The organism is Steroidobacter gossypii (assembly GCF_016801985.1).
GTDB classification, from domain to species: domain Bacteria; phylum Pseudomonadota; class Gammaproteobacteria; order Steroidobacterales; family Steroidobacteraceae; genus Steroidobacter; species Steroidobacter gossypii.
In genome coordinates this window covers 230,687-346,029 of sequence record NZ_JAEVLS010000004.1, presented here as the reverse complement: position 1 = coordinate 346,029, position 115,343 = coordinate 230,687, and the positions used below count along the sequence as shown (strand labels likewise).

Annotated in this window: 71 protein-coding genes and 2 pseudogenes (2 of these 73 running past the window's edge); 53 read left to right on the top strand and 20 right to left on the bottom strand. The window is 63.5% G+C overall.

What is annotated here, in order from left to right:
* The 22 genes from tssE to JM946_RS18430 all read left to right on the top strand — a co-directional run.
* A protein-coding gene (gene tssE, locus JM946_RS18535; protein WP_203168844.1) for a type VI secretion system baseplate subunit TssE crosses the window boundary here: on the top strand, nucleotides 1-271 show its final stretch. Its footprint begins 506 nt before the window's first position; 271 of the gene's 777 nt are visible here — the last part of the coding sequence; its start codon lies beyond the left edge, outside the window; it ends in the stop codon at nucleotides 269-271.
* A 5-nt stretch (nucleotides 272-276) separates the two neighbouring features.
* Nucleotides 277-2,157: a type VI secretion system baseplate subunit TssF gene (tssF, locus tag JM946_RS18530; protein WP_203168843.1), complete on the top strand. Its 1,881-nt coding sequence runs from the start codon at nucleotides 277-279 to the stop codon at nucleotides 2,155-2,157.
* Nucleotides 2,139-3,173: a type VI secretion system baseplate subunit TssG gene (gene tssG / locus JM946_RS18525; protein WP_203168842.1), complete on the top strand. Its 1,035-nt coding sequence runs from the start codon at nucleotides 2,139-2,141 to the stop codon at nucleotides 3,171-3,173. Before tssF ends, tssG begins: the two co-directional genes overlap by 19 nt.
* Nucleotides 3,174-3,196: 23 nt before the next feature.
* Nucleotides 3,197-5,908: a type VI secretion system ATPase TssH gene (tssH, locus tag JM946_RS18520; protein ID WP_203168841.1), complete on the top strand. Its 2,712-nt coding sequence runs from the start codon at nucleotides 3,197-3,199 to the stop codon at nucleotides 5,906-5,908.
* 28 nt (nucleotides 5,909-5,936) lie between these two features.
* A complete protein-coding gene (locus JM946_RS18515) occupies nucleotides 5,937-7,136 on the top strand; it encodes a tetratricopeptide repeat protein (RefSeq protein WP_203168840.1) in 1,200 nt (399 codons plus the stop codon).
* 114 nt (nucleotides 7,137-7,250) lie between these two features.
* A complete protein-coding gene (locus JM946_RS18510) occupies nucleotides 7,251-7,523 on the top strand; it encodes a hypothetical protein (protein ID WP_203168839.1) in 273 nt (90 codons plus the stop codon).
* Nucleotides 7,524-7,620: 97 nt separating this feature from the next.
* Nucleotides 7,621-9,651, top strand: coding sequence for a type VI secretion system Vgr family protein (locus tag JM946_RS18505; protein WP_203168838.1), 2,031 nt, complete (start codon nucleotides 7,621-7,623; stop codon nucleotides 9,649-9,651).
* 5 nt (nucleotides 9,652-9,656) lie between these two features.
* On the top strand, nucleotides 9,657-10,295 hold the full coding sequence (locus JM946_RS18500) for a DUF6931 family protein (RefSeq protein WP_218042977.1): 639 nt from the start codon (nucleotides 9,657-9,659) through the stop codon (nucleotides 10,293-10,295).
* Nucleotides 10,292-10,591, top strand: a complete 300-nt coding sequence (locus tag JM946_RS18495; RefSeq protein WP_203168836.1) for a PAAR domain-containing protein — start codon at nucleotides 10,292-10,294, stop codon at nucleotides 10,589-10,591. The genes JM946_RS18500 and JM946_RS18495 overlap by 4 nt, the downstream gene beginning before the upstream one ends.
* 54 nt (nucleotides 10,592-10,645) lie before the next feature.
* Nucleotides 10,646-11,998, top strand: a complete 1,353-nt coding sequence (gene tagH, locus JM946_RS18490; protein ID WP_203168835.1) for a type VI secretion system-associated FHA domain protein TagH — start codon at nucleotides 10,646-10,648, stop codon at nucleotides 11,996-11,998.
* Between the two features lie 9 nt (nucleotides 11,999-12,007).
* Nucleotides 12,008-12,502, top strand: coding sequence for a type VI secretion system lipoprotein TssJ (gene tssJ / locus JM946_RS18485; protein WP_203168834.1), 495 nt, complete (start codon nucleotides 12,008-12,010; stop codon nucleotides 12,500-12,502).
* Nucleotides 12,503-12,512: 10 nt separating this feature from the next.
* Complete coding sequence (tssK, locus tag JM946_RS18480; RefSeq protein WP_203168833.1) at nucleotides 12,513-13,847, top strand: type VI secretion system baseplate subunit TssK; 1,335 nt, start codon at nucleotides 12,513-12,515, stop codon at nucleotides 13,845-13,847.
* A gap of 481 nt (nucleotides 13,848-14,328) precedes the next feature.
* Nucleotides 14,329-15,471, top strand: coding sequence for a type IVB secretion system protein IcmH/DotU (icmH, locus tag JM946_RS18475; protein WP_218042976.1), 1,143 nt, complete (start codon nucleotides 14,329-14,331; stop codon nucleotides 15,469-15,471).
* A gap of 1 nt (nucleotide 15,472) precedes the next feature.
* The gene (gene tssM, locus JM946_RS18470; protein WP_203168831.1) at nucleotides 15,473-18,985 is read left to right on the top strand and encodes a type VI secretion system membrane subunit TssM; all 3,513 of its coding nucleotides are present in this window, start codon (nucleotides 15,473-15,475) and stop codon (nucleotides 18,983-18,985) included.
* Between the two features lie 6 nt (nucleotides 18,986-18,991).
* Nucleotides 18,992-19,786 (top strand): type VI secretion system-associated protein TagF, encoded by a 795-nt coding sequence (gene tagF, locus JM946_RS18465; protein WP_203168830.1) that lies wholly within the window; start codon nucleotides 18,992-18,994, stop codon nucleotides 19,784-19,786.
* 4 nt (nucleotides 19,787-19,790) lie between these two features.
* The gene (gene tagH, locus JM946_RS18460; RefSeq protein WP_203168829.1) at nucleotides 19,791-20,996 is read left to right on the top strand and encodes a type VI secretion system-associated FHA domain protein TagH; all 1,206 of its coding nucleotides are present in this window, start codon (nucleotides 19,791-19,793) and stop codon (nucleotides 20,994-20,996) included.
* 11 nt (nucleotides 20,997-21,007) lie between these two features.
* Nucleotides 21,008-21,733: a PP2C family protein-serine/threonine phosphatase gene (locus JM946_RS18455; protein WP_203168828.1), complete on the top strand. Its 726-nt coding sequence runs from the start codon at nucleotides 21,008-21,010 to the stop codon at nucleotides 21,731-21,733.
* Entirely contained in the window at nucleotides 21,730-25,896 is a 4,167-nt protein-coding gene (locus JM946_RS18450) for a bifunctional serine/threonine-protein kinase/formylglycine-generating enzyme family protein (protein ID WP_203168827.1), read from the top strand. Before JM946_RS18455 ends, JM946_RS18450 begins: the two co-directional genes overlap by 4 nt.
* A 7-nt stretch (nucleotides 25,897-25,903) precedes the next feature.
* Nucleotides 25,904-27,493, top strand: coding sequence for a formylglycine-generating enzyme family protein (locus tag JM946_RS18445; protein ID WP_203168826.1), 1,590 nt, complete (start codon nucleotides 25,904-25,906; stop codon nucleotides 27,491-27,493).
* A 26-nt stretch (nucleotides 27,494-27,519) separates the two neighbouring features.
* The gene (locus tag JM946_RS18440; RefSeq protein WP_203168825.1) at nucleotides 27,520-29,271 is read left to right on the top strand and encodes a ShlB/FhaC/HecB family hemolysin secretion/activation protein; all 1,752 of its coding nucleotides are present in this window, start codon (nucleotides 27,520-27,522) and stop codon (nucleotides 29,269-29,271) included.
* A gap of 38 nt (nucleotides 29,272-29,309) precedes the next feature.
* Complete coding sequence (locus JM946_RS18435) at nucleotides 29,310-38,195, top strand: two-partner secretion domain-containing protein (RefSeq protein WP_203168824.1); 8,886 nt, start codon at nucleotides 29,310-29,312, stop codon at nucleotides 38,193-38,195.
* Nucleotides 38,196-38,395: 200 nt separating this feature from the next.
* Entirely contained in the window at nucleotides 38,396-39,112 is a 717-nt protein-coding gene (locus tag JM946_RS18430; RefSeq protein ID WP_203168823.1) for a helix-turn-helix transcriptional regulator, read from the top strand.
* Here the strand turns inward: JM946_RS18430 and JM946_RS18425 are convergent.
* Nucleotides 39,099-41,846: a tetratricopeptide repeat protein gene (locus JM946_RS18425; protein ID WP_203168822.1), complete on the bottom strand. Its 2,748-nt coding sequence runs from the start codon at nucleotides 41,844-41,846 to the stop codon at nucleotides 39,099-39,101. The two genes, JM946_RS18430 and JM946_RS18425, sit on opposite strands and share 14 nt — an antisense overlap.
* A gap of 283 nt (nucleotides 41,847-42,129) precedes the next feature.
* Here JM946_RS18425 and JM946_RS18420 point away from each other — a divergent pair, with 283 nt between their 5' ends.
* On the top strand, nucleotides 42,130-44,700 hold the full coding sequence (locus JM946_RS18420) for a PemB family protein (RefSeq protein ID WP_203168821.1): 2,571 nt from the start codon (nucleotides 42,130-42,132) through the stop codon (nucleotides 44,698-44,700).
* Between the two features lie 238 nt (nucleotides 44,701-44,938).
* Nucleotides 44,939-48,262 carry a DUF4450 domain-containing protein gene (locus tag JM946_RS18415; protein WP_203168820.1) on the top strand — a complete coding sequence of 1,108 codons (3,324 nt, stop codon included), beginning with the start codon at nucleotides 44,939-44,941 and terminating at the stop codon, nucleotides 48,260-48,262.
* Between the two features lie 9 nt (nucleotides 48,263-48,271).
* Here the strand turns inward: JM946_RS18415 and JM946_RS18410 are convergent, their stop codons facing one another.
* On the bottom strand, nucleotides 48,272-49,504 hold the full coding sequence (locus JM946_RS18410; protein ID WP_203168819.1) for an MFS transporter: 1,233 nt from the start codon (nucleotides 49,502-49,504) through the stop codon (nucleotides 48,272-48,274).
* A gap of 99 nt (nucleotides 49,505-49,603) precedes the next feature.
* On the opposite strand from JM946_RS18410, the gene JM946_RS18405 reads away from it, so the two are divergent.
* From JM946_RS18405 to JM946_RS18380, 6 genes are all read left to right on the top strand, one after another.
* A complete protein-coding gene (locus JM946_RS18405) occupies nucleotides 49,604-50,110 on the top strand; it encodes a winged helix-turn-helix transcriptional regulator (RefSeq protein ID WP_203168818.1) in 507 nt (168 codons plus the stop codon).
* 170 nt (nucleotides 50,111-50,280) lie between these two features.
* Nucleotides 50,281-50,808, top strand: a complete 528-nt coding sequence (locus JM946_RS18400; protein ID WP_218042975.1) for an RNA polymerase sigma factor — start codon at nucleotides 50,281-50,283, stop codon at nucleotides 50,806-50,808.
* A 284-nt stretch (nucleotides 50,809-51,092) separates the two neighbouring features.
* The gene (locus JM946_RS18395; protein ID WP_203168816.1) at nucleotides 51,093-51,791 is read left to right on the top strand and encodes a FecR family protein; all 699 of its coding nucleotides are present in this window, start codon (nucleotides 51,093-51,095) and stop codon (nucleotides 51,789-51,791) included.
* 128 nt (nucleotides 51,792-51,919) lie between these two features.
* Nucleotides 51,920-54,178: a TonB-dependent receptor domain-containing protein gene (locus tag JM946_RS18390; RefSeq protein ID WP_218042973.1), complete on the top strand. Its 2,259-nt coding sequence runs from the start codon at nucleotides 51,920-51,922 to the stop codon at nucleotides 54,176-54,178.
* Nucleotides 54,179-55,321, top strand: a complete 1,143-nt coding sequence (locus JM946_RS18385; RefSeq protein WP_203168814.1) for a ComEC/Rec2 family competence protein — start codon at nucleotides 54,179-54,181, stop codon at nucleotides 55,319-55,321.
* 256 nt (nucleotides 55,322-55,577) lie between these two features.
* The gene (locus tag JM946_RS18380) at nucleotides 55,578-58,436 is read left to right on the top strand and encodes a TonB-dependent receptor domain-containing protein (protein WP_203168813.1); all 2,859 of its coding nucleotides are present in this window, start codon (nucleotides 55,578-55,580) and stop codon (nucleotides 58,434-58,436) included.
* Nucleotides 58,437-58,498: 62 nt separating this feature from the next.
* Here JM946_RS18380 and JM946_RS18375 read toward each other — a convergent pair whose 3' ends face one another.
* Entirely contained in the window at nucleotides 58,499-60,292 is a 1,794-nt protein-coding gene (locus JM946_RS18375) for an amidohydrolase (protein WP_203168812.1), read from the bottom strand.
* 166 nt (nucleotides 60,293-60,458) lie between these two features.
* On the opposite strand from JM946_RS18375, the gene gabT reads away from it, so the two are divergent.
* The 4 genes from gabT to JM946_RS18355 all read left to right on the top strand — a co-directional run bounded on the left by gabT (nucleotide 60,459) and on the right by JM946_RS18355 (nucleotide 66,881).
* Nucleotides 60,459-61,772: a 4-aminobutyrate--2-oxoglutarate transaminase gene (gene gabT / locus JM946_RS18370; RefSeq protein WP_230979821.1), complete on the top strand. Its 1,314-nt coding sequence runs from the start codon at nucleotides 60,459-60,461 to the stop codon at nucleotides 61,770-61,772.
* Between the two features lie 31 nt (nucleotides 61,773-61,803).
* Nucleotides 61,804-63,225, top strand: coding sequence for an amino acid permease (locus JM946_RS18365; protein WP_203168810.1), 1,422 nt, complete (start codon nucleotides 61,804-61,806; stop codon nucleotides 63,223-63,225).
* Nucleotides 63,226-63,293: 68 nt separating this feature from the next.
* A complete protein-coding gene (locus tag JM946_RS18360; protein WP_203168809.1) occupies nucleotides 63,294-65,009 on the top strand; it encodes an amidohydrolase in 1,716 nt (571 codons plus the stop codon).
* Nucleotides 65,010-65,018: 9 nt separating this feature from the next.
* Nucleotides 65,019-66,881: an amidohydrolase gene (locus JM946_RS18355; protein ID WP_203168808.1), complete on the top strand. Its 1,863-nt coding sequence runs from the start codon at nucleotides 65,019-65,021 to the stop codon at nucleotides 66,879-66,881.
* Nucleotides 66,882-66,932: 51 nt separating this feature from the next.
* Here the strand turns inward: JM946_RS18355 and JM946_RS18350 are convergent, their stop codons facing one another.
* On the bottom strand, nucleotides 66,933-67,361 hold the full coding sequence (locus tag JM946_RS18350) for a CHRD domain-containing protein (RefSeq protein WP_203168807.1): 429 nt from the start codon (nucleotides 67,359-67,361) through the stop codon (nucleotides 66,933-66,935).
* Nucleotides 67,362-67,607: 246 nt separating this feature from the next.
* Here JM946_RS18350 and JM946_RS18345 point away from each other — a divergent pair, with 246 nt between their 5' ends.
* The 13 genes from JM946_RS18345 (at nucleotide 67,608) to JM946_RS18285 (ending at nucleotide 86,349) form a co-directional block, all read left to right on the top strand.
* Complete coding sequence (locus tag JM946_RS18345) at nucleotides 67,608-68,741, top strand: hypothetical protein (protein ID WP_203168806.1); 1,134 nt, start codon at nucleotides 67,608-67,610, stop codon at nucleotides 68,739-68,741.
* A complete protein-coding gene (locus JM946_RS18340) occupies nucleotides 68,738-70,408 on the top strand; it encodes a DUF1592 domain-containing protein (protein WP_203168805.1) in 1,671 nt (556 codons plus the stop codon). The genes JM946_RS18345 and JM946_RS18340 overlap by 4 nt, the downstream gene beginning before the upstream one ends.
* Before the next feature lie 14 nt (nucleotides 70,409-70,422).
* Complete coding sequence (locus JM946_RS18335) at nucleotides 70,423-71,769, top strand: DUF1552 domain-containing protein (RefSeq protein ID WP_203168804.1); 1,347 nt, start codon at nucleotides 70,423-70,425, stop codon at nucleotides 71,767-71,769.
* Nucleotides 71,766-73,115, top strand: coding sequence for a hypothetical protein (locus JM946_RS18330; RefSeq protein WP_203168803.1), 1,350 nt, complete (start codon nucleotides 71,766-71,768; stop codon nucleotides 73,113-73,115). The genes JM946_RS18335 and JM946_RS18330 overlap by 4 nt, the downstream gene beginning before the upstream one ends.
* 108 nt (nucleotides 73,116-73,223) lie before the next feature.
* The gene (locus JM946_RS18325) at nucleotides 73,224-76,106 is read left to right on the top strand and encodes a TonB-dependent receptor plug domain-containing protein (protein WP_203168802.1); all 2,883 of its coding nucleotides are present in this window, start codon (nucleotides 73,224-73,226) and stop codon (nucleotides 76,104-76,106) included.
* 9 nt (nucleotides 76,107-76,115) lie between these two features.
* On the top strand, nucleotides 76,116-76,433 hold the full coding sequence (locus tag JM946_RS18320; RefSeq protein ID WP_203168801.1) for a c-type cytochrome: 318 nt from the start codon (nucleotides 76,116-76,118) through the stop codon (nucleotides 76,431-76,433).
* Nucleotides 76,430-78,436 (top strand): outer membrane protein assembly factor BamB family protein, encoded by a 2,007-nt coding sequence (locus tag JM946_RS18315; RefSeq protein WP_203168800.1) that lies wholly within the window; start codon nucleotides 76,430-76,432, stop codon nucleotides 78,434-78,436. Before JM946_RS18320 ends, JM946_RS18315 begins: the two co-directional genes overlap by 4 nt.
* A 53-nt stretch (nucleotides 78,437-78,489) precedes the next feature.
* A complete protein-coding gene (locus tag JM946_RS30525) occupies nucleotides 78,490-79,509 on the top strand; it encodes an alpha/beta hydrolase (RefSeq protein WP_203168799.1) in 1,020 nt (339 codons plus the stop codon).
* Between the two features lie 74 nt (nucleotides 79,510-79,583).
* A complete protein-coding gene (locus tag JM946_RS18305; protein WP_203169232.1) occupies nucleotides 79,584-80,846 on the top strand; it encodes a dicarboxylate/amino acid:cation symporter in 1,263 nt (420 codons plus the stop codon).
* A gap of 3 nt (nucleotides 80,847-80,849) precedes the next feature.
* Nucleotides 80,850-82,070, top strand: coding sequence for a c-type cytochrome (locus tag JM946_RS18300; protein ID WP_203168798.1), 1,221 nt, complete (start codon nucleotides 80,850-80,852; stop codon nucleotides 82,068-82,070).
* Nucleotides 82,071-82,079: 9 nt separating this feature from the next.
* Nucleotides 82,080-82,550: a hypothetical protein gene (locus JM946_RS18295; RefSeq protein WP_218042971.1), complete on the top strand. Its 471-nt coding sequence runs from the start codon at nucleotides 82,080-82,082 to the stop codon at nucleotides 82,548-82,550.
* A gap of 83 nt (nucleotides 82,551-82,633) precedes the next feature.
* The gene (locus JM946_RS18290; protein ID WP_407700580.1) at nucleotides 82,634-82,978 is read left to right on the top strand and encodes a c-type cytochrome; all 345 of its coding nucleotides are present in this window, start codon (nucleotides 82,634-82,636) and stop codon (nucleotides 82,976-82,978) included.
* A 215-nt stretch (nucleotides 82,979-83,193) separates the two neighbouring features.
* Complete coding sequence (locus JM946_RS18285) at nucleotides 83,194-86,349, top strand: TonB-dependent receptor (protein WP_203168795.1); 3,156 nt, start codon at nucleotides 83,194-83,196, stop codon at nucleotides 86,347-86,349.
* A gap of 68 nt (nucleotides 86,350-86,417) precedes the next feature.
* Here JM946_RS18285 and JM946_RS18280 read toward each other — a convergent pair whose 3' ends face one another.
* From JM946_RS18280 to JM946_RS18215, 15 genes and pseudogenes are all read right to left on the bottom strand, one after another.
* Nucleotides 86,418-87,413 carry a LysR substrate-binding domain-containing protein gene (locus JM946_RS18280; protein ID WP_203168794.1) on the bottom strand — a complete coding sequence of 332 codons (996 nt, stop codon included), beginning with the start codon at nucleotides 87,411-87,413 and terminating at the stop codon, nucleotides 86,418-86,420.
* A gap of 64 nt (nucleotides 87,414-87,477) precedes the next feature.
* On the bottom strand, nucleotides 87,478-88,530 hold the full coding sequence (locus JM946_RS18275) for a FecR family protein (protein ID WP_203168793.1): 1,053 nt from the start codon (nucleotides 88,528-88,530) through the stop codon (nucleotides 87,478-87,480).
* Nucleotides 88,517-89,053 carry an RNA polymerase sigma factor gene (locus tag JM946_RS18270; protein ID WP_203168792.1) on the bottom strand — a complete coding sequence of 179 codons (537 nt, stop codon included), beginning with the start codon at nucleotides 89,051-89,053 and terminating at the stop codon, nucleotides 88,517-88,519. The genes JM946_RS18275 and JM946_RS18270 overlap by 14 nt, the downstream gene beginning before the upstream one ends.
* A 187-nt stretch (nucleotides 89,054-89,240) precedes the next feature.
* Complete coding sequence (locus tag JM946_RS18265) at nucleotides 89,241-89,672, bottom strand: hypothetical protein (RefSeq protein ID WP_203168791.1); 432 nt, start codon at nucleotides 89,670-89,672, stop codon at nucleotides 89,241-89,243.
* Nucleotides 89,673-89,688: 16 nt separating this feature from the next.
* Complete coding sequence (locus JM946_RS18260; RefSeq protein WP_203168790.1) at nucleotides 89,689-92,718, bottom strand: transglutaminase-like domain-containing protein; 3,030 nt, start codon at nucleotides 92,716-92,718, stop codon at nucleotides 89,689-89,691.
* Entirely contained in the window at nucleotides 92,715-98,789 is a 6,075-nt protein-coding gene (locus JM946_RS18255) for a carboxypeptidase regulatory-like domain-containing protein (RefSeq protein ID WP_203168789.1), read from the bottom strand. The genes JM946_RS18260 and JM946_RS18255 overlap by 4 nt, the downstream gene beginning before the upstream one ends.
* Before the next feature lie 217 nt (nucleotides 98,790-99,006).
* Entirely contained in the window at nucleotides 99,007-100,431 is a 1,425-nt protein-coding gene (locus tag JM946_RS18250) for a family 43 glycosylhydrolase (RefSeq protein ID WP_203168788.1), read from the bottom strand.
* A gap of 157 nt (nucleotides 100,432-100,588) precedes the next feature.
* Nucleotides 100,589-101,215, bottom strand: coding sequence for an FMN-binding negative transcriptional regulator (locus JM946_RS18245; RefSeq protein WP_203168787.1), 627 nt, complete (start codon nucleotides 101,213-101,215; stop codon nucleotides 100,589-100,591).
* Between the two features lie 109 nt (nucleotides 101,216-101,324).
* Entirely contained in the window at nucleotides 101,325-102,422 is a 1,098-nt protein-coding gene (locus JM946_RS18240) for a M35 family metallopeptidase (protein ID WP_203168786.1), read from the bottom strand.
* A 141-nt stretch (nucleotides 102,423-102,563) separates the two neighbouring features.
* Nucleotides 102,564-104,870, bottom strand: coding sequence for a S8 family serine peptidase (locus JM946_RS18235; RefSeq protein WP_203168785.1), 2,307 nt, complete (start codon nucleotides 104,868-104,870; stop codon nucleotides 102,564-102,566).
* Between the two features lie 143 nt (nucleotides 104,871-105,013).
* Nucleotides 105,014-105,334 carry a hypothetical protein gene (locus JM946_RS18230; protein ID WP_203168784.1) on the bottom strand — a complete coding sequence of 107 codons (321 nt, stop codon included), beginning with the start codon at nucleotides 105,332-105,334 and terminating at the stop codon, nucleotides 105,014-105,016.
* A 119-nt stretch (nucleotides 105,335-105,453) separates the two neighbouring features.
* Nucleotides 105,454-105,765, bottom strand: a complete 312-nt coding sequence (locus JM946_RS18225) for a hypothetical protein (protein WP_203168783.1) — start codon at nucleotides 105,763-105,765, stop codon at nucleotides 105,454-105,456.
* 248 nt (nucleotides 105,766-106,013) lie between these two features.
* A pseudogene (locus tag JM946_RS31760) lies at nucleotides 106,014-106,430 on the bottom strand (VOC family protein); the annotation flags it as partial.
* 135 nt (nucleotides 106,431-106,565) lie between these two features.
* Nucleotides 106,566-107,144 (bottom strand): annotated as a pseudogene (locus JM946_RS31755) (iron-containing redox enzyme family protein); the annotation flags it as partial.
* A 619-nt stretch (nucleotides 107,145-107,763) separates the two neighbouring features.
* Entirely contained in the window at nucleotides 107,764-108,735 is a 972-nt protein-coding gene (locus tag JM946_RS18215) for an acyl-CoA desaturase (protein ID WP_203168781.1), read from the bottom strand.
* A gap of 272 nt (nucleotides 108,736-109,007) precedes the next feature.
* Between JM946_RS18215 and JM946_RS18210 the strand changes: the two genes are divergently transcribed.
* Entirely contained in the window at nucleotides 109,008-109,250 is a 243-nt protein-coding gene (locus JM946_RS18210) for a type II toxin-antitoxin system Phd/YefM family antitoxin (RefSeq protein WP_203168780.1), read from the top strand.
* Nucleotides 109,247-109,693, top strand: coding sequence for a PIN domain-containing protein (locus tag JM946_RS18205; RefSeq protein WP_203168779.1), 447 nt, complete (start codon nucleotides 109,247-109,249; stop codon nucleotides 109,691-109,693). The genes JM946_RS18210 and JM946_RS18205 overlap by 4 nt, the downstream gene beginning before the upstream one ends.
* Nucleotides 109,694-109,741: 48 nt before the next feature.
* Here JM946_RS18205 and JM946_RS18200 read toward each other — a convergent pair whose 3' ends face one another.
* Nucleotides 109,742-110,707 (bottom strand): helix-turn-helix domain-containing protein, encoded by a 966-nt coding sequence (locus JM946_RS18200; RefSeq protein ID WP_218042969.1) that lies wholly within the window; start codon nucleotides 110,705-110,707, stop codon nucleotides 109,742-109,744.
* A gap of 174 nt (nucleotides 110,708-110,881) precedes the next feature.
* Between JM946_RS18200 and JM946_RS18195 the strand changes: the two genes are divergently transcribed.
* From JM946_RS18195 to JM946_RS31315, 4 genes are all read left to right on the top strand, one after another.
* Entirely contained in the window at nucleotides 110,882-111,376 is a 495-nt protein-coding gene (locus JM946_RS18195) for a hypothetical protein (protein ID WP_203168777.1), read from the top strand.
* A gap of 108 nt (nucleotides 111,377-111,484) precedes the next feature.
* Complete coding sequence (locus tag JM946_RS18190) at nucleotides 111,485-113,395, top strand: prolyl oligopeptidase family serine peptidase (protein ID WP_218042967.1); 1,911 nt, start codon at nucleotides 111,485-111,487, stop codon at nucleotides 113,393-113,395.
* A 262-nt stretch (nucleotides 113,396-113,657) separates the two neighbouring features.
* Nucleotides 113,658-114,974, top strand: coding sequence for an amidohydrolase family protein (locus JM946_RS18185; RefSeq protein ID WP_203168775.1), 1,317 nt, complete (start codon nucleotides 113,658-113,660; stop codon nucleotides 114,972-114,974).
* Between the two features lie 84 nt (nucleotides 114,975-115,058).
* Nucleotides 115,059-115,343: the beginning of an SWIM zinc finger family protein gene (locus JM946_RS31315; protein ID WP_203168774.1), read on the top strand. 1,065 nt of this gene lie beyond the right edge of the window; the window shows 285 of its 1,350 coding nt (coding positions 1-285); its start codon is at nucleotides 115,059-115,061; the stop codon falls past the right edge of the window.

Below are 115,343 nucleotides of genomic sequence, written 5' to 3'. Positions count from 1 at the left end.
CATGCCGTCGCTGGCCGGGCGCATGGCTCGCTCGGTCGAAGCGGAGCGGATCAGCAGCAAGATCGAAACGGCCATCGCGAACTTCGAGCCGCGCCTGTCGCGTGTACGCGTCACGCCCGAGCTGGGCGATGACGGCTCCGAAACCCATGTGCTCGCGTTTCGCATCGAGGCGCAGCTGTGGGGGCAACCCGCTCCCCAGCATCTGGTCTTGCGCACGAGCATCGACGTCGATTCTGGCGATGTGAGCATCGCCGATTCCGGTGTGAGATAGCGCCGATGGATCCACGTCTACTCGACTACTACAACCGCGAGCTGCAATTCGTGCGCGAGATGGGCGCCGAATTTGCGCAGGCCTATCCCCGCATCGCTGCGCGTCTAGGCGTCGACGGTGTGGAGTGCGCCGATCCGTATGTCGAGCGGCTGCTCGAAGGCTTTGCTTTCCTCGCAGCGCGCGTGCAGCTGAAGCTCGATGCGCGCCATCCCGATTTCACCCAGCACTTGCTGGAGATGGTGTATCCACACTATCTGCAGCCAACGCCCTCGTGCACGGTCGTTGAGCTCGCGCCGGATCTCAAAGAGAGCGCGCTGGTGGGCGGGCATGTCGTGAAACGCGGCACGAGCCTGCGCAGTCCGCTGGTCAAAGGCGACCGCATCTCGTGTGAATTCCGCACGGCGCACGATGTGACGCTGTGGCCGTTGATCGTCACTGAAGCGAAGTATCTTTCCGGGTCCGGCGCTCTGGCATCGCAAGGCGTCGCCACCGACGGGCGTGCGCGCGCCGCCATCCGCCTGCGTTTGAAGACGGCGCCTGGGGTCAAATGGAAACAGTTGCCGCTCGATTCGCTCACATTCCATGTGAAAGCGACGGCCGATCTGGCTCACCGCGTGGTCGAGCAGATCGCGGCCGATTGCATGGGCATGTACGTGCGCTCGTCACGCGCGCATGGCCAGAGCGCGTCCGTGCACTTCCGGCCGGCGTCGAGCGTGCGCCAGGTCGGGCTCGACGATCACGAGGCGCTGTTGCCCGTCACTCGCCAGGGCTTCCAGGGCTATCGCCTGCTGCAGGAATATTTCGCGTTCGCCGAGCGCTTCCTGTTTTTCTCGGTCAACGATCTGCGCGAGGCAGTGCAGACCTGCGAAGGGGACGAGCTCGAGATTTATCTCGCCATGGAGCGCGCGCACGTCGGGTTGGAGAATGCGCTCGACGCATCGCATTTCCGCATGTTCTGCACGCCGGCCATCAATCTGTTCCCGCGCGCACTCGATCGCGTGCACGTCACCAGCCGCGAGACCGAATATCACCTGGTGCCAGATCGCAACCGGCCGATGGATTTCGAAGTGCACAGCGTGCAGCAGATGGAGGGCATCGGCGCCGGCGGCGAATCGATCACGCAGATCCGCCCGTTTTATTCGGTGGGTCACGGCGGCGATGCTTACGACTCGTCGTACTACACGATGCAGCGGCGACCACGTCTGTTGTCCGCCAAACAGCAGCAGAGCGGGGCGCGATCCGCTTACGTCGGCAGCGAATGTTTCGTGTCCATCGTGGACGCGGCCCAGGGCCAGCGGACCGGGCAGATTCGCCAGCTCGACGTACAGGCGCTGTGCACGAATCGAGATCTGCCGATCCAGCTCGCGACCGGCACGGCGCGCACCGACTTCTCGGTTGAAGGCGGCGCGCCGGTGGAAGCCGTCCGCTGCATCGCTGGCCCCAGCTATCCGCGGCAGTCGCCCGGGATGGGCGCGACAGCATGGAAGCTGATCAGTCATCTGTCGCTGAACTATCTGTCGCTGATCGAGCGCACACCGGAGTCAGGCGCGGAGATGCTTCGTGACATGCTCGCGCTGTATGCAGATTCGAACGACGTGACAGCGCTCAGACAAGTCGATGGCGTGCGCACGGTCGGTTACAACACCGTGGTGAGGCGTGCGCCGGTTGAAGGTCCGATCAGCTACGCGCGCGGACTAGAGATCACAGTCACGTTGGACGATGCCGCCTTCGAAGGCGTGGGCATCGTCACGCTCGGCAGCGTGCTGGATCGTTTTTTTGCACGCTATGTTTCCTTGAATTCGTTCACGCAGACGCGACTCGCGTCGGTCGCGCGCGGTGTCATCAAGACCTGGCCGGTGAGGGTGGGATGCCGCCGCTCGATCTGAACAACCAGGCGCTGGCGCAGCTGCAGGCTCAGCCGCACGGCTACACCCTGTTCGCGGCGTTGCGGCTGCTCGAGCAGGTCTATGCGGACAGGCCTCGGTTGGGCGAAGCGCGCAAGGCCGCGGATGATTCGGTGCGGCTCGGGCAGGCGCCGCATCTGTCGTTCGCGCCCTGCGACGTGGCGCAACTCGTGAACGCCGAAGATGGCGCCGTGCGGCTGGAGCAATTCGCTTTCGGACTGTTCGGACCCAACGGTGCTTTGCCATTGCATTTGACCGAGCTCGCTTACGAGCGCCGCCGGCACAAGGAAGATGCGACCGTCGTCGACTTCCTCAATCTGTTTCAGCATCGACTGATCTCGCTGTTCTATCGCGCGTGGGCGGAGTCGGAGCCCGCGGTCAGCCTCGACCGGCCCGACAGCGATCGATTTCGAACATATGTCGGCGCCCTGATCGGCATGGCGCCCGAGAGCGCGCGCGATGCGGATGCGGCGCCGGATTACGCCAAGTTGTCTCGTGCCGGCCTGTTCGCTTCACAGCCTCGCTCGGCCGAAGGTCTCGAAGCGGTGCTTGCCGATTATTTCGGCATCGAGGTGGAAGTGCGGCAGTTCGTCGGCTCCTGGCTCGAGATCCCCGACGACTTGCGATGTCGTCTCGGCGGCTCTGCGGCCGCCGCGCTCGGCAGCAATGCGACGTTGGGGGCGTCCACATGGCAGTGCCAGCACAAGTTCGAGATCGTGCTGGGGCCGCTGCCGCATGCGGCGTTCTCGAATTTCCTGCCCGGCGCGCCGGGCTTGAGGGAGTTGCATTCGCTGGTGCGCCAGTACACGAACGACGAATGGGAGTGGCAGGTGCGCCTGCTCCTGCGCGATGTGGAGATTCCCGGCGCGCGTCTCGACGGCGCGAGTCCGCTCGGTTGGACGAGCTGGCTCGGCGAGCGCCGCGCGCATGCAGCGGATGTGGTGATTCAGGAACAAGCGGCCGGCGCTCGGGAGCGAGCGTCGGGGCGCCATCAATAAATTGAAAAGTTTGGGAGCGAAGCATGGGTGACATCAGTCGGGTTGCGCTGTTCGGCAAGCTCAATCGCCTGGCCTACGAATCGGTCGAAGGCGCGACCGTGTTCTGCAAGCTGCGCGGCAATCCGTATGTCGAGCTGGTGCATTGGCTGCATCAGATCCTGCAACAGCAGGCGTCCGATCTGACCAGCATCGTGCGCGCCTTCGAGATCGACCCCAGCAAGCTGGCGAGCGATTTCACCAAGGCGCTGGATCGGCTGCCACGCGGCTCGACCGCCATTTCCGACCTGTCGGCGCACATCGAAGATGTCGCCGAGCGCGCCTGGGTGTGGTCCACGCTCAAGTTCGGCGACGGCCAGATCCGCACCGGTTATCTGCTGCTCGCGGCGCTCAAGACGCCCTCGCTCAAGAACGTGCTCACGAATATCTCCAAAGAATTCGACAAGGTGAAGCCCGATCAGCTCGCCGAAGACTTCGCGCAGATCGTTGCCAGCTCGCCTGAAGGCGCGCTCGGCGCGAGCGACGGTTCGCAGGTCTCGCGAGGCGAGCCGGGTGAAGCCAGCGGCGCTCTCGCCCCCGCACAGATGGGCAAGCAGGAAGCGCTGCAGAGATTCACGGTGGACCTCACCGAGCAGGCGCGCGCCGGCAAGATCGATCCAGTGGTCGGCCGCGACGACGAGATTCGCCAGATCGTCGACATCCTGATGCGTCGTCGTCAGAACAATCCCATCCTCACCGGCGAGGCTGGCGTCGGCAAGACCGCGGTCGTGGAAGGTTTCGCACGGCGAATCGTCGCGGGCGACGTGCCGCCGTCGTTGAAGGACATTTCACTGCGCGCGCTCGATGTCGGTTTGTTACAAGCCGGCGCCAGCATGAAAGGCGAGTTCGAACAGCGCCTGCGCCAGGTGATCGATGAGGTGCAGGCGTCGCCTAAGCCCATCGTCCTGTTCATCGACGAGGTGCACACACTAGTCGGCGCGGGCGGCGCCGCTGGCACGGGCGATGCGGCGAATCTGCTGAAGCCGGCGCTGGCGCGCGGCACGCTGCGAACCATCGGCGCGACGACGTGGGCCGAATATAAGAAATATATCGAAAAGGATCCGGCGCTGACCCGTCGCTTCCAGACGGTGAAGATCGAAGAGCCCGCCGAGGACAAGGCCGTGCTGATGATGCGCGGTATCGTCTCGACCATGGAGAAGCACCATCGCGTGCAGATCCTGGACGAGGCGCTGGAAGCGGCCGTGAAGCTCTCGCATCGTTACATTCCGGATCGTCAGCTGCCGGACAAGGCGGTGAGCCTGCTCGATACGTCGTGCGCGCGAGTTGGCGTCAGCCATCACGCGACGCCCGCGGAGGTGGAAGACAGCCAGCGTCGAATCGAAGCGCTGCAGACGGAGCTGGAAATCATCGCCCGCGAAGCTGCGATCGGTCTTGACACAAGCGCGCGTGAAAACAGCGCACGCGAAGCGCTCGAAAGCGAGAAAAAGCGGCTCGAAACATTGCAGTCGGCCTGGAGCAAGGAGAAGACGCTGGTCGATGAGATCCTCGCGTTGCGCGCCAAGCTGCGCGAGGCCACCGGCAAAGCGGATGCGCAGAATGCGAAGGGGTCCGACCAAGCGGCCGGCGCGGCTGCGATGACGCAAGAAGAACGAGCCGAGGCGATTGCGCGGCTGCAGACCTTGCAGGAGCAACTCGACGAAGTGCAGGGCGACCGCCCGTTGGTCCTGCCGAGCGTGGACGAGCAAGCGGTCGCCTCCGTGGTCGCGGACTGGACCGGCATTCCGGTCGGTCGCATGGTGAAGGACGAAATCGCCACTGTGCTGAAGCTGGCGCAAACGCTCGGCCAGCGCGTCATCGGTCAGGATCACGCGCTCGAGATGATCACCCGTCGCGTGCAGACCGCGCGCGCGGGCCTGGAAAATCCGAACAAGCCGCTCGGCGTGTTCATGCTGGCCGGCCCCTCCGGCGTCGGCAAGACCGAAACGGCGCTGACCCTGGCGGAAGCGTTGTACGGTGGCGAGCAGAATCTCATCACCATCAACATGAGTGAATTCCAGGAGGCGCATACCGTTTCGACGCTCAAGGGCGCCCCTCCGGGCTACGTCGGCTATGGCGAAGGCGGCGTGTTGACCGAAGCCGTGCGTCGCAAGCCGTACAGCGTGGTGTTGCTCGACGAAGTGGAAAAAGCGCACCCGGACGTGCACGAGATTTTCTTCCAGGTGTTCGACAAGGGCGTGATGGAAGATGGCGAAGGCCGGCTGATCGATTTCAAGAACACCCTGATCATCCTGACCACCAACGTGGGCACCGATCTGATCATGGGCATGTGCAAGGATCCGGAGTTGCTGCCCGAGCCTGAAGGCATCGCCAAGGCGCTGCGTGCGCCGCTGCTGAAGACCTTCCCGGCGGCGCTGCTCGGACGCATCGTGACCATCCCGTATTACCCGCTGAGCGATTCGATGCTCGGCCGGATCATTCGCCTGCAGCTCGATCGCGTGGTGTCCCGCGTGAAGGCACAACACGGCATCGCGCTGAGCTATGACGAAGCGGTGGTGAAGCTGATTGCCTCCCGTTGCACCGAGCCGGAAAGCGGTGGCCGCATGATCGACGCCATCCTGACGAACACGCTGCTCGCGCAAGTGAGCCGCCAGTTGCTCGAGCGCGTATCGCAGGCGCAGACCACGGCGCAGATCGACATCACAGTCGACGGCACCGAATTCAAATATTCGTTCGCTTGAGACCAGTCGCGCGCCCGGGAATCGAACAGTGAGCACTGCCGACCATTCACTGCTGATGCGAGCGATCGAAGCCCACAAGGGCGGGCGCTTCGCCGAAGCGGAAGCGGGCTATCGCCGCGTCCTGCGGCGACGTCCGAGCGATGCGGACGCGCTCAACTTCCTGGGCATGATGCGAGTCCAGACCGGCAACGTCGGCGAAGGTCTGGAGCTGTTGCGCCGTTCGGTCAAGAGCCAGCCCCGCAACCCGCACGCGTGGACCAATTTCGGCAACGCGCTGACGGCGAGCGGCGCGCTGGAAGAAGCTCACAAGGCATTCAGCACCGCGGCAGAGCTCGCGCCGACCATGGCCGAAGCGTGGTTCAACCGCGGCATCTGCGCCCGTCGTCTGAAGCGGGCGGAAGAGGCGCTGGAATGTTTCCAAAAAGCGGTGGAGTACGGTCCCGGCTACGCAGCGGCGTACGAAGCGCTGGCGCGACTGTTGTATCGGGCCGGCCGCCTGTCCGAGGCAGCCGATATCTATCGCAAGTGGATCGAATCCGATCCGGACAATCCGATTCCCAGGCACATGCTGGCCGCGAGCACGGGAGAGAACGTTCCAGAGCGCGCCGACGATGCCTATCTCACCGAGATGTTCGACGCGTTCGCCGATTCGTTCGATGAGAACCTGCAGGATCTCGGCTATCGCGCGCCTCAGCTGCTTGCATCCGCTGTGGCCGAGAAAGTGGGTGCTCGGACCGATCTGGACATCTTCGATGCGGGCTGCGGCACCGGTCTGTGCGGCCCATTGCTCGAGCCGATGGCCCGCAGGCTGATCGGCTTCGATATCTCGCCGGGCATGGTGGAGAAGGCGCGCGCCCGCCATATCTATGACGATCTCGTCGTCGAAGAGTTGTCGTCCTTCATGCGGGCGCGAGCGGAGTCCGCGGATGTGATCGTGTCCGCCGACACGCTCGTTTATTTCGGCGCGCTGGAAGAACCGATCGCGGCTGCGCATGTCTGCCTGCGCCCGGGCGGGCTGCTGGCTTTCACCCTCGAACGGCTCGAACCCGAAACGGGGGCCGAACCGTCGTACCGGATCGAACCCCACGGCCGCTACTGCCACCAGGAGTCCTACATCCGGACGGTGCTGACCAACGCCGGGTTCTGCTCGATCTCGATCACGGGCGACACGCTGCGCCGGGAAGGCAGCAGGCAAGTCGCAGGCCACGTGGTGCTCGCCGTCAAATGACAACCTCACCAGCAATGTCGACACATCCCTCGGAATGCCGACTCGCCCCTTGCAGTGGTGCGGGGTTTGGGGTACTTACGCCCGCAGCATACATAATCAAGGTCGGTACAGGTCATGGCCCGGGGCAGAGTCGTCGAGTTCGACTATTACCAGTTCGTGCAACTGCTGCGGCGGGCGACCGACGCCGGTCAGCGCATCGACAAGGGCGATCCGCGCTGGGCCGAGTATGTGAAGGCGAACGGCATCAACGAAGTCGCCGCCACCGCGATCGCGCGCCAGAAATTCGAAGGCGCGACGCCGGTGATCATTGCCGAGGGCAAGGACACCGATGGCTTGTATTTCCATTCCAAGAACGAAGAAGCCTGCTTGAGACTGGTGTTCGGCTGAGCGGCGCCCGGCCGCGCCGGATCGAATCGGGACAGCAGCGTTCGAACTGCGCCGGCGGCGGGCCGGCTTGTGTCCTTGCGGGCAGGGATTAGACGTCATGGCGGACTATCAACAGAACCGTTCCGTGAGCATTGCCGGGCCCGGCGACATGCAGGGGCTGATGCTCACGCGGCTGGTGGCCACCGAACAGATCAGCCGGCCGTTTCAGTTCGATCTCGAGTTATGCAGCATGGAAGGCGCGGCCAGCCGTGGCGAGGCCGATCCGGACGGCATTCTCGGCAAGCCCGTCTGCGTCACGTTGAAGACCGGGCCGGCGCACGAGCGATATTTCCACGGCGTCGTCACCGAGTTCGCCTACACCGGCTACAACGAGCGCCGTCACGAATATCGCGCCATCGTGCGCCCCGCTTTCTGGCTGCTTACGCGGCGCGCCGATTGCCGGGTGCTGCAAAACAAGTCGACGCCGGACATTTTCGCCGAAGTCTGTCGCCAGGCCGGGTTCAACGATCATCGACTGGAACTGAGTGCCCGCTACGAGCCCTGGGAATATCGGGTCCAGTATCGCGAAAGCGATTTCGATTTCCTGAGCCGGCTGCTGGAACACGAAGGCATCTATTACTACTTCGTGCATCTGAGCGACAAGCACGTCATGGTGCTGACCGACGACGTGGGCAAGCTCGGCACCACGAGCGGCTACGAAGAGGTGCCGTATTACCCGCCGGGTGGCCCGGGCGTGCATCGAGAGCGCGATCATTTGAGCTCGTGGCTCACGGCCAAGTCGTTTCAGCCCGCAGCCTTCGCGGCCCGTGAATACAACTTCGAGACACCGGCGTCGTTGGCCGGCGGCGTCTCGCCGGTCGCGCGCAGGACCGAGGACGCTTCGCGCTTCGAAATCTTCGACTATCCGGCAGGCGCCAACCAACTCACGGCAGCAGGTGTCGAGCGCGTAGCGAAGCTGCGCGCCGAGCAGATGCAAGCATCTCAGAGCGTGGTTCGTAGCGGCGGTGATGCGGCCGGCTTGGCCGCTGGCCACTTGTTCAAGCTCAAGGGCCATCCGCGCGCCGACATGAACAAGCAGTATCTGATCACTGCGACGTCGTGCGAGCTGGTTTCCGACGGCGCGCGCACCGGAGCATCCGCTGGCGGCGAGCCGCCACAGTTTTCGATCAGTCTTGAAGCGATCGACTCGCGCGAGCCGTTCCGGCCGGCGCGCATCACGTCGAAGCCGCTCATTCAAGGCACACAGACGGCGAAAGTCGTCGGCGTGTCGGGCGAGGAGATCACCACCGACAAGTATGGGCGCGTGAAAGTCCAGTTCCACTGGGACCGCGGCGGCACCTCCAATCAGGACAGCTCCTGCTGGGTGCGAGTGGCGCAGTCGTGGGCCGGCAAGAACTGGGGCATGCAGTTCGTGCCGCGCATCGGTCAGGAAGTGGTGGTTTCATTCCTGGAGGGCGACCCGGACCATCCGTTGATCATCGGCAGCGTCTACAACGCCGACCAGATGCCGCCCTACGAGCTGCCCGCCAACCAGACCCAGAGCGGCGTGAAGACTCGCAGCAGCAAGCAAGGCACCACCGAGAAATTCAACGAGATTCGCTTCGACGACAAGAAGGACGCCGAAGAGATCTATATCCACGCCGAAAAGAACATGAAAGTGGTGGTGGAGAACGATCAGACCATCACCGTCGGCCTGCAGAAGGGCGACAAGGGCGATCGCACCACCACCATCCAGAACGACGACAAGCTCACCGTCAACGGCAACGTCGAGACCACGATCAAGGGCACGCAGACGCACAAGGTCACCAAGGACCGCGTCACCACGCTGGAAGCCAACGATCAGGCCGACGTCAAGAACAAGTACACGCTCAAGGCCGGCGATCAGATCACGCTCGAGGTCGGTATGGCCAAGATCGTGATGAAGAGCGACGGCACCATCGAGATGAGCGGCGCGCAGATCAAGATCAAAGGCAACACCAAGGTCGAGATCGACGGCACGCAGACCGCGGTCTCCGGCCAGCAGGTCGACATCAAGGGCACCAAGACCGCCGTGCAGGGCACCGGCATGCTCGACCTGACCTCCAGTGGTGCCGCCTCGCTCAAGGGCACCATCACCAAGATCGGCTGACCGGCATGGGCAGCGATACCACTATGAAGGACAGCATGGTCGCAGCTTTCGATCCCGCAGCCGAGGCGCCCGCAACCAGCGTGGTACAACGATTCGCGCTCAGCGACGACGCGCGCGCGCTCCTCAAGTCCAAGCGCGACGCCAACGTGCGTCGCTTTCTCGATGAGCTCATGGGATCCGGCCTGCCCGCAGATGCGCTCTCGCTGGTCGCGCGCGTATTGCCGAAACGCTATGTAGTGGCGTGGGCCTGCGACTGCTTCAAAACAGCGCTCGCCGATGATCCTGAGGCCAGCGACGTCGATCGCGCTGGACTGGCGCTCGCTCAACAGTGGTTGGCGGAGCCTACCGAGGAGAATCGTCGAGCTGCGCTCGAGTTCGCGGAACGCGGCGAGTTCAGCACGCCCGGCGCCTGGATCGCCGCGAGCGCCGGTTGGACCGGCGGCAGTCTATTGCCGCGTGGTTACGATCCAGTCGTGCCGCCAGATCATCTGCCGGCGGAAGCTGCAATCGCAGCCTTGCGTCTCACCGCCGCGCGCGGCGCCGATTATGTAGCGGCAATCAACGTTTTCGTGACGCGTGCGATACAGATCTTCGGTCCTGCCGTTGCAAGATCCGGCTCAGGAGCTGGAGGAGGGACTGCATGAAACCCGCGGCGCGCGTGAGCGACATGCATACCTGCCCGATGCAGACGCCTGGCGTGCCGCCGATTCCACATGTGGGCGGCCCGGTGCTGCCGCCCGGCGCGCCGACCGTGCTGATCGGCGGACTGCCGGCGGCCACGCTCGGCAGCCAATGCGTGTGTGTCGGCCCGCCAGACGTGATCGTGATGGGGTCCGCGACTGTTTTGATTCAAAACAAGCCCGCTGCGCGCATGGGAGATTCGACGGCGCACGGCGGCACGATTGTGGCGGGGTGCCCCACCGTGCTGATCGGAGGCTAAGAAGAAATGATTCCCGGGAAGTCACAACAACAGGTTCGGGTATAGGCGCTCGTCATGTACCTGACCCTCGAAGTTACGAGCGCCAATGCCGCCGCGCTGGGCGGCGCGCGTCGCCAGGTGTTCTCCGTCGATGGCGGGCGGATCGGGCGCGCGCCCGAAAACCAGATGGTGTTGACCGGCGTGGGCGTGCACCGTCATCACGCCACGGTGCGCTTCATCAACGGCGTCTTTTTCATCGAGGGCGTCGGCACCAACGGCATCGCGGTCAACAATCCGGAGCTGGTCCTGCCGCGCAACGAGCCTTATCCGCTCAAGAACGGCGACAAGGTATTCATCGACGAGTTCGAGCTCGTCGTCACGACGTCGGCGACGCCGCCTGTGGAATCGCCCGCCGCGCCGGCACGCGCCGCTGCGCCACTCGATATGCCGGTGGTCAACCCGCCCGAGGCGCGGCCGGTCGCATCCCTCATCGATCTGCCTCAGGCGGAAGATCTGGATCCGCTCAAACAATTGAATCTGGGCGGCGCCGCTCCAGCGCCCGCGCCGCGCATTCCGGATCAGCCGTGGAATCATTCCTCCGCCTTGTCCGATCACTTTGCGCCGACGCCCATCGCACCTTTCGGCGCGCCGAGCGCTTCGCAGGCAATTCCGGAAGATTGGGATAAGACATCGTTCAATCGATCGAAACTGCAGCCCGCGCCGCCTGTGCCTCCGGCCGTCTCGCCCGCGGTGAGTTCACGGCCCGTAGCGCCGACTCCGCCGCCCGCGCGTCCTGCGCCGGTGGCGCATGTGCCTGCAGCTGCATCTGCTGGCGAAGGCGATGCGGGGGCGTTCGACTGGAATGCCTTCCTTCGCGCGGCTGGCGTCGATCCTGCGACTGTTCCTTCGGATACATCGGCCGTCCTCGGCACCATCATGCGCAGTGTGGTGCAAGGACTGATCGAGGTGTTACGCGCGCGATCGGAGATCAAGACCGAGTTCCGCATGCCGGTGACGCAGGTCAAGGTCTCTGAGAACAATCCGCTCAAGTTCGCGGCGAATGCCGAGGATGCGCTTGCCAATCTGTTCGGCCGGCGCAATCCGGCGTACCTGCCGCCGCAGGAAGCATTCGACGACGCCTTCAGCGATGTGCGCTTTCATCAGCTTGCGATGCTGGTCGGCGTGCGCGCCGGCTTCGATCACTTGATGAGCCGCTTCGATCCCGAGCAATTGGAAGAGGTCTTTTCCAGGCAGGGGCGGCGCGGCCTGTTTGGCGGCGGCGCCAGGCACTGGGAGATGTACACGGAGCGTTTTCGAGAAATGGCCGCGGACCGCGATGAAACGTTTCGCCGGTTGTTTGGCGAGGAGTTCGCGCGCGCCTATGAACAACAGCTCGCGGTGCTCAAGCGCGGGCGCACGCCGCGTTGAGGTGGGGCAATGGATAAAGCGCTATTCCGTTCGACGCCTCGACTGGTTGCATGTTTGCTCGCATGCCTGCTCTCGGCATGCGCTTCGAAGCCGCCGAAGCCCGAGCCCGCGCGTGCGCGCCTCGTCGCGAGCGAGCAGGTGAATCCCGACGAATCCGGCCGTTCCTCGCCCATCGTGGTGCGTGTCTATCAATTGCGCGCCGATGGCGCGTTCGCCGGCGCTGAATTCTTCGATCTGTACTCGAAGGAAAAAGAAGTGCTCGGCGAGAGCCTGGTCGCGCGCGAAGAGTATGTGCTCTCGCCCGGCGAGACGCGCGAACTGGAGATTCCTTTGAATGCGCAGACGAGCTACCTCGGCGTGCTCGCGGCCTTCCGTGACATTCGCGCCGCGCAGTGGCGCGCGCTGACGCGAGCGCCGGCGAAGACGCTCATGGATCTGCTCGGCAAAGATGGCGTCACGATCACCGTCGACAAGAACGCCGTGGCGCTGTCCGTCAAAGATTGAGAACCGAGCCATGTCAGAGAACAATCGCGTCGTTTGGTCCGAAGGCTTGTTCCTGCGGCCACAGCATTTCCAGCAGCAGGAACGCTACCTGGAGAGCCACCTGGAAGGGCGCGTCGCCGGGCTGCGCGCGTATTCCTGGGGCTTCACGGAAGTCGAGATCGAGCGCGACCTGCTCGCCATCGGCAAGCTCGGTCTGCGTCGCGCGCGCGGGGTGTTTCCAGACGGCACCCCGTTCACGATGCCGGAGAACGAGCCGCTGCCGGCGCCGCTCGAGATCGGCGCGCAAATGCGCGATCAACTGATCTGCCTCGCGGTGCCGTTGAAGAAGTCGGGGGCTTTGTTGTCCTCGCGCCAGCCGAACGGCGTGGAGCTGACGCGCTATCGCAGTCGTGATTACGAGACGCGCGACATTAACTCCGACTCCGCGGTCGCCACGGAGCTGACGGTCGGCGCGCTCAACACCCGTCTGATGTCACAAAACGAACCGCGCGAGGACTTTGCGCAGATTCCGCTTGCGCATGTCGTCGAGCGTCGTGCCGACGGACAAGTCGTGCTCGATGATCGATTCATGCCGACAGTGTTGAAGACCGGCGCGGCCTCACGTCTCGCAACCTTCCTCACGGAATTGCAGGGCCTGCTGCATCAACGCGGCGAAGCGCTTGCGGCGCGCGCCGTGGCGACAGGTCGGGGCGGCGCGGCCGAGATCGCCGACTTCCTGATGCTGCAGGTGGTGAATCGTTATGCGCCGGTCGCGACCCATCTCGCCGCCAACGCTGTGTGTCATCCGGAAGAGCTGTATCGCTTGCTGCTCGAGATGACCGGTGAGCTGTCGACGTTGACCGCCGCCGCGCGTCGTCCGCCGCAGTTTCCTCCGTATCGCCACGATGCGTTGAACGCGAGCTTCGAGCCCGTGATCAACGCGCTGCGCTCGTGTCTGAGTGTGGTCATGGAGCAGACGGCGATTGCGATTCCTCTGGCACACAAGAAGTTCGGCATCAGTGTCGCCACCGTGGCTGACCCGACTTTGTTCGATACGGCGGCGTTCGTGCTCGCCGCGCACGCGGATATGCCGGCGGAAGAGTTGCGCCGGCGTTTTCCCGCGCAGCTCAAGATCGGTCCGGTCGAGAAGATCCGCGACTTGGTCAATTTGCAGTTACCCGGCATCGGTCTGCAGGCGATGGCGGTCGCGCCTCGGCAGATTCCGTATCACGCGGGCTTCGCCTATTTCGAGCTGGATCGCGCCAACGAGTTGTGGCGCATGCTGAAGAGCTCGGGCGGCATCGCCATTCATCAGGCCGGCGAGTTCCCGAACCTCGCCATGGAATTCTGGGCAATCCGCGGGTGAGCGCATGAGCCAGAACAACACGCCGGACGATCCGCTCGCGCCACGCGATGTAACAATCTTACGGCCGCGTCCCGGCGTGGGGCGCAAGCCCACGCCGCCGCAAAGCCAGCCTGCGCCGGGTGGATACGCGCCCGTGCCGGGTCAGCCTGCGCCCGGAGGATACGGCGCGGTGCCCGGGCAGCCTTCGCCCGGAGGATACGGTTCGCCTTCTGCTCCGCCTTCGCCAGGAGCATACGGGTCGACATCCGTTCCGCCTGCGTCGGGTGGATATGGGGCGGCGTCTGGTCAGCCTTCGTCAGGAGCATACGGGTCGGCCTCGGCTCCGCCTGCGCCAGGAGGATATGGGTCGGCGTCTACACCGCATTCGTCAGGAGGATTCGGGGCGGGTCAACTCTCGCCGGGCGCGCATGCGGCGGCGGGTCAGCATGGCGCGTATGCACCGGCGACCTCCGAGGCGATCGCGCAGTTGCCAGGCGTGGCGGTGAATCCGCTGGTGCAAGCGGCGGTGCCTTTGTTGTTGCTCGCTGGCCGATTGCGCGGACAGATCGCGCCTGCAGACATAGATGCCTTGCGTCGCCAGGCGATGCAGGAAATGAGCGCGTTTGAAGATCGCGCGCGTCGCGCGGAGATTCCTGCTGAAGACGTGCTGGCTGCACGTTACGCGTTGTGCACCGTCGTTGACGAAGCCGTGCTCAACACACCGTGGGGCGCGCAGGGCGGCTGGGCCTCGCAATCGTTGCTCGTGACATTCCATCGCGAGGCATCGGGCGGCGAAAAGTTCTTCCAGATCCTGGACCGAGTGTCCGGCACGCCGCAGCGCTATCTGGCATTGCTGGAACTGCTGTATGTGTGTCTCGCGCTCGGGTTTGAAGGCAAATATCGATTGGATCCGCAGGGGGCCTCGCGCCTTGCCGAGATCCGCCAGACTCTGTATGGCCGCATCGCCGGTCTGCGTGATGGCGTGGAGCCGGAGCTGTCGCCGCGCTGGAAAGGCGTCGAAGACCGGCGCAACGCCGTGTTGCGCTTCGTGCCGCTGTGGATTGTCGCCGCGGCCTGCGCCGTGGTGCTGCTCGGCGGCTATCTCTATTTCGACTCGAAGCTGCGCGCGCAAACCGATCCGGTCAACGCTGCACTGTCGGGTGTGGGCCTCGAATCTTTCGACGCGCCAAGCGTCGCCGCGCCGCTGCCGGCAAGTGGGCTGCGCGAGTTGTTGAGCGCGCAAATCGCGAGCGGTCAGATCTATTTCGATGAGGCGGGCGGGCGCACGGCCATCACTCTCGCAGTGCCGGATCTGTTCGCTTCCGGCAGCACTCAGATCAACCAGCGCTATGCGAGCCTGGTGCACGAGATCGGCGCGGCATTGAATCAGGTTCCCGGTCGCGTGGTCGTCATCGGGCACACCGATAATCAACCGCTGCGCTCGCTGCGCTTCAAAGACAACTATGAGTTGTCACGCGCGCGCGCCGTGCAAGTTGCCGAGCTGCTGACGCGCGATATTCAGAACGGTGGTCGCATTGAGACTGCCGGCAAAGGCGCGCTCGAACCGCGCTTCGAGCCGGCCGACCTGCCGGAAAACCGGTCGCGCAATCGGCGCGTCGAAATCATTCATCGCAGGGACGGCTGACATGCTCGCGCTGCTCAAGAGCCGCTCTTTCGTGCTGGCCATCGGACTGATTCTGCTGGCCGCGTTCATCTGGTTCGCCGGTCCGTATTTCGCGTTCGCCGACCTCAGGCCGCTCGACGGCGTGCTGGAAAGGATCGTCGCGATCCTGCTCGTGGTGGTCGTCGCAGTCGTCGTGCTGTTGTTGAAACAGCTGCGCAGCGCTCGCGCGAGCGGCAAGCTCGCCGACGAAGTCGTGGCGCAAGGGGCGGGCGGTCAGGACGGCGATGCTGGCGAAGCGCGCGCGGGTGATGCCGCGCAATTGCGCAAGCGCTTCGAGGAAGCCATCGACGCGCTGAAGAAGTCGAAAAAGAAAGGCGCGGCAAATCTCTACGAGCTGCCGTGGTACGTCATCATCGGGCCGCCGGGCGCCGGCAAGACCACGGTGCTGGTCAACTCAGGCCTCAACTTTCCGCTCGCGCAGAAATTCGGCAAAGATGCGCTGCGCGGCGTGGGCGGCACGCGCCATTGCGACTGGTGGTTCACCGATAAGGCCATCCTGCTCGACACCGCGGGACGCTATACGACGCAGGACTCCAACTCACGCGCCGACGCCGCCGGCTGGGTCGCGTTCCTTCAGCTACTGCGCAAGTTCCGTAGCCGGCAGCCCATTAATGGTGTGATCGTCGCGATGAGCGCCTCGGACCTGCTCACATCGAGCGAGCAGGAGCGCGAGCGTCACGTCATCGCGATCCGCGAGCGGCTGGCCGAGCTCGCGCGCACGCTCGGCATCGATGTGCCGGTGTACTTCCTGGTGACCAAGTGCGACCTGGTGGCGGGCTTCTCCGAATTCTTCGACGAGCTCGGGCAGGACGCGCGCGCGCAGGTGTGGGGCACTACCTTCCCGATCGAGGTCACGGAAGCCGGACAGGCGCCCGCGACGTTCGAGAAGGAGTTCGAGCGTCTGATCGAACGGCTGCAACAGCGCGTGCTGCCGCGGATGGACAGCGAGCGCGATCCCCGCCGGCGCGTCGGCATTCTGGCGTTCCCGCAGCAGATGGCGGCCTTCGGTCCCCTGCTCAACGATCTGCTGCGTCGAGTGTTCACGACCACGGATTTCGAAGAGCAGATCCTCTTGCGCGGTGTGTATTTCACCAGCGGCACGCAGGAAGGCACACCTGTCGATCGCGTCTTGGGAAGCATCGCGCGCACGTTCGGTGTGAGTGCCGCAGTCGCACCCGCCGCGGCCGGGCGCGGCAAAGCGTTCTTCATCGAACGTTTGCTGAAGAACGTCGTATTTCAGGAGTCCGGTCTCGCTGGCGTCAATCGCCGACTGCAATTGTGGAAGTTCGGCCTGCAGGCGGCCGCGTATGTCGCATGCGGGGCGGTGTTGGTGCTGGGTCTGGCAGGCCTGGCGCTCAGTTACAAGGCGAATGCGACGTACGTCGACACTGTCGGCGCCTCTGCAGCTACGCTCGATGCAACTCGCCTCGGCCCGAATGCAGCCACGCTTCCCGCGGAAGCTCTGTTACCGCGGCTGGACGCTCTGCGCGACGTGACAAACACCGCCGAGCAGTATCGAAACGATGTGCCGTTCCGTATGCGTCTGGGCTTGTATCAGGGCAAGGCGCTGGGCGGAGCGGCGCGCGAAGCGTATCTACGCGAGCTGAACAATGTCCTGTTGCCGGTGATGGCTGCCCGCTTCGCGGAGCAAGTTCGTGCGAGCGTTGCCGCACCGGATCGGCTCTACGAATACCTCAAGGCATATCTCATGCTCGGCGATGCAGAGCATCGGGATGTCGAGCATCTGCGCATGCTGGCCGACATCGAGCTGCGCCGAATGTATCCGCAGGATCCGAATACGCGTGAGCGTCTCGGCGAGCACTTCGCGCAGTTACTGACCGACGAGCACGGTATGCGTCTTGCGCAGGTGGATGCCCAGCTCGTCGAGCAGGCGCGCTACGCGCTGCGTACCGCATCACTGCCGGTGTTGATGTACAGCCGACTCAAGCTGAGTTACGCAGCCGATGAGAAGCGGGCTTTACGGCTCGATCTCGCCGCCGGTCCGAGCGCCGAGGCGGTGCTCGTGCGCACCAGCGGCGCCGCGCTGGCCGAGCCTGTTCCCGCGCTCTACACCCGAGACGTTTTCCAGGAAGTGAACGGCACCGGCAAATACGAGCTGCTGAAACAATTCGCCGCGGATGGCTGGGTGTTCGGCGGCAACCTGCTCGATGCGCGCAATAGCGGCGTGCTGTTGCACGAAATGATCAACCTGTACGAGCAGGATTACATCCGCACCTGGGATGGCGTGCTGCGCGATGTGCAAGTGCGCCCGACTTCGAGCGCGGCCGAACTGACGGAACAGCTCGGCATCCTGTCCAGTCCGGCGTCGCCTTTGAAGGGCTTCCTCACTGCCGCGGCTGACAATACAAACTTGTTGAAGCCTGCCGCGGAGACGCCGCCAGCAGGTGCGGCCGGCGCAGCAGTCGCGGGGCTTGCCTCGAAGGCGACGCAGCTTGCCAACGTTCTGGGTGCTCCGCCGCCGGGCGCGGCCGAGCCCGGCGCCGCAGTGAGCAAACATTTCGAGTCGATTCGCACGCTGGTGCAAGGACCGCCGGGCGCGGCGCCGATCGATGCCGTGCTCGGCAAGCTCGCCCAGACCCATACGCAGATGCAATCGATCGGCTCGGGGTTGGGCGACACGAGCGCTCTGGATGCGGTGGTGAAGTCCGGACAGGCGGACGCGCTGAAGAGCCTGCAACAGCAGGCGCGGCAGTTGCCCGAGCCGATTGGCGCCATGGTTGCGCAGATCGGCGCGCGCAGCGAATCGATTGCGATGGGCCAGGCCCGTGGCGATCTGTCGCGTCGTTATGAAGAACAGGTGCTGCGCGAATGCCGTGAGCTGGTGGAAGGCCGCTATCCACTCGATCGCAGCAGTGCCAACGATGTGCCGTTGCAGGACTTCGGTCGCGTGTTCGGTCACAACGGCACGTTCGATACATTCTTCCGCGACAATCTCGCCGCGCTCGTGGATGTATCGCGCACACCGTGGACCTGGCGCGCAGGCGCTGCATCCATCGGTGGATCGCCAGCCATGCTGCGACAGTTCCAGCAGGCGCGTCGCATTCGCGATGTTTATTTTAAAGCCGGCTCGCAGCAGCCGGAGGCTCGCTTCACGCTTACGCCTGGCTCGCTCGACGTCGCGGTTACTCGTTTCAGTCTGGAGCTCGACGGCCAGCGCTTCGAGTATCGCCACGGCCCGCAGCAGAGCAGCTCGATGGCGTGGCCGGGCGGCGCGGTGGGTCAGGCCGCAATCGTCTTCGAATCAGCCGGCGGCGGTGGCCCGAGCCTCGTGCGCCAGGGGCCGTGGGCGTGGTTCCGGCTGCTCGATCAGGCGCAAGTCCAGCGTGTGTCGGATACGCGCCTCAATGTGACGATGGCGGCCGGCGGCAAATCGATGCAGCTGGTGCTCGACGCGGCGTCCATCCGCAATCCATTCGTGCGTGACGAACTCGCGGGATTCCGCTGCGCGATGTAACCAACCATGGGCACCGCAAACGGCACAACGAACGAGCCGGGCTTCTACGGCAAACTTCCCTGCAGGGGAGACTTCCTGCAGCGGCGCGCACCCATGCCATTCGTGGAAGTCTGGGACGCGTGGCTGCAGGAGTGCATGCACGCGAGCAAGGAACGTTTGCAGGATGCGTGGCTCGACTCGTATCTCACCGGCCCGGTGTGGCGTTTCGTGCTCGATTCCGGCGTGTGCGGCGAGGATCGTTACGCGGGCATTCTCGTGCCAAGCGTGGATCGGGTCGGACGTTATTTCCCCCTCACTGTGGTTGCAGCGCTCCAAACCGGCGTTTGTCCGCTCGACGTGGCCTGTGGCGGGAGCGCTTGGTTTGAAGCCGCGGAGGGTGTGGTCCTCGATGCTCTGGAAGCTGAAGCGCTCGACATCGACACATTCGACGAGCGCGTCGCGCAGTTGCGCGCGCCACTCACGGCAGAGAACGCGAGCGAGTCGGCGTCGCTCATGAATGCGATGCGCGACAGCTCGTTTCCCCTCCAGGCGGACCGATGGCATGTGCCGCTGGACTCCGCGCAGTCCCTGCAGCGGGCGATCAATGTGCTCGCCTATCGAGAGATGAGTCGCGCATCACAGCCGCTCACGCTGTGGTGGAGCGAAGGTTCCAGTGCGCTCGGCGCGAGTTTGCTGACCTCGCGCGGATTGCCGGAAGCGTCCGCCTTTTGCGCCATGCTGTCCGGCGATTGGGCCGGATCGAGCTGGTCCAGTGTCGGCGCCGCCCATCGATTCACGGACTCTTCTCTCTCTGGGGCCTGACGTCATGTTGCTGGCACTAAGCATCATCAGTTCTCAGGCGGCGGCGTTGGGCGCGACCGCCTACAAAGTGTTCGACGAGCGCGGCGGCACCATCGGTCGCGTCGCCGGCAACGATTGGGTGCTGCCGGATCCGGATAGCTTCGTCTCCAGCCGACACGCGAACGTGCGGTTTGCGAGCGGCGCGTTCTATCTCGAGGACACGAGCTCGAACGGCACGTTCCTCAATGCGCCGGACAAGGCGGTGTCGCGCGCCGCGCCCGTGCGATTGAACGACGGCGATCGGTTGTACATCGGCGACTTCGAAATCATCGTGCAGCTCATCGACACCACACCGGCGACTCCGCCGGGCGTGGGGCTCGGCACCGTCGATCCGCTCGCGGCGCTGGGCGCGGGCCGCTCCGAGATACCCGTGTCGCCACCTCCGCCACCGCCGATGGCTGCTCCGTCGCCACCGGCCGCGCCGGCGATCCCGGCTGCCGGACTGATTCCCGACGATTGGGAGCCCACGAGTTTCAATCGCGGGCCTGTGGGTCACACGCCGCCGCCGAGCGCTCCGCCACCGGCGCAAGCACCTGCGGCTGCACCTACACCGCCTCCAACTCCGCAGCCTGCAGTCGCGGCCGGCGCGGCGGATCTTCTTACGTCGCTGGGCCTGGATCCGGCGCGCGTCGATCCGGCGATCCAACAACAACTCGGCACGGTCCTGCGCATCGCGGTGCAGGGCTTGATGGATGTATTGAAGTCGCGCGCGGAGGTGAAGAACACCTTCCGCTTGCCACTGACCATCATCAAGCCCGTCGAAAACAATCCGCTGAAGTTTTCGATGAACGCCGAGGACGCGCTGTTCAACCTGTTCGTGAAGCGCAATCCCGGCTACCTCGGGCCCGTCGAAGCCTTCGAGGAAGGATTTCAGGACGCCGCGTTTCATCAAGCGGCCGTGCTGGCTGGGGTACGCGCCGCCTTCAACGCGATGCTCGCGAAGTTTCATCCCACGCATCTGGAAGAAGTCTACGAGCGCAAGTTGAAGCGCACCGCGCTGCTCGGTCTGGGTGGCCGCGGCAAATTCTGGGAGCTGTACCGCGAACGCTTCGAGGAGATCGACCGCGACCGCGAGGCGCATTTTCAGATGTTGTTCGGTGAAGAGTTCGCGCGTGCCTACAACGATCACTTGCAGAAGCTCGCCGCGGACGCGCGCCTGCGCAGGCGCTGAGTATGTCGACCATGGCTACACCTTCACGGATCGGATTCACCTGGCGCGGAGCTTCGGCCACCTCGAAGGGCAACGTTCGCGCGCACAACGAAGATTCGATCTTGGATCTGTCGTCGTGCGGCCTGTGGGTGGTGGCGGACGGCATGGGCGGGCACAACGCCGGCGACGTGGCGAGTCGAATGATCGTCGAATCGCTGGCAGGCTTCGAGCGACGCGCCTCGCCCAGCGCACTGCTCGACGACCTGGAAGACCGACTCACCGAAGTGAATCGACGCTTGTACGCCGAATCGCTGGTGAGCGACGCCGGCATGAGCGGCAGCACCATCGTCGCGCTGCTCGCGTTCGAGCGACATTGCATCAGTGTGTGGGCCGGTGACAGTCGCGTGTATCGCAGCCGCGGCGGCGTCATCGAGCAGATCACGCGTGATCACAGCGAAGCGCAGGAAGCGATCGACGGTGGCTCGCCCGAGTCGAGCGCCGCTTCGAATGTCATCACCCGCGCGGTGGGCGGTGCGCAGGAGTTGTATCTCGATATCGAATTACGCGAGCTGCGCAATAAAGACCGTTACTTGTTGTGCAGCGACGGGCTGTACCGGGAACTCTCCGAGAACGACATGGCTCAGCATTTGACCGCGAACGATCCCGAGGGCGCCTGTAAAGCGCTGATGAAGCAGGCGCTGGGTGGCCCGTGTAGCGACAACGTTTCCGTCATCGTGGTGGAGTTCTCCGGCGCATGAACGAGTTCCGGCAAGCTCTCGATGCGCATGCGGGCGGCCAGCTGGATGTGGCCGAGCTCGAGCGCGTGCTCACGCTCGGGCTGACGCGTCAGCCGCAGTTGGCGGCCGCGCACGGCGCGTACATCGAGGCGGTTTACCGTAGTGGACGCCTGTCGGGTGAGACGTATTCGGCGCTCATTCAGGCGATCCGAACGTTTCAACAGAGTCAGTCTGCGGCTGCTGCGCCGGAACCTGCGCCTGCGACTCCGCCGCAGGCGAGTGGGGACAAGACACAGTTTCGCGCGCCCGCGGCCGCGCCGGCGTCGCCACCGGTCGCAAACGACGCTACGCAGTTCCGTGCGCCGCGCGCTGCGCCCCCAGCCAGCCCCGGCCTTGCGCCTGGCGCAAACGTTCACGCAGGGAATGCAACCGGTGCGAGCCCGTACACAGGAAATGTAACGGGTACGGGCGGCGCTCATTACGCCGGCAATGCAACCGGCACAGGCGGCATCACGGGCTATCCGACCGGAGCCACCGGCACGGGATACCCGACCGGCACGGGCTATCCGACGGGCTCGAGGCCGACGGGTTCGAACTGGGCCGATCCCAATTTGTGGGCCGGCGACACGGCGGTGCCGACCAGCGGCAGCGTCGTCAAAGATCGCTTCGTTCTCGAAGAGGAACTCGGCCGCGGCGGCATGGGCGTGGTCTTCAAAGCGCGCGATCTGCGCAAAGAAGAAGCGCAGGATCGCAACCCGTACGTCGCGATCAAGCTGCTCAACGACGAATTCAGACGCCATCCCGAGTCGCTGAAAGCTCTGCAGCGCGAGTCGCGCAAAGCGCAGCATCTCGCGCACGCGAACGTCGTGACGGTGTACGACTTCGATCGCGACGGCGCGAACGTTTTCATGGTCATGGAGCTGCTCGAAGGCCAGTCGCTCGACCGTGTCATCCGCGAGAACGAAGAAACCGGTCTGCCGGTCGAGCACGCGCTGCGACTCACGCGCGATATGTGCCGCGCCATGGCCTACGCCCACGAGCAGGGCGTGGTGCATTCGGACTTCAAGCCCGCTAACGCATTCCTGACCAAAAACGGCGTCGTTAAAGTCTTCGACTTCGGTATCGCGCGCGCCGCCAAGCGTGCCGACAACGTGTCGGGCTCGACCACGTTGTTCGATCCAGGAACGCTCGGTGCCCTCACGCCGACGTACGCAAGCTGCGAGATGATCGAAGGTCTCGAGCCCGATCCGCGCGACGACGTCTACGCGATCGCGTGCGTCGCCTACGAGTTGCTGACCGGCAAGCATCCGTTCAACCGTCTGTCCGCCGTGCAGGCTCGCGACAAGCACATGGTTGCAAAGCGCCCGCGCGGTCTGAAACGACATCAATGGAAGGCGCTGAAGCGCGGTCTGTCTTTCGATCGCGAGCAGCGCACGGCATCGGCTCTGCAGTTCCTCAATGAGTTGCTGCCGCGGAAACGCCGCCCGAGCGCTCACATCGGCGCCGCAGCCGCAGTGATTGCGGTGCTCGTCATCGTCGGCACGCTTACGCCAGGCTATCTGGCCAAGCGCCGTGAGCGCGCGCTGATCGACACGCTTGCCAGGGGCGATGGCGCGGAGCTCGACGCCGTGGTGCTGCAACTGCAGGCGCTCACTCCCGAACAACGCGCGGCGATCATGCTCAACGATCGCGCTCGCACCGGGCTCATCAGCCTGTTTGAGAATCGCATCAATGCGGCGACGGACCCGAACAGCCCAAACGTCGACTACCCGCGCGCCCGCGGGCTGCTCGCGCAGTTGCAGTCGTTCCTGCCGGATTCTCTCGCCGTCAAGGATCTCGACGATCGCCTGGTGGCGCGCGAGAACGACGAGATCAAGCGGCTGAGCGACCAATTCGACGACTACTTGAAACGCGGCCTGCTCATCGATGAGCAGGGCACGCCAAACATCGGCACGGTGCTCGCGGCGCTGCGCGGCATCGATGCCGAGAATCGGCTGCTGCGCGATCCGCGACTGCCGGGCGCATTCGTGCTCTCCGCCGCACAAGCTTTGAACTCGAAGAATCCAGCACTCGCGCAAGCACTGGTCACCGCGGGTCTGTCGTTCGATCCTCGAGACGCGATGCTCGCCGACTTGCGCGATCAGGCCTTGCGGGCAGCGAACGACCAGCAGCTCGCCACGCGCGCGCAAACGCTGGAAGGTTCGTTGGCCACTCTGCTCGACGGTCAAGCGCGACTCGCCGACCTCGAAGGCAGACGCGCCGAAATCGGCGAACTGCGCTCGATCGCGCCGAACAGCGCCGTGCTCGCTCGCGTTCAGCAACTCGCACAGCGCGAAGTGGGTGAGCAGAGTGCCCAGCTCGCCAAGGACGGTCAGCATGCCGAGGCGTTGGAGCTGGTCGCTCGCAATGCCGACCTGCTGCCGACAACATTCGTCAATCAGCAGCGCGACCGGCTCGCATCGGCGCAGGGCGCTGCCGCGGCGCGCGATACTGCCGTCGCGCAGATCAAGACCCGCATCGACGCGCTGCTGCAGAGTGGCGCCAAAGATGCGAAGTGGGGCGAGCAACTCGAACTGGAGTTGCACCGACTGGCCGTGTATGTCCCCGCGGCCGATCCGTACGTCGTGCAGGTCAAGGCGCGTGCCGCGGATGTTTATATCGAACAATCGCGAGAGCTGCGCGCGGCCCAGCGTTTGGCGGAAGCAGGCCGCATGCTCGATCAGGCGCGGTCCTATGCGCCCAAAGCTGCGGCTTTGTCGACCGAGCAGCAATTGCTCGCTGAAGCGCGCACCGCACGCGAAGCTGCCGCGAAACAGCGTGATCGTCTCGCGCAGGTGGAAGCGCTCAAGAACAAGCTGCTGCTCCAAGCACGCGCGAACGAAGTCACCGAGGCGCTGGCGTCCTTGGCAGAGCTGCGCGAGAACTTGCCGAAGGACGACGCATACCTTACCGACGAAGCACCGAAGGCGATCGGCGGAGCGTATCTGCGATTGGCGTCGATCGCGGCCAAGGAAGGTCGCTACGCCAACGCCATCATGCTCACCACGCGCGCCAACGAAGTCGCGCCGTCGATGGCGGGCATCGGCGAGGCGCGCGACCGCTTCGCGCGGTATCAGGCGCTTGATAACAATCTGCAATCCGCGAACACGATCGACGTTAGCGCCACGCGCAGCGAACTCGAACGGCTGGCGAGACTCGATGCCGCCGAGACAGCCGCGGTCAAGCAACGTCTGGCGCGCAATCTGATCGCGCGCATTCGCTCGAGCAGTGACGCGGCTCAATCCGAGCGCCTCACTCGCGCGATGAAAGAAATCTTCGCCGGCGAAGCCATCCTCGACAGCTTGAACCAGTCCGCAAAGCCAGACGATCTCGCGCCTGCAAACACGCCGGCCACGACAACCACCACGGGAGACGAACCCGCGAATCCAGTGGCGAACGATCAGACGGCAGAGCCGCAACCGCAGAAGTCCACAACGAAGGACACGCAGCGGGTTGCCGTCGCTCGGCAGTCCGCGCCGGTTGCCGAAGTCGCTGTACCGACGCGCATGCAGTCGGAGATCCCGTGCTCCGCGCAACTGGCCGGCTATGGCAAGCGCAGGCAGGCGGTGTGTTACGACACGCTAGATGGCGGCGGCCGTGGTCCCGATCTCGTCGTGATTCCTGAGGGCGGCGAGACGAAGGTGTTCGCGGTAGGACGTACCGAGATCAGCATCGCGGATTACGCGCTCTACTGTGAGCGCGGCGGCCAATGCAAAGCGCCCGAGGGCGCGGCGGACCGACCCGTCACGAGCATCTCGCTCGAAGATGCGCAGAACTACGTCGCTTGGCTATCGAGCGTGAGCGGGGCGGTGTACCGACTGCCCACCGATGCTGAGTGGACCTATGCGGTCAGCGGGCAGGGCGGCAGCGCCGATGTCAGCTCCATCAATTGCTCGGTCGAGATCGGCGGCAAGAAAGTGCGCGGCGTAGCGCTCGAACCTGTGCAATCGGGTAAGCCAAACGGATGGGGCCTGTACAACTATCTCGGCAACGCGCAGGAGCTGGTGGTAGGGGACAGTTTCATCGCGGCCCGCGGCGGTGCTTACAGCGACAGCATGTCGGCGTGCGCGCCGGAATCAAGGCGCGTGCACACGGGAGCCGCCGATGCAGTCACCGGTCTGCGTGTCGTGCGAGAGATAGGGTGAAGCACCTATGAGCGCCGATCTCGCAGCCCGTCTGCGCGCTCTTGCGCGGGATCATCACGAGGGCAGGCTCAATCTCCCGACGTATCGCAAGCTACGTGCCCCGCTGCTCGACTCGCTGCAACTGCATGCGATGGACGAGATGGCGGTCACTCAGCCGCGCTCGCTCGGCCGCGCAGCGGGCGCACCGGCGCCGACCAGAAAAAGCACCCTGGCCGCACCGCCTCCCAGGCCGACGAAAGCGCCGCGAGTCATCATCGCATCGGTGGCTTTGCTGTTGATCGCAGCGGCCGCATGGTGGGTTGTGCGCCCCTCGACGCCGCACGAGCAGGTCGCCGCCGATTCGGTCGCGCCGACCAATCCGGTTCGCGACGTGGTGCAGCCGTTCGTTCAACGCGGCGACTGGAGTGATGCGATCGTCGCCCACTTGAATGTCACATTGCTCGAGCTCGGCCAAGCGCAGATCGGCGCGGTCGCGGGCGAGCCGTGGTTTCAACGCTTCGTCGACGATGTGCGCAAGCGCGTCAAGGAACAACAGGCGCTGGTGCAAACACCGCTCACTGCGCGGTCGAGCCCGCTTGCGGCGCTCGCGGTTACCGTGGGGCTGGATCTGAATTCGCCGGATGCTGCGATTCGTATCACCGCGCCCGACACGGTGAATCGATTCAGGACTTCCGAATCCGAGTCCGTGTCTGCTGCGCAGTCAGAAGTAAAGATTGCAGATGCGCCGCCTGCGCCGCGCACGAAGAAATCGGATGCCGACACAAGCGCGCCCAAGACAAACAGCGATGTTGTCTCGAAGGCAGCGCCGAACTCGGCGCCCGCGGTGGCATCAGCGCCTCGTCAGAGCACTTGCCGTCCCGAACTCGCTCGCTCCCGGCGTCCGTTCTGTTATGACACTTTGCCCTCGGGGAAGAACGGTCCGCAGCTCGCGCTGATTCCCGCGGGCGAATTCGACATGGGCAGCGTTGCCGCCGCGAGCGAGCAGCCGGTCCATCGCGTCACGATCCGCGAGCCGTTCGCGATTTCCGTGCATGAAGTTTCGCAGGCGGAGTTCAATGCGTTCTGCGAGGCCACGGGCCGGTCATGCGCCGCTCAGCCGTGGTCGGGCGACGAATATCCGGTCGCGAATGTGAGCTGGCAGGATGCCCGGGCGTATGTGGAGTGGCTGTCGACCGCGACGGGATTTCGCTATCGCCTGCCCAGCGAAGCGCAGTGGGAGTACGCCGCACGGGCCGGAGAAACTGGTCTCGTGCCAGGCGGCGACAAGCTGTCGCCGACCGACGCGCACTATTCGATGCTGACGAATCTCACCGCTCCAGCGCCTCGCAGCCAAAAATTCAACGACAACGATTTTCGGCTGATGCACACACTCGGCAATTTGCGCGAGTGGGTCGAGGACGCCTGGGCTGACAATTACAGCGGCGCGCCGAGCGACGGCGCCGCCGTGAGCTCATCTGCTAACAACAACATGCGTGTGGCGCGCGGCGGATCGTATGCCGACGGCGCTGCGAAACTTCGGCTGTCGATGCGCGAGGGACTGCCTTCCGACACGCGTGATGCGTTGACCGGCTTCCGAGTATTGCGAGAGGTACCGTAAACGTGGCGCGTCCGAATCGAACATTGATGACTGCATTGGCGGTCACCCTGGCGGTCGCCGCGATGGGCCGGGCGGCCGCGCAAGTTCCGCCGGCGGCGACACCAGGCGGCGCATTGCCACGTGTGGAGCCCGCGGTGCCGAAGGTTGAGGCCCGTGAGGATCTGTTCACCATTCCTCGCGTGTATGACCGACCGCTGGGGTTGGATGAAGGACCGCGGATCGTCGTCAAGGCGTTTCGACTGGTGGGCGCCGTCGACAGACCGGCGCACGGAGTGACCATCGCGGAAGCTACGTCGCTGCTCGAGGCGGCGCGGCTCGAGCAGCCCCCCGAGGGCTTCTCCATCAACCAACTGCAGGAAGTTGCCAGCAAGGTTGCGACGTACTATCGCGAGCGCGGTTACATCCTGGCGCAGGCGTTCGTGCCCGAGCAGGAGGTTGTCGGAGGCGAGGTGAGTGTCCAGGTGCTCGAAGGCACGCTCGCGGAGATTCAAGTCGAAGGCAACCGCGGCTACCGCGCGAACGTCTTGGAGCGACCGTTCGACGCGCTGCTGGGCCAGCCCATCGAGAAGAACTCGATTGAGTCGGCGCTGTTGACGCTGACCAACTATCCCGGCGTCACGGCGTTCGGCGTGCTCGGCGCGGGGCGCGAAGTGGGCACGAGCCGACTGACAGTGCGCGTGCAGTCCGAAGATCGGTTCGAGCTGGAAACGGCGCTCGACAATCACGGCTCGCAGTTCGCGGGTGAGTACCGCGGCCAGCTGGTCTTCACATTCAACGATCCTTTGCGCCGCGCGGATCGATTGCAGCTCATCGGGCTGTATGCGGTGGACGAGTCCGATAGCAGCACTCACGGCCTGTATGGAGGGCTCGACTATGAAATCCCTCTGTTCAGTCCGCGCGACTCACTGCGCGTGCTGCATCTGACGAACACGTACACGATCGGCGCTAGCTCCGCCAGCCTCGTGGCGGTGGACACCGAAGGTGAAACGCAGGTCGATGAGATCGGCTATCGCCATGACTTCCCGCGCAGCCGACTCGGTTCGGCCAGCATCGGACTCGCCTTCAACGTGAAGAGCGCGACCTTCGATGCGCCCCCGACGGCCATCTACGAAGACAAGCTCACGACGGCGCGCGTCGACGCGCAGTGGGAGCGGATCGATACGCGCTTCCGCGGGATGAACCATTTCACGCTGTCGTACACGCATGGCTTCAAAGATCTGTTCGATTCGCTGGATGACTACGATGCGGCGGCGGTCGGCGGAGCGAGCCGTTTCGGCGCCTCGGGCGAGTTCGACAAGATCTCGCTGCAGATCCAGCGTCTGCAGCGGCTGACGCAGAACACATCCGTGCTGCTGCGTGTGGATGGTCAGTACAGCGACGATCCGCTCGTGTCGCTTGAACAGTTTTCCCTCGGCGGCCCGAATAGCGTGCGTGCGTACTCGGTATCCGAAGTGCTCGCGGAACGTGGCGGCGTTGCTTCGGTCGAGCTGATCCTGGGCGCGCCCGGCATCGCCAAGCGTCCGGCGTTTGGCAGCTACACGTGGGGTCAGCTGTTGCAGCTGTCGGTGTTCGCCGATTACGCCAAGGGTTGGCTCAATGCGCCGTTGCTGTCCGGACAGGAGGAGAGCGTGGAGCTCTCGGGCGCCGGCGGCGCCTTGCAGTTCGCGGTGCCCGGTCGTGTGTTCGCGCGCCTGGAAGTCGCGACGCCGCTCTCGAATCGCCCGGTCGGCAACGACCGCGACCCGCAGTTCTATTTCCGCATCGGCGCCAGCTACTGAAGCTCGCGCGCGCCAACTAACAAAAGGGATTTAGGTCCATGAACAAACGGCCCGCCAACACGCGACTGATGCAAGCCGTGCGGATGATCTGCGGTCGCCGCTCCGGCCTGTCGGCGCCCGCGGTTGCACTGCTCGGCTTCAGCATGGTGTCGGTGGCGCTCGCCGGCCCCACCGGCGGCGTAGTCGTGGACGGGCAAGCCACGATTTCGACGCCCTCCGCGGGCACGACCGTGATCGATCAGGCCTCGCAGCACGTGCAGCTCAACTGGAACACGTTCGATGTGGGCGCCAACGAAAGCGTGCGCTTCCAACAGCCGAACTCCTCGTCGGTGGCGCTCAATCGCATTCTGGATCAGAACCCGAGCCAGATCTTCGGCCGCATCGACGCCAACGGCCAGGTCGTCCTGGTGAACCCGAACGGCATGCTGTTCGGCGCCTCCGCGCAGCTCAACGTCGGATCGCTGGTCGCGAGCTCGCTCGATGTGATCGGCTTCGATGCGGCGACCGGGCGCTATACGTTTGGCACGTCACGTACGGATGTCGGAGCGATCGCGAACGAAGGCGCCATCACGGCCGCCAACGGCGGCTCCGTCACCTTGCTCGGCGGCCGTGTCACGAACACCGGCAGCATCATCGCCGACTTCGGCACAGTGAATCTCGCGGCGGGACGCGCGGCGACGTTGGACCTCGCGGGCGATGGCCTGTTGCGGCTCGAAGTGGACGGCGAGTTGCTCACAAACAATTCCGGCGCGGGCGCCGCGGTGGAGAACGCCGGCGTCATCCAGGCGAACGGCGGCCAGGTGCTGCTGACCGCCCGAGCAGTCGACGACGTGTTTGCAAATCTCGTCAACAACACCGGCGTGGTGCGCGCGGCGCGGATCGACAACAGCGGTGGAACGATTCGTCTGATCGGTGCGGGCGGTACCGTGCGTTCAAGCGGCGTTCTCGATGCGTCCGCTGGCGATGATGTGAGCAGCGGCGGCAGAGTCGAGATGCTGGGCGAACAAGTTGGCCTGTTCGGCGCCGCGCGTGTTGACGTTACAGGCGCGACAGATGGCGGTACTGCGCTGATCGGCGGTGACTACCAGGGCAAGAATCCCGGCGTGATGAATGCCGCGCGCACCTATGTGAGCTCGGACGCGAGCATTCTCGCGGATGCCGGACTTCATGGCGACGGCGGCCGCGTCATCGTCTGGGCGGATGAGATCACTCGCTTCGGTGGCTCCATCTCCGCGCGCGGCGGCGCGTTGTCGGGCAACGGCGGCTTTGCCGAAGTGTCAGGCAAGGAAACGTTACTGTTCCGCGGCTCCGCCAACTTATCAGCTGCGAATGGATTCGCCGGCGAGCTGCTGCTCGATCCACGAAACATCATCATCGCAACTGGGGGCGAGGGCGATCTCGCTGGCGACACGGGCGACGACGGCGCCGCGAACGACTACGCGTTCGCTGAAGACGCGGCAGATGACATCACCATCGCCCCGAGCACCATCACGGACATCCTGGATACCGGCACCACCGTCACGCTCCAGGCGCACAACGACATCACCGTTACCGATGCGATCGACGGCAGCGCGAGCACCACGCCGGGCGGCGGACTGATCTTCCAGGCGGGCGATGACATTTTCATCAACGCCGACGTTCGCACCAACGACGGCGTGATCGAGTTTACTGCAGGTGATGACGCCGCGACGCCAACGGGTGCGAATGGCGATGACGCACCGAGGGGTGAGCTGAGGCTCGCGTCCGGTGTGACGCTCTCCGCGGGAAATGCCGCGGTTACATTGAACTCCGACGGCAGCATGCAATTGCTTGGCACCGTGTCCGGCAATGCGATCACCGCCGCTTCCGGTGGAGCGCTGACGGTCGGAACACTGAATGCGGGCGCCGGCGCCGTGAATCTCACGGCCACCGGCTCGGTGCTCGACGACGGCGACAATACGACGCGCATCACTGGCGGCGCTCTCACGATGAACGCCGGCAGCGCGATAGGCGCACTGGGCGCGACCGGACAGATCGACACGGATGTCACGTCCCTGACTGCGTCCGCCTCTAACGGCGGTATCCATATCGGCGAGCTCAACGGCCTTACCCTCACCAACGTCAGCTCGGCTGGCGCGACCAATCGCGTGAACGTGACATCCACGACCGGTGACATCGTCGTGGGAACGGTGTCCGCCACGAACGAGGTGATTCTGGTCACGAGCGCAGGCTCCATCCTCGACGACGACGACAACACGACGCGCATCACCACTCAAACATTGACGATGGGTGCGAGCGCAGGCGTCGGCACGGCGACTGCGACGGGGCAGATAGACACAAGCGTGAACTCACTCGGCGTCAACAGTAGCGGCAGTGTCTACATCGGCGAGTCGGACGACATCACGCTGACCAGCGTGACAGCCGCCGGCGCCGGCAGCGACCTCGTCGTGACCAGTTCAACGGGTAACATTGTCGCCCGCGCGGTGGGCGCCACGGATACGGTCACGCTGACCGCCACGACGGGCTCGATCGTGGACGACGGCATCGACACTACGCGCATCTACGCGGGATCTACGTTGACGTTGAGCGGCACTGCGATCGGCGCGAGCACTGCGAATGGTCAAATCGATACGGACGTGACCGAGCTCATCGCCACGGCCTCAAACGGAGGCGTGTATATCGGCGAACTCAATGGCCTCACGCTGAACAATGTGAGCGCTTTGGGCGCTGGCAACAACGTGCATGTGACCAGTGAGTCGGGCGACATCGTGGTTGGCAGCGTGACTGCGGCGGATTCGGTGACGATGAGCGCCACCGTGGGTTCGATTACCGACGACACCTTCAGCTCCACTCGCATCAGAGCTCAAACTGCGACACTGACTGCCGGCACGGCCATCGGTTCGAGCGCCGCGGATGAACAGATCGATACCGACGTGACCTCGCTTTCGGCCACCGCGAGCGCGGGCGGCGTCTATATCGGCGAGTTGAACGGCCTCACGCTGACGAACATCACTGCGGCGGGCGCTGGCAATGACGTGTACGTGTACAACACGTCCGGTGAAATGATCGTGGGCACGGTGAATGCAGCGGATGCAGTCACGTTGACCACAGGCTCCGGCACCATCGTCGATGACGGCGACAATACGACTCGCATCTCCGGCCGCGCGTTGTCGTTGAGTGCGTACACGATCGGCGCCACCGGCGCGACCGGTCAGATCGACACGGACGTGACTTCGCTGACTGCCAGCACCAGTGTCGGAAGCATGTACATCGGCGAGTTGAACGGCCTGACGCTGACCAGCGCCACCACGTTCGCGGCCGGCAGCGACATCGTTGTGACCAGCGCGACGGGCGACATCGTGGTGGGCAACGTGACCGCGACGAATTCCGTCACGCTGACCGCCACGACCGGCGCGATCACCAACGACAACAGCGACGCCACACGTATCAGCGCCGGAGTTCTGAACTTGAGCGCGGGCACCTCCATCGGCGCCGCGGGCGCGAACGGTGCGATCGATACCGCTGTGACCTCGTTGTCGGCCGAGGCCGACGCTGGTGGCGTGTATATCAGCGAAGCCGATGGCGTCACTCTCAGTGACGTTAACGCGACCGGCGCAGGCGGCGATGTGAACGTGAGGAGCAGCACGGGCGACATCGTCGTGAACACCGTGACTGCGGCCGATCAAGTGACTCTGACAGCCACCGCAGGTTCCATCGTCGACGATGGTGACAATGCCACGCGCATCTCCGCCTCAGCGCTGACGCTGAATGCCAATGCCGCGATCGGCGCGGCGGGGGCGACTGATCAAATCGACACCGACGTCAACTCGCTCGTTGCAAGTGCCAGCGGCGGGAGCATCTACATCGGCGAGGCCAACGGCATCACGTTGACTAACCTCAGCGCGGCAGGCGCAGGTAGCGACGTGCACGTCACGAACACCACAGGCGATATCACCGTCGGCGCCATCAGCGCAACGGATGAGGTGACCCTGGCCGCTTCGGCCGGCTACATCAGGGACGACGCGAACAATGCCACTCGTATCGCCGCGGCCACGGCCACTCTAACCGGCACAGGGATCGGCGCTGCTGGCGCCAACGGTCAGATCGATACCGACGTCGCTGCACTGACCGCCAATACCACAGCGGGAAGCATTTATGTCGGTGAGTCGAACGGCCTGACGCTGACTGACGTCAACGCGGTCGGCACTGGCAATGACGTCGTCGTGACCAGCACGACGGGCAATATCGTAGCGAACAGCGTGACCGCGGCGGGTACGGTGTCATTGACCGCGTCAGCCGGCAACGTCGTGGTCTCCAACATCACCTCGAGCAACTCGACGTTGACGGCCACGACGGGCAGCATCCTGGACGACGGTGACAACAGCACGCGGATCAGCGTCACGGGAAGTTTGGTGTTAGACGCTGGCGCAGGGATCGGCGCAACAGGTGCCACGGGCCAGATCGACACCGACGCCGCTTCGCTGACCGCAAGAGCGGACGCGGGCAGCATCTACATCGGTGAGTTGAATGGCCTGACGCTGACCGACGTCAGCGCGGCCGGCGCTGGTAGTGACGTCATCGTGACCAGCACCACAGGCAATATCGTAGCCACCAGCGTGACGGCGGCGGACACGGTGTCGTTGACCGCGGCAGGCGGCGACATCGAGGTCTCCAACATCACCGCGACCAACGCGGCCATGTTGACCGCTGCGACGGGCTCCATCGTCGACGATGGCGACAACAGCACGCGTATCGTCGTGACTGGAAATCTGACATTGAATGCCAACGGCGCGATCGGCGCAGCCGGCAGCACGGGCCAGGTCGACACGAATGTGAACTCGTTGTCGGCGACGGCCGGAAACGGGGGCGTCTACATCGGCGAGGCGAATGGCCTGACGCTGACCAACGTCAGCGCGGGCGGCGCGGGCGGCGACGTCGTCGTGACCAGCACGACGGGCAATATCGTAGCGAACGATGTGTCCGCGCAGGACACGGTGTCGCTGAGCGCGGCAGCCGGCAACGTTGTGGTCGGCAATATCAGCGCAAGCGGCGCAGTGACGTTGAGCGGAAGCGCCCTTGTTGATGATGACGACGACACGACCGTGATCTCCGGCGGCAACGTGTCGCTGAGCGCGACGAGCAATATCGGCACGGTCGTGGACTTCGACGCGGCCAACGATGCGGATGTGGGATCGTCGCTGGACGTACAGACCAACGGCGCGCTGACTGCAACGGTGACGAACGCCGACGGTCAGATCAATCTCAACCTCTCGGGCGCGCCGACATTGTCCACCGGCGCAATTACGCTGGGCAGCGGATCGAACCGTGCGGGCGCCATCGTGCTGCAGTCGGCGGGTGATCTGAATGTCAGCGGTCTTGCGCCTGGCGCCATCAATGTTGGCAGCAACAACACCACCCAGCTCGGCCTGCGCTCGGGCGGCGTGCTCACGGTGCCTGCGAGCATCGGCTTCACCGATCAGCCGGTGGATCATTTACTGGTGCGTGGCGCGACCGATGTGGTCGACAATGATGCAAATCCACGCGAGCTCTCGTTCTCGGCGGGAACCCTCGACTTCCGCTCGGGCGCCGCCGGCGGCGCAACGATCTTGAACACGACCGTCGCTCGGCTGAGCGCGAGCCTCGAAAATGATTACGATCTGACGGTCAACGAAACCGACGGCGTGGCATTGGGCACGCTCGACGTCGGCAACGGCAACATCACATTCACTGCGGGCGGAGCGGTCACCGATGACGGCGACAATGCCACCCGCATCGTGAGCAATAGCGCAGCGCTCTCCGGAGCCTCGCTTGGCGACGCTGGCAATGCGCTCGACACCCAGGTGAATACGCTCACGGCATCCGCCACGAGCGGTGGCGTGTATGTGAGCGAAGTAGACGGGCTTGCAGTCACGGTGAACGCGACCGGCGGGGCGGCGGATGTTCGCACTACGAATGGATCGCTAACCGTCGCCTCGGCCACCGGCACTGGCGTGACTCTGATCGCTGGCGGCGCAGGCAACGACATCACACTGAATGGCGCGGTAAACGCTGGCGCCGGCGATGTGACATTGACCGCGGGAACTGTCGCGAGTCGCGGCGCCATCGTCTCGGGCGCCGGTGCTCACATCACCGGCAATACGCTCATCGCGAACGCTTCCACTGTCGGCACGAGCACCGCTCGCTTGAACACGACGGTTGCCGCGGTGAACGCAACGAGCACCAACGGCGGAATCTTCATCAGCGAATCGGATGCATTGACCCTCACGGCCAACGCCAGCGGCGGCGCCGTCGACGTCGCCACCGCGAATGGTGCGCTCACGGTGACTCAGGCAACTGGTGACGGCGTGACGCTTGCAGCGGGCGGCGCCGGTAACGGCATTGCTATCAATGGCGCTGTGGATGCCGGCGCCGGCAATGTGCTCCTTGACGCGGGCACGCCTGCAAGCCGTGGGGCGATCGTCGCGGGCGCAGGCAATCAGATCACCGGCAACCTGCTGGTCATGTCGGGCTCCTCGATCGGCGCAGGCGCGGCGCGCTTGAATACGAATGTGAATGCACTCAATGCAACCAGCACGAACGGTGGGATCTTCATCACCGAAGCGAACGCGTTGAATGTGACCGCGAACGCGACCAATGGAATGACGGACGTGCGCACGACCAACGGTGCGCTCAACGTGGATGTGGCCACGGGCGATGGAGTAACGCTTGTCGCTGGCGGCGCTGGCAACGGCATCACTCTGAACGGAGCGGTGAACGCGGGCGCGGGCGATGTGACTTTGACGGCGGGAACGCCTGCAAACGGAGGCGCGATCATCCAGGGCGCGGGGCATCAGATCACCGGTGGCACGCTCACCGCGACCGGCTCGATGATCGGCTCGGTTGCCGCGCGCTTGAACACGAACGTTGCCTCGTTGAATGCCACGAGCAGCAACGGCGGAATCTACGTCATCGAGGCGGATGCTCTAAATCTGAATGCCAGTGCGATCGGCGGCCCGCTCGACGTGCAAACGAACAATGGCTCGCTCACTGTCGCTGCCGCCAGCGGCAACGGTGTGACGCTCACCGCGGGCGGCGCCGGCAGCGGCATCACTTTGAATGGCCCGGTGAACGCCGGCGTGGGCGATGTGACTTTAACCGCGGGAACAGTTGCGAGCCGTGGCGCGATCGTTGGAGGCGTCGGCAATCACATCGCTGGCAACTCGCTCACCATGACCGGCGCCACGATCGGCGCCAGCGGCGCGCGCTTGAACACGAACGTCGACGCGATCAATGCATCGACCACCGGGGGCGGCATCTTCATCACTGAAGCGGACGCAGTGAACCTCGCGGCGAACGCAAGCGGCGGAGCCTTGGACGTCGCCACCGTTAACGGGGCGCTCACGGTGGCGCAAGCTACTGGCAACGGCGTGACGCTGACGGCTGGGGGAGCAGGCAACGGCATCACTTTGAATGCAGCAGTTGACGCCGGCGCGGGCGATGTGACGTTAACAGCCGGAACGGCTGAGAGCGGCGGCGCAATCGTCGCAGACGCTGGAGTTCGCATCACCGGCAACTCGCTTACCATGACCGGCGGCACGATCGGCGCCAGCGGCGCGCGCTTGAACACGACCGTCGCCTCGATCAATGCGACGAGCACCAACGGCGGCATCTTCATCGCCGAAACAGACGCGTTGAACTTGACCGCGAACGCCATCGGAGGCGCCGTTGATGTGCAAACGGGCAATGGCTCGCTCACTGTCGCCGCGGCCAACGGTGATGGAGTCACGCTGACGGCCGGCGGCGCTGGCAGCGGAATCACCTTGAATGGTTCGGTGAACGGCCGCGCCGGTGATGTCACGCTGACGGCAGGAACGGCTGCAAGCCGAGGGGCGATCTCCGGCACTGCAGGTCACTTGGTCTCCGGCCGCACGCTCACCGTTGCAGCCACTACGATCGGCGCGAGCAACGCACGGCTCAACACAAATATTGATGCACTCAACGCCGTGGCGAGCACGGGCGACGTGTACATCAGTGAGCAGAACGGTCTGACGCTTGTGAACGTGAGCGCCGCGCGTGACATCGACGTGGCCAGCGCTACTGGCGACATCGTCGTGAATACCGTCAGCGCCTCCAACGCCGTCACGCTCACGGCAACATCGGGTGCGATCGCCGACGACGGGGACGACACCACTCGCCTGGTTGCCAATGCCTTGACGCTCAATGCGCGCTCGATCGGCGCTGCGTCGACGCTGTCGGGCACGACCTTGAACAGCAGCGGGCGACTGGACACGGAGGTGGCAACACTGAGCGCCACCACGACCGGGGGCGGCATCTTCATCGACGAGGCGGATGGCTTGCAAAGCGTGAACGTGCAGGCCTCCGGCGGGGACGCCGGCGATATCGAATTGCTCACCCGCACCGGCGATCTGATTCTCAACCGCGTGAGCGCCAGCGACCGGCTGCTGCTCGCAGCGGGGCGCAATATCTTCGCCGCTCCGGGCGCGGGCCCGGTGACCGCGCGCGCGGCCGAGTTGCGTGCCGGAACGACCGATCCCACCGGAGGGCTGATCGGCAGCCCGACCGACGCTATCGAGTTCCAGCTCGGCGCAGGCAACAGTCTGCGTCTGTTTGTGCCACAGAGCATCGACCCCGACGATCCGAGTCGCGCCCCGGCAGTATCGCCGACCGCGGGCGTGAACACGACCTTGAACCAGTTCGCTTCCCAGAGCGCGCTCGCCGCGCTGGCCGGCTTCAATCAATTCCAGGGTCTGGGTGAGATCCAGTTCACATCGCCGGCGGAGACGCTGGTGAGGACCCTGCAGAGCCAGACCGGGACGCTGGAGACAGGGCTCGATATCGACTGGGGCTCGTACGATCCGGACGTGAGCCTGTTCGGCACGTTGGAGCCGTCGGTGTGCCTGCCGGCCGATCAGCGGGATGAGGAGAGCAGCACGCCGGACTGCTGACCCCCACTTCAATTGGGTGAAGTTTGCAATGGAGGGACAACAGAGGTGACCAAAAGCTGACGGCGCGCGCCATTCGCGCGCCGTGATGAATCGGTGAGAACTCCGTGAGGATTCGCGCCGCTGCTGGGCTTACGGTTGATCGGGTTGCGGGACACGGGATTCCGCCCCGTTTGACACCACGGCTCCAGAGGCTAGCGAATATGTTCACAGACTTGCGTGACGGCTCGGCGCGCCATTCCGTGCAGCAGCCCTCGAGCGCGGAACGTGAAGTCATCGTCCGCGTCACGCCGACTTTGCCGGCCGCCGTGCGGGCTCAGATGGCCGCCGAGGCCGCTGCCGTTCTCACCGGCGCGATGGAAGCGCTCTCGCTTGCGGCCTTCGTCTGCGATGGGGCGGGAAGCGTGCTGTCGCTCACGCCCACGGCGGAAGCGCTGGTGCGGACCGATGCCGCCTTATGCCTCAAATCGGTGCGCCTCTGCACGGACAACCCCGCGGAAACGCAGGCGCTCGATGACGCGATTGCGGCTGCGGCATTCGCCGACAACGGGGTCGCCAACCCGAGGCGCCGGATGATCGTGGTGCGCGGTGGCCGCATCGAAGCTTCACCGCTCGTGCTGGAAGTCGTTTCGTTGCCTCGTCGGGAGTTCGAAACGGAGTTCGCTCCGCGCGTACTGGTCATCGTGCGAGGGACGAGGGTGCCGAACGAGCGCCGAGCTGCGGTCGTGCAGGCAGCCTATGGCCTCACGGCGGCGGAGACGCAGATCGCGATGCAAGTCGGGGCGGGCGAGACGCCCCAGGCGATCGCTTCGGCCCGAGGCGTGGCCGTCGGCACGGTGCGCTCACAAATCAAGACCATCTGCGCCAAGCTCGGCGTTAGCCGCCAAGCCGAGCTGGTCGCGCGTCTCAACGATCTCTGAGTGCCAGCACCTGTTCCGCCGCGACTACCTCGGTCTGCGCCGAGCCGAGCTGCCGAAGGCGAGCCAAGGCCGGCTCGATCAGTGCCGCTGCCTCGGCGTCTCGACCTTTGGCGATCAACAGTCGACCGCGCAACAGATCGAGGCGCGGCGCCCAGTCGCGCTCCGGAGATGCGGTTTCGAGCGCTTCGGCGTCGAGCGTGGCGAGCAGAGGCTCGACGGCCTCGGGCGGGCGCCTGCCCTTGAGCAGCGATCTGGCCAGGAAGAACTGCAGCCGCTGCGTTTGTGGATGTTGTTCGCCGAGTTGTTGACCCAGCCGCGTTCGCGCTGACTCGAGATGTGCGATCCCACTGTCGCACTCGCCAGCCTCGCACTCGTGTAGCCCCAACAGGCCCTCGGCGAGCGCCGTGAAGTGACTATCGGCGCCGGCGTCGCGCAGATAGTTCTCGTAGCTCGTGCGGCTGGCCGCGAGGGCTTCCTGCAGCCGACCGGTGCGCGCATACACAACCGCCAGTAGCCCAAGTGTTTCGTGCGCATAAAGATTCGCGGGGTTGTGCGCGACCATTGTTTCATATGCCTCACGAAGCAGCGGCTCGGCTTGTTCGTAGCGGCGCTCCAGCACGAGATTGATGGCATAGAGATTCTTGAAGCGGGCGCCCGTCAGGCTGTCCTCCGAGCCGTCCCTGCGCAAGGTCGCGAGCCCTTCGGCAAACAGCGGATTGGCCTGCTCGAAGCGACCCATGCGCGAATGCAGGGTGGCCAGATTGGCGAGCCATTTGAATAACGCGGTTTGATCGTTCGGATCGAGCTGGCGCTGGCTCGCGAGGGTGGCTTCGCAGTCGCCGACTGCGCGCTCGTAGTCCGAGGTCAAGATTTCGTGATAGCAACGCGCGCGATGGGCGGCGAACAGCGTTCGCGGGTCGGCGTCGATTTGGGCGCGCATCGCATCGGCTTCGGCGATCAGCTGCGCGGCCTCAGCGAAGCGCGAAGCCTCCGTGAGATCCTGCGACAGCCAGTACTGCGCCTGCAGGGTGCGCGGATGATCGGGCCCGAGGCTGGCGCGGAACAGCTCCAGCGCCTTGCGATCCTGATCGATCGCCGCCTGCAGATCCGTCAACTCACCATAGACCTCACCGGCCGTCGCGCGGATCGCGGCTTCAATCGCGGGCTGATCGCGAAACCGTTCGCCAACGCGACTCAGCGCGCGGTCCACTGCCTCGCGCACTGTCGGTGTGTTCGACTTCTCGATGTCCTCGTAAGGCGCGGCTGCGGATAGCACTTCGCGGCTGAAGAAATCGGTGACGGCCTGCGCGATTGCTGCCTGCTCGCGGGCCTCGCGCCCGGAGTTCAGGGCGTCTACATAGAACCACCCACCCAGAGCGAGGCCCAGGCAGAGTGCCGTGACCGCAGTAAGGACCCATGGCCGGCGCGCGCGCAGCCGATCGAGTTGGCGCGCCGTCTCCGCGGCGCTTTCGCGCAGCTTCTGTTGAGCGCGCAAATCTTCGCGGCGCGCATCGAGCTGGCGCAGACGCTGCGCAAGCTCGCGCGCCGATGCCAGGCGGCGTTGTGGGTTTCCGTCGACCGCCGCGGCAATGTCACCTCGGAGGACCTCGTCCGGAACATCGCGCTCCCAACCCGGCGCCAGCGGCTTGCGCAGATCGCCGACGACCAGTTGATACAGCACGACGCCGAGCGCGTAGACGTCCGACAGGGCAGTGGCGCTGCCATCCGCGATCACTTCCGGCGCGAGATACAGCGGCGTGCCGCCGCTCGCCATTTGTGTGTGAGTTTGGGTGAAGCCGAGTTGCGTGATGCCGAACTGGGCCAGACGGTCCAGATGCAGCAGATGGGCGCTACCGAAATCGGCGACGCGCGTGCGGAAGCTGCCGTCGCCCGCCGCCTCGATCAAGATGTTGCCGGGCTTCAAATCCTTGTGTAGCACGCCGATCGCGTGCGCATCGGCGATGGAGTCGGCGACCGCCGCCACCAATTGCAGGCGCTGCTGGAGCGGCACGCCGATCGCACCGTTCTGCGCCTGCCACCATTGCAGCAGATCGGCGCCGCCAAACTCGCATTCGATATAAAAAGGAGCTTGCTCGAAGTTCCAGTCCAGCACCTTGACGAAGTCGTCGCGCTCGCCGAGCTGCTGGCTCAACATGCGATACAGCGTGACTTCGCGCTTGAGGCAGGACAGCCGCGCGCCGTCGACACTGACTTTGAAGACGCGCTGCTCCCCGAGCTTGCGGTGCTTCGCGAGCCAGACCTCGATGCCGCGGTTGGAGCCGAGCGGCTCGCTCAACTCCCATTGATCGCGCTTCGGCAACGTGCCGCCGACCTGCAGGGTGACCGGCTGGGCCTGAGCGCTGGACGCGACCCGTACCTGCACCGGCGCCGCCAGCCGATAGCCCAGACGGTGCACGGTGGCGATGATGGTCTGATCGCGATCGCCGAGCGCGCTGCGCAGTTTGCTGATGGCCTGATTCAGTGCGCCATCGGTCACATGCTGATGGCCGTAGACCGCCTCCACCAGCTCATCTTTGCGCACCACCTCGCCGGCGGACCGGAGCAGCTCCCGAAGAACCTGCAATGGACGCGGCTCCAGCTCGATCGGCTGGCCGCGCACGCTCAGGCGCCAGCTGGCCTCATCGAGCTCGGCGTCCGCGAAACGCCAGATGAAACTCGGCGTGTCGCCTGCCTGCGCCGTATCTGCGTTGTTTCGCTGATCTGCGTACCCCACGTCAATCCTCAGTCATCCAGCGCCGCCGGTCTTCGAGTCATATGAATGTCTACGCTGCTGTGGCCGGAACAGCGCGCATCATAAGCAGCTTTGTGTCCATCTGCAGCGCGCGGGTCGCGGTTTTTGACCTGGGCAACCCGGGGCAGGCTCGGGTATCTTGCCAAGGATGACCTGTCATCGATCGGCCTGGACGAGGCTTCCCGGCGTCTTCATCGCGTTTGTGTTTGCCCTTCTGGCCGGTTGTCGCGCCAACGAGGCAGTCACACCGCCGACTCGACATTCTGTGACCTACGTGGTTGCTGGCGACGCCAAGCAGGTGGCGGTCGACCATCGAGCTCTGCTGGAGGCGCCGGCGGTTCCGCGCAAGGGCGGCAACGCCTACTTCGTCGGCTGGTTCATCGACGAGCGGGGCCACATGTGGGACTTCGCGCATGATGTCGTCGAGTCCGATCTGGTGCTCACGGCCCGGTTCCTCGAGTTGACGCCCACCAACGTGATCGTGGATGCCTACCTGGATGAAGCCAGGCGAACGGCACTGACGTTCAAAACATTGCAGGAGCTCGCGGCGGCCGGAATCGCCGCTGGAACCACCGTCAATTTCGCGCCGGGCGTCTACTGGACCGACGACTACAAGGATCCGCACGACGCCAATACGCCCGAACATCCGGGGCTCATCGGCATTTCATTTCCACAGGCGGGCTTGACCTTCAAGGGTCTCACGAGCAATGCGGATGACGTGAGAATCGCCGGCAACCGTGGCCAGACCATGGGTTCGAACGGCAACTGGAACGTGATAGGCGTCGGCACCCGCTTTTCCGCCTATAACCTGACGATCGGCAATTACACTTCGGTCGATCTGGTGTTCCCGCGAGATCCGTCGCAGAACGTTCCAAGACGAAGCGATGCGAGGGTGCAGGCGCAGACGATCACGTCGGCGGGCGGTCCGGTGGATCGCATGTATTTCGAGAACGTGCGCTTCGTCAGCTTCTTGAACCTGATCGCCATGCGGCCGGTGCGGGCCTATTACAGGAACTCCTATTTCCAGTTGACCGACGACGCCATCGCCAGCGGTTCGATCAACGTCTTCGAAAACTGCACCTTCGACTTCCATGGCAGCCATCCTTCCTACGGCGGATCCTCGACGCTGGCCGTATTCCTCAATTCCACTTTCAACTTTCACAACGACAGCCCGGCGTTCTGGTGGGCCAAGAGCGGCGGCCATTGGGCACTGATCGACAACGTGTTCAAGGGCCGCAAGCAGGAGATCCGTTGGGAGAACAATCAGAGACCGGACGTGAAGCACTACGTTTACAACAATGTGTACGAGGACGGCACGCCGGTCGTGTTCGATCCACGCCATCCTCGGGTCACACAGACACTGGCGGGCCCCGCGCTCGAGATCTTCAAAGTCGGCAACGAGTACAACGTGCATAACCTGCTCAAGGGCAGCGACGGTTGGAACCCCTCCGGCCAGCAGCACCAGCGCGACACCGCATTCAAGATGACGCTGAGCGCCGATGTCACCACCCTGGCGTCGGACGACCCGGCGAATCAGGTCGTGATCACGCCGAGGTTCGAGCCCGAGAACTTCTTTTCCGGCGATGCCGTGCGCTTCGAGTACGACGAGTCTTTGTTCACTGACTTGAGCAATGCTGGGGATGGCGGATTGCATCTGCGGGCCAGGCCGAATGCGAACGGCAGGATCGTCGATTCAGTGGTGACGGCCACTGCGCCGAATGGTCTGGTGGCCCAGGTCACGTTGCACATCCGTCCTCGGACGGTCGCCGCGCCCGTGGTCGTGGGCAAGCCTTCCATCGAGATCGGCCAGAACACGGCCGCTCTGCGGATCGCCTATGACCATCCTGAGTTCACCGATTGGTCCACGATCACGTGGTACCGAGGAAGCGCTCCCGGCGACAAGGCCGTGGAGGTCGCGGTCAGCACACTCAATGTTCCTTACAAGAACTATCGTTTGAGCGGCGGCGATATCGGTCGTTACCTGACGGCGGTGATCACGCCCAGGTATCAGTTCAGCAAAGCCGCCGATCGCTCGGTGGAGGTAGCCACCTCCAGAGCGATTGCGAGCGGGGATGTCGCCGAGCCGTTCGTGATCGCCACTGACTTCGCGAATATCACTTGGAACGGGCACGCGCTCAACCAGAGCGACGTGTGGTATGCGGATACGATCAAGCCGTCCGATGTGAGCCAGCCCTGGACACCGTCGGCTGCGCAGCCATGGACCTATGTGGTGGGCGATAGAGACGGGGCAGCGGGCGTCCCCGGGCTGCTCACCACCACTCAGGGCGCGCGCCTGCTTTATCAGCCGCGCGGCCCGTTCTCCGATATGTCGTTATCGCTGAGCCTCACGCCGGAGAAGATCGGAGGGCAAGGCTTCGGTAGTGCGACGGATCAGTATCTCGAGATCTATCTGAAGTGGGATCCCGTGTCTCGCACGGGGTACGCGTTACGCTTCGAGCGACTGTCCAGCGACCCGCTGAATGGCAACCAGCCGATTGCATCGTCCGGCAACTCCACACGAGTTTCGCTGAGCGAGTACGTCAACGGCGTGCGGACGATCTTCCCGGATTGCTATGTCGAGAGCTCCGTCTTCATGCCCGGTGCTCATGTTGAGCTGAAGCTGGTTGGCAACGTGCTCTCGGCGGATGTGAGTACTCGATCCCCGCAGACAAGTGCACAGCAAAGTTACCAGTTACCCGACGAAGTTCACCTCAGTGCAAAGCTGCCGGAGGTCTCCAGCAGCCTCGGTGGTTTCGGATTTCAATTCACCGGGACGGCATCGGCTGGGAACCGAACGGTATTGGAGAAGGTCGAGGTCGCCCTCAAGCCACGGTGACCTGGCCCACGTTGTGGGACGAATGTATGTAGCAGTCCCACAATGTGATCCTTGGTTGACAATTCGCGCGCACAAAAATAGCGTTCACTGCGCAATGCGTGATCCGCCAAAGATCTCTTCCAACAGCTGACCGCTTCCGTTCAGCGTCGCGCGCGGTGCTCGGAAGTGAGCATCCATTTCGCACATTCCCGTCTGCCATGCGACCGCGCGTAGGCCGGTCGAGGCAAAGAGATTCCTCATGCCGTTGAGTCGTCGTTCCTTTCTTTTATCCAGCGCTGTGCTGGGTGTGCTTGGGCGTCGGTCGTTGCTGGCGGAAGCGCTGCCGACGCCGAGCCGTGGCGGGGAGGGAGGCACGCTTTACACGCCGACGCCGGAAGGTATCTCGATCCGTAACGGCAAACGCTTTGGCAATCGGCCGCTTTACGGATATCACCGGCCATCCGTGGCGCTCGCAGGCGATCGGCCTCTGGTGCGCTTGCTTTCCAAGCCTGTGCCGCTCGGCACTTTCGCCGTCGCGTTGTTGCGCGATGGTAGAGGTGCGTGGTTGCACGATTGTGCTGAGATCGAGGCGAGCTACCTCGCCGGGCGGCAGCGCTGGGTCGTGCGCGATTCGCGCTTCGCCGATCTGATCGTCACAGTGGAGGTGATGCCGCTTGCTGAAGAGCGCTCGGGCTTCGTCACTCGCATCTCTTGTGACAACGCGCGCGCTGAGGATCAGGTACTGTTGTTTTATGGCGGCTTGCTGAATCATTCGAACGGAAATCTGTTTGCACAGGCGGATCCCGGTCTGCATCCGTCCGTGCAGAAGTCGCACGACAGTCATCAAGGTGGCTCGTATGTTCCTCACCTGAACGAGCTCGAGCAAAGCTTCGCGCCGGAGATTTGTGTCGGCAATCGCGTGAGAGTGGAGGGCGATGCCTTCGGAATTGCGCGCGCCGATGATCGCGCGCGCGTGCGAGGCGTAGCGACGAGAGCTGCCTTTCGCGTCGCTGATGCATCGATGTGGAACGATCCGGCGCGCCTTGCGGTCACGTCGGCCGCGATGCTACCGGTAGCAGTGGCGAGTGTTTCAGCGGCCACGCCGATTCTGTTCGCAGCGGAACAGGAAGTGACGCAATCGACGCCGGGCGCTGCAATGTTGGCGCCGCTCACTGCAGCCGATTTGCCCGCTGCATTCGCTGCGGCGGAGGCACGCGTGCAGATGCTTGCGAATCGAGTGCGTTGTCGCACGCCGGACCCTTATCTGGATGCGAGCGTTCCATGCGTGACCACCGTGCTGGATGCGATCTTTTACAAGCCAAAGATGGTTCATGGCGCGATGGCCTGGAACATGCCGTACCTGGGCTGGCGCACGTTCTACGGCTCCACTTCACTGGGCTGGCACGATCGCATGCGCGTTGTCGCCGACCACTACTTGCCGACACAGGTGCTCACCGGTGGCGGCGAATGCGTGCTGGATCCGGAACGCCTGCTGACCTTGCCCATTGCGAAGGAATCGCGCTTCTGGGGCGCGGGCCACATGCCGGTGGACACTAAACGTTACGACATGCAGGCGGTGTTCTTCGATCAGCTCATTCACGCGTGGGAAGCGACGGCCGATCCCGAGCTGGAGCGAGCGCTGCTGCCAGCGTTGCAGCGTCACCTGGATTGGGAGCGCGACCTGTTCGATCCAGACAACGATGGACTTTACGAAGCCTACTTGAACACGTGGGCCAGCGATTCGATGTGGTATTACGGCTCGGGTGTGTCGCATGCGACGTCGTATGTCATTCGCGGCCACGAGGCGGCCGCACGCATGGCGGAGCGACAGGGCGATGCTGCTGCGGCCAAGGCTCATCGAGAACGAGCTGAACTGTCCCGCAAGGCGTTGGAGCGCGTGCTGTGGTTGCCGGAGCGAGGCCATCTCGCCGAATCGATCGAGCCTGAGCCTTATCGTCGCGTGCATGAGGATGCGACGTTGTATTCGGTCAACATCCCTGTGGACTGCGGCGTGGTCAGTCGCGATCAAGGCATTCAGATCATCGATTACGCCGACTGGGGTCTGGAGCGCGTGCGTCAGCCGGCCGGTGGATCGTTGGTGTACACATCGAATTTCGTGCCGGATGTTTGGTCCGTGCGCGAGCTCGACAATGCCGACACGCTGCACACGGCCATCGCCGCATTCAAAGTAGGCATGGTTGAAGACGGTTGGGATCTGTTGCGCGGGATCTATCTGCAATCCATGTACGGTTCAGCGGTGCCCGGCGGGTTGCTCTGCGAGCCCCCTGGCAACACGTATTCCTCTACCGATTTCAGCGACCCGAGCAGCCTGTACGCACGCGCTATTGTCGAAGGCGTGTTCGGGTGGCGTCCCGATGCACCTTCCGACACCGTTCGCATCGCGCCCAATCTGCCGGAGGATTGGGATCATGCCGAGTTCGCCACGCCCGATTTCACATTGTCGTTCCGGCGCGATGGCGGACGCGAGCGCTGGGCAGTCACCACGGCTAGAGATTGGCGAATCGAGCTGCTCGTGCCACAGCGATCCTCCGCGCGCGTTCCGGAGGGTGCGACCATGGAGCCGGGGCTTGGTCGTCCTGCGGTTCTGTATACCGGGCAAGGGCGATCGCTCGCCGGCGAGGTGCCGTTCGAACCTGACTTCGCCGGGCGACTTTCCTCTTTTACGTGGGTCGTGGCGGGATCCGAGGTGATGCTGATGGCGGAGGGTGGTGCGATCACCGGCTGGCAAGATCCTCAGGGCGTGCTTTCAGATGCGCGTATCTCAAACGGTCGCCTCCGCGGTCGCGTGGTGGCGAAGGCCGGTCGCCACTTGGTGTTTGCCGATGTGACAAACGGCGCTGCACGATGGCGGCAGTTACTCCGGCTGGAAGTCGCGCCCGCGACCGCCCCGCCGCCCTCGCTTGTTCCCGCTCCAACAAACGCGTGGCGCACGCTTTCTTTGGAAGGAAAACTCGACGCCGCACTCACCGCCATTTATCAGCAACGCTATCTCGAACCGCGGCTGCCTTGCTCGGCGCAGTTGGGAATCGACGGCTGGACTGCCTGGACACACAGCTATTGGGGCGTCAAACCACCCGTGCTCGGCATGGGCCGCTTCGCTCGCGGCGGTCGCGTTGTCGCTTCGAACGGCGTCCCGTTCGATCTCGGCCCCGAGTCGCGCAATATCGCGCTCACTTCCACATGGTCCAACTACCCGACCTCTCGGCAACTGCCCATCGTTGCTCGCGGTCGGCAGCTTGCGGTGCTGCTATCGGGAACCACCAATCAAATGCAGGCGCAGATCGAAAACGCCCGGCTCTCCGTGCTCTACGCAAACGGCCAGCGAACCCAGCATCCCATCCATCACCCACACGATTTCTGGTCCGTCAACGGCAAGTACAGCTACGCCCGCGATGCCTTCGCCTTACCCAAGCGCCCTCCCGTAACGATCGACTTCGATTCGCACACCCGCGGCACCGTGATGCTCATCGCGCTGGATCCAAATACCGACGTGACGGCGATCGAACTGGAGACCTTGTCGCCGGAGGTCAGCATCGGCGTGATGGCGCTGTCGATTGCCTGAGATGGGCTGTCACGAGGGAGAAGTGCGTGCTGTGAACCACCAGAACAAGAGGCCCGCAGCGCTGAAGGTTGCGCCTAGAGCAGCGACGCCAGTCCAGCCCAGAGCTGAGTAGATGGCGGTCGACGAGATGGCGCCGAGGCCGCTGCCGATGGAATAGAACACCATGTAGCCGCCGACGAGGCGGCTGCGGGCGGCAGGATACGCAGCAAACATCGCGGTCTGGTTGGTCACGTGAATCGCTTGCACCGCGAGATCTAGCAAAATGACGCCGCTCGCGAGAGCAAGCAACGAGGAAGGCAGGAGTGCGATGGGCCACCAGGAAAGAGTCAGAAGGGCCAGCGAGATTCCTGTCGTCCGTTGTCCAAGTCCGCGGTCGGCAAGGCTGCCGGCGCCGCTGGCGGCGAGCGCACCGATCAGCCCGGCAAGGCCGAACAGACCGATTTGTGTATGCGAGAGGGACAGAGGCGCTGCGCTCAGGGGCAGGGCGAGTGCGGTCCACAACGTGCTGAAGCTCGCGAAAGTGAATATAGCCAGGACGGCGCGGGCCCGGAGAAAGCGATCACGCAGGAACAGCGTGGGAATAGAGCGAAGGATGCTCGCGTAGCTTTCTGATGTCGGCGTGGCGGCATTGGCAGGCAAGAGCCGGGCAAGCGGCACGGTCATGAACAACATCAGCGCAGCGGAACTGAGATAAACGGATCTCCAGCCGCCCAGGTCGGCGATGACGCCGGATATCAGACGGGCGGAGAGAATTCCGATCACCACGCCGCTGGTCACGATTCCCACCGCGCGGCCACGCTGGGCGGGCGCGGCGAGCGTCGCGGTGTAAGCGACGAGAACTTGCACCACCACCGCCAGCAGCCCAACAGCGATCATCGCACCGAACAGCACACCGACATCGTCCGCCTTGCCCACAGCGACCAGAGCCATCGCCGAAAGCATTGTTTGAATGAGTACCAGCTTGCGGCGATCGACAACATCGCCGAGCGGCACGACGAGCAGCAGGCCGAGCGCATAGCCCACTTGGGTCAATGTGATGACCAGGCCGATGGAGGCGGCACTGATCGAGAAGGTGGCGGCCATCGAGGCGAGCAACGGCTGCGCATAGTAGATGTTCGCGACGCTGATCGCGCATGTAATGGCCAGGGTGAGCAGCAGAAGGTTTGTCAGCTCGCTGCACTGGCGCCGTGAGTGCGAGCTGGCGCAATCCGTCTCGATACTATGACCTGCCAGCTCCGTCATGCGTGTCGCAACCGAACCAATGGTCCTATATTAAGACCACTTGCGTGTCGCGACGTCTAGTTCTAATTTAGAACCAGAAACGGGATTTCGGAGGCGGCGATGGCGAAGCGGATCAGTTTGGCGGATGCGGATTGTCCGGTCGCCCGGGCGCTGCATGTCATCGGCGATTGGTGGTCGTTGCTGATCATCCGCGACGCCTTCGACGGCGTGCGGCGCTTCAGCGCTTTCCAAACCGGCCTCGGTATCGCCAAAGGAATGTTGTCGGCCCGACTGCGCGATCTGGTCGAACGCGGCGTGCTCGCGACGGAGCCGGCTTCAGATGGCAGTGCCTACCGGGACTACGTCCTGACGGAGCGGGGTCGAGAGCTGTTCCTCGTCATCGTCGCGCTTCGCCAATGGGGCGAAGATCACCTGTATCGCCGTGGGGAGCGCCATTCATTTCTCATCGATGTCACAAATGGCGAGCCCGTCGCTCGTCTGGAACTTCGGTCAGCGGACGGCCGCGCGCTTCGCTGGAATGACACGCGTGTCCAGGGCGCCGGCGAAAAATGTAAACCGCGCAGCGTTGCGCCGAGGCCGAAGGTGACGAGCCGCCGACGCCGTTGACGATGCGCAGTCAGGAACAACTGTTTGGCCGGTAGGCGAACTCGTGCGGCGCAGCGGCTACCCAGCCCTGGCGAGTGACATGAAAGTGTCATGAAAAAGACGCTGAAATCCAGTACACGAGCTGGATGGACCGTGTTGTGGAAACCGACGGGGCTTGCGTTCCTGGAGACATGGGCACGCCCCGCTGGAACGTCGAGTTGGCCGATCAGGAATTGGTGAGCGCGCTGTCGGAGCAGTTCCGGCCGGCGCTGGCGCGCTATTTTCATCGCAGGCGGCTGCCGGAGAGGGATGTCGAGGACGCGATTCAGGAGGTGTTCGTGCGGCTCTCGAAGCGGCAGGGACTGGCGGGCATGGCGAATGTGTCCGGGTATCTGTTCGAGACTGCGGCTTCGGTGGCGATCGACCATCGGCGCCGAGCCAATGCGCGATCCAGTCAGTCTCACGAGCAGTACGAGGAGCAACTGCACGCGGTGGCCGACCACAGCACGGATGCAGTCATCGAAGGCAAGCAGTCCTTGGAGTTGCTGCGGGCCGGGCTGCTGGAGCTGCCCGAGCGAACCCGCAACGCTTTTCTGCTCGTGCGGCTGGAACAGATGCGATACGCGGAGGTGGCGGCCCGGCTCGGCATCTCGGTGAGCGCAGTGGAAAAGCACGTGCTCAAGGCCGTGACTCATCTGACCATGCGGCTGAACCGATGAACACAATGAAGTCACCCGCTGAGGCCCAATCGATATCGCAGTCCGCGGCCGCCTGGGCCCTCGCGGCGAAACAGACAATGAGCGAACGAGACCGTGCTCGGCGGGACGCCTGGCTCGCTGCGGATAGCCGACACTCGGACGCTTACTACGCTGCGATGGCTACGCTGACGGAGATGGACCGACACGCAGCTCACCCTGACATCTTGGAACTTCGCGAGGCGGCTTTGTCGGCGCCGGTCGACAGATCTTTCGGCGCGCGCAGGGTCGCAGGATGGGCCGCCTGCGTGTTGGCGATCGGTCTATCAGGCGCGTTTGGATGGAATGTTTTCAAACAGTCGAACCTCGAGGCGCCTGTGTATGTAACGGAGATCGGAGAGCGATCCACCGTTCCCCTCGCAGATGGATCTGTCGTCACGCTCAACACGGCGACTGCCGTTCACGTGGCGTATGAGGCCGCCGAACGCAAGGTCCGCTTGTTGAACGGCCAGGCGCTGTTTGCGGTCGCGCATGGACAGCCAACGCCGTTTCGCGTCTATGCCGGCGATAAAGTCGTCACAGCCGTCGGTACTGTGTTCGATGTGCGCGTGGAGGATGAAGAGGTCAGTGTGTCTGTCCTGGAAGGAGCAGTGCGTGTGGACTCGGGTTCGACGCTCGCCGCTGCCGCGGAAATGCTCGTGGCCGGCCAAGCCTTGATGTCTCGTCCAGATGGCGCGGTGAGCGTGAAGCAGGTCGATGTCGAGCGCCTCGCCAGCTGGCGCTCGGGCTTGCTGTCCTTCGAAGATACGCCGCTCGCGGAAGCCGTCGCCGAGGTCAATCGCTACACGCATCGGCCCATCACCCTGGCCGATCCACGCCTCGGCGAGTATCGCGTCAGCGGCACGTTTCGCGTGGGCGAGCCGGAGCGCTTCGCTCGGTTCATGACACAATTGTTTCCTCTTGCGCTGGAGTCGAGCGCTTCCGGCACTGTCATAAAAGCTCCATAAAAATCCGGTGTGGAAGCGCGCAGCGGCCACGTTCCTGGCTAGACACCAGGTTCGTTTCCGGAGAGTTCGATATGAAGCGGCGCTACGCGAGAGACATCGGCGCGATCTTGACGATCGGGACAATGAGCATGACTGCGCACGCCGCGGATCTCGGTGCGGCGCTAGTCAAACTCGGGCGGGAGTCCGGGCGCGAGATCCTGTTCTCCGCGGACGCCGTGCGCGGGCAGAAAACATCCGCGATTCCTGAGAACGTCAGTGTCGAAGAGGCGCTGAACGCGTTGCTCTCCGGCACCGGACTGCACTGGCGTGTCGGGGACGCGGGCACGATCGTCATCGAACGAGAACATAGCGTCGAGCTCGAAGAGATCGTCATCACAGCGCAGCGTCGTGACGAGCGCGGCCAGGACGTGCCGATTGCGGTGACCGGTTTCGGTCCGAACGCGATCGAAAGCTATCGGCTCGAGCGTCTGCGCGATATCTCACGTCTCACGCCGGGCCTGCTGGTGTCTTCATTCAACCAGAGCAGCCCGACCATCGCGATCCGCGGCGCCTCGAACACATTCACCCAGATTGGCGTCAACAAGCCGGTGGCGGTGGTGGTCGACGACGTGTTCATCCCCCGCAATAGCGCCGCCGATTTCGAATTGTTCGGGCTCGACTCCATCCAGGTGCTGCGAGGGCCCCAAGGCACGTTGTTTGGACGGAATGTCACGGGTGGCGCCATCGTGCTCGACACGGGAAAGCCCGACTATCTCACCAACGACGCCAAAGTGCGCCTCACGTCGGGAGACTACTCGACGCATGCGGTCGAAGCCCTGGGAGATGCGGCTCTGGGCGACCGGGCCGCGTTGCGTCTAGCCGGTGCGTTTCGCGAGCGTGACGGCTACGGACGCGATCGGCTCACCGGTCGGGAACAGGACGATCAGGACAGCCTGAATCTGCGTGCACAAGTGCGTGTACAGCTCGCCGACTCGCTGGAGATGTTGCTAGGGGCCGATTACGGCGACGATCAAAACGGCGGGCGCACGCTCTCGTCCATCGGCGCGGGTGACGATGGCGATCGCCGTACTTCGGAACTCGGCATCGAGCAGAATTTCGAGCGAACCCAGCGGGGCGGCTCGGCGCGACTCAACTGGCAAGTCGGCGGGGGACAGCTCACGAGCATCACGGCCGTGCGTGAGTCCGAAACCGCGGAGATCTACTCGAATGTTGGCGCGAGCTATCTGTTTCTCAGCGGGACACAAAGCCAACTCGTCAGCGACGATGCCGACGACGTGCGCGCCTTGACGCAGGAAGTCCGCTATGCAAGCCCGATAACCGACTTCGGGAGCGTTGTCGCGGGTCTGTACTATCTCGACGAGGACGCGAGCCGTCTGTTGCAAACCCGGGCGTTCGCAGCGGGCACGGGCGCGCTGGTCACGGATCAGGCGGCGGACCAGTCGGTCGACAGCCGCAGCGTCGCCGGTTTCATCGACGGCACGATCAAGCTGCCGGCTGAACTGCAACTCACCTTGGGCGTCCGTTACACCGAGGATCGCAAGACGGCGGCGCTGACGCGCACCGATCGCATCCGCGCCGCGAACTCGTTCACTCTGAGCGGTCTGGAGCAATCCTGGAACGAGTGGACGCCGCGCGCGGTGCTGAGCTGGTCGCCCGTGAAGCCGTTGCATGCTTATGTGAGTTACTCGAAGGGCTACACCGCCGGCGGTTTCAACACCGATGCCACCAGCGTCGCGGCTCTGAGCCGGCCGTTCGATCCCGAGACGGTCGCCAACTACGAGATCGGCGTAAAAACGGACTGGTGGCAGGATCGCCTGCGCATCAACGCCAGCGCCTTTCATATGAAGTATGACGACAAGCAGGAACTGTTTTTCGACAATGTCACGCGCATTCTGAACATCTACAACGCCGCCTCGGCAACCTCGGACGGCTTCGAGATCGAGAGCCGCCTGCAGGCGGCGAAGTGGCTGACGCTCAATGCCAGCTACGGTCTGCTGGATACGGAATACGACGAATTCATCATTCCTGGCGGCGCCGTGTACACGGGCAATCCGCTCAGCTCGTCGCCCGAAGACAAGGTGGCTTTCAGCGCCATTGTGGCTGTGCCGCTGGGGCAGTGGGGCGAGATCGGCGGCATGGCGATGTACTCGAGCACGTCCTCGTATTTCACAGGCGCTTCGGCCGATCCGGGGCTGCGCGTGCCTGCTTACGACCTGGTCAACGTAACCATCGGGCTGACGCCAAAAGACGGCCGCTGGTCGCTCGCGGCGTTCGTGCGCAACCTGATGGACGAGGAATATTTGCTCACGCCGTCCACGCAGACCGTGCGTGCGGAATACTTGGGAGAGCCCCGGACCATGGGCGTTTCTCTCACCTGGAATTTCTAAATGCTCTCGCGCCGTCAGTTTCTGGTCGGAGCCGCGCTGGCGTCGGCGGCTCCGCTGGTCAAAGCTTCGGAGGCACGCCTGGCGCCTTGGACCGCGGGGGTGCTCGACATTCATCACATCTCGACGAATCAGGGCGACGCCACGTTGATCGTGGCGCCCGATGGCACAACGATTCTGATCGATGCCGGGGCGACCGCGGAATCCGGCCCTGCAGTGCTCGAGCCGCGCCCGGACGCGTCGCGCTCCGCCGGCGAGTGGATCGCTCGTTACGTGCGACGACGGCTTCACGATACTGGCGGCGACGCGATCGATACCTTGCTTGTGACCCACCTGCATCCCGACCATATCAACGGCATTCCCGATGCCGCGCGCAACGTTCCAATCCGTCGCGTAGTCGATTCGGGATATCCCGACTACAGCTATCCGCCGTTCGAAGATGCCGCGGCTTCGGAAAGGTACGTGAGTTGGGTGCGTCGGCAGGCGAATGTGGAACGCTGGCAAGTTGGAAGCGATCGACAGATCCGACTGGAGCATGGCGCCTCCTCAGTGCCGTTCCAGGTGCGCAACCTCGCCGGCATGGGCACGGTGTGGGGTGCGGGCAAGCGCTTCGATGCGACGGATCGGCCGAACGTGAATGCATGTTCCATCGCATTACGCTTGCAGTTCGGTCGCTTCACTTATTTCTGCGCCGGCGATCTCACCAACTGGGCCGACGCTGGAGCGCGCCCCCATCTGGATGCGCTCACGCCCGCCGCGCTGGCCGCCGGACCGGTCGACGTGGCTGTCGCCCCTCATCACGGCCTGTTCGATGCTTCGAGCTCGGACATGGTCCGCGCATTGTCGGCTCGCGCCTGGATCATCTCCGCCTGGCATGCATCTCACCCAAGCATCAGCACCCTGGAACGTTTGTTCAATCCGCGACTGTACGCCGGTCCCCGCGACGTCTATGCCACCGGCTTGCATGACGCGGTCCGGCTGACCGCCTCCCGACTGACTCGCCAACTGGCAAGCGCCGACGGGCACGTGATCGTTCGCGTCGCCGCCGACGGTGCTTCGTACCGGATCTTCGTCACATCGAACCGCGACGAGCACGATCGGGTCCTGCTGAGCTCGCCCGCGCTCGTGGCGCGAGCCTGCCGCTGACGCAATCCGCCCCGACGCGAGGGCATCGAGCGGCTGTATCTGCCAGGCTTCGAATCCGGCCGCGGCTCACTTCTCCGAGCCACAGGTCGCTTCCCTCGGTGCCTCGGTGACACCAAACGAATCTTGTTCTGCAACTTCCCGAGCGTTGTCGTTCCGCACTAACGTCTAGTCACCTCGGCGACCCGAAGCCTCGTCGAGCTGGCCAACAAACATTTCTGTTTGAGTGCGACCCTGCGTCGACACTCCCGGGAGGCGTATGAATCCGCAGCAGCCTGGAGTCTTGAAACGTTACGTGATGTTCGCGCTGGCGCTGCAGGGCGCGGCGTTCACGTTGGAAAGCAACGCCCAGGATCAGTCGACCGCCGCGCCTCCGCAGGAGGAGGTGGTGGTGACGGGCAGTCGCATCACGCGCAGCGAAGGCTACGAGGCGCCGACGCCGTTGACGGTGCTCAGTCAGGAACAACTGTTTGGCCAGTCGGCGAACTCGAGCGTCCGTGAGTCGCTCAGCACCATGCCGGTGTTTTCGGGCGGCTACGACATCACCACGGGCGCCGGCGTGCCGAGCTTCAATCAAGCGGGATTGTCCACCATCGAAATGAGAAATCTGGGCATCACGCGCACCCTGGTGCTGCTCGACGGGCAGCGCTCGGTGGGGTCGATCGCCACGGGCGTGGTGGATACAGATAATTTTCCGCAGCAGCTGATCGAACGCGTCGAAGTTGTGACCGGCGGCGCCTCGGCAGTGTATGGCTCGGACGCGGTGGCGGGCGTCGTGAACTTCATCCTGGATCGGGACTTCACAGGCTTCAAGGGCGAGCTGTCCGGTGGCTCGACCGATCGCGGCGATGCAGAGAACTACAAGCTTGCGCTGGCCGCAGGCTTTCCCTTCGCGGGCGGTCGCGGGCACGTGCTGTTGAGCGGCGAGATGGTCGACAACGACGGCATCATTCATGGCACCAATCGCGATTGGGGTCGAACCACGCGCAACTACATCGTCAATCCTGCGTACAACGGCACCAACGGCCAGCCCGAATTCCTGTTGCGTAACGATGTGTTTCTGTCGCAGGCAACGCACGGCGGATTGATCACCTCGGGCCCGCTGCGAGGCACCGCCTTTGGCGAGGGCGGCGTGCCTTATCAATTCAACTATGGCGAAGGCGTCACGCGCGACCTGTTCATGTCGGGCGGCGACTACCTCAGCACCCGCACCGACGATGCGTTCAGTCTGTTGCCCGAGCAGGAGCGAGAAAACATCTTCGGCCGCGTCTCCTACGACATCAGCGACAACTTGAATGTGTTCCTGCAGGTGTCGCGTGGCGTGTCATCGACTTACGGCATCGCGTTTCCGCATTACCAGGCCGGCGCCGGGCCCACCGTGCTATCCGGCAATCCATTCATCCCAGCGGAAGTGCAAGCGCGCATGACCGAGCTGGGCCTGGCCTCCTTCCGGCTGGGCACGATGAACTACGACATGCCGTTCGTGGCCACCGAGACCACGCGCGCAGCCAATCGTTACGTGCTGGGTGCAGAGGGCGATTTCGATCTCATCGGTGCGAACTGGTCATGGAACAGCTATGCGCAGCTCGGCGAGACCAAGAGCCAGCACTACACTCACAACGCCAGAATCGTTGCGAATTACAACCGTGCCCTGGACGTGATTCGTGATCCAACGACGGGCGACATCGTCTGTCGTTCAACGCTCGCGAATCCCACGGACGGCTGTGTGCCGTGGAACCCGATGGGCCTTGGCGTCAATAGCGAAGCGGCACGCGATTACATCCTCGGCACCGCGTTCTCAGAACAGACCACCAGGCAGGAGGTCGTTGCCGCCTCTGTCACCGGCGAGCCGTTCCGTAACTGGGCCGGGCCGGTATCGCTGGCGCTCAGCGCCGAGTATCGCAAGGAGGAGGCCACGGTCAATCCAGACGAGATTGCACGTCGCAGCGGCTGGCACTCGGGCAATCACCAGCTGCTCGATGCGGGTTATCACGTCGTGGAAGCGGCCATAGAAACATTGATCCCGCTGCTGTCGAACAGGCCGCTGGTCGACGCGTGGGATCTGAGCGCTGCTTATCGCGCGACGGACTACGAAGTGTCCGGATCGGTCTCCACGTGGAAGATCGGCACGACCTACGCCATGACGCCGGGCTTGCGATTCCGCGCCACGGTGTCTCGCGACATTCGAGCGCCGAACATCAGCGAGCTGTTCCAGGCGCAGAACTTCGGCCTGGTGTCGACGTTCGATCCCCTGACCAACACCACGCCGACGCATGGTCGAACTCAAAGCGGCAATCCCAATCTCAAGCCGGAAGAGGCCGACAGCCTCACGGTCGGGGTGGTGATGCAGCCGTCATTCGCGCCCGGCCTGAGCGTCTCGGTGGACTACTGGGATGTGGACATCAAGGACGCAATCCAGCTGATCGGCGGCTCGGACATCATCACACTGTGCTATCGGGGCTATGACATTCTTTGCCCGCGCATCACGCGCAACTCCGAAGGCGTCATCACCACCGTCGAGCAGGGCAACTTCAACTTCGCGAGCCAACAGGCGAGCGGTATCGACATCGAGGCGAGTTACAGCTTCGCTCTGAGCTCGCTGATCGACAGTTGGGTCGGCAACATGACCCTGCGACTGATGGGCACTCATTACATCGAGAATATCAGCAACGACGGCTTCACCGAGCCGGACGACAGCGTAGGCACCGTCGATGGCACCCCTGAAACGGTGCTCACCGGCTCGATCTCCTACGACTTGAGCCGCTTCTCGAGCACGTTGACGACGCGGTACTTCAGCGACGTGGTCATGGATAACGATTACATCGTGTGTCGCACCGACTGCCCGACATCGACGACGTTTGCGCGCACCTTCGATCAGCTCGGCATCGATGGCGGGCTGTACTTCGACCTGTCGGTGGCGTATCGCTTCGATTCGCTGTTCAACGCCGGCGCCGAGGGCCGAGTGTACTTCAATGTGAGAAACCTGACCGACGAGGATCCGGAGCTCACGCCGGCGCTCGGCACCACCGGCCTGGGCTACATCTATTCGCGCTCGAATGGCGGCCGCTGGGACAAGCTCGGCCGCGTGTACCGCTTGGGGATGGATTTCAAGTTCTGATGGGCGACCTTTGATGGGGCGGGAGACTTCGGCCTCCCGCCCTTGCTTTTGCCCGCCGCCGCTCAGGGATGATCCGGGTAGAAGCGGTTCCTGGCGTTGCCCGGGATGTCGAACACCCGGCCGCCGATGACGGTGTTCACGATCTTGATGTCCTTGATGCGCATCGGATCGACGCTGAAGATGTCCTCGGAGAGCACCACGAAGTCGGCGAGCTTGCCCGGCTCGATCGAGCCGCGATTCTTTTCATCGAAGTTGTGCCAGGCGGAGTCGATGGTGTACGCACGCACTGCCTGCTGAACGGTCACGGCTTCCTCCGGCCCGTACACCTTGCCATCGTAGCCGCGGCGCGTAACGGCCGCATACAGACCGATCAGCGGCCCGTAGGGTCGCTCATCCGAGCCATAGGAGAGATGCAGCCCGTGATTCAGCACGGTGCGGCCGGGATTGTTTCTTTGCAGGGTCTCGCCCTCGAGCGCCAGGCTGAAGAACGGCTGCAGCGCGTAAGTGAAGTTGGGCTGCATCGACACGCCGATGCCCAGCTGCTTCATCTTGAGGTAGGTGGCCTCCGGCGGACCGACCTCGAAGTGGATCAGATGATGCCGATGATCCTTGCGCGGCGAGTCGTTGATCACGCGCTCCAGGACATCGGTGACCACCGTGGCGGCTTTGTCGCCCGCGGTGTGCACGCCGATCTGCCAGCCGAGCTGATGCGCTCGCTTGAAGATGTGATAGAAATTGTCGGGCAGGTCGCGCCAGCCGCCGTAATAGCTGGTGACATGCTTGTGCGCGTGCTCGCTGACGGGCCAGGGCCGGCTGAAGGTATAGCCGCCATCCAGACCCATTTTGATGGCGCCGAGCTTGACCCATTCGTTGCCCGCGCCGGTGTGCCAGCCGAAGCCTTCCAGTCGTTGCAGATTCTCGCGCACGACGTCCATGGAATGACCGGCGTTGATCCAAGGTTGAATGGTCATGCGCGGCAGCTCGCCGGGATAGCGGGCGTGCAGCTGCTGATAGATGCGAAACTCCGTGGGCGGCCGCGCACCGGCGATGTTGACGCTGGTGATGCCGAGTGAACGCAGGTTCTCGAAAAATTCCTTGTACGCTGCGAATTCGGCTTCCTTCGACAACTTCGGAACCGGCGGCGAAGGCGGCGCGAACTCTTCGATGGCGTCGCCAACGGCGTACCACAGAATGCCGGTAGGCTCGCCATTGCTGTCTTTCTCGATGTGACCATCGCCAGCCGGCGGATCCTGGCTGTCGCGCGTAATGCCGGCGAGCTTCAATGCGAGCGAGTTCGCCACCACCAGCTGCGAGGCCCGTACGATCACCGGATTATTGGGAGCGATCTTGTCGAGGGCGTAGCGGTTGGGGATCTTGGAGATATCTTCGTTGATCCACGGCGTCGCCGGCGCGTCGTCCGCAAAGTGCAGTCGAAAGGCGCTCGCGCGCACCCACGTTCCGGGCGGACGGCCCTTCATCGCTTGTCTCAAGATGCGTTCGTTGTCGGCCCAGGTGTAGGCGTAACGCAAATCCACTTCGCCTGGCGGTAGCGGTCGCGCCGGCCGCGGATGCACGTGGTTGTCCACAAAGCCGGGGAGCGTCGTTCTGCCTTGGAGATCGAGCGTCTTCTCGGCGGTGTAGCCTTCGGCGACGCTGTCATCGCCGACCGCGACGATGCGTCCATCGTCCACCACGACGGTGGTCGCAGAGCTGTTCTGCGCGTCCATGGTGGCGACTTTGCCGTTCTTCAGGATCAGATCGACCGCGGTTGCGGCGACCGCCGCTTGCGTCATGGCCGCCGCTGACAGCGCCGTGACGATGGCTGCGCGAAGCAAATGTTTGGTTGAGTGGGTCACGTTCGAGGCCTCGTTGTGAGCGAACACGCATCGCGTATATCGCATCACGGCCGATAACGCTCGTAATGGTGTGTTCCGGTCACCAACAGCATCCGTTTGCGCAACTTCCGTCGGACGAAGGCGGTGGTCTAGGGTTTGCTCGCAGCCATCCGGCACCCTGGGGGGAATGAGCGTGTTATCTGCAGCAAACATCACCAACGCGTCACTCAACGGGCGTCGGAGCATTGCGGTCTCCGGCGGCGTGGTCAGCGCCACGGGAATCTTCGCGGCGCGCGCAGCGAACGCGGAAGTTTGGGACGTGGAGGGCAAGCGCTATATCGATTTCGCAAGCGGCATCGGCGTGGTGGCCACCGGTCATCGTCATCCTCGTGTGATGGAAGCGGTGTATGCGCAGCTCGAGTGCTTCACGCACACTGCGTTTCAGGTCATGGCCTATCAGCCGTACATCGAGCTCGCCGAACGGCTCAACTCGATCGCGCCGTTTTCGGCGGCGGCGCAAACCCTGCTGCTCACGACCGGCGCTGAAGCGGTGGAGAACGCAGTCAAGATCGCACGCATGGCCACCGGACGCTCAGCGGTGATCGCCTTCAGCGGCGCATTTCATGGGCGCACATCACTTACGCTGGCTATGACGGGAAAGATGGCGCCGTACAAACGGGGTATGGGGTCGGCCGGCCGTGAGGTGTTTCGAATTCCCTTTCCGCTGGAACATCGCGGCGTCGCGGTGGACGCGTCGATCGATGCCCTGCATGCGTTGTTTTATTCGGATGTCGCGCCCGACCAGGTCGCGGCCATCATCATCGAGCCGGTGCAGGGCGAGGGTGGCTTTCAGGTGGCGCCGCGCAAGCTGCTGCGACATCTGCGGCACGTCTGCGACGCGCATGGCATTCTGTTGATCGCCGATGAGATCCAGTCGGGCTTCGGCCGCACCGGGCGAATGTTTGCTATCGAACACTCGGGCGTCGAGCCTGATCTGATCACGCTGGCGAAGTCGCTGGCGGGCGGTTTCCCGCTTGCGGCAGTGCTGGGGCGGGCGGACATCATGGAATCTGCGTCACCCGGCTCGCTCGGGGGGACCTACGGGGGCTCGCCGATCGGTTGCGCAGCTGCGCTCGCCGTAATGGATGTGATCGAAGATGAGAATCTGCTGGAACGCGCCGAGGTCATCGGCGCACGAGTTCGTTCGCGACTCACGGAAATCGCCCGTCGCAACGACGTGCTGACGATGGCGAACCTGCGCGGCCTGGGCGCGATGATCGGTTTCGATCTGGTGAGCAGCTCGGACCAGCGAATTCCCAACGGAGCGGCGGCCAAGGAGGTCGCGAGCCGTGCGCTCGCCAACGGCTTGATCGTTCTCACCTGTGGCACTCATGGTGAAACTGTGCGTATCCTGGTGCCGTTGACCATTTCCGATGCGCTGCTGGATGAGGGCTTGAGTATTCTCGAGCGCGCCCTGATTCGGCCGGAGGCCTCTGCATGAGCCAACCAGCACAGATCCGCAGCATCTCCCCATGAGCGGGGACGTGCGCGTTCGCGAGGCGCCGGAACTCGCCAAGAGTCTGCGGTCCCGGCACGTGACCATGATCTCCATTGGCGGGATCATCGGCGCCGGCTTGTTCGTCGGCAGCAGCGCGGCCATCGCCGCCGCGGGGCCGGCCATCACGTTGAGCTATGTGCTCGCAGGCTCGGTGATTCTGCTGGTGATGCGCATGTTGGGCGAGATGGCCTGCCTGAATCCCGGGCAAGGCTCGTTCACCGAGTATGCGCGGATCGGCCTGGGCAATTGGGCGGGCTTCGTCACCGGCTGGCTGTATTGGTATTTCTGGGTGGTGGTGGTCGCGATCGAAGCGATTGCCGGCGCCGCCATCATCGCGCAATGGCTGCCGCTGGCCGAATGGCAGATTTGCCTGGCGTTGATGGTGATCCTCACCGCCGTCAATCTCATGTCCACCCGAACCTATGGCGAGTTCGAGTTCTGGTTCGCCTCGATCAAGGTGGCGGCAATCATTGCATTCCTGGTGATCGGCGCCGGTTATCTCATCGGCTTCACGCCAACGGATGCGGGCGGGCTCGGCAACCTGACGGCGCACGGCGGCTTCATGCCGCAGGGGACGGTCGCCGTGCTGGCGGCCATCACCACAGTGATCTTCTCGCTGGTGGGCGCCGAGATCGCCATCATCGCCGCGGCCGAATCGAACGAGTCGACGCGCACCATCTCGCGTCTCACCATCACGATTCTGCTGCGGATCATGCTGTTCTATGTCGGCTCGATCCTGTTGATCGTGATGATCGTGCCCTGGCGCGAAATCCAACCCGGCGTGTCGCCGTTCGTCATGGCCATGGAGCGTATCGGCATTCCGGGTTCGGCGCTGATCATGAACATCATCGTGCTCACGGCGGTGTTGTCATGTCTGAATTCGGGCGTCTATATCACTTCGCGTGTGCTGTTCACGCTCGCCGCGCGAGGCGACGCGCCACAAGCGTTGATCAAGTTGAATGAGCGCAAGGTCCCGGTGAGGGCGATTCTGCTGGGCAGCTCGCTTGGATTCGGTGCGGTCATTACCGCGGTGATTTCGCCATCGGTGCTGTTTGCTTTCCTGCTCAACACCTCCGGCGCCATCATGCTGGTGGTCTACTTGATCGTGGCGTACGCGCAGATTCGACAACGGGGCACGCTTTCGCCTGAGCAGGTGCAAGGGCTCTCTGTGCGCATGTGGTTCTATCCCTGGGCCAGCTGGCTGGTGATCGCCGCCATTCTGTGCGTCCTCATCGCGATGGCATTCACGGCCGATCTGGCGAGTCAGCTGTACGCGAGCCTGTTCTGCACCGCTGTCGCGGTGGGCGCGTACTACCTGCGCGTTCGGTCCGAAACGGCACGCCTTGGTGATTCCCAGTCACCAATCCAATCCGCGGAGACATCTGTGCGCCCCTGAATCCTCGTGTGACACTGCGAGCGCAACGATGCAGCTGGCAGGGTCTGACACATACGAGGGTTCATCCGATGAGATCAAGGCAAGTGTTCCGGTCGGCCATCGTGCTGCTCGGAGGCGTGGGCTTCGCTCTGAGCTGCGCGGCGAAGGAGAGCGCCGACCTGCTGATGTACAACGGCAAGGTGCTGACCGTCGATCGGGAGTTTTCAATCGCCTCGGCCGTGGCGGTGAAGGACGGCAAGATCCTCGCGGTCGGCGGCGACGACCTGGCCAAGCAGTATGACGCGAAGCGCAGCATCGACCTGAAAGGCCGCACGCTGCTGCCTGGATTCACCGATACACACATTCACATTCGCACCTCGGCGCGTCGCGATGTCGATCTCATCGACGTGAAATCCATCGCCGAGCTGCAACAGCTGGTGCGCAAGAAGGCGCAGGAACTAGGACCCGGCCAGTGGATCACCGGCTACGGCTGGGATGAAGCATTGTTTCCCGAGAAGCGCAATCCATCGCGCGCCGACCTCGATGCAGCCGCGCCGAACAATCCAGTGGCGCTCACACGCGCGGGCGGTCACTCGATCGTGGGCAACTCAGCCGCGATCAAACTCGCGGGTCTCACGCCTCAGACACCCGATCCGCCGGGCGGCTTGATCGAGAAAGACGCCAAGGGCGAGCTCAATGGCGTGGTTCGCGAGAGCAACGATATCTATCTGAGGCATGCGCCGGCCAACAAATGGGAAGACGTGAGCGCCAGCTACCTCGCCAGCCTCAAAGCTCTGCTGCCGCTGGGCATCACCAGTGTGATGGATGCGAGCGGCACCATCGACGATGAGCCCGTGGGCAAAGGCGGCACCGACAAGCCCAGCGCTCGCGTGACATACAAGCGCGCCAAAGGCATCTACGACAAGCATGGCGCCGATTTGCCCCGCCTCGCTTTGTATATCAGCTATCCAGGCGCCGAGCGGCTCAACGCCTATCCACATCGCACCGGCTACGGCGACGATCGGGTTCGCATCGGGCCCATCGGGGAAACGGCCGTCGACGGCGGCTTCACCGGACCGACCGCATGGACGCTCGCAGATTACAAAGGCATGCCGGGATTCCGCGGCAAAGGCCGTTTCACCGACGCGCAGCTGCAGGAGATCGTGGACGTGAGCGCGAAGCGGGGCTGGCAGATGGGCCTGCACGCGATTGGCGATGCTGCCATCGTGCAGACCGTGAACGCATATTCGAAGTCATTGCGCGCCACGGGCATCGTGAACAAGGATCACCGCTGGTTCCTCGATCACTTCACCATCATGCCGCCCGATGAAACCATGAAGGTGATGGCCGAAGACAAGATCATGATCGCGCAGCAGCCGAACTTCACTTACAACCTCGAGGATCGGTATGTCCAGACGCTGGACGACTGGCGCCTCAAGCACACCAATTCGGTGGCTACACCGGCCAAGAAGTTCGGGCTGTTCGTCGCGCTCGGCTCGGACAATCTGCCGATCGGCCCGATGGTCGGACTCTACACCGCGGTGACGCGCAAGGGCATGAGCGGCAAGGTGTACGGGCCTGAAGAAGCGGTGACCATTCAGGAAGCGCTGCGCATGTACACCGCCAACGGTCCGTATCTCACGTTCGAGGAGAAGACCAAGGGAACCATCGAGCCGGGCAAGCTGGCCGACATGATCGTGCTCGATGCCGATCCGCTGACCATTCCGCCGGAGCGGCTGCTCGATGTGAAGGTGGATCTCACGATGGTGGGCGGCAAGGTGGTCTACGACCGGTCGGCGACCTGAGGAGCGCACATGAAAAAATCCGCTGACGTTGCAGTGCTGCGACTCGCGGCGACGTTGGTGCTGGCAACGGCCAGCGTCCCCATCGGCCATCACGCGTCGGCGCAGCGGCTGGGCGAACCCGACACGATCTTCCAGAACGGCAAGATCTATGTCGGCGTGCCGGGTAAGTTCGTCGAGGCCGTCGCGGTGAAGGACGGTCGAGTGCTCGCGACGGGATCAGTCGCCGAGATGCGGGCGCTCGCCGTTCCTGCCACCAGGTACGAGGATCTCGGCGGACAAACGGTGCTGCCGGGTCTCTATGACAATCACGTGCATGTGAATGCGGATCGCGGCTCGCAGCCGAAGGACTCGCTGGATCTGAGCACGGTGACCGGGCTGAAGGACCTGCAGCAGCGCTTGAAGGCGCACGCTGCGACTCTACCCAGCGGCGCCTGGATTGTTGCGACGGTGCCGCACGGCACGGGCGCCGTCGAGCCTTTTCCAGAATCCGCCTTGCCGACGCGCTGGGATCTCGACAGCGTCACCCCGGATCATCCCGTGGCGCTGACGCGAGGCGCGCATATCACATTGGTGAACTCGAAGGCCTTGCAGATCGCCGGCATTTCCAGGCAGACGCCGCAGCCAGGCGGCGGCGTCATCGAACGGAACGACAAGGGCGAGCCCAACGGTGTGCTGCGCGAGTCGTCGGCGCGACGGCTGGTGATGCGACATGTGCCGGAGCCCAAGCTTACGGACGAGGAGGGGATGCACAACCTGCGCAAGCGACTGCGCGATCAGCTGGCGCTGGGTGTGACGAGCTTGAATGTTCCGGGAATGCGTCCTGGCGACGATCTTAGGCTGATGCAGAAGTTATACGAGCAGGAAGGCGAGACGCTGCCGCGCGCCACCATCCAGATCCGATTGAGCCCTGGCTACGACAGCTATGACGATCCATCGAAGGGCGCGGAAAGCAGTATCGCCGAGATCGAATCGTTGTCGTTCCGTACCGGCTTCGGCAACGATCGCATCAAGCTCGGCGCCATCAAGATGAGCGTGGACGGCGGCATGGGCGGCCAGGCGGCGTGGCTGGTGGATGAGTATCGAACGCGGCCCGGCTATCGTGGCGTGGAGCGCATTCCCGAGGACGCGCTGTATCGCGTCGCCAAGCGCGCTCACGATCTCGGCTGGCAGCTCGGCATTCACGCCATCGGCGATCAGGGGATCATCCGCACGGTGCACGTCATGGAGCGCATCGTGAAGGAGAATCCCCGTCCGAACGCGCGGCATTATTTGCATCACATCTCGGTGAAGCCGCCGCAGGAGATCCTGCAAAAGATCAAGGACAATCATTTTCTCGCCGCCATGCAGCCCAATTTTACGCACACCTTGGCGTCGTTCTACGCCATGGCGTTGTCGCCGCAGAAGCTGCCGTACAACAACCCGCTGCGTTCGCTGAAGTCGCTGGGCATTCCGATTTCGTTCGGCACCGACAATCTTCCGGATGGACCGATCGTCGCGCTCTACGCTGCCGTCACGCGTCGTGGCGTCGATGGCAAGGTGTATGGAGCCCAGGAGCGTCTCTCCTTGGAAGAGGCGCTGCACGCGGCGACGGTCGGCACCGCCTATATGACTTTCGACGAGCGGCAGCGCGGCACGCTCGAGCCGGGCAAGCTCGCCGACATGATCGTGCTCGACCAGGACATCTTCAGCATCGACCCGGAACAGATCCGCTCACTGGCAGTGAAGACCAACATCATCGGCGGCCGTGTCGTTTGGCGAGATGATGGATCGGCTCGGCCCCGGCTCACCCACGCTCGGCTCACGTCGGATTGCGTGATGTCCGCCGCCGACGTGCATTGTCACTATTCGGGCGAAGATGGCGATGTTTGGTGATCGGGATTCGCACACTGCGCGGCATTTCGCGCAGTGTGCGAGCCGTACTGTCTACGGCTTCAGCTGGGCGCGGATCTCGCCGGGCTTGTGCTCGGGACTGTGCACGTTGATGTACAGATCGCCAGCCTGGTAGCTGGCGTACTGTTCATCGGTGAGCTTGGCGCCTTCCGGCACCAGCCAGGTGTCGTCCCCGGACTTCACCAGCGTGATGATGGGTGGGCCGTTCTTGCCTTTCGGCGCCACATGGATGTGGGCGGCTATGCCGTTGACGCCCGTGGTCTTGACGCTGCCGCTGACCGATTTGTCACTTTTGACCGTGATATTCCCGGTGCCCGTGGCGGACGTGGTGACCGCCGGGACTTCCTCGGCGCCCGTCAGCTTGACCTCCCCGGCCAACGCCAGATTGGCGCCCATGGTCAATGACAGGGCCAATGATGACAGGGCCAATGTCCTGGTAATCACGGCAGATAAAGCCTTCATCGTGATACTCCTGCGCATGTTTTGAGTCGGATGGTTCGAGAACCGCGCTCACTTTGCCCGAGCGGCGGACGAGGCAGCATAAGTAAATTCACAACGCCGACGCCAGCCAGGATTCCTGGTGTCTGCAGGACACCGAACTCGTCTCGTTATACATCTCCCGACAGGCCAGCCCCCCGAGTATGGTGGATCGCAACAGGGACGCAGGCAACACGCCGCGATTCCTGCGAAAGATGCTTCGGGGGGTCGATGAGAAAAGTCACTGCGCTTTGCAAGGGCGCGTCGTTCGCCGCTCTTGCCGCCGCCGGAATCGCGCCGGCCCATGCCGAGACCCGCGGTTACGTGATCAGCTGGTTCGGCACCGCCACCTACGTCAAAGACTTCAAATCCAGCTGTCCGCAGAACAAGAACGGCGGCGGCGCCGAGTGGATGATCCGGGATCTGATGAGCATCGGCTACTCGAAGGCCGAAGCGACCAAGCTCGCCGAGGGCGGTGAAGTGTCGGGACCGCTGCGGGACAAGCTCAGCATGCGCGCCGTGGTCAACGGCAAGAACGTCAGCATCTACAACTATCCCGACGCGGTGCCCGATCCCGACATTGAAACCGTGTCTGGCAAATTCGCCTACGGTTTCGATCTGGGCGGCAAGAACGAGGCCCACAAGTTCATCGATCCTGAAACGGGCGAGAAGGTCGACAATCAGTTGTGGCGCGCGATCGGCTGCACGGCCTCGTTCCGCGCCGAGCCGCCGGCCATGCCGTTTCCCGAAGAGGTGTCGTGGAACGCCATGGTCGAAACATCGCCCGGCTTCGCCATCATGATCACGGCGGAGGATTTCAGCAAAGACGGCAAAGTTTCGATCACGCTGAATCGCGTGACCCAGCATCTGGAGCGCGACGCTGCGGGCAACATCATGAGCAGCGCCAGCTACGCCCTCGACCCTTCGCCCAAATCTCACAATGTGCTGGAAGGCGAGCTGAAGAACGGGGTGATCACCATCACGCCCAAGGACATCTATCTGCAGGCGGAGATGCCGTTCTATCCGGAGATTGCGCTGCGTAACGCGCACATGCGCATGAAGTTGAAGCCCGACGGTCAACTGGAGGGCTACTGGGGCGGCTATTTCAGCCGCGAACGTTTCTCTTACATGATCACCTCGCGTCCCGGTCACGGCGGCGATTCCATCGGCATCTATCACGCGGTGAAGAAGATGGCCGACGCCAGCCCCGATCCGCAGACCGGGCAGAACGAGGAGATCTCCTCGACCTGGCGCATCGAAGCCGTGCCGGCTTATCTGAGCACGCTCGACGGCAAGATCGTGGCCAACGCCGTGCTGCCGGCCCACCCACCGGCGCAGGTCGCCAGCGCGGATTCTACGAAATGAACAAACTCATGAAGCCGACATTCTCGACGGCAGCCGCGGCAGCCTCGGTGTTGAGCGGTTGGTTGCTAGCGCAGGATGTATCAGCCGCAGCTTCGGCGCCTGCGTCCGCCAACGCTCCTTTGTCCTGGCGGCTGGGCCCGGGCCAGTATCGCCAGACCATTGTCGAAGTGTTTGGGCCCTCCATCTCCATCACGGGTCGTTTCGATCCCGAGTATCGGCAGGATGGGTTGCTCACCATCGGCGCGCGTACCGCGAGCATCTCTGCCTCGGGCGTCGAGCGCTACGACGAGCTTGCTGAAAACATCGCCGCGCAAGTGGTCGACGAGCGCAACCGCGATACTCTGATCCCCTGCAAGCCTGCCTCGGCGACAGCGAGCGACGAAGCCTGCGCGCGTCAGTTCCTGAGCGCCGCCGGTCGCTTGCTCTATCGTCGTGCGCTGACGGAGGAGGAGATTGCAGCGTCCGTGAAGCTGGCCGGCATCGTCAGCCAGGCGAAGCACGACTTCTACGCCGGGCTCGCCGGCGCACTCGGCAACATGCTGTTGTCGCCGAACTTCCTCTATGTCTACAAAACTTTCGAGCCCGACCCGGAGCAGAACGGCAAGTTGCGCCTGGATGGCTATTCCAAGGCGTCGGTGCTGAGTTTCTTCCTGTGGAATGCGCCGCCCGACGATGCACTGCTCAGCGCCGCGGAGAACGGCGAGATCCATACCAAGAAAGGTTTGAGGCGCCAGGTCGATCGGATGCTGGCGTCGCCCAGTCTGGAGAACGGGGTACGCGCGTTCTTCTCCGACATGCTCGGCTTCAGCGAATTCGAAACGTTGGCCAAGGATCCGATGTTCTTCCCGCGCTTCACGCCTCGAGTGATCGATCAGGCGCAGGAGCAGACGCTGCGGACCATCGTCGACCTGCTAGTGGTGCGCCAGGGCGATTATCGGGATCTGTTCACCACGCCCGACACGTTCCTGACTCGCTCGCTGGCGGCGCTCTACGGAATTCCCATCGTCGACACCACCGACAACGGGCAACCCGAGCGCTGGATTCCTTACAGCTTTCCTGCCGACGATCCGCGCGCCGGCATTCTTTCGCATGCAAGCTTCGTAGCGCTGCATTCGCCTTCCGGCCGCTCCTCGCCGACGGATCGCGGCAAGGCGTTGCGAGAATATCTGCTCTGTCAGGCAGTGCCTTCGCCGCCGGCCGATGTGAGTTTTGCAGTGGTCCAGGACACCAACCATCCGGTGTACAGGACGGCACGTGAGCGGCTGGGCGCGCATGCGACCGATGCGGCGTGTTCGGGATGTCACAAGATCACCGATCCCATCGGCCTGGCGCTGGAAAACTTCGATAGCGCGGGCGGCTTTCGCACGACCGAGAACGGCGCCCAGATCGATACCAGCGGTGAATTGAACGGCACCAAGTTCGACGGACCGGTCGGCCTCGCCAAGGCACTGCGCTCGGATCCCGCGTTGACCGCTTGCGTAGCGACGCGAGCCGTCGCGTATGCATCGGGGCGGACGCCTCGCCGCGGCGATGCGGAGCTGAAGCGCATTCAGGCCGAGTTCGCCGACAACAGATACAACTTCGTCGAGCTGCTGCGCGAAGTGGCGCTCAGCGATGCGCTGTTCAGCGTACCGCCCCAGGCCACTCAACTCGTCACGGCACGGTAACAGGAGAAGACGCAATGAAATCCGGTCGCCAGATCACTCGTCGCCGACTCCTTCGCGGAATGCTGGCTGGTAGCGCAGTCACGGTAGGGCTGCCGCTGCTGGACTGTGTGCTGAACACCAACGGTACCGCGTTCGCCTCCACGGGCGCGCCGCTGCCGGCACGCTTCGCGACTTGGTATTGGCCGCTCGGGCTCGGTGAGGACGATTGGACGCCCAAAGCCACCGGCGTGAACTACACCTTGCCGCCGCAAATGGCGCCCTTGAAACCGCTGCAGAAGAAGATGAACTTCTTCACCGGGGGCCAGGTGTTTCTGGACGGCCAGTCCAACAACGTGCACTTCACCGGCCTGCAAGGTCTGATGACCGGCAAGGTCGCCAACTCGCGCGAATATCTCGGCAGCATCGATGCGTTGATCAGCGAAGTGATCGGTAAAGGGTCGCGCTTCCGCTCGATCGAAGTCGCGTGCGCCGGCAGCCCGCGAGACTGCTGGAGCGCACGGCCCGACAGTGGCGTGCAACCGGCGGAAATTTCGCCTGTCGCGCTGTACAGCCGCGTGTTCGGTGCGGAATTCAAGGATCCGAACGCAGCGGAGTTCACACCGGATCCGGAGGTCATGCTGAAGAAGAGCGTGCTCTCGGGCATCACCGAGGAGCGGCAGGCGTTGATGAAGCGGCTGGGCCCGGCCGATCGCGAGAAGCTCGACAACTATTTCACCTCCTTGCGGGAACTCGAGCAGAAGCTCGAGGTGCAGCTGAAGAAGCCCGAGCCGCTGCCGTCCTGTTCCATCCCGAAGCCGCTGCCCATGGACAAGGAGCCCGCCGTCACGCTGTCGATGGACGCCGTGGAGCGCGCCGATCTGTTTGCCGGATTGCTTGCGCATGCGCTCGCTTGCGGTCAAACGAATGTGGTGAATCTGGCGATCTCACGTCCGCAATCGGGTTTGCGAAAGGACGGCGACGCCACGGCGCATCACACCCACACGCACGAGGAACAGATCGATCCGAAGCTGGGCTACCAGCCGGTGTGCCGCTGGTTCACCGATAATTATATGAACGCACTGGCGCGCTTCGTCAGCCGGCTGGACGGCATCAAGGAGGGTGATCGCACCTTGCTCGACAGCATGGTGGTGTTCGCATTCACGGATCACGGCGCACCGCGCCTGCACTCGGTTCGCAACTATCCCATCATCACTTTCGGCAATGGCGGCGGGCGAATCAAAACCGGCATGCACATCGGGCGCCCGGGCGATCAGGTGACGCGAGTCGGCCTGACCATCCAGCAGGCGATGGGCGTGCAGACCAGCAGCTGGGGCGTCGGATCGAATCGAGTCACCAGCCCGATCTCGGAGGTGTTGGCGTGAATGTGAAGCCCGCGTTGCTGGTCGGAGCAGGCGTGGTCATCGCTGCTGCTGGCGCATATTTCCTGATGTCGCGCGACGTGCTCGACAGCCGCTCGGTGGAGGCGTGGTCGCCGCCGCCCTCGGTGCCGATCGGCGTGACCATCGTCGATGTGGTGAGCTCGAGCGGCCAGTTCCTTTGGCAACGGCTCGGCGACGCTACGGGCAACGCGCTTTACACGTACAACGCAGACCGGACGCCCGGCACGACAGCTTGCACCGGCGAATGCGCAGCGAAGTTTCCACCCTTCACAGCAGAGGCGAACGCCGTGGCTTCGGGCGATTGGTCGATCATGGCGCGGGAAGACGGCAGCAAACAATGGGTGTATCAGGGCAAGCCCCTGCACACCTTTGCCGGAGAAGATCCGCCGGACACCAAATCCGATGGCTCGCCGCTCGGCGGCAGTCGCGCGCGCGATCCGGCGTTGTTCGATCCGGGCAGCCCGCTTTACTCACCCGATCCGGACTGGAAGCGCGCTGCGTTCGCGCCCGATCAAACGATGGCGATCCCCGCCGGTATCAGACTCCGCAGCCATTCCGTCGCCAACGGCTACGTGTTCGTCACTTCCAACACAGGCATGGTCATCTATGCGATGAGCAGGCCACCCAAAGGGGAGCAAGCCGCATCCTGGGCGCCGCTCGACGCGCCGGGGCTGGCCATTCCGATGGGAGATTTCTCCCTCGTCACGCGTCGCGCGGACGGGCGGCGGCAATGGGCCTACAAGGGATATTTGCTCTACACCTATCGCGGCGATTACTCGCCCACCGACTTGAATGGCTTGAACGCGGCCGAGGACGTGCATGCCGCGCTGGCCTACGCGAACTTCATGCCGCCCTCGGTGGATATTCGATTTGTCACGGCACGCGGCCCGGTCATGATGACTGACAAGGGCCTCACCTTGTACACGCAGCTTGGTTATCGATTGCAGTACGGCGGCCGCTTGAGCCGGGATGGTTACAGCTACCCATACGCAGATGCGAAACATGTGGGGACCCGAGGTTGCATCGATGCGTGTCTGGAGCAGTGGCGACCGCTGGTGGCCGACGCGAACGCTCAGCCTTCGGGGTTCTGGGAGATAGAAACACGGGCTGACAACGGCGTGCGGCAGTGGGCCTACAAGGGCGCGCCGCTCTACACCTTCGTCGGCGACAAGAAGGTCGGCGATCTCGAAGGGAACAACCAGTATGTGGTGGTCTATGGCGACGTGGCAGGCAAGGTCGATCTATCGCTCACCACCGGAGGCGACTCCGAAGGGTCGGATCGCGCCGGCTCGAGTTTCTTCTGGCGCTCCGCGGCGCTAGTCAACTAACCGTATCGCACAGGCATCGAATAACTCCGGCGCTGCAAAGCGCCGGGTCCGGGTCGCTGCGCGCCGAAATTCGCGAAACGGCGATCCGAAACAGAGCAGGGGGACATCATGAGCATCGAGGCATCGTATAAGTTGAGGTTCGCCATCGCCGTTGCGTTGAGCGCCCACTGCGGCGGCAACGTGTTTGCACAGGAGGCGAGTGCGGAGATGGTCGCGCAAGCCACGCCGGCGACGGCTGCGGCAGCCGACGTGATGTTGCCGACCAAGGCGGAAGAGGTCGTCGTCACCGGCTCACGCATCGTGCGCGTCGATGGCTACGAGGCGCCGACTCCTTTGTCCGTCGTGGACGAAGCGCTGCTCGCTCAAACCGCCGACGTCAGCGTCACTCAAACACTCAACACCATGCCCGCGTTCGGCGGCAGTCTCACCGTCGCCTCGGGCGCGAGAACTCCCAGCTCCAATACGGCCGGCATCTCCGGCGTGGCCTTGCGAAATCTGGGCGGCAATCGGACGCTGGTGTTGCTGGACGGACAGCGCTCGGTGCCGGCGACCGCGACCGGCATCGTCGATACAAACAATTTCCCGCAGCAGCTGATCTCACGTGTCGAGACAGTGACCGGCGGCGCCTCGGCGGTTTATGGATCGGACGCCGTCGCGGGCGTGGTGAACTTCGTTCTGGATCGCAAGTACACCGGCTTCAAGGGGGAAGCGTCGGCGGCCTCGACCAATTATGACGACGGTCGCAACTGGAAAGTCGAGCTCGCGGCCGGTTTCCCGTTCGCCCAAGGCCGTGGCCACGTGTTGTTGAGCGGTGAAATGGTCGACGACGACGGCGTGCACGGCACAGGCAAGCGTGGCTGGGCGGCCAGCACCCGCAACTACTACGTCAATCCCAACTACAACGGCACCAACGGCGAACCGGAGTTCCTGCTTGCCGACAACGTGTGGCTGGGGCAAGCGACTCACGGCGGCATCATCACCTCCGGGCCACTGCGAGGCACGGCCTTCGGGCCGGGCGGCGTGCCCTACCAATTCAACTATGGCGTCGGCGTGCCTCGCGACAACTTCATGTCGGGTGGCGATTATCTCAGCACGCCCACGCACAACTCGTACAGCCTGGCGCCCACCGAGGAACGGCGGAACATTTTCACCCGCGTCTCTTACGACATCACCGATAACCTCAATGTCTTCGCGCAGGCTTCACGCGGCGTGTCGGAGACTCTCGGCATTGCGTTCCCGCACTATCAAGTCGGCGCGGGGCCGACAGTGAGATCGGGCAATCCATTCATTCCCGCATCCGTGCAGGACGCGATGACGGCGCAAGGGATCGCCAGCTTCCGCATCGGCACGATGAACGCCGACATGGGCGACATTCCCGTCGGCACCACACGCGCCGCGAATCGCTTCGTGGTGGGCGCCGAAGGCAAGCTCGACATGCTCAGCACGCGCTGGTCGTGGAACTTCTATGCTCAGTTGGGTGAAACGTCCAGCTCATACAATACATACAACGTAGAGAACAACGCCCGATACGCGCTCGCGCTGGACGCAGTTCGCGATCCCAACACCGGCCAGACCGTGTGCCGATCCACGCTGACCGATCCAACCAACGGCTGCGTGCCCTGGAATCCGATGGGCATCGGTGTGAACAGCGACGAAGCCCGAGCCTACCTGCTCGGCACTGCGCACGCGGATCAAACCACCAAGCAGACGGTGTATTCCGCCTCCATCACCGGAGAGCCGTTCTCGAACTGGGCAGGGCCGGTGTCGGTGGCGTTGAGCGCCGAGCATCGCAAGGAAGAGGCGACTGTTACTTCCGATCCTGTGTCGCAGGTCGGCGGCTGGCGCTCGGGCAACTTGATTCCTTTGGATGCGGGCTATCACGTGTCCGAGGCTGCCATCGAAACGCTCGTGCCGCTCGCGGCCGATCTGCCGTTGGTCGACAGCCTCGACCTGTCGGCAGCGTTCCGCGCCACCGACTACGAAATCTCTGGCAGCGTCGAGACCTGGAAGGTGGGTCTGACGTACTCGCCGGTTCCGGATGTGAGATTCCGCGGCACCGTCTCTCGCGACATTCGCGCGCCGAACATCAACGAGTTGTTCCAGGAGCTGAACATCGGTTTGACCTCGACGTTCGACCCTGAGACCAACACGGTTCCGACGCACGGCCGAACTCAACGCGGCAATCTCGGGCTCACGCCGGAAAAGGCGGACAGCATGACGGTCGGCGTGGTGTTTCAGCCCTCGTTCGCGCCGGGCTTGAGCTTCTCGGTGGACTATTGGGACATCAAGGTGAAGGACGCCATCTCCTTGATCGGTGGCAGCCAGATCATCAATCTCTGTTACAACGGCCGGCCCGACCTGTGTCCCAAGATCACGCGCGTGAATGGCGTGATCACCACGGTGGAGCAGGGCAACTACAACCTTGCCAGGCAGGACGTGAGCGGCATCGACGTTGCCGCGAGCTACAGCACTCCGCTGTCTTCTTGGGTCTCGAACTGGAAGGGCGATCTGAGCTTCCGGGTCGCCGGCACGCACTACGAGAAGAACATCACCGACGACGGGCTGTCGCTGCCCGATGACATCGTAGGCACGACGGCTCAGCCCGCGACAGTCGTCAACGCGACGCTTGGATACGAGCTCGATCGGTTCCAGGCTTCGCTCACCGCGCGCGGCTTCAGCAGCACGGTGCTCGACAACGATTACATCGTCTGCCAGAGCGACTGTCCGACCTCGACGACGTTCGAACGCACCATGGACCGGATGCACATCGACGGCGCGGTCTACTACGACGCCTCGCTGTCGTACACCTTCAATCGATTCGGTCCCGGCGAGGGCCGCGTGTTCCTGAACGTCCGCAACCTGCTCGGCACCGATCCGGAGTTGATTCCGGCCATCGGCACCACCGGGCTGCCCTACATCTATATGAGAACGGGCGGTCGTTTCGACGTGCTGGGCCGCGTGTTCCGCGCCGGCCTGAGCTTCAAGTTCTAGGCGGTCCCCATGAGCATGCAGCGCTGGCGGTGGAGTTTGTTGATGGTGGTGTTCACGGCGTCCTCGCCCGAATTGGTGAGCGGCTCGCCGAGCGAGGAGGCGCCGGCAGGTGAAGCAGCCTTCGCGCGAGTCTGCGCGGCGTGTCATGGCGCGAACGGCGAGGGGGACCAGGCGCCGCCCATTGTGCCGCTCGTCTACATGGAAGATCAGGTCGCCGTGGTGGTGCGTGGCGGTCAGGGCGAGATGCCGCCCATTCCCAAAGCGGCGCTGAGCGATGCAGAGCTCACTGCGATCGTGGCTTATCTCAGCAAGAGAACCAACGAATGAGAAAGCGCAACTCCTGTTCGATGCTTGCAATGGCGGGGCTCACCTTCGCATCGCTCGCCGGTGGCGACAGCCTGCCTCACGACCCGGTCGGCAAGGTGGGGGAATGGCGGTTCTACGGCGGCACGCTCGGTGCGCAGAAATACGCCCCGCTCGACCAGATCAACGCGAGCAACGTGCATCGGCTCAAAGTCGTCTGGCGTCAATCCGCTTCGCCGCCGGAAGTGCTGGGCAGTGAAGACAAGCCACTGGTGGGCAGCAATTACGAGCACACACCGCTGATGGTGGATGGCTTGCTCTACATGCGCAGCGACGCAGGCCCGCTCATGGCATTGCATCCGGAAACCGGCAAAGTTGTGTGGACCGATAAAAAGTCCAGCGCCGGGGGCGGTAAGAGCCGCGGCGTCGCGTATTGGACCGATGGCAGGGATGCACGCGTGTTCGCACTCGATGGCGCCGATCTGGTGGCGGTGAACGCCAAGACCGGCGAGCGGTATCAGGGCTTCGGTAACGGCGGGCGCGTCGATCTGAATGTCTATGCCGACAGCCGCCCCAATTCGCCGGTGGAGAACTACTCGTGGACTTCGTTTCCCGTGGTGGTGAGAGATGTGGTGGTCATTGCCGGTGTGCCGCGGGTTGCAGAAAAGAAAGTACCGGAAGGCATTCAACCGGCGCTCGATCCTCCCGGTGACATTCGTGGCTACGACGTTCGCACTGGCAAGCTGTTGTGGACCTTCCACGTCGTGCCGCGCGCCGGAGAGTTCGGTTATGACACTTGGGCGAACAAATCCGCCGACGTGAACGGCCTGACGGGCGCGTGGACCTGGCTCACCGGCGACGACGAGCTCGGCTACGTCTATATCCCGACCGAAGCGCCTTCCAATGATTTCTATGGCGCCAGGCGCCCGGGCGACAACCTGTATGGAAACTCCGTGCTGTGCCTGGACGTGCGCACCGGCAAGCGCGTGTGGCATTTCCAGACCATTCATCACGATCTGTGGGACTTCGATCTGCCGGCGCCGCCGGTGCTCATGGACATCACCGTTGACGGCAAGCGCATCAAGGCGCTGGCGCAGCTGTCCAAGCAGGCTTACGTGTATGTGCTCGATCGCGTCACGGGCAAGCCGGTGTGGCCCATCGAAGAGCGCCCTGTGCCGAAAGGCGATGTGCCTGGCGAGTACTACTCGCCGACGCAGCCGATTCCCACCAAGCCCGGGCCCATCGAGCTGCAACAGCTGACCGAGAACGATCTGATCGATTTCACGCCGGAACTGCGCGCTCAGGCGCTCGAGATCTTCCGCAAGTATGACTCGGTGCCGCTGTTCACCCCGGCGCGCGTCGGTCGCGAAATGATCATGCTTCCCGGCACCACCGGTGCCGCCAATTGGAACGGTGCGGGCTTCGATCCGGAAACCGGCATGTTGTATGTGCCAGTGATTCGTAACGCGGTGCGCACCATGCTCGAAGCGAAAACGAAGGGGCCGTATCCCTTCGATCGCAAGAACGAGCCGCTGCTGACCACCAACGTCGAGATTCCCTATGCGGATGTGAATCCCAATCGGCCGGTCGCGGCGGGTGGCCCCACGCGTCTGCCCATCACCAAACCGCCTTACGGCAGCATCGTCGCCATCGATATGAACAAGGGCGAAATCCTGTGGCGAGTCGCCAATGGCGACGGGCCGCGCAATCATCCGCTGTTGAAACATCTGAACCTGCCGCCGTTGGGCACGCAGAATCGGGCCTCGCCGCTGGTCACCAAATCGTTGCTGTTCATCGGTGAAGGCAAGAACGGGCCCAACGGTCCGAGCCGGATCCCGGCGTGGGGCGGCGGCAAGATGTTCCGCGCCCTCGACAAAGCCACCGGCAAGACATTGTGGGAAACGCAGCTGCCGGGCGGCACCTCGGGCGCTCCCATCACCTACATGTCAGGCGGCAAGCAATACATCGTGGTCGCGCTCGGCTGGACCGACATGCCAGCCGAGTATGTCGCGCTGGCGCTGCCGTAATCGCATGTATCACCAACAGCCCAGCTTCACCAACAGAACAGTGGGGAGAAATCATGAAACATCGAAGCTCAAGCAACGCTCGCTGGGCTCGCACCTTGCGAGCCGCCGCGGTTGCCAGCCTCATGAGCATGGTGACGCCAGCGGTCCTCGCGCAGGACGTGCCGCCACAGATCAAGAAACAACTCATCGAACAGGGTTGGGGATATGGCGGCGGCGCGCGAAGCATGTACGACGAACTGCACGCCAAGGCGCCCAAAGGCGGTGTCAAAGTCACCAAGGATCTCGCGTATGGCAAGCATGAGCGGCAGAAGCTCGACGTGTACGAGGTTCCGGGCAAGAGCAATCTGCCCGTCATGGTGTTCTTCCATGGCGGCGGTTACACCGGCGGCGCACGCGACAACACGCCCTATGTGCACGCAAACGTTCTGACGTACTTCGCACGCCACGGCTTTTTGGGCGTGAATGCCGACTTCCGGTTGGCGCCGGAGTTCACGTGGCCTTCGGGCGGGCAGGACGTGGCCGCTGTGGTGAAGTGGCTGAAGGAGAATGCGAGCAAGCACGGCGGCGATCCCGAGAAGATCTATCTGTTCGGTACTTCGGCGGGCGCCTCGCACGTCGCTCAGTACACCTTCGATCGGCGTTTCCAACCGAACAGCGGGCCGGGCATCGCCGGCGCCATTCTGCAAAGCGGCCGCTACGTGCTGCATTCGGATCCGGACGATCCGAGTCTGCAAGGCGGCGTGCAGGCGTACTTCGGCAAGGATCCGGCGACTTATCCATCGCGCTCCGTGGTCAATCACGTCAACGGCAGCACGGTGCCGATCATGCTGCTGATGACGGAGTTCGAGCAGTTGAATCTCGCCGCCACCACCGGCGAGCTGTTCGTCGCGCTGTGTAAGCGCGATGCCGGCCGCTGCCCGCGCTTCGTGCAGCTGAAGTATCACAACCACGGCACCGAGTATCACCACTTCAACACGGGCGACGATTATCTCGGTCGCGAGATCCTGGAGTGGATCGAGTCGGGCTTCGGCCAGACGCGCAAGTTCGTGCCCGAGCCTCATTCGCAATCGTAACGGCGCCGTCACGGCGGGTGGGGAATATCGTGAAGGACACCGCAGTCGTCGAAGGTTTCTCCGCGCCGCGCAGCGTGAGTCAGCCGTTCTACAAGATTCTGTATGTGCAGGTCTTGTTGGCGATCGCCATCGGCATCACGCTCGGTGTCCTGCATCCGCAGTGGGGCGAGGCGATGAAGCCGCTGGGCGACGGCTTCATCAAGCTCATCAAGATGATCATCCCCGTGGTGATCTTTTGCACCGTCGTCTCGGGCATCTCCGGCATGCACGATGCAAAGAAGGTCGGGCGAGTCGGCGGCAAGGCCATCCTGTATTTCGAGATCGTTTCCACTCTGGCGCTGATGATCGGCCTGGTGGTCGCCAACGTGTTGCGGCCCGGGGCCGGGTTCAACGCAGATCCCGCCGCGCTCGACAGCAATGCCATCAGCGGCTACACCAGCCAGGCCGAGCACCAGAGCATGGTCGACTTCGTGCTCCACATCATCCCGGACACGCTGATCAGTGCGTTCGTAGGCGGCGACGTACTGCAGGTGTTGTTGATCGCAGTGCTGTTCGGCTTGTCGCTGTCGGCGATGGGTCCGCGAGGCGAGGGCGTGCGCGCCGGCATCGATAGCGTCGCGCAAGTGATATTCAAGCTGATCCATTTCATCATGAAGGCCGCGCCCATCGGTGCATTTGGCGCGATGGCCTTCACCATCGGCCGCTATGGCCTCTCGGCGCTGTTGCCGTTGCTGAAGCTGGTCGCCGCGTTCTATCTCACCGCCCTGCTGTTCGTGGTGGTGGTGCTCGGAATGATTGCCCGATGGGTGGGCGTCAACATCTTCCGCTACATCTCGTATATCAAGGAAGAACTGTTGATCGTGCTCGGCACCAGCTCCTCCGAGAGCGTATTGCCGTCGTTGATGCAGAAGCTGGAGCGCATGGGCTGTTCCAAGCCGGTGGTCGGCCTGGTGGTGCCCGCCGGCTATTCGTTCAACCTGGACGGCACCAACATCTACATGACCATGGCGGCGCTGTTCGTGGCGCAAGCCACCAACACGGATCTCACACTGGCGCAGCAGCTGACGTTGCTCGGGGTGGCCATGATCACTTCCAAGGGCGCCGCCGGCGTCACTGGATCCGGGTTCGTCACGCTCGCCGCGACGATTGCCGTCGTGCCCACCATTCCCATCGAAGGCATGGCGCTGATCCTGGGCATCGATCGGTTCATGAGCGAGTGTCGCGCGCTCACCAATTTCATCGGCAACGGGGTCGCGACGATTTTCGTGGCTCGGTGGGAGAACGAGCTGGATCGAGCCAAGATGGACGCGGCGCTGGGCAGGCGTGGGGATGAATGAAGCATGAGCTCATTGGCAAAGTGGCTGGCCTCGGGGGTGCTGTCGGTGTCGGTGTTACCGGCGCTGGCGTCCAGTCCGCTCATCGAGCGAGGCGAATATCTGGCGCGCGCTGGCAACTGCGGTTCGTGCCACACGGCGCCTGACGGCGAGGCGATGGCGGGCGGCGTCGCTTTCGAAACTCCGTTCGGCAAGATCTATTCGACCAACATCACACCGGACGAGCAGACCGGCATCGGCAGCTGGACCGAGGCGCAATTCGCGCAGGCGCTGCGCAAAGGCGTGCGACCCGACGGCACGCATCTATACCCGGTGTTCCCATACACGGCCTACACCAAGGTGACCGATCAAGATGCGGCGGCCTTGTTCGCCTATTTGAAGAGCGTGCCGGCGGTGAGCGCGTCGCCGCCGGAGAACGAGATGTCCTTTCCCTTCAACCAGCGCTGGCTGATGGGGCTGTGGAAAGCGTTGTTCTTCGAAGAGGGACCGTATCAGCCGCTCGCCGATAAGACGCCGGAATGGAATCGCGGCGCCTATCTCGTGGAGGGACTCGGGCATTGCTCGGCGTGTCATTCGCCCAGGAATCTCCTGGGTGCGGAACGATCGGATGCAGCGATGACGGGAGGCACTTACCTCGATCGCGTGCCCACCGGCGAGATCCGCCCCTGGTCGGCGCCCAATCTCACTTCCGCTGCCACTGGCCTGCAAGCGTGGTCGCTCGAGGATATCGCCGCTTATCTGAAGCATGGCAAGAACGCTCACGTGTCCGTCTCCGGCCCGATGAACGAAGTGATCATGAACAGCACTCGTTACCTGAGCGATGCCGACGTTCACGCCATGGCCGTGTATCTGAAGAGTGTGCCGGCGAACGAAGGCGATACGACGGCGCCTGCGTCTGAGGATGTGATGTCGGCAGGTGCGTTGGTGTACGACGTTCACTGCGGCACGTGTCACCTGCCGACCGGCGAGGGATCCGAGGACACGGGCACGGCGCTCGCGAAGTACAGCCCGATCGTGCAGGCGAACGATCCGGCTTCGCTCATCAACATCATCCTTTATGGACCGCCGCTGCCCGAGCCGCCCTTGCCGGCCAAGTGGAAAAAGATGGAGCCGTTCGCGGACCTGTTGACCGACGAGGAGGTCGCCCAACTCGCGAGCTTCATTCGCGCCTCATGGAACAACAAGGCAGGCGCGGTCACCGCCGAGCAAGTGGCGAAGCAACGGTAATAGAACATGATGCAAACTTTGTCGATTGTAGATCACGCATGCAGCCGCCCGGCGCGCTCGACCGCGACCCGGCGTGTGAACCAGACCTTGCAGGAGCTGATGGGGCAATTCGCATTCAGCCGGCTCGAGCTGGGCAAGGCGCGCGTCGGCCGCGTGACCCACCGGCTCTTCTGGCATCACGGTCGCGCCTGCCGCTTCATCATCGATTTCGATGCCAGCGCCGTGACGATGCCGGCCCTGGTGCCCGCGACGCCTCAGCTCTTGCGTGAGCTGCAAGCCACGGCGCGATCGACAGGCATGAGTGCGCCCGCGTTGGATCCAAGCAAAGGCGAGCTGCGCGTGTTTACCTGCCGCGGCTCGCTGACCTTGTCGGTCACCGTCCTGAACAACGCCTTCGACCATTGCACCGAGTATCTGATCAATCTAGCCGACTTCGCTCTGCGCTGGAACGACGCCACTCGACTGGAGAACTGCTCATGAAATCGACATTGCGTTCGGCCGTCTGGATCGCCCTGCTGACAGGTCTTGCGGGCTGCGGCGGCTCATCGGGCGACGGGCCGGCGATGGCGGCGGCGACCGTCAAAGGCGATGCGGCTCGTGGCGAGCAGCTGTACCAGCAATGCGCCGCGTGCCATTCCTTGCAACAGAACGGCGCCGGGCCGATGCATTGTCAACTCTTCGGCCGCCCGGCGGGCACGGTGCCGGACTTCGAATACTCTCAAGCCATGCGCGATTCGGGGCTGGTGTGGGACGCACAGACCCTGGACGAGTTCCTGACGTCGCCAATCACGTACGTCTCCGGCACCAAGATGGGCTTTGCCGGCTTCAGCGACGCGGGCGATCGGGCCGATGTGATCGCGTATCTGCACCAGGCCAACAACGATCCCGCGACTTGCCCGGCCAGTTAGCCGGCGGACTGCTTTTAGATGAGGCGCGACACAAGAAAGTTTGGTACATATCGGGACAGCACGATGCGATGACCGCGCCCGTCACGGCCGACCGGGCGCCACGCAGTCAATAGAATCAGTCGACGCGGCGCTACGGATCTCGACACCTAGATCGAGCCGGAGCGCTGGACTCAGTTGGCTCAATCGTTGTGCATCAGGGGGGCCGGGAAACGACCATGCGAATGACAGTGGCCTGCGCTGCTGCGTGCCTCGTTGTCGAGGTGGCGGAGCCCGCTTCCACGTTCGAGCGCCATGCCATCGCGATCCCACGCCAGTCGCTCGACCTGGCCTTGAGCGAGCTGGCGACCCAGACCGGGCTGCAGATCGCCCGCTTCAGCGACAGCACGGACGGCGACATCGAGGTGGGGCCCGTGCAAGGGACGTTGACAGCGTCACAAGCCCTGGAGGAGCTGCTCCGAGGTCAGAAGCTGAAATATGTCGTGATCAACGAGCGCACCATCGCCATTGTGCGTTGGAATGAGTCGAAGTCGATCACTCCCCAACCCATCAGCAGCAGCCCGGCCGCGGCGCCAGTCCCTGCACGCGCGGTAGATCTGCCACTCGCCGCGACGACAGCGGTGGTCGAGCCGACTACGTTGACCGAAGTGATGGTGACCGGCTCGCGCATCATTCGCGACGGTTACGATCAACCGACGCCTGTCACTGTGGTCGATGCCGATACATTCAGTCGTAGCGCGAGCGCGGCGCTCGCCGATGTTCTCTATACCACCCCTCAGTTCTCGGGAGGGCAGACGCTGCGCGCTGGCGCCGATGTGCCAAGCTCGAACCAGGCTGGCATCGCCGGCGTGGCGCTACGAAACCTGGGCGGAAATCGCACGTTGGTGTTGCTCGATGGCCAGCGGGCGGTACCCGCGGTGTCGACCGGCGTGGTCGATACCAACAACTTCCCTCAGCAGTTGATCGCACGTGTCGAGACGGTGACTGGCGGCGCATCGGCGGTGTATGGATCCGATGCCGTTGCGGGCGTGGTCAACTTCGTGCTCGATCGAAAATTCACTGGCTTCAAGGGCGAGTTGTCCGGCGGCGGCACCACCTATGGCGATGCGCGCCATTGGAAAGCGGCCTTCGCTCGAGGCATGCCTTTCGACGGCGGTCGCGGTCATCTGCTGCTGAGTGCGGAGATGGTCGACGATGAGGGCGTCGTCAATGGCAATGGCTCGCGCCGCTGGGCTCGCACCGCGCGCAACTATTACGTCAATCCCAACTATGACGGCGTCAACGGCGAGCCCGAGTTCCTGCTCGGGAACGATGTGTTTCTATCGCAGGCCACTCACGGGGGCATCATCACTTCCGGACCGTTGCGAGGTATTGCCTTCGGCGCGGGCGGCACACCTTATCAGTTCAACTACGGTGTCGGCGTGCCGCGGGACAATTTCATGTCGGGCGGCGACTATCGGTCAACGCTGACCTATGACGCTTACAGCCTCGCTCCCGCGCAGAAGCGTGAGAACATTTTCATGCGGGTGGCGTACGACATCAATGACAGTTTGAACACTTTCGTGCAGCTGTCACGCGGTGTGTCCGAGACTTACGCCGTCGCCTTCCCGCATTACCAGGTTGGCGCCGGTCCGCTCGTTCTTTCGGGCAATCCATTCATTCCTGCGTCGGTGCAGGCGCGGATGACGGAGCTCGGGCTCGATTCGATCCGCATCGGCACCATGAACTACGACATGCCGTTCGTATCGGTGGACACCATGCGCTCGGCGAATCGCTACGTGCTGGGCGCCGAGGGCAAGCTGGAGGCGCTGGATACACAATGGAGCTGGAACGCCTACGCTCAGCTGGGCGAGACATCGAGCAGCTACGACACGCGCAACGTCGAGAATACGTTCAAGTACGCGCTGGCGCTCGATGCCGTGCGCGATCCTGTGACGGGCGACATCGTATGCCGCTCGACGCTGACCGACCCAGCGAACGGCTGTGTGCCTTGGAATCCCATGGGCGTCGGCGTGAACAGCGCTGCCGCGAGGGAATATCTGCTGGGTACGGCGCACGCCGATCAAACCACGCGGCAAATCGTTTACGCCGCCTCGATCACCGGCAAGCCGTTCTCGAACTGGGCTGGCCCGGTGTCTCTGGCCTTCAGCGGCGAGTATCGCAAGGAAGAAGCGACCGTGGATTCGGACGAAACCGCTCAGCGCGGCCAATGGCGCTCGGGAAATCTGCAACCGCTGGACGCGGGCTATCACGTGGCGGAAGCGGCGATCGAAACGCTGGTGCCGCTGGCCGCCAGAATGCCGATGATCGACAACTGGGATCTGTCGGCGGCCTTTCGCGCCACCGATTACGAGATCACGGGTAGCGTGAAGACCTGGAAAGTGGGCATGACGTATGCGCCGGTGGCGGGTGTCAGATTTCGGGGCACGCTCTCACGTGACATTCGCGCGCCGAACATCAACGAGCTGTTTCAGGAACTGAACATCGGTTTGACCGCGACCTACGATCCGGAGACGAACACGACGCCCACCCACGGCCGCACACAACGCGGCAATTTGAGCTTGAAGCCGGAGAAGGCAGACAGCTGGACCGTTGGCGTGGTGGTGCAGCCGCCGGCTGTCCCGGGGCTGTCGCTGTCGGTCGATTATTGGGACATCGTGGTCAAGGACGCGGTGACGCTCATCAGCGGCAGCCAAACCATCAATCTTTGTTACGGCGGTCGCCCGGATCTTTGTTCCAAGATCACCCGCGTGAATGGCGTGATTACCACGGTGGAGCAGGGCAACTACAACCTGGCGCGGCAGACGGCCCGCGGCATCGATGTCGACGCCACTTTCAACCTGCCGCTGTCAGAGCTGGCAGCCGATTGGCGGGGCGACCTGATCTTCCGTTTCACGGGCACTCGTTACCTGGAGAATGTGACGGACGATGGCATCGCGCCGCCCGATGACAGTGTCGGCATCGTCAATGGTGTGCCTGGCACGGTGCTCACGGCGAGCGCTGCGTACGAGCTGGATCATTTGCAAGCTTCGCTGAGCGCCCGCTCGTTCAGTGGCGTGGTGGCGGATAACGATTACATCGAGTGTCGACGTGACTGTCCTGAATCCACGGTTCATCAACGCACGTTCGATCAGCTGGGCATCGATGGAGCGACTTACCTGGACGCCTCGGTGTCCTATCGATTGAACAATGTTTTCGGTAGCCGCGGCGACGCGCAGCTGTTTTTCAATGTAAGAAATCTGCTCGATCGGGATCCCGAGCTCACGCCGCAGATTGGCACATCGGGCCTGGGCTACCTGTATTCGCGCTCACAGAACGGGCGTTGGGACAAGCTCGGCCGACTGTTGCGCGCCGGCGTGACTTTCAAGTTCTAGTTTCGGCCAGTCTCGCCAGAAGACATGCCCGGCAAAGTTTCGGCTTCTGCCGGGCGTCTGGAAACGATCTATACAGCCATAGCCGCCGGCGCGCGCGCGCCACGCACGACTCGCGTCGGCATGCCGAAGTGGCTGATCATGGCGGCGTCCTTCAACCACAGCCGGAAGCGGACAATCGCCGGTGTCTGCCATTGATCGGTGCGCGCCAGGAACATGTAACTTCCCAATGCGACTTCCTGATCGCAAGCCGCGGGCAGCCGCACCAGCCGGCCGGCGTTCAAGTCATCACCGAGCAGAAAGGGATTGGCCAGCGCCACTCCCTGGCCGCGTCGCGCGGCCTGCAGGGTCATGTGAGCGTGCCAGAGACGTGGACCGGACAGCGACACATCGTTCGTCGCGACGCCCTGCTCGGCGAACCAGGAACGCCACTGGCTTTCATTTTCTTCGTGCAGCAGTGGCGCATCGAGCAGGTTCGACGGCGAGTTCACATACGACAACCGTGCGGCGCATTCCGGGCTCGCCACCGCGTACACCGGCGGTCGGGCGATCTCGAAGCTACGCACGCCGCTCGCCGTCGCGCGCGAATGGAGCTGATCGTTGTGGACGTAGCGAATATCGACGTTGGCTTCGTAGCGGGAGAAATCCGGGCCTTGATCGGTCGGGTGCAGTTCGATCTTCACTCCGGGATTGGCGCTCTGGAATGCGCTCAGACGCGGAATCAGCCACTCGAACGCGAAACCCGGCACGCAGCAGATGCTCAGGCTCGACTCGTCGTTGCGCAGCAGGAGCTCGTTGCTGGCGTCGTTGAGCTCGGCGAGAGCGGTGGAGATGCGCGCGTGGTATCGGGCGCCTTCCTCGGTCAGCACGGTCTTGCCGTCGACCCGCTGCAGCAGACGAACGCCGGCCCATTCTTCCAGCGTGCGCACGTGACGACTGACGACGGCGTGATCCAGGTTCAGGGCCTGAGCGGCGCGCCTCACCCCACAAAGCCGGCCGACGGCTTCAAAGGCGCGCATGGTCGCGAACGGCGGCAGCGATTTTGGATTATCGGAAGATCGCGTCATTACTTCGTCTCCAACTGATCGTTTCAAACAGACCGCGAGTGCCGTACTCCTTTGGCAACGGTGTTCATGGACCCGGAGCGATGACGAGGTTGCGCGCGTTGTCGCGGGTCACCTGCACATGCGCCACGGTTTGCATGAAGGCCAGGAAAGAATTCGGGTCGGAGGCGTTGAACGAGCCGCTGATCCGCCGCTGCGCCAGCTCGGCGTCGTCGACGCGCATCTGTACCCTGTTATAGCGATTGAACTGTTCGAGAACGCTCGGCAGCGGCGCGTCTTCGAACACCAGGCGGCCGCTGGCCCACGCAAGCTCGCGCTGACTATCGACCTTGCGCACGCTTGCCGAAGCGGCGGCGCCGCCCACGGTCAACTGTTGATCGGCGATCAGCATCGCCGCGAGCTCGGGTTCCGCATTTCTGGTGCCGGGCGGGGGCGATACCGACACCGCGACCTTGCCTTCGGCGACCGTGACGATCACGTCTTGCATTCGGGTTTCGACGGCGAAGGATGTGCCCACCGCGCGAGCCACTGTGCCGTTGGCGTCGACGAGAAACGGCCGTTCCGCATCCTTGGCCACTCGAAACAGCGCACGGCCATGTTCGAGTACGACGAGGCGCCGCGAGCTGTCGCGCATCTTCACTCGCATCCTGGTCTCAGGATCCACTTGCACGACGCTGCCATCGGCGAGCGCCACCTCGCGACGTTCGCCACGCTCGGTTTCGATGATTTGTCCGCTCAGGCTGTACCACACGGTGACTGCAAGGACGATCAATGCGGAGGCGGCCATGCCAGCCAGGAAGGAGCCGCGCCGCAGCCCTTGCTTTGTTTCCTGCCGCGCCGGAGTGGGCGCGGTTTTCAAAGTGGGGGAGAACTCGATGACTCGATCGAGCGCATCGTCTTGCTCCGAGCCTTCGGTGCTGATCTGCGCCCAGCGCTTGAAGTGCGCCAGACCGTCGTGCACTTCCACGACCTGGAGCATCTCGGAGACGTGCAGCGGCGAATCGCGCAGCCAGCCGACGAATGCCACGCGGCGCTCGAGCGCCATTTCGCCCGTTTGCATCTCCGTCCACCACTCGGCCGCCTCCCTGCCGGCGCGCTCCCGTCGTTCATTCTCGTCCATAACTCATTGCTCTCAGGTATTCGGGATTCAGCTCGCTGCGGAGCTTCTGATAACTCTTGATGACGCTGCGTTTCACTGCCCGGGGCGTGGTGCCGAGCCGTTCGGCGATTTCCGCGTAGGCCAGGCCCTCGTAGAACTGCAGCTTGAGCACCTCGCGCTGTCGGGGCGGCAGGGTGTTGATCGCCCGCTCCATTTCTTCTTCGGCTTTGGCGCGGGCCGCGGCGTCTTCAGGGAGATCGCCGCCGTGCAGCTCGGCGAGCCACTTGGAGTCGTGCGGCCGTCGCGCCCGGGCTGCAATCGACCATTCCGCCGCGACGTTCGCGGCCATCTTGAACAGATAAGCCTGCGGATGCTGGACCAGCTCGGCCTGGTTGTAGCGAAGCAGCCGTAAGAACACCTCCTGCGAGATGTCGTCGACATCGGCTCGCGATCTCGCGTTCCGCCGGATCAGGAACTTGCGCAACGGCGATCGCCACTGGTTGAACCAGTCGATCAGGCGTCGGTTTGCATGAGAGTCGCGCATAGGACTCGAGATTGTTGCGAGCGGCGGTTAAGACTGGGTTGGCGAATTTTTCGGTCCCCCTGCAGCGCGCTGTGCAGCGTATGTATTTGCCGAAGCCGCCGCCGCCGGCAACGGCACACCTATCCCGGCGTCTACGATCCGAGGAGGCGCCTGGTGTACTTCGGCATGACGGTGGAGTTCTGACCCGTCAGCCGGTGTCCAGCGATTCGATCAGCGCGTCGATGTCTTCACGCGACGCGCTTTCGCAAACGAATCGATGCAGTAGCGCGAGCGCCATCGATTCGCTTTGCTCGGTGTGGACCAGGTTGATCTTGAGATAGTCGATGGGCGCAGTGTCTTGCCAGCCTTCGCCCCAGGTGGCGGTCCAAGCGGTCAGTCGCTGGATCGCCTCCGAAGGTTTGCACATCACGATCACGATGCCGCGCTTACGCGTGTGTTGTATCGCCCCGTAGACGTTGCATGATTCATCCGCGATGACGCGGACACCGGAGGTGCCCCAATCCTCCCAACCGTTGGCGAAAGGATCGCAGGGCAGAGCCGCGAAACGCTCTCGCCAGTAGCGCTCCGCGGCCTGATAGGTCCCCAGGTCGGTCAGGAACTCGGCGAATTTTTCCGTCATGACCTGGCTCCAAACGTCAGGGCGTGAAGGCCTGGCCTTCGCGCACTTCGATGTCGATACGAATCTGCGCGCCACGCGGGAAGCTCAGCGATGACTTGATGTCGCGTGCGCAGACTCCGCCCGAGGCTGCCGCATTTTCCATGAAGCGCGCCGCGCCGGCAAAGCCGGCGGCGCGCTCCGCACGTTGCCTGTCGGTGAGCTGGGCTGAAAGCGCCGCCAGCAACGCTTGCCCTTGAGCCAGTGTCAGCGGCGTGGCCTGGTTCCAGGCGACGGAAGCCTGCAGTCCACCGCCTTGCGCCTGAATTCTGCCGCGATGGCAGCCACTGCCGCACGTGCCGGCCGACGCTGTTTGCGGGAACGTAAGGGCCGTGAGACCCAGCCCGGCGGCCATGATCGCGAGCATCGCAGGCGCGGCGGCGGTGCCGGCGCCGCCGCTGCCGGCGATGATCACGGCGATCAGCCCCAGGACCATGAGAGACAGCACGATATCCCTGAGGGACATCGCCAACGGCGAACGCTGTTCCTGGCAGTCGCCAAGCTCGCCGCCATTGAGGCCGCCTTCGATCAAATACGCGCCCGAGCCGGTCTCGGGATCGAGCATGATGTAACCCACGCCCGACCAGTCCAACCGCTCTGGCGCCCGCTGCGACACCACCACCGTCTGACCTGCCGCAACCGCCGCGGAGATTTGTGACTTCACCGAGGATGAGATGGAGAGCTGCGGCAGCAGCGCGGAGGCATTCGCAGCGGTCAGGCTGTAGAGCGGGATGCCTTGGTTGCCCGCATCGATCAACAATTGAACGGCGCTGATGCCGCTGCCTTGCGGCGCGCTGCTGGCTTGTTCCAGCACCCGGCCTTCCAGCAACGAGGTTTGCACGCCGGACGTGATGACGAAATCTTTGGCGCTTGCACCGTTCTTGCCGATGGCGCTCACGAACGAGCGTGAGATATCCACCTGCCGGGATTTATAGAACGCCTGGCGAGGCACACCGTACGAATAGATCACCGAGAGCGGGCTGGTGAACACGCCCACCGACGGCAGCCGTTGATACAGCACGCCGTTAGTCTCGCCGAGCACACGGTTGGACAGGTCCGCTTCCGCCCAATAGTAGAGCGCGATCCGATGCAGACTTTCCGCCGCCGATGTATCTGTCGACGTGGCGAATCGGTGACTGACCAATGTGGGCGCCACGCCGTTGCGGTTCAGTCCGAAAACGATCTCGTCGCCGGCCAGTTGTGCATAGGTATGCACATGAACGGCGCCGGCGCCTGGCTGCACGAGCGTGACTTGCCAGCGCTGATCGGCGCCCATGGTGACTGCCGGGCCGACGCTCACGTCGACGCCGTCGGTCTGAATCGCCGGGACCAGCCGAATGAGATAAGCGGGCAGTCGCGTGATGCTGGTGCCGTCGTAACTGCGGATGAGCGCTTCATCTTCAGCGGTGGCAGGCCGGTAGGTCACGCCGAGCCGCCGGGTCGAAAGCGCCGGCAGGCTGATCGACTGGCTCATGGCGGGCGAGTCCAGCGTCTGGTCGATCGCCGAGTTGAACAGCAATAGCCGGATGTAATGCCGGAGCGAGCTCGGGATCACGGCGAAAGAAGACGCACGCGCGGTGACGCGATAGGGCAGTGAAGCGGCCAGCACCGGCTGGCTCCGCGCGCGAATCGTTTTGGTCCCCAGCAATTGCTCGATCGTGCCTGGCGGCGTCTGATTGGCCCAGTACTGTTCGACTGCGGCGATATAGTCTTCGGAGGCCGCCACCACCGCGTTCTGATTCAGGTTGTCGGCGATGCCGGCGGCAAGGTCGATGTTGGCGCCTTCCTTCAGCAGCGTCAGGGCGTCGAACGGCAGCGGCACGGCTTGTTTCAGATCGATCCCGGCCGTGTAGTCGTATTGTTTGAAGCTGGCGTCGAGGGGCGCCCAGGTGTCGGGGACGACGTTGCGTGCGCCCCGGCTGGGAATGAAGTCCACATACGCTTCGACCCAGACGTGCTCCATGCGAGCCGTTTTGATCACGCCGCCTTGAGACAATCCGGTGACCGGCACGCCTCCTTGCGCCAGCAGATCGAGGGCGGCGTTGGCGGACGTGGCGCCGCCGACCCAGTTCATCACTTGATCGATCGGCAGCTCGACCGTGCCATAGACATAGCGAGCCGGCACTTGCGCGGCGCGCAGCAGGGCGACCAGCAGGCTCGAGATATCGAAGGCATTGCCGCGACGAGTCTGCAAGGTGATCTCGCTGCCCTGGATGGAGCCGTGCGTCGGCAGGTATTCGATGTTGTTACGAACCCAGTTGTAGATGGCGACTGGATCGTTGCGCAGCTCCGCAGCCAGTGTGCGGACGGTATCGGTGAGTTGCGCATCTTCGGTCTCTGAGAGAAAGCTCGGATCGGTGGCTGCGAGCGTGACGGCCTGGCTGCGAAGGTTCGTCCCGGCGAACTGTTCTGCTCGCGTTCTGGGCGCAGGTGCCTTGTAGGTGGCGCCGCCGAACGGCAGCGACTTCGGATCGAACGTTTGCTCGGGCCGGCCAGGCGAAGCTTGCTGCAGTTGTTCTGTCAGCGCCGCCGCGGCCTGGTGGGCGTCTTGCGTTTTATCGAGGCCGGAGAATCGTGTCAGGTCCTGATGGAGCTGCGTCGATCCTGCGCTGATGCGGGCGACTGCATCGGCATGACGCTGTTGCATCGTTTCGGACAGGCGCAGCTTGCCGAGCCGCTGTGCATCTTCCGCCAGCTCCGAACGCGCGCGCTCGTCCTCGATTTCCAGCTCCGATCGCAACTGCGCCAATGCCGCCCGCGTCGTGTCGTGATCGGCTTTTCTGATGCCGCTCCGATGGAAGGCTGCGAGCGTTCGCTGCATTCGCTCGATGGCAGGCGGCGCTTGCTCTTTGAGAGCACTCAAAGCGACAGCAGGCGCTGGCGCCGCCTGGGTTGCTTGAGCAAGCGCCTGCGCTCCAGGAGATATCGTGACGGTGCTGAAGGTCAGCAGCACGATCCAGGCGACCGTGCGCATGAACGTCCTTGCGCCATTCAATGCTTCCAAGCTCATTTCGCAACCTTTCTGCTCATCGACCAGATCACCTGATCGATTTTGAAGCGCAGATGTTCTGACTGGGGATGTTGAACTTCACGAACTGCGTCGGTGGCGGCCACCAGGGCGGCCAAGGCGCGGGCCTCGAAGCCCAGCGCCGACCAGTGCTGCGCCGTCAGCAGCCACAGCTTGACCGCCAGAAACTTAAGACTGGTGGAGCTGAGGGTCAGGGCCTCCGCCAGGCTCGAGCGCGGTTCGCTGGTCACATCCAGCTGCAGCGAGTCGTAGTCGACATAGGCGCCGGCGTTCAATGTTTGCACCGTCATCTGGAACCTGGTCCGACCGGGCGCTGGCGGCAGGCGCACCCAGAATTCCCACTGGGTCGACGCTTGCGAAACCAGCTCGAAGGTCAGCGTCAACGCCGTGCCGTCGAACGCACCCTGGCCCGGATCGACGACGGTCACGCCCGCAGGCAGCGGCAGGACCACGCGTCCGGCAACATCGGCCGCGGCGTTGTGCAGAGACAGCTTGAGCGAAACGACATCGCTACCGTAGTAAGTGCCGTGCCGCGGGGTGATGTATCCGAGTGCGTTCATCAACACTTCGGCATGCACGCTCGCGGCGCCCTCATGCGCAGCTTCAGCAAGCAGGTCGTAGCCGACGTACACGCTCCTGCCGCGACCGTACTCATAGGTGGTCACTGCAGTCTTATCGTGCGGATGCATGGTGCGGCCGTGCCGACCCACCGAGAAATCCGCCACCGCACGGGCGCCGACGCGTTGCACGCGCTGCGTTTCATGCCCGAGCAGCAGGTCGGCGGTGGCCGCGGTATGCAGCTCGGAATCAAAGTAATTGACGGTATTCGCCCACGGATACTCGCCGATCCACTTGATGCCCAATGCCGTAGCAAAGGCCGGATGACGCCAGTTGTGCTCGCCCGCGTCCAGCAGCCCTTCACCGCGATTCACCGCTTCGCGCAGCTCCTTCTGCACCTGAAGGTCCAGCTTCTCGCGCTCGGCGAACAGCGCGTATCGAGAATACGCGCCGCTGCGCATGGCTCGTGCGAATGCATCGGCATCCGTAACGATGGTGTATGAAATGCCTGCCGCATCCAGCAGCTGTTCCAGGAACGCCTGCTGGCGACCGAGTGTCGGTGCATCCGGCAGGGACGCGGGTGCGCCTCGGCCAAACAGGCCCATGACTGTGGAAGATTCGAAGTCTCCGAACTTGGCGCCCGGACCTGCCGGCCAGCCGCAGGAACCACCCATGACGCCCGATTCCAGCGTGACGGGTGGCATCGAACCGGCTGTGGCCGTGGACACCAGCCGATAGCCGCCTGCCAGCGTACCGGCCCCACGGACTTCGACAGTCACAACGTCGCGTGACCAGCCCGTGATCAGCAGATCTGCACCGGCGCCGACCGAGCGATTGACGTTGTTACGATAGTTCGCGAGCGTCGCAACTTCACGATCGACGCGTTTGCCGTTGGCGTCCAGCAGTTCCACGGTGAGCGCCGCATCTTCGGGCAGGCGCGTCCGGAACGGAGCCCACAGCTCGATTCCGTGAATCGGATGACATGGATAGCTGGGCGCGCCATCGAGCAACACGAGCAGTCGCCCGTGCGAGCTCAGTTGCAGCGACGATTCAATGCGAATCGACGGCGCCTTCACCTGGAAGGTGGCATAGCCCAATGCCTGCCAGGCGCCATCGACCGATGCCTGCAGCACACAAGCATACTCACCGGGAGTGAAGCCGCTGGTGCTCACGCTACGCGTGTCGATATGAGAGCCGCCGGCGGGCAGGGTGGCGGAGAAATCCGCTCGCTGCCATTCAGCGCTGGAGTCGATGTTGACGATCAACTGCCGCAGCGGCTGATCTGCCAGTGTGCGATTGCCACGGTTCATCGCGGTGCTGGTGCAGACCTGTGGTTGGCCCGCTTCGATCTGATCCGTGGCGACGCTCACCGACCCAGTCAGCGTCAGGCGCGCGTCTTCGCTGACTTCGAACGAAGTGGTGGAAGTGGCCAACGTGGCGCCGAGCGAATCGATCAACGTGCCACTCAGGTTGTATCGACCCTCGCGAGCGGCGCTCAGCGTGAGCTGCGTGCTTATGGAACGCGAGCTGCCCGGTGTGAGATCGCCATAGGGCAGGGATGTGCTCAGTACGGGCTGTCCCGCTGAGTCGATCACGGTGATCTGCGCCGTCGCGCCCAAAATCAGCGTGGATTGGGTGAGATTGCGAGCGAGTGCATTGATGGCGACCGTGTCCGAGGTGTTGTAAGTCAACCGATCCGTCGTGGCTCGCAGCGATGCGGCCGGCCCCGAGGAAACATCGTGACTCAGGGTGAACGAGGCTTGGGCTCGATCCAACACCGTGCCATCGAGCAACTGCAACTCGCCCACCACCTCATAGACGCCGGCGAGCAGCAGGCCGGTCTGCCAAGGCTGAGCAGCTTGTTGCGAACCGCCAGCAGGAATGACGGGTGTGTCCACCGGCGGTAGGGTCGCGACGGTGGCGCCGGCCGCATCCCGAATGGTCAGCTGATAGCGGAACGCACCCGACAATGTGCTGTCGTTGCCGACCGTGGTGAGCAACTGCACGGTGGATGAAGGACCATAGGTGCTCGAGTCGGTCGCAACGTCGATGTGCGCGCTCGTGCTGCCAACGGTCGCGGAATCACTGTTGTTGGAGGTATTGCATTCGCCAACCAGCCCGGCTCGATCGGCCACTGCGAACACGGTTTCTCCGCCACGCAGTGCGTTCACGACCGTGGATATATCGACGAACTGACCTGAGAGCAGTTCGGGAAGCGCGACTTCGGCCAACAACGTGCCGCTCGAATCGGGGGCGCTCGAGAAGAAGGCCACGGTGATGCCGGCCGGAATCGTGCGTGATCCGCCATTGCCCACTCGCGCGCTCAGGCGAGTGGTGCCTGGCTCAGCGGCCTCGGCGATCTGCAGCGACCCCAGCGTGAGGTCGGCGGTGCGCGCTTCGCGTTTGATCTTCTCGGAGATTGCGTCGGCGTACTGCTCGAAGTTGCCGATCTGTATGACGAAGCCCGCATCCGGTCCGCTGGTCCGCGGAAACACGATCGCGTTCAGAACATTGAGATCGGCGCCACTGCCCACGGCGAGCGCATTGAGCGCATCGACGCCGGCAGCTTGTGCGGCATTGGCTGCCGCTACCGCCGCCGACTGGCTCGAGCCACCGTCGGTGGAAATATCCAGCACTCGAACGGCCGCCCGTGGCATAGCCGTAGTGAGTTGTTCGGTCGCGGTATTGATGCAGCTGTGAATCGAGGTGCCGCCGTTGGCTTTGCGAATGCCGCGAATCCGCGATGCAAGCGTTGCGGCGTTCGCCTCGGTCACCACCGTTGGCGCCAGCTCCACCGTCGTGGCGCTGGAGAACTGCATTACGGTGAGGCGCACCGATCCATCGTGCGGGATGATCGATGCATTCTCGACGGCGGCAGCGGTACCCGCCAGTTGCAGCTGGAAGTCCGCGGCGCTCATGCTGCCCGAAGAATCCATGCACAGGCCGAGGTCGACTGCGAGGCGTTGCGCGTTCCCGCAGATGCCGGCGGTGGTGTCGACGTTATTGGTCTCGGATTGTTCGATCAGCGTGTTTTCGCTGTCGAGCCAGACGCTGATCGGCGCATCGCGGAATGCGACCGTGCCGGACAAGGGGATGCTCACCGACTCTACCGAGCCTGGGTCCATGGCAATCGCCATGGACGCGTTGCCGAGGTCAGGCTCGCCCGCATCGAATGCACCGTTGCGATTCGCATCGAAGAAAGCTTTGACGTTGGCGGCGCCGGTGAGGTTGGCGGAACCGCTGTTATGGATCTCCACGGCGAGTGCGCCGGAGACCGCATATGTCTCGGGATCGATGTGCACCCCTTGCACGCGCAGGGTGTAAACGGACAGATCGCCTCTTACATCGCTGGTGTCGACCGGGCGCACATACAACGTGCCGAGATCGATCATCTCGCCGAGCGCCAGCGTCAGGCCAAGATCGAGCGGCTCGTAGCCCGTGCGTGTCAGGCGGGCGCTGCCTTGTAGCGGGTTCAAACCGGTGAATTCAAACACGCCCGCCGAGTCGGTCGTGTCGGTGCGTGTGGTGGAGCCGAAGCGCGCCGTGACCGTGACGCCGGAGCGAACCTGATCGGTGGCGACATCCTTGACGACGCCCCGGAAGGCGCCGCCCGTGCCCAGCGATGTGCGCGTCAACTCGATGGCGCCCATGTCCAGTCCCATGCCCGCCACGATGGTGGCTGGGATCGTCAGGTTCTGATAGCTCGTGCGCGTAATGCGCAGCTCGCCGTTGCCCGAGATGTTGGTGAGAAGGAATCGTCCATCGGCGTCCGTCGTGCCGGTCGCTCGTTGAGTGGAGCCGACAAAGAAACGCACCGTCGCGTTGGCGAGCTGCGCACCGCTGAGACTGTCGACGATCACGCCCCTGACTTGACCTGTGACTGGGGGAGGCTCGGGCATTACGATCGGCGTCATCGTCGGCGAGAACACGATCGTTGTGCCGCCACGGGCCTGCACCGTGCCTTCGATCGGATGAAAGCCTTCGAGTGCTGCGGTCAGCGTGACTGCGCCAGGCGCAATATTTTGCAGCGAGTAAGCGCCCGAATCGTCGGTGACAGCCGTGATGCTGCCCTGAGAGGTGGTCGCTGTGATCGTGACCCCGGGCAGCGCCATGCCGTTGTCACCGTTGATGACCGTGCCTTCGACTGCGACGACCGACGCCGGCGTCGCGATCAGCTGCGGCGAGAAGTTGTAGACCTGGCCGGCGACGAACGTCACCGCACCTTGCACCGATCCATAGCCGTCGATGCGTGCGGACAGCGTCGCTTCGCCCGGAGGAATATTGACTATTTGATAATGGCCATCGGCATCGGTGGTGGCGGACAGAGAGGGTCCGATTACGTCGACGGTGACGCCGGCGATACCGATGTTGGTGATCTTGTCGGTCACCTTTCCTTGCAACACCGCGGCCACGGGCGCCTGGCCACGCAGGAGCGCGATATCACCGAAATCCACGGTCTGGCCGGCGCGCACGGTTGTGGAAGCGATGACGGGTGCATAACCGGAGACGGAGATCGCCAGCGAGTAACTGCCCGCGGTGGCGGAAACGTACTCGAATCGGCCATCGTCGCCGGCTGTAACAGTGGTGGAAGCAGCGCCGGTAAAGTCGATTCGTGCGCGCGGCAGCACGGCCTGGGTGTCGCCGTCGATGAGCCGTCCCCGAATCTTGATTTGATCCTCGTACGGCGCGTCGGCGGTGGCCAGCGCACGCATGGCGAGCGCGGTGGTATATACGTCGTTGTTGAAACTGCCGTTCGCCAGCATCGTGGCGCGTAGCGCGTTCACCGAATCGGCAAGAGTCGTTGCGTCAGCGAGCGTCGGTAGCAATGCAGTGAGCACCAGCGCGCTGAGGTGTGGCTCTCCCCACAGATGTTGCGCATCCCGTTGTGCGAGCAGCTGAGCTCGAGCGGCGTTGATCGAGTTCGTTACGGCGAAGCGATGCCGAAACTTCCAAAGCGCCTGCACGCAAAGCGCCGTCGTATATGCGGACGTGCCACCGTCGATGCCGAGCCAGGCGCCGCTGCTTTGTTGCTGTTGTTGAAGATAGCCGACGCCGAAACCCGCCGGGGTCGAGGAGAGATGGCCGCTGGCTACCAGAGCGTCCAATGCGAACGCGGTATCCAGCGCCGTGCTCTGATAACCGATCGACTCGCCGAAGCCTCCGTCCGCATTTTGATGAAGCAGAAGTTCGGCCACGAGCTCAGGCGCGGCCACGCCCGCTGTTGCCGCCGCAACGATGCGGCGAGCCAGGAACTCCGTGCCGGAGTACTCCTGGCGCAGCAGGTATTGTTGGGCATCGCCTATTTCCACCGCGCGACCGAGTGCGTGCAGCGTGCTGACGGCTTCAGCAGTGGACTGGTAAGGAGTCGAGACATCTGCGGCAGTGGCAAAGCTGCCATCCTGCTGGCGCTGATCGGTGAGCCAGTCGGCTGCGGCGATTTGAGCCGTCAATGCGCCGAGCACGGCAAAACAACAAGCCAACCACCTTGCGGGCATCACTTTGCCACTCCCTAGCCAACAGGCAGCCGTCATTCACGGGCTGCGATCAGATAACATCCGTGCTGCCAACCAGACGCGAGGCGTTGCTCATGCCGTGCGCCAAGGGATGCACTCGTGCCCCGAGCATGCACCATTTTCAAACGCGCAGGCGCGCGTTTGGACATAGCGTTCCTGCCGATTGTTTATGTCTTATGTAAGCGACCGGGCGGCTGCTTCAACTGCCAGCGAAAGTCGCTGCGGCCCGATCGGCTGCCGAGCTCACGGGCGCGAGTCGGAGCACGCCGTTGACGTGTCGCAGGTAGCGCGATGGCGAAGCGAGGGAGGCGAAGCTGACGGCTTTTGGATCGGCGAGTCCCGGTTGTTTGACGAAGCTGCTGCGTTGAGCGAAGCCGTTGCTGCCGTCGTCGCGCGCCACAGTCACAGTTGAATCGGCGTTGACGACGAGCTTGCTTGCGGGGGACTCGATGGGGACGAGCGATATTTTGTTTGCATCCAGGCGGCTGGTCACCTGGCGGAACTGGGTCGTTGCCACCGGGCCGGCGCCCACAACGACGCGTTCTCCCTTGACGCTTACGAATCGATCGGAGCGATCCAGTGGCGACCAGCGGTCGGGCAGCACGCCGTTACCGACGGGAATACCGAAGTCCGGCGTGCCGTCGGCGCGGAAGTAAAGTCGCTGGATGCGAGTGTGACGATTCGGATCGTACAGTGGATCGCCAACGATCTTCTCGTAATCGCGGCCGTGATACACGAGCAGGTCATGACCCTGCTCATCGACCGTGAAACTGTTGTGCCCGGGTCCATAGACGCTGGTTGCCTTGGAGCTGACAAATACCGGCTGCGGCGACTTGGTCCACACGGCCGTGTTCATGATGTCGGCGTCATCAGGCGCTGTGAGCAGGCCCAGGCAGTAACGAGCGTCGGTCGCGCTCGCGGAGTAGGTCATGAACAGGCGCCCATTGCGCGCCAGAAAGGCGGGACCTTCGTTGACCTTGAAGCCTTGAATCTCCCAGTCAAGCGTCGGGACAGTCAGTCGTGCCGGCGCACGCGCCAGCGTCGTGGGCGTGGCGAGTGGCGCGAGATAAACATTCGTGTTGTTGTCGAAGCCGGGCTCGTGTTGAGCCCAACTGATGTAACGCACGCCGCGGTGTTCGAGCAGCGTCGCGTCCAGCGTGAACGTATCCCAAGGCGTCTCCAGCTTTCCGAGCAACTCCCACTTCGAAGCGAGTGGGTCTGAGCCCAAGGCGCGTAGCACGTATGTTCTGATGCGGAACCTGTCGTCGCCATCGCCGGCCGCGAAATAAATGAGCCAGCGGCCATCGACGAAGTGCAGCTCGGGCGCCCAGATGTGACCCGCCATTCGACCGCTCGCAGGCCGGCGCCACACCACGATCTCCTCCGCTGTGCGCAGTCCTGCAAGCGTCGGCGCGCGGCGAATGATCAGCCGGTCGTACTCGGGGACGGAGGCCATCATGTAGTAGTCGCCATCGTGGCGGAAAATCTGTGCATCGGCCCGTTGCGGCACCAACGGATTCTCCGCGGCTGCAGCGGTCGAAGCAGTCGCCGTTCGCCCCAAGCTCGGGCATGCGGCCAAAACGGTGGCGGCGCCGAGGAACAAGCGGCGCGACAGATCAGTCATGAAGGCACCCGGTCGGGAGAACAACTCAGACAATTGTGCCGCACGCGCGTGTCCGAGTCACGTCGGCGTTGCCACTCAGCCCCGCACGGCAGCCGTGCACCGGGCGCGATGCTGCCGTCAGGGCTGGCGGCGCTGGAGGCGTGTCTTGTCTCGAAATCTAATCGGTCGCTCGCTTCATCGCTGATGCGAGGTCCGTGTGACCTCGTTCTTCCAGGGCGCGCACCGTGGCTTCGAAGTCGCGAGGCTCGCGGTTCTGGCTGAGCTTGCGTTTGCCTTGCACTCGCGTCAGTTCGACTTCGATGCCCACGATGTCACCCAGCAACTCGGCGAGGTAGTCCTCCGGCGCATCGCTCATTTTCCAGGGCCGGGGCTCGCTCGATTCATGGTTGCGAGTGAGGCGCGCCACCACCCCGCGAACGAACTTCTCGTCGTCACGCACGTGGATGCGGCCGTGAGCATGCACCACCTCGTAGTTCCAGGTCGGTACATGCCGATGAGTCTCCTGCTTGCTCGGGTACCAATTCGGCGAGATGTAGCCTGAAGCTCCGCGAAACACCGCCAACACCTCGTCGCCGTCGCTGACCTGTTGCCAGATCGGGTTGGCGCGCGCGACATGCGCCAGCAAGGTACCGAACGCGCCTCGCGCTTCATCTACGAGAAAGGGAAGGTGGTTGGCCTCCAGGCCGCTCGTCGTGTGCGTGACGAGCATGCCGAGGGGATATTCGCGCATGAGGCGGAACAGTTCCTCGGGCCTGGATTCGGCGAACAGAGGTGGCTGGTACATGGCGATGAGTATAACGGACGCATCAGCCAGTTGCGCCGCCACGGCGGGGTGAGCAAAGTCACCCCGCCGATCGCTGCTACGAAGTCAGCAAACTTTTCGAGTCGCGCCTTCAGGGCGCAGTGTCGGCGGCATACGCATAGTTGTCTGCGTTGCGAAGCGCGTCGTTCGGCCGCGTTCGCGCCAGGCTTTGACACTGACTGAAGCCGTAAGTCACATCGTCAGCGCCGGCGACAGTGTTCCAGTGATATGCCTCGTGACCGATCACGTGCCCTTTATCCGAGTAGCTCCAGAACGCCGAGCACAGATACACCCGGTTGCTGGTGGTTTTATAGGTGTAGGCGACCACGCCGGCGGAGCAGTAGGGAGCGTACGATCCGCAGTAGTAATCGACATTCTGGCCGAGCCGGTTGTATGCGTTGGCGAAGCGTGAGCGGACCGTGGAGACGGCCGACGGCGAGTTGCCGAACCAGGTTTGATACCAGGAGTTGAAGCTCGTCGCAGTGTTATAAGCGCGTTGTGCTCGGCTGCGCGCGGTCGACTGCGCTGAATTGATGACGGACGGGCTTTGGCAGCCGTAGGTGGCGGCGGGCCATTCGAACTCGCCGGACACGTAGTCGGGCGCCACGTCGGGTTTCGCAAACGGTTCCAGATCTTTGGCGGATGCGGGCGTTCCGGAAATCGATACCGAGATCGATTCCGACGACACGCCTTTACCGACGTATTGTGAAGTTGTTCCCAAACCTTGCGCGTCGACTGCTGGAGATGTGCTGGGCACGACACCCTGGTGGATTTGCTGAACTGCGTTGTAGCGAACCTGATAAGTGCCACTGCGGCGTGTGTCGTATGCGGCCGAGATGTCTATTACCTCCGATATTTCAGTTCCCGGTGCGAGTTGTATCCAATCCTCCTTGGTGGGAGCCGCGCGGAACGCGACGATGCCGGTGTATGGCATGCGCTCTCCGTCCAGCTCGACGACGAACAGATCCCGCTCGATACCGCGCAGCGGAGTTTCGTAGGCTAGAAAGTACACATCCTCGTTCGAGGTGTTGGTGAAGGTGACACGGACGGTGATTCGCTGATCGTCGGCCACCGGGGCCAACTTGGTTTGCAACGGCCCATTCGCGGCCGCGGCAGGGAGTGCGAACAACAGGGCGGCGATCAGCCCATAGAGACTCAGAGGACGACGGAGAAAAGTATAGAGATCCATAAGCAACTCCTTTTGCTTGCTCTCGATCTTCTGTGGGCAGCGGCGAGGCCGCTGCGCCGGACTTGCCGGCGTACGCATCTAATGGGCGGGGTCGATCCGTGTCAAGGCGACATCAGGCGCCGCCGAGTCGAGCGCGCAGCCTCAAGGCGAGCGCGCCGGGCGGGCGCGTATGACAGTTCTTGAATTGTTGCTTGTGAGTCTGCGCGGGCGGCGACCGGCGTAGCCGGCAGCGAACAGCAGTAGAAACATCAACGACAGCCAGTCGAACGCGCCGCCGCCACCACCACCGCCACCGCTGCCGCTGTCGGAGGGACTCGCAGCCGGACTGATTGTGACTTGTGCGGACGCCGATCGGCTGCTGTCCGCCGACGACACTGCTGTAATCGTGACGGTCGCAGGTGACGGCACGCTTGCCGGGGCTGTATACACGCCGCTGGTCGAGATGGTGCCAACAGTCGCATTGCCGCCGGCGATGTCGTTGACTCGCCAGCTCACCGTCGTGTCCGAAGCATCGGTGACCACAGCCGTGAATGTTTGCGAACCGCCCACCTGAATGCTTGCGCTCGCCGGCGACACGGACACGGTGACGGCAGAGATATTGCTGATCGGGCACGCATTTGTTCCAGCGTTCGACGGCGCCGTTGTGGTGACGGCGCTCGAGCTCACGATTACATCGGCCGTGTCCTGTCGACCCATATCGTCGGTCACGGTGAGTCGCACGGTGAAGGAATCCGTGGATGGCGCAATGACGGTGGCTGTATCGGTATTGCTACCCGAGATGGAAGTCGAGCCGCTGACGACCGTCCATGCATACGAGGCGACGGTGCTGTTACATGCCGCCGCACTTCCTGAACCGTTCAACACGACACTCTGTCCGGCACTGATGGAGGTAGGCGTCATGACGGCGGCGATAGGGCGAAGGGCCGCCTGCACAGCGCGATTCGCATTGGCCATGCCCGCGCCACATGTCTGCGTCGTGCAACTGCACTCGGCGGTCTGCAAATCGTTCGGGGCCGTGGGCACGCGACACAGCGGAACGTTTGGATCGCTCGACACCGGGTAGGTCGTCGCTCCTTCCTTGAGCCGCGCGATCAGCTGAGATGAGTTCAGATTGCCGTTGACGGCGACCATGAGCCCAGCGATGCCCGAAACGATCGGCGCCGCGAAGCTGGTGCCGACGTTGATGTTGAATCGATCGGTGTAAACATTGGTCGAGGCGGTGGTCGTGCCAAGGTTGGACGTCGTATCGATCGAATACAAACAAGGCTGGCCTGCGCCGGTGTTGACACAGTTGCCGCCTGGCGCGCCGAGGGCGATCTCCGGCCCGAGGCTGCTGAAGCCTACCTTGGTGCCGGTGTGTCGCAGCCCCGCGATCGCCGCAACGCCAGGGCACCTTGCGGGGATGCCGACCGGGCCACCTTCGTTGCCAGCGGCTGCCACGACCAGCACACCGGCTGCAGTGAGTTGGCCGATCACGTCTCGATAGCTCGCGGGGCAGACGGTGCCGAGCGATCCGAGACTCAGATTCTCGATCTTCGCCGGAAAAGGATTGTCCGGCGCGCCGGCGACCCGTATTCCGCCGGACCACAGCATGGCGGCGAGAATGTCCGAATCGAATCCGCCGCATTTGCCCAGCACGCGCACCGGCAGAATCGAGTTGCTCCAGGTGACGCCTGAAACTCCGGTTGAATTGTTGGTCCGTGCACCGAGGATCCCTGCGACGCGTGTGCCATGCCAGGAGCTTTCGGAGGCAGAGCAACGGCTGAAGGCCGCAGAGTTCGCCTCCGCCACGGTGACCCAGTCGCCTGCGTCGGTCGGATCCGAGTCCCGTCCGTCGCCGTCGTTCGCCACGGCCGGATCGGAGATGAAATCGTAGCCCGGCAGCAATCGCCCGCTTGCCGCGAGTCGCAGCAGATCGGGGTGGTTGTACAACACGCCTGTGTCGATATCGGCGATCACCACGCCGATGTTGCCGGTCGTCACATCCCACGCGCTGACGGCGTCGATCGCGCTCGGCGTCGTGGCGGCGTTCTGCAGGTACCACTGCCCCAGATACAACGGATCGTTGGGCACCGCCTGTGGATAGCGTCGTTCATCCAGCTCGACATATTCGACAGCAGGATCCGCCCGCAGCCGCGCGAGAATCTCGTCGACGGACTCACCCGAGGACTCCGGCTCGAACTTCATGACGTGCAGGGCCGAGGTGATCGGGCGCGTTTGCTTCAAGCTGAGCTTGTTACGTCTGGCCAGCGCCGCCATCGCATCGCCAGCGGGCTTGGCTCGAGCGCCGGCCGATGAGGCGGTGTCCTTCAGCTTGACGATCACACGCTCGGCACTGGCGCTGACGGCCGCGGGTTGCGTGCGCGCGGGATTGTATTCGGCGGCAAAAACGTTGGGGCTGAAGAGGACGGCGAGCGACAATCCGAACAGGAGGCGGCTGGAATACACGACGGGCTCATCCTCGACGATGACTTTGTCGTGCAGTTCGCGGCGCGTTCCTGCCCGGATGTTGCGGAATGTAAAACCCCGAAGCGTGCTCTCAGCGCCGACCTTGTTCAGCTTTGGGCTGACAGCGCCTCCGGCGATAACGGCTAGAAGGCCACTCCACGCGATGTGATGACCGGGTCAGGCGAGCCGCCCGGTTGCTTGCAGGTACGCTCGCCTAGCGGCAGGCCGAGCGAATACAGGCGGGCGCGGCATTCATAGGTGCGGGTCGCGCCGCAGCCTTCCGCCTCGTAGCGAGTGCTTCCCAGGTACGATCTTTCGACGAGTCTCACATCGACCTCCGCTGGATCGCAGCCAATGTCCAGCGCGCCTCGCGTGCGCACCTGCGAGACGTTGGATGCGCATCCGGCCAGCATCGATAAGGCGATCGCAACGATTGCAACGACACCTGCGCTTCGGTTCGACATATTCTCCCTTTTGTTTGTTCGAGTCCGTGCGCATCTGATTCCGATTGAACTCAAGAGTTCCCAGCCAGCCCGATCGACATCGGTGGATCGGCGCGCCGCCGTTCACTCAGTGCATGCGATCACTCCGGCTTAGGCTTCGACGGCTTCGGCGTCGGTTTGGCGCTGGGCTGAGCAGATTTTTGCTTGGCGTCCGACGGAGTTTCCATGGCGGGGCTCGAGTGGGTCACCTGCTGATCGGTCTGGTCGCTGCGTTGCTGGCCTTCCTGATCCTTTCGCAACATCTGTTTGGCGACGTCCTCGCACTCGCGTTTCACCTCACCCTGGGCCGACTCGCATTGTTTCAAGAGGGTGCTATTGGTCGGATCCGCCGCACCGGCCGACATCGAGAACGCACCCGCCAACAACGTCGCAAGCACATACTTACACTTCATGATGCCTTCTCCGTGAGGGTCTCATGAGTACTACGCCCGGCATGCTGGCGCAGTTTCAGCCCCGCCGCGACTCACAGCCTTTGGGCGCGAGCGAGGTGGCCGCTGCATTCCGTTCGCGCCAGGAGTGGATTCGGCGCATGAGGTCTGCGCGCCAGGAGTCCTCGACGTAGCGGTCAGCGATGGTCGCGGGCGCTCTGCACGAGCTTGTCCAATCCGTGAATGTCCTTGGTGTCTGGCGAGAAGATCACGGCGAATACTTCGTCGTGATTGCGGAATGCCTTGAACTCCAGCGCATTGCCGCTCGGATCGGCCAGGAACATGGTCGCATGCTCGCCTGGCAGGTCGCGCATGCGAATATGAGGGGGATCGATGAAGCGGTAGTCGTGCAACTGGATCCGTTCGGCGAGGGCGCTCCACGAGTCCCAATCCAGATTGATGCCGAAGTGCGGCACCTTGACGGTCTCGCCGTAGAATGCGGAGCCGAAGGCGCCGTTGCCGATAGTCTGATCGCGCGGCTGCTGATGAATCACCAGATGATGGCCGTAGAAATCCAGGTCGATCAGATTGTTGGTCGAGCGTCCCTGCCGGGCGCCGAGCACCTCGCAATAGAACTGTCGCGCTGCCATCAGATCGTGCACGCCGATGGCAAGGTGGAACTGGGCGATCTGCTGATCGCTACGCTGCGTCACCGGCGTGCCGAAGTCGAGATGGCCAATGGCGGCACGCCGGCCTGGCGGCTGCGCTTCCGACTTGGTGGCTTCGTCGTGAATATTGTTCCAGAAGGCCGACCATGCCTTCATGCTGTCGCGATAGCCCGCTTCGAGCGCGTGCACGGCGTCGGGCTCCATTCGCGCAACTTCGTCGGTGAGCAGCTTGCGAAATTTCTCCCGGTGGGCAATGTCGTGCTCGCCGACGTGCAGGTCCCAGAACTTCCAATCGATCTTGTCGGCGCGCGCGCGCACATACGGGTTGAGAATCAAATGTCGATACAACCGCGCCAGGTAGATCTGACAGACGCATTCGCCTCCCATGCCACGCAGCCCGATGCCATAGGCAATGCTGCGTGCGGGATCGATGAGACTGGCTCGCGCCCGCTCCAAAAGAGAAACGTTGTCCGCAAGCGCCATGTCGTCGAACGCGGGATGCTCGATACCGAGGCTGCCCAGGAAGTCGTCGTAAAGTTGGGGATGCGCCTCGCGGTGATCGCCCGCTCCGAGCTCATCGAACAGGATATCGGCCAGAAAGCTGCGGATCTTTCCCGGGTGCATTCGCGCGATCAGCAGCGCGATATCGCAGATGTAACAGGCGGTGAAGTATCGATACTGCACCAGCAATGAGAACAGACGCTGCGGACTCGCCTGTTCGACAAACGCGAACATGTCGCTGGCGTGCCCCACCGTTTGTTCCTGCAACTGATCGGCCAACGCCCAGAAGCGGTCGGTGTCCGTACGGCTGTCGCAGATACGAGGTCGTTCCGTGCTCATGGTGTCCCTCCTTGGACCAGAGATCGCTGCATCGTGCAGCGCGCGTCTGCATTAGACACCCGGCAAGAATGTACGCGTTCGCAGCAGGTGTATCAAAAAATGTATCCGAACGGCGCTCATGGCAAAGCGGTTCAGCTGCTGAGCTCGACCATGCCGAGGGCAACGGGTCCGCTGTTCCACTTCCGAACGCTCGGAACCGCATCTGCGGTTGTGAAGTTTCTTGCTCAGGCGCCGACCCTGCGGCGCTGAAACGTCCCCGAGGACTTGTGAGGAAATCATGACGTATCGAACGCCCTGTCTCGTGCTTGCCGCTCTGCTCATGGCCGCTTGCGCCAGAGAGGAGGCCAACACCGAGGGCAATGGACCTGGCAGCGCTGACGGGGTGGGCGGGCGTGAGGATCCGCCTACTGTGACGCAGCCGGGGATCCCCGAAGGTGGTCCCACGGCGCCTCCGGCCGAGGACAGCGCCACAGCTCCGTCCGAGCAACCGCCGTCTGAGCCACCCGCCCAATAGTTATTCCAAGGCGGGGTCAGGACTGAAGTTGTCCAATGCCGTCGCGGCCAGCGTGATCAGCTCGGGTCGCGGCGGCAGATCTTCGGGCAATCTCACATCCCACACGAGTCCAACGCGTCGAAGCGCAACCAGCACCCACCAACCCGGATCCCACTCGCCGTCGAACAGACCGAGCTTCGCGGAGCCGGGATAGGCATGATGGTTGTTGTGCCAGCACTCGCCCATGGTGAGCAGTGAGGTCCAGGGGATGTTTCGTCCTTGGACTGCCGCGCCCCGCACGCGATAGTGCATCTCACCGTGATTGTGCGCGAAGTAGCCGATCAACCAATGTCCGAGGACTCCGGCGGTCACGCGCGCGCACACGCCCCAGAATACGAAGCTCCATCCGCCCCAAAGAAAGAACGCCAGCGCCCACGGCAACTGCTGCAGCATCCAGGTGCGCTCGAGGAAGCCGTAGAACTTATCGTTGGCCACTGCGGCTTCGATGTGAATCTCAGGCGGCGCATCCAACTGCAGATCACAGTGCAATTGCCACCAGGCGTCGCGCCAGAACCCGCTGCCGTGGCGAAGATAGTCATGGCACCTCGGCAGCCGCTGCGCGAAGTCGCGCAACTCGTGCTGTCGTAACAGCGCAATCGGCCCCGACAAGCCGACCATCGTTCCGCAATAGACGAACAGGTAGGCGAGCCAGCGTGGACACTGGTAACTGTTGTGAATCAGCTTGCGATGACTGCCGAGCGAGTGTCCGAACAGCAGAACGATGGCGGTGCTGATCCCGAACAGTGCGACCGCCGCGGGCGTCGCCGTTGCGATCCCGCCTATCACGGCGCCTGTGAACATCATCGTGAACCACAGGGAGCGGCCGGCTGAATAGCGCACCTCGCCGTTACACACGGCCGCGATCTCTGCAGCCTGAACGCGGTGGCCCTCCACATGGATGGTGGCAGGGGCGTGGGTGTTGTCATTGATCATTGCATCGCTCCTCCAGCGTTTTTCGGTGTGGCGATCGCCACATGCCGACGCTGGACTGAGCTGCGATGGACTGGCTTCCGGATTGATCCGCGAGGATCAGATCGTTCTCGCATGCCGTCAGATCAACAACTTACCGACTTCCGGAAAGATCATTCTGGAATCGTCCTCATCTGAAAACGCCTGGATCCGCGCGCCAAGCCTGGGCGCCGCCTTGCGCAGTGGCGCCAGTCCATGTGCCTGAGGTAGTGTTCAGCACTACATCGGAGGGCAGGATGAAGACCATCTCGGCGGCGGAGGCGAACCGTCACTTCTCTGAAGTGCTGCGCGAAGCGACTCGCGGGCAAACCATTTTGATCACCTCGCGAGGCAAGCCCGTAGCCACATTGGGACCTGCTTCAGGAAGACTTCAGGTGCGTGCGGCGGCTAGGGACGCATTGCTTGCGCGACTCAGCAAGCGGAAGGGCGGCGGTGCGCGCAACTGGGAGCGCGCAGACTTGTACGACGACGAGCGGTGAAGATCGCGTTGGATACGAATGTCCTCGCGTACGCCGAGGGCGTCGGGGAAGAGGCAAAGCGCCGGAAAACTCATGCCTTGCTGAGCGCCTTGCCTGTGGACAATGTCGTGCTGCCTGCTCAGACCCTCGGCGAACTCTTTCGGGTTCTCACGGGCACGAGTGGCATCGATCGAGCAAAAGCTCGCTCGATGGTGCTGAGTTGGTCGGATGCTTTCGCTGTTCATGATTCGACGCATGCCGCATTCCTTGCTGCTTTCGATCTTGCCGCCGAGATGTCGATGCAGATTTGGGATGGACTGATTCTGTCGGTGGCTGCGGAGGCGCGCTGTCGTATTCTGCTATCCGAAGATTTCCAGCACGGTTTCACCTGGCGTGGTGTGACGGTCGTCAACCCATACGCGGATGAAGTTCATCCACTCATCAAGGCCTTGTCCGAAGGCTAGAGCCGGGCTTTCGCGGCCACAGGGATTTGCCGAACAGGTAAGTCGGCGTCACGTCGGTGAAGTTGGCGACTGCAGCGCCCGTCGACGCCAGGCGGATGGCGTCATTCCCTTGGACGCGCAGAAGGCGCGCTCGAAGGTGGTCAGATCCCGGAACCCGGAGGCAAACGCAATCTCGGTGATGGTGGCTCCACTGCCTCGATCGTTGGCCAGCATCGTGGCGCTTCGAGCGATGCGTGCCATCGAGATTCGCTGCGCGACCGTCGCATCGTTCTCCTTGAAGATCCGTTGCAGCATCCGAACGGAGATCCGCAACCGTCGCGCGATGGCCTCGGTGCGTAGCTCCGGGTCGGTCGCGTGGCTTGCGATCATCCGACAGGCGCTGTCGAAGAGGGCGGCTCGGAGCGCCGCGGACCCGCCGATCTGCAACGGCTCTTCCACCAGCGTCGCGGACAACAGATCCAGGATGTGTTGAGCCACGGCTGCAGCAGCCGATGCAGGCAGGCGATCGGATTGGTGGAACACGCTCACAACGTAGTCGACCAGAATGCCCCGCAACGGGTTGGCGCGAGAGATCACGGATCCAGTCAGAAGCTCCGGTCTGAACATTCGCGAGTCCGGCCAGCGCTCCGGGAGCCGAACGACCATGTATTCGAACGGCGCCTCGCCGTCGAACCAGAAATCGTCCATCGTACTTAAGATGGAAATATCTCCAGGCTGCACCTGGATGAGCCGGCCGCGACACCGCATCAGCGGTTTGCCTCCGAGATGAATCACTGCGCCGTAGTGATGTCGCGGCTGTTGTGAGATCTCCAAGCGGGTTCTTTCGCTGATGTGCCCGGCACCCTGAAGACGACCGATCATGAGATCGCCGATGAGCTTACCTTTGACGTTCGCCTGAAAGCGCTGCTCACCTGCTGCTACGGATCTCAGCGCTGCGAGGCTGCGCGCTGAAAATTCCTGCCACGCCTCGACGCGCTGCTTCGGCGCATGATCGTCAGAGTTGAACACCAGCATGACGACCCCCTCGAGCGCGTTGAGCGCTGATGTCACTATTGTGGCTCATTTGTCGCTTGCCGACGAATCGTTTGTCGCGAATCGCTGAGCCGAGCGGCCGCGACGGATCTAATCTTTATCAATCCTGCGTCGGACGCGAAGCAGCATCGACCCTGTAAGCACGAGGAGATTGTCATGAAACCTATGATCGGTGTTGCGGCAGTCACAGCGAGCTTGTTGGTGGGAGGTGCGACGTTGAGCGTAGGCGCCGGACAGGTCAGCGACGTCACGCAACAGAGCGCGTCGCATCAAAAGATGACGACGTGCAGTAATCGCACGATCAAAGGCGCCTATGGAATTCAGATGCAGGGAACACGCCGCGTGCCGGGTGGTACCGAGCTGGAGCAAATGATCGGCGTCGTCACTCGCACCTTCGACGGTGCAGGCAACTTCACCCAGATCGACAACGCCAAGGGCTCCCTGTCGGGCATCGTGTTCGATCGACCTGGCTCTGGCACCTACGTAGTGAATCCCGACTGCACCGGCAGGACGCTGTTTCAGCCTGCGCCGGGTGTGTCCATCGAAGAGCGCATGGTCATCGTCGACTACGGACATGAAGTGCGTTCGATCACCGTCAGCCCGGAGCAGGCCATGATCTCGACGGTGGGTAAACGAGTCGGCTGGCGCTGAGCAGGCCTCTCGAACACAGTTCGGACCCATACCATGCGTACTCCAGCTTTGCTGTTAGCACCGTTTCTACTGTCATGGCTTTGCAGCGCCGGCAGCGTTGCTCAACCGGTGAGCGATCCGAGATCGGCAGTCAGTCCCGTCCGAGCCGATTACGTAGCCGCCGATCCCAAAGAGCTCGCGGCGCTGGACGAGCCTGGCTATCCGGTCTGGTCGCCCGATGGACGTTTCATTGCCTACACCTCGTATCGGTCGGGCCCGGCGAACGTGTGGCTCACCGAGGTGGCTACGAAGAAGTCACATCCGGCGGCGCCCGCCAAAGGCACTCAGTTGGGGCCGCGATGGTCGCCCGACGGGAAGCAGCTCCTGTACGTCGCCGACAAGGACGGCGATGAGATTTACGACATCTTTGTTATCGATGTCGCCACCGGTCGGGCCCACAATCTGACCCAAACTCCAGATCACGCCGAGACCTGCGCCGGTTGGTCGCCTGACGGGCGCAAGATCGTCTTCAGCTCGCGCGCCAAGGACTCGGCGTCGGGCGAGATCGCAGTCATCGATATCGCCAGTCGCAAGGTGCGTTTCCTGACCGGCGACGGACCGACGGAACGCACTCGAGTCAGTCCGTTATGGTCGAGCGACGACTATATCTACTTCTACGATCGCGCCTGGTCGCTGCTCGATACCGACATCATGCGTGTGCGGGCGTCTGGCGAGGCTGCTCCAGAGAATCTGACGTCGCATGAAGGGGAAAGCTTGAATCGGCTGGCAGACGTCTCGCCGGACGGGCGCTACGTTCTGTTTGGTTCGAATGAGGGCACGGGGTGGATGAATGTCGCGCTGCTCGACACTCGTACGGGAGCGCGTCAATGGATCACCCGCGACAAAGCGCACCACATTCCCGCTGCCTTCTCTCCCGATGGCAAGCGCGTCGTTTTCACTCGCGACGAGTCGCTGTCGACCCACATCTTCATTCACGACGTCGCTTCGCGTACGACGCAGCAGCTCACCCATGGAACAGGAGTGTACGAGTTGACGAGTGCATTTCCGGCGGCGACCATGCAGCTCGGCGGCTCGAAGTTCTCGCCCGATGGGAAGCGGCTGGTCTATTTGAGCGCAGGCACCCGGCCCGGCGACCTCGTCGCCATCGAAATCGAGACAGGTGCAGAGCAAGTACTCGTGAACAGTACGCCGCCCAAGTTGGCGCGCTCCTTCGTCTCGCCAATCGCTGTGACATTTCCGAGCACCGATGGACGCTTTCAGATTCCCGCTCTGGTCTGGATTCCGCCCAATCTGAAGCGAGACGGCTCGCATCCTGCCGTGGTGGATATTCATGGCGGGCCTGCGGACCAGACTCGCCCCTATCTCAACATACCCATTCAGGTCCTCGCGGCCCGCGGCTATGTCGTGATCAGCCCGAACTACCGAGGGTCACTCAACTACGACCAGGATTTTCAGCGCGCCAATCACCGGGACCCCGGCGGCGCCGAGTTGAGCGACGTGCGCGCCGCAGCGGACTGGCTGATCGCGACGGGCTACGTCGATGCAAAGAGAGTGGCTGCGTCTGGCGGCTCATGGGGTGGTTATCTGGCGCTGATGGCGCTGTCGACGCAGCGGGATCGATGGGCGGCGGGTGTGGCGCTGCGCCCGTTGGCTGATTTCCACTCCGCGTACAAGGCTTCAGCGCCCTGGATCCAGGCGTTCATGCGCACTCTCATCGGAGATCCGATCAAAGACGAGGCTCTGTGGCGCAATCGCTCGCCGCTCACGCATGCTGCTCGAATCCGCGCGCCAGTCCTCATGGACGCAGGCGTCAACGATCCTCGAACGCCGCTCGCGCAGATCAAAGAAATGGAGCGCGCGATCCGAGCGAACGGCGGGCTCGTTGAACTGCATGTGCGGGGAGATTCAGGCCACTCCATCGAAGACACCGAGGCCTACGTCGACACCAACCTGATGGTGGTGAATTTCCTGGATCGACATCTACGGGCAGGCGCTCGGCAGATGCCAGCGAGCCGTTGATAGCTTGAGCGGCCGATCATTGTCCTGATGCACCGGGCCCGGCGTTCGTCGGGCCATCGGTGCATTTTTATTGCGCGAAACTGACGCTCTGCGCCTTCAAACTTGCAATTGTGTGCCGGTTGGCGAGCACATTGTCTCGTGCGCCCACGACGGTGGCACAATCCCAGCATCCATCGATGGCGCTCATACGCTCATTCAGCGGGGTCGACGGCGATCCGGCCGATCCCGTGTTGAGCCAATGAACAACACAAGAGGCATGACCATGACAACGACCACGGCGGTACGCCGTCTTCTAGGAATGACCTTGCTCGGAATGGCCATCGGCGCCTCGGCGCAGAATGCCGCCGCAGCCGAGGAGGGCAAGCAGGTGTTCGTGCAGGCCGGCCGTCTGCTGGCAGATCCCGGCAATGGTCGTGTGGAGCAGGAACGCACCTTGGTGATTGCCAACGGCAAGATCCTGGAAGTGCGCGACGGTTATCACAGCGCGCCCGCGGGTGGAGAGACCATCGATCTGCGTGACAGCTTCGTGCTGCCGGGGCTGATCGACAGTCACGTGCATATCACTTCCGAAGGCGGGCCCACCTCCGAGCTCGATGCAGTGAAGAAGACCTCCGCCGATCGCACGCTGGATGGTTTGATGTACGCGCAGCGAACTCTGCGCGCCGGCTTCACCACGTTGGCTGACCTCGGCGGCGACGCCGATGCTGTGTTCGCCCTGCGTGATGCAATCAACTCCGGTCGCGCCTTCGGTCCGAGAATCATTGCCGCAGGCGGCGTGGGTGCGCACGGCGGTCATGGTGACGTGCACGGCTATCGTCCGGACATCACCGAATTGTTTGCTCGTCCGGGTCGTTGCTCCGGTGCTGACGATTGTCGTCGCGCCGTGCGACAGGCGGTGCAACGGGGCGCCGACGTGATCAAGATCGCATCGACGGGCGGTGTGCTGTCGAACACGGCTGCAGGTCTGAGCCAGCAGATGCAGGACGATGAGCTGAAAGCCATCGTCACGACGGCGCATGCGCTGGGTCGGCGTGTGGTGTGCCACGCGCACGGCACCGATGGTGTCAACGCGGCCTTGCGCGCCGGCGTAGATTCCATTGAGCACGGCACTTATCTCGACGCCGACTCCATCAAGCTGATGAAAGCCAACAAGACCTATCTCGTGCCGACGTTGCTGGCCGGCGCCACTGTGGCTGAGCGCGCTCGTACCGCCAGCTGGATGCCGCCGGCGGTGCGCGACAAGGCGTTGGAAGTCGGACCGAAGATGGTGGACATGGCGCGTCGTGCCCGGGAAGGCGGCGTGCAGGTCGCATTCGGCACGGATTCTGGCGTGTCAGCGCACGGGGACAATGCAAAAGAGTTCGCGTTGATGGTGTCCGCTGGCTTCTCGCCGCTGGATGCGATCCGTTCCGCCACCGTGTGGGGCGCCAGGCACAACCGGATCGACAATGAAGTGGGCTCGCTGAGCAACGGTAAATGGGCAGACCTGATCGCCGTGAAAGGCGATCCGCTGCAGGACGTGACCGAGCTGGAGCGTGTGAGCTTCGTGATGAAGGGTGGCAAGGTCGCCAAACCCTGAGGGTTCGCGCAGCGAACCGCAACCTGCTCATGCCCAACGCACCGGGATCTTCCGCGTGCGTTGGAGTCATGACACAGTAGCAGGGTGCTACATACATATAAGTACGCTGCGCAATCTCAGCTGCTGCAGGAACCCCGGGCGAAGCTCATTCTCGCCACCGCGGATACCGGTGGCGAGCGCTATCCCTATTTCTTCGAAGGGCGGGTGCTTCAGCCGCGGCTCATCGCCGATCTGTTGACGGCGGTTCACATAATCGTCGGTACCCGTTTCTATACGCCGCCGGGAATGAATGGCAGGCCGATGACCCTGTCGGATCCGGTCGTGACATCGGGCGGCGGTGTGCTTCGCTTCGAAGGTTTCTCGAGCTGT

Excerpts from the sequence above, each read along its gene's own strand:
- tssF (WP_203168843.1), top strand. The coding sequence starts at position 277 with ATGGATCCACGTCTACTCGACTACTACAACCGCGAGCTGCAATTCGTG.
- tssG (WP_203168842.1), top strand. The coding sequence starts at position 2,139 with ATGCCGCCGCTCGATCTGAACAACCAGGCGCTGGCGCAGCTGCAGGCT.
- tssH (WP_203168841.1), top strand. The coding sequence starts at position 3,197 with ATGGGTGACATCAGTCGGGTTGCGCTGTTCGGCAAGCTCAATCGCCTG.
- JM946_RS18510 (WP_203168839.1), top strand. The coding sequence starts at position 7,251 with ATGGCCCGGGGCAGAGTCGTCGAGTTCGACTATTACCAGTTCGTGCAA.
- JM946_RS18505 (WP_203168838.1), top strand. The coding sequence starts at position 7,621 with ATGGCGGACTATCAACAGAACCGTTCCGTGAGCATTGCCGGGCCCGGC.
- JM946_RS18500 (WP_218042977.1), top strand. The coding sequence starts at position 9,657 with ATGGGCAGCGATACCACTATGAAGGACAGCATGGTCGCAGCTTTCGAT.
- JM946_RS18495 (WP_203168836.1), top strand. The coding sequence starts at position 10,292 with ATGAAACCCGCGGCGCGCGTGAGCGACATGCATACCTGCCCGATGCAG.
- tagH (WP_203168835.1), top strand. The coding sequence starts at position 10,646 with ATGTACCTGACCCTCGAAGTTACGAGCGCCAATGCCGCCGCGCTGGGC.
- tssJ (WP_203168834.1), top strand. The coding sequence starts at position 12,008 with ATGGATAAAGCGCTATTCCGTTCGACGCCTCGACTGGTTGCATGTTTG.
- tssK (WP_203168833.1), top strand. The coding sequence starts at position 12,513 with ATGTCAGAGAACAATCGCGTCGTTTGGTCCGAAGGCTTGTTCCTGCGG.
- tssM (WP_203168831.1), top strand. The coding sequence starts at position 15,473 with ATGCTCGCGCTGCTCAAGAGCCGCTCTTTCGTGCTGGCCATCGGACTG.
- tagF (WP_203168830.1), top strand. The coding sequence starts at position 18,992 with ATGGGCACCGCAAACGGCACAACGAACGAGCCGGGCTTCTACGGCAAA.
- tagH (WP_203168829.1), top strand. The coding sequence starts at position 19,791 with ATGTTGCTGGCACTAAGCATCATCAGTTCTCAGGCGGCGGCGTTGGGC.
- JM946_RS18455 (WP_203168828.1), top strand. The coding sequence starts at position 21,008 with ATGGCTACACCTTCACGGATCGGATTCACCTGGCGCGGAGCTTCGGCC.
- JM946_RS18450 (WP_203168827.1), top strand. The coding sequence starts at position 21,730 with ATGAACGAGTTCCGGCAAGCTCTCGATGCGCATGCGGGCGGCCAGCTG.
- JM946_RS18445 (WP_203168826.1), top strand. The coding sequence starts at position 25,904 with ATGAGCGCCGATCTCGCAGCCCGTCTGCGCGCTCTTGCGCGGGATCAT.
- JM946_RS18440 (WP_203168825.1), top strand. The coding sequence starts at position 27,520 with ATGACTGCATTGGCGGTCACCCTGGCGGTCGCCGCGATGGGCCGGGCG.
- JM946_RS18435 (WP_203168824.1), top strand. The coding sequence starts at position 29,310 with ATGAACAAACGGCCCGCCAACACGCGACTGATGCAAGCCGTGCGGATG.
- JM946_RS18430 (WP_203168823.1), top strand. The coding sequence starts at position 38,396 with ATGTTCACAGACTTGCGTGACGGCTCGGCGCGCCATTCCGTGCAGCAG.
- JM946_RS18415 (WP_203168820.1), top strand. The coding sequence starts at position 44,939 with ATGCCGTTGAGTCGTCGTTCCTTTCTTTTATCCAGCGCTGTGCTGGGT.
- JM946_RS18410 (WP_203168819.1), bottom strand. The coding sequence starts at position 49,504 with ATGACGGAGCTGGCAGGTCATAGTATCGAGACGGATTGCGCCAGCTCG.
- JM946_RS18405 (WP_203168818.1), top strand. The coding sequence starts at position 49,604 with ATGGCGAAGCGGATCAGTTTGGCGGATGCGGATTGTCCGGTCGCCCGG.
- JM946_RS18400 (WP_218042975.1), top strand. The coding sequence starts at position 50,281 with ATGGGCACGCCCCGCTGGAACGTCGAGTTGGCCGATCAGGAATTGGTG.
- JM946_RS18390 (WP_218042973.1), top strand. The coding sequence starts at position 51,920 with ATGACTGCGCACGCCGCGGATCTCGGTGCGGCGCTAGTCAAACTCGGG.
- JM946_RS18385 (WP_203168814.1), top strand. The coding sequence starts at position 54,179 with ATGCTCTCGCGCCGTCAGTTTCTGGTCGGAGCCGCGCTGGCGTCGGCG.
- JM946_RS18380 (WP_203168813.1), top strand. The coding sequence starts at position 55,578 with ATGAATCCGCAGCAGCCTGGAGTCTTGAAACGTTACGTGATGTTCGCG.
- gabT (WP_230979821.1), top strand. The coding sequence starts at position 60,459 with ATGAGCGTGTTATCTGCAGCAAACATCACCAACGCGTCACTCAACGGG.
- JM946_RS18365 (WP_203168810.1), top strand. The coding sequence starts at position 61,804 with ATGAGCGGGGACGTGCGCGTTCGCGAGGCGCCGGAACTCGCCAAGAGT.
- JM946_RS18360 (WP_203168809.1), top strand. The coding sequence starts at position 63,294 with ATGAGATCAAGGCAAGTGTTCCGGTCGGCCATCGTGCTGCTCGGAGGC.
- JM946_RS18355 (WP_203168808.1), top strand. The coding sequence starts at position 65,019 with ATGAAAAAATCCGCTGACGTTGCAGTGCTGCGACTCGCGGCGACGTTG.
- JM946_RS18350 (WP_203168807.1), bottom strand. The coding sequence starts at position 67,361 with ATGAAGGCTTTATCTGCCGTGATTACCAGGACATTGGCCCTGTCATCA.
- JM946_RS18345 (WP_203168806.1), top strand. The coding sequence starts at position 67,608 with ATGAGAAAAGTCACTGCGCTTTGCAAGGGCGCGTCGTTCGCCGCTCTT.
- JM946_RS18340 (WP_203168805.1), top strand. The coding sequence starts at position 68,738 with ATGAACAAACTCATGAAGCCGACATTCTCGACGGCAGCCGCGGCAGCC.
- JM946_RS18335 (WP_203168804.1), top strand. The coding sequence starts at position 70,423 with ATGAAATCCGGTCGCCAGATCACTCGTCGCCGACTCCTTCGCGGAATG.
- JM946_RS18325 (WP_203168802.1), top strand. The coding sequence starts at position 73,224 with ATGAGCATCGAGGCATCGTATAAGTTGAGGTTCGCCATCGCCGTTGCG.
- JM946_RS18320 (WP_203168801.1), top strand. The coding sequence starts at position 76,116 with ATGAGCATGCAGCGCTGGCGGTGGAGTTTGTTGATGGTGGTGTTCACG.
- JM946_RS18315 (WP_203168800.1), top strand. The coding sequence starts at position 76,430 with ATGAGAAAGCGCAACTCCTGTTCGATGCTTGCAATGGCGGGGCTCACC.
- JM946_RS30525 (WP_203168799.1), top strand. The coding sequence starts at position 78,490 with ATGAAACATCGAAGCTCAAGCAACGCTCGCTGGGCTCGCACCTTGCGA.
- JM946_RS18300 (WP_203168798.1), top strand. The coding sequence starts at position 80,850 with ATGAGCTCATTGGCAAAGTGGCTGGCCTCGGGGGTGCTGTCGGTGTCG.
- JM946_RS18295 (WP_218042971.1), top strand. The coding sequence starts at position 82,080 with ATGCAAACTTTGTCGATTGTAGATCACGCATGCAGCCGCCCGGCGCGC.
- JM946_RS18290 (WP_407700580.1), top strand. The coding sequence starts at position 82,634 with ATGGCGGCGGCGACCGTCAAAGGCGATGCGGCTCGTGGCGAGCAGCTG.
- JM946_RS18285 (WP_203168795.1), top strand. The coding sequence starts at position 83,194 with ATGCGAATGACAGTGGCCTGCGCTGCTGCGTGCCTCGTTGTCGAGGTG.
- JM946_RS18280 (WP_203168794.1), bottom strand. The coding sequence starts at position 87,413 with ATGACGCGATCTTCCGATAATCCAAAATCGCTGCCGCCGTTCGCGACC.
- JM946_RS18275 (WP_203168793.1), bottom strand. The coding sequence starts at position 88,530 with ATGGACGAGAATGAACGACGGGAGCGCGCCGGCAGGGAGGCGGCCGAG.
- JM946_RS18270 (WP_203168792.1), bottom strand. The coding sequence starts at position 89,053 with ATGCGCGACTCTCATGCAAACCGACGCCTGATCGACTGGTTCAACCAG.
- JM946_RS18265 (WP_203168791.1), bottom strand. The coding sequence starts at position 89,672 with ATGACGGAAAAATTCGCCGAGTTCCTGACCGACCTGGGGACCTATCAG.
- JM946_RS18260 (WP_203168790.1), bottom strand. The coding sequence starts at position 92,718 with ATGAGCTTGGAAGCATTGAATGGCGCAAGGACGTTCATGCGCACGGTC.
- JM946_RS18255 (WP_203168789.1), bottom strand. The coding sequence starts at position 98,789 with ATGCCCGCAAGGTGGTTGGCTTGTTGTTTTGCCGTGCTCGGCGCATTG.
- JM946_RS18250 (WP_203168788.1), bottom strand. The coding sequence starts at position 100,431 with ATGACTGATCTGTCGCGCCGCTTGTTCCTCGGCGCCGCCACCGTTTTG.
- JM946_RS18245 (WP_203168787.1), bottom strand. The coding sequence starts at position 101,215 with ATGTACCAGCCACCTCTGTTCGCCGAATCCAGGCCCGAGGAACTGTTC.
- JM946_RS18240 (WP_203168786.1), bottom strand. The coding sequence starts at position 102,422 with ATGGATCTCTATACTTTTCTCCGTCGTCCTCTGAGTCTCTATGGGCTG.
- JM946_RS18230 (WP_203168784.1), bottom strand. The coding sequence starts at position 105,334 with ATGTCGAACCGAAGCGCAGGTGTCGTTGCAATCGTTGCGATCGCCTTA.
- JM946_RS18225 (WP_203168783.1), bottom strand. The coding sequence starts at position 105,765 with ATGAAGTGTAAGTATGTGCTTGCGACGTTGTTGGCGGGTGCGTTCTCG.
- JM946_RS18215 (WP_203168781.1), bottom strand. The coding sequence starts at position 108,735 with ATGATCAATGACAACACCCACGCCCCTGCCACCATCCATGTGGAGGGC.
- JM946_RS18210 (WP_203168780.1), top strand. The coding sequence starts at position 109,008 with ATGAAGACCATCTCGGCGGCGGAGGCGAACCGTCACTTCTCTGAAGTG.
- JM946_RS18200 (WP_218042969.1), bottom strand. The coding sequence starts at position 110,707 with ATGCTGGTGTTCAACTCTGACGATCATGCGCCGAAGCAGCGCGTCGAG.
- JM946_RS18195 (WP_203168777.1), top strand. The coding sequence starts at position 110,882 with ATGAAACCTATGATCGGTGTTGCGGCAGTCACAGCGAGCTTGTTGGTG.
- JM946_RS18185 (WP_203168775.1), top strand. The coding sequence starts at position 113,658 with ATGACAACGACCACGGCGGTACGCCGTCTTCTAGGAATGACCTTGCTC.